A 112649-nucleotide genomic window follows, 5' to 3' on the forward strand; every position below is an offset into this window, starting at 1 on the left:
GAGCAGCCGAGCCTGACCGACCTGGACGACGGCGATCTCAAGGCGACGGTGGACTTTCGGGATGTGTTCGGCGCCGTGCTGGCCTCGGTGCTGCACGCCGACCCCGACCGATACCTCGGCGCGGGGTACCGGTCGACGCCCCTGCCGTTGTTCCGTACGGACTGACCGCCCGGTTTCAGCGCCCGCCGCCGCGGAAGACTTCCGCGACGGTGCGCAGCATCACCTTGATGTCCAACCAGAGCGACCAGTTCTCGATGTAGTAGTTGTCGAAACGGGCCCGGTCGGAGATCGGGGTGTCCCCACGTAAGCCACTGACCTGCGCAAGGCCCGTCAGACCCACGGGCACCCGGTGCCGCATGGCGTAGTTCGGGTACGTGGCCGAGAACTGCTCGACGAAGTGCGGGCGTTCCGGGCGCGGGCCGACCACGCTCATGTCACCCCGCAGGATGTTCCACAGCTGGGGTAGTTCGTCCAGTGAGGTGCGACGCATGAACCGGCCGATCGGACCGACGCGGCGGTCGTGCGCGATGGACCAGTTCGTCTGGGACTCCTGCTCGCTGTCCGGGCGCATCGATCGGAACTTGATGACCTTGAACGGTTTGCCGTAGCGGCCGATCCGCTCCTGGTGGAAGAAGATGCCCCAGCCGCCCTCGACGAAGGTGGCGAGGGCGCAGAGCAGCAGGATCGGACTCAGCAGGATCAGCGCGGCGGCGGCGAACAGGATGTCCGAGGCGCGTTTGATGATCCACCGGGGACCCGAAAAGGTGAGGTCGTCGATCTTGGCAATCGGGATGGCGCCGATGTGGTCCGGATATCCGCCGTGCGAGCGGTAGCCCCACGGTCGCGGCACCGCCCAGAGGTCGCACCGGGAGCTGCGCGGTCGCAGCAGCGCCTCGGTGAGTGGGATCTCGGCACAGGCCGGGTCTGCGATGATCAGAACCTCGCAGTCCAGCAACCGCACGAGATGTTCGAGATCGTCCAGGCTGCCGCTGAGCGGCAGCGCGGCCGTTTCCTGGCGGGACGGTACGTCCACACAACCGACGAAACGCAGGCCGTACTGCGGGTAGCGGCGCAGCAGTCGGGCCAGTTCGAGCCCGAGCGGACCGCTGCCGATGATGATCGCGTTGTGCTCCACCCACCGCCACCGGCGCACCTGGATGGTCAACGCGCGACTGAACGCGCGACCGAGGATGACCAGCCCGGCCGAGAGTGCGACGCCACGCATGAAACCGCCGACGTACGACACCGAGGCATGCCGTTCGGCCGCGATGATGGCCACCACCGCAGCCGAGGCGAGCAGCCGTCCACAGAGGGCCGGCAACTCGTCGAGGATGCTCACGTGTCGGCGCGGCTGGTAGAGCCCACCGGCCGCGAAGACGAGCACCGTGAGTGCGGCATTGGCCAGCGTCCCGCGCCAATAGGTCTGGCTCAGCGCCAGCGGGGTGAGCAGCGCAAGGATGTCGACGGGCAGCGTCAGCATCCACGAGCGCAACCATCCCGTGCGAGAAGACGCCTGCGACCTCGGATAGGGCAGCACCGCCGTGGTGTCCAGGCCGGACGAAGGGTGCGAAGCGGGCGCCGTGGCGCTGGCCTCGCTCGCCGGGTCGTCCCGCTCCGGCGGCTCCGGTCGGGCCACCGGCACCCGCGGCGTCAGTTGACTGAGAGCTGGTACGGGTGCACTGTGACCTGTTGTCGCTTGGCTTGACATGACCCGCTCTCCCCCCGTATCCCGCAAGCCGGTCGGTTCCTACTTGGCGGCGGCGAGAATCTCCGGAACCGCATCGCGGCGCACCGCTTCGAAGAGTTGCTTGGCCTTCTCCTTGTCAGCAAGCACCACGCTCTCGGTGCCGATGGTGCCGGTGCCCTTGGTGGGGCAGGTGAGGAAGGTCAGGTTGCCGCCGCGCAGGTGGCGCAGCTCCATCCCGAGGTCCAACAGGGACATCGACTCGTCGACCGCCACCGCGTCGGCGGTGGCCCGGACGAACGAGTTCAGCTTGGTGGGGCTGGCCAGGGTGCCGCCGGAGGCGGCAGTGTCCAGAATGGACTTGATGACCTGTTGCTGGTGCTTGATGCGGGTGAAGTCGCCGTCGGCGAAGGCGTACCGCTCGCGGGCGTAGTCCAGGGCTGCGGCACCGTCCATGGTCTGCTTGCCGGCGGCGAAGTCCCGCCGCCCGTCCGGGTTGAGCGAATGCCGCGAGGTGAACGCCTTCTCGACGGTGATCTCGATGCCGCCGAGCGCGTCTACAATTTCCTTGAAGCCGGCGAAATCGACAATCGACACGTGGTCGATCCGGACGCCTGTGAACTTCTCGACCGTCTGCACCATGAGCGGTACGCCGCCCCAGGCGTACGCGGCATTGATCTTCGCGTCCCGACCGCCCCGCCCCTGCGGCGACCTGGGCACGCTCACCCAGGTGTCGCGGGGGATCGAGATGAGTTGGGCGCTCGACCGGTCCTTCGGCAGGTGGGCCAGGATGATCGTGTCGGTGCGCGAGCCGGAGGTGTTGTCCGGGTCCCGGGTGTCGCTGCCCAGGATCATGATGTTCATGGCGCCTGTCGCCACGGTCTGCGGGCGGGACTCCTCCGGGACACCCTCGAAGGCGTCGACCCGTTCGATGCTGGACTCGACGGAGCGGTAGTAGAGGCCGCCGGCCACCATGCCGGCACCACCCAGCAGCATCAGCACCAGGAAACTGACGAGCGCGATCCGCTTCCACCGGCGTCGCCGCCGCGGGCTTGCGGTGGCCGGTGCCGCAGCCGGCGGATTGTCACGACCCGCCTGCTCTGCCGGCGGCCTGTCGAAGAGCAAGGTGTCGGGCTCGCCGTCCCCGTGGTGTTGGCGCATGCGAGGGATGCTACTGATTCCGACCTGCTGATCGCATTCCCCCTTGGGTTCCATTCACGTTTCGGGGCATAGGTCGGAGTGCGCGGGGTTGCGGCGGAAATTGGATTCCGCGTGCACCGATCAACTCGCGGTTGTTACCCGTATGTTTCCTCAAGTCTGGTAAAACCTCGCCGTGGACGCCGTCAAGTTGCGTCGGGCGTTGGCCCGTACGCGCCTCGCCCCTGTAGCCGCCTTTCCGAAACGCCTGGCCGCGGTAGCCCGTTACGACGCCAAGGTGTTGCGGGTCTCCGCCCGCTGGTTGGTCGCCTCCCGGGAACATCACAACTACACCTACGAGCTGACCCGACTCAGCCGCAGCCACCTCGCCTGGTTCGTCAGCGTCGTGTGTGACCTGCCGGTCGGGCAGGTCCGGGACTATCTGACCGAGATCGAGTCGGATGACGAGCTGCGTCGGCACGTCGCCTCGGCCACCGCGGCCGCCGCGCGTCGCGGCCTTGCCGACAAGCAGGTCCGGTACGCCCGCCGCATCGGCTGGTACGCGATCGTGCGGGCCCGCCGGCCGAAGCACATCGTGGAGACCGGTGTGGACAAGGGGCTGGGCAGCTGCGTACTGGCCGCCGCCCTGCTGCGCAACGCGGCCGAGGGCCATCCGGGCCGGGTCAGCTCCATCGACATCAACCCCGAGGCCGGTTACCTGGCCCGCACGGCACCCTGGTCGGACGTGATCGACCTGGTCATCGGCGACTCGGTCGAGTCGATCGGCGCGCTGGAGCAGCCGGTCGACCTGTTCCTGCACGACAGCGACCACAGTCGAGGGTACGAGCGGCGCGAGTTCGAGGCGGTCGAGGCGAAGCTGGCCCCGGGAGCGATGCTGCTCACCGACAACGTCACCCACACCAACGTGCTTGCCAAGCACGCCGAGGCCACCGGCCGTCGGTTCCTCGCGTACCGGGAGACGCCAGCCAACCACTGGTACCCGGGCGACGGCATCGGCGTGGCCTGGTAGCCGGGTGCGGGTCGGTGCCAGGCGAAGTTGACCTAGTCTTAGCTTTCGCTTAGCTGGCTTGTCCGGCACCGACGTGGTCCGGCAGCATCAGTGCACGTGACCGACGGTACGGACGGCCCCGCCGCGCGGACAGCAGCCAAGCGCTCCCACCGGAGCCGCTGGCTGGCCGGCGGGGCCGTGGCCGCGCTCGCCACAGTCCTGGGGCTCACCCTCGCGCTGCGCTCGGGCGCCGCGCCCGCATGTGCTGCCCCGCCGCGCCTCGGCAGTGCGCTGCCGGTCGCCGCCGGTGCGTTGCTCGCCCCGCCCGCCGCCGGCAAGACGCAGCAGGGCAAGGCCACCTTCTACGACTCGAAGGGTGCGGGCGGGAACTGCTCCTATCCCGCGGCCCCCGCCGACCGGCACTACGTCGCGCTCGGCCCGAGCGAGTACGCCGACGGTGCCGCCTGCGGCGGATACCTCGACGTGACCGGGCCGAAGGGCACGATCCGCGTGCTGGTCATGGACCAGTGCCCGGAGTGCGCCCCCGGCCACGTCGACCTGTCCCGGGAGGCGTTCGCCCGGATCGCCGACCCGGTGCAGGGCATCGTCAAGGTCAGCTACCGCCTGGTGGCCGACCCGCCGCTGACCGGCCCGCTCACCTTCCGGATCAAGGAGGGCGCGTCGCAGTACTGGTTCGCCGTCCTGGTCGCCGGGCACGGCAACCCGCTGCGCTCGGTCGAGGTGCGCCAGGGCAGCTCGGGCGGGTGGCGGGCGGCCAGCCGGGAGAGCTACAACTACTGGCTGATCGACTCGGGCGCCGGTCCCGGGCCGTACCAGATCCGGGTCACCGACACCCAGGGGCACCGGGCCACCGCCACCGGCATCCGGATGTCCCCCGGCAAGGTCCAGCGCAGCACGGTCCGGATGTACGGCGGCGCCCCGGCGGCGTCGGCGGCGCCCCGGCCGTCCTCGGCCAGCCCGAAGCCGAGCCCCAGCCCGAAGCCGAGCGCCAGCGCGACGGCCGAGCCCACGCCGTCCGGCACGGTCGCGAGCGCCGATCCCACGCCCTCGGCAACGGCCCCGGTGGACGGTGCGGCGTTGGCGGCGGCCGACCCGCTGCCGGCCCCGGGCTGCGGCTGAGCGCCCTGCCGCCCCGGGCTGCGGCTGAGCGCCGGGCCGCCCCGGAGCGCCGGGCTGCCCCGGAATCAGCGACGGGCGCTGGGCCGGCCCGGAATCAGCGACGAGCGCCGGGTTCGCCGGTCAGATCGAGCCACATGAGCACCTCGTCGCGGTCATCGCCGGGGGCGACCCGCAGCGCGCCGGGCCAGCGGCCCACCTCGCGGTAGCCGAGCCGCCGGTAGAACCGGTCCAACCCCAACCCGTCCCGCACGGTCACGTGCAACGCCGCCAGCCCCAGGCCCCGGGCCACCCGCTCGGCCTCGCGCATGAGCGCCTCGCCGAAGCCGCGCCCCTGCGTGTCGGGATGGACCATCACCCGGGTCAGCACCCGCAGGTGCGGCTTCAGGTGGAACCGTGGATCGGTGAAGATCGCCATGGCCACCAGGCGGTCGCCGTCGTATCCGAGCAGCAGCCGGTCCGGACCGTCCGCGATGCCGGCCAGCGTCGGATCGGCGATCGTGCGTACCTGCTCGGCGGTGACCGGAGCCACGAAGCCGACCGCGCCGCCGGCGTTGGTGACGTCGACCCAGAGCGCGACGATCGCCGTACGCAGCTCAGGGGTCAGTTCGGCGTCGAGGACGAAGCGCAGACTCACGGGGCTGATCCTTGCCGGCCGACACCCCCGACCGCCCGTGATCGTGACCAGGGTGACAGGTCAAACGGTGCGGGAGAGGGGATTCGAACCCCCACGTCCTCTCGGACACAGGTTCCTAAGACCTGCGCGGCTGCCTGTTACGCCACTCCCGCTGGCTTCAGAGAGTCTATGCCGCCCGGCGACGGTGTCGAGCCGGCGGGCTTGACCGACGCCCGCCTCGCCGGCCGACCGCTGGCTCCGCCTCGCCCACCGACCGACGCCCGCCGACCGCCGGCTCCGCCTCGCCCACCGACCGCCGGCTCAGTCCAGCCCGAGGTCGCGGCGGAGCTTGGCGACGTGCCCGGTGGCCTTCACGTTGTAGAGCGCCCGCTCGATCTTGCCGTCCTCGTCGATGACGAACGTCGAGCGGATCACGCCGGTGACGGTACGCCCGTAGGACTGCTTCTCGCCGTACGCCCCGTAGGCGGTGAGCACCGCCTTGTCGGTGTCGGCCACGAGCGGGAAGGTGATCGCGTCGCGCTCGCGGAACTTCGCCAGCTTCTCCGGCTTGTCCGGCGAGATGCCCACCACCTCGTAGCCCGCGGCCTGGAGCGAGGCGAGCGAGTCGCGGAAGTCGCAGGCCTGCTTGGTGCAGCCGGGGGTCATCGCCGCCGGGTACGCGTACAGGATCACCCGGCGACCGCGCAGGTCGGCCAGGGTGACCTGCCCGCCGGCGTCGGTGGGCAGGGTGAACTCGGGGGCCGGGTCACCGGGGGAGAGGCGAACGGGTGCGGTCATGGCACCACCCTACTGCCGCCGCCGGCCGGCAACCGGTGGGGACAAGTCAGCTGTTGCCAGGTATTGGCAACAGCCTATGAAGGGAAATACGCTCATCCTCGCCGGCGCACGCGGGTCCGCCGTCACGTGGGAGGTCACGTGGAAATCCTGGCCATGCACATCTCCAACGGAATAATCAACGGTCCGGTCGCCGCGGCCTTCGCGGTGATCGCGCTGGCGGCGATGGCGCTCTGCGTCCGGCGCGGTCGCCACGACCTGGACGACCGGTTGGCGCCGATGGCCGGCCTGGTCGCGGCGTTCATCTTCGCCGTGCAGATGCTCAACTTCCCGATCTTCACCGCCGGCGTCAGCGGCCACCTGCTCGGCGGGGCGATCGCCGCCATGCTGGTCGGCCCCTGGGTCGGCGCGCTCTGCATCGCGGTGGTGCTTGTCGTGCAGGCACTCGTCTTCGGCGACGGCGGCGTGGCCATGCTCGGGCTCAGCATCACCAACATGGCCGTGATCGGCGTCGCGGTGGCGTACCTGCTGATCGCGCTGCTGCTGCGGGTGCTGCCGCGCAGCAACGCCGGGCTGGCCGTCACCGCCTTCGTCGCCGCACTGGTAAGCGTGGTCGTCGCGGCGATGGGTTTCGTGTTGCAGTACTGGCTCGGCGGCACCACCGACCTCGGCGGCAACCTGACCGGGCTGGCCGGGACGATGGCCGTTTCCCACCTGTTCATCGGCATCGGCGAGGGCCTGATCACCGCCACCACGGTGGTCACCGTGGCGAAGGTACGACCCGACCTGGTGTACGCGCTGCGCGCCCTGAAGCCGGCCCCGGCGGCGACCGTTCCGACCGTCGGAGGTGTCCGGTGAGAAAGTGGAGCTTCATCGTCGGAGGCCTGCTCGTCGCCCTGCTGCTGGCCGGCGTGGTGAGCAACTTCGCCTCAGCGCACCCCGACGGGCTGGACTCGTCGCTGCGGGAGGGCTGCACCTTCGATGCCGACGGCGAGATCACCGGCGGCAGTTGCCCGGCGCAGCAGGAGCGGGAGCACGAGATCGGCGGTCCGCTGGCCGACTACGGCATCGCCGGCCTGGACAACGAGTTCCTCTCCACCGGGCTCTCCGGCGTGCTTGGCGTCCTGCTCACCTTCGCCGTGGCCGGCGGCGCGTTCTGGCTGGTCCGCAGCCGCGCCACCACCGGCCGGAGATAGCCGCGCGGATGGGGGCCGGCCACCCGCACGTGCTGTACCGGGAGTCCGACTCGCCGGTGCACCGGCTACCGCCGGAGGTGAAGATCGCGGCGATGGTGGCGTTCACCGTCGCCGTGGTCGCCACCCCGCGCGAGGCGTTCTGGGCCTTCGGGGCGTACGCCCTGCTGGTCGCGGTGCTGGCGGCGCTGGCCCGGGTGTCCGCCGGTTGGCTGCTGACCCGGTCGGCGATCGAACTGCCGTTCGTGCTCTTCGCGTTCGCGCTGCCGGTTCTCGGCGCGGGCGAACGGGTGGACGTCGCCGGGATGAGCCTCTCCGTGGAGGGCCTGTACGGTGCCTTCAACATACTCGCCAAGGGCACCCTCGGCGTCTGGGCGTCGCTGCTGCTGGCCGCGACCACCACCACCCGGGACCTGATCGTCGGGCTGGACCGGCTGCGCTGCCCGCAGCCGGTCACCCAGATCGCCACCTTCATGCTGCGCTACCTGGACGTGCTGGTCGGCGAGGCCCGGCGGATGCGGGTGGCCCGACTGTCCCGGGGCGACGATCCCCGGTTCCTGTGGCAGTTGGGCGGCTTCGCCGCCGGCATCGGGGCGCTGTTCCTGCGTGCCTTCGAGCGCGGCGAGCGGGTCTACCTGGCGATGCTGTCGCGCGGCTACACCGGCCGGATGCCGGCGGTGGGGCACGGCGTCGGCGCGGCGACGGCCGGGCAGTGGTTGCTCGCGGCCACCGTGCCGATCGTGGCGGGCACCGTCGCCGCCACCGCCGCCCTGCTGACATGATTTCCGGTGTGCAGCCGACCGTTCCCAGCCTCGACGTGCGTGGCGTCCGGTACGCCTACCCGGACGGGCACGTCGCCCTGAGCGGGATCGACCTGACCGTGGCCCGGGGCGAGCGGGTGGCCCTGCTCGGCCCGAACGGTGCCGGCAAGACCACCCTCGTGCTGCACCTCAACGGCATCCTCACGGCCACCGAGGGCAGTATCGCCGTCGGTGGCCTGCCGGTTCGCCCCGACCGGGCCACCCTGACCGAGATCCGCCGGCGGGTGGGCATCGTCTTTCAGGACCCGGACGACCAGCTCTTCCTGCCCACCGTCGCGGAGGACGTGGCGTTCGGGCCGGCAAACCTCGGGCTGCGCGGGTCGGAACTGGCCGCCCGGGTGGACGAGGCGCTGGCCGCGGTGGGCATGACCGAGCACCGGGACCGGGCCCCGCACCATCTCTCCTTCGGGCAGCGCCGCCGGGTTGCGGTGGCCACCGTGCTCGCCATGCGCCCGGAGATCCTGGTGCTCGACGAGCCGTCGTCGAACCTCGATCCGGCGGCCCGCCGGGAACTCGCCACCATCCTGCGCGCCCTGCCGGTGACCCTGCTGATGGTCACCCACGACCTGCCGTACGCGTTCGAGCTCTGCGACCGCTCGGTGATCCTCGACGACGGCCGGATCGTGGCCGACGGGTCGACCGCCGAGTTGCTCGGTGACCAGGAACTGCTCGCCCGGCACCGCCTCGAACTGCCGTACCCGTTCAGTCCTTCGTTGCCGCCACGAGGCTAGCCGCCGTACGGCCGGTGGCGTGCAGGCGCAGGACGGCGGCGGCGAGCGCACCGGCCCCGGCGACCAGGACCAGCACGACCAGCACCCGGGTCGCCGTCGCCGGCCACGGCACCGGCGGCACGGATCGGGCGAACGCGGCGGCGTTGGCCACCCCGGCGAAGAGCGCCACACAGGCCCCGGCCAGCGCCACCACGAAGTCCACATGGGATCGGCGCGGGGCACCGTCGGCCGTCGGCGCCGACGAGCCGGTCGACGCCCACCAGCCGGCCGCGATCGCGCCGAGCCCGGCCAGCAGCGCCCACGCCTGGCCGGTCAGCAGCCCGGCCAGCATCCCGCCGACCCCTTCGGCCCCGGCATCGCGTACCCGCCCGATGGTGACCAGCACGGCCGCCAGCCCGCCGCAGGCCAACAGCCCGCCGAGCCCGGTCAGCGCCCGTCGACCCGGCATCGAGGCGGCCGGCAGCAGCCCGACCGCACCCACCGCGAGCGCGCCGAGCGTGACCGCCACCCACCAGACGTACGCGTCCGGCGGCGGTACCCAGGTCAGGGTGCCCCGGATCTCCAGTGGCCCCGGCGCGGCGCGCAGCGGCACCGCCCAGTCGCGTACCAGGTGCTCGCGGTCGGGCGCGGCGCGGACCTGGGCGGGCGGTCCCGGCTCGCGCCACAGCGCCCGCTGGTCGTGCCAGCGCACGGTCGGCCCGTCGTCGACCCGCCGCCAGTGCGGCGCGGCGGCCGGATCGACCTCGGCCGGCAGCACGGTGTCCCCGGCGATGGTCCGGTTCAGGTAGGTCGCGGGGGAGCGGGTGTTCTCGAACACGCCGTCCGGGCCGACCCGCAGGTACGGCTCGCCCGAGTAGCCGATCACCTCGACCGGCTCGGCGCCGGTGTTGGTCAGCTCCAGCCGGGCCCCCGCCTCGACCACCCGGACCCGCAACTGCGGCCCGGCCGGCGTCACGCCGGTGACCTCGGTGCGGTAGTCGCTGCCGTTCGGTGCGTCCGCGCCGTGCGCGGCGGCGGGGGCGGCGGTGGCGAGCAGGGCGCAGACCGTGCCGGCGAGCAGCAGTGCGGCCCGGGTCAGCGGGTTCACCGGCCGGCCGCCTCCACCGCGGCGGTGATGTTCTCCGGCCGCCAGTCCTGCACCGCCTCCCCGTCGACCAGGACCGTCGGCGTGCCGGTGACGTTGGCCCGGCTCGCCTCGTCGGTGACGTGCGCGGTCCACGACTTGTACTTGCCCTCCCGGACGCAGCTGCCGAAGGCGTCCCGGTCCAGCCCGACCTCGGCGCCGATGTCGATCAGCTGGTCGTCGCTCAGCCCGGCCCCGCCCTCGGGCGGCTGCCGCTCGAACAGCGCCTTGCCGAACTCGGTGAACCGGCCACCCTCGGCGGCGCAGCCGGCCGCGGCCGACGACCGGGTCGAGTACTCGGTGCTGGAGTAGCGGTTCAGGTAGGCGACCGGGTGGTACACCACCCGTACCTTGCCCTCGCTTACCAGCTGGTTGATGGTCTCGCCGCTGGTCTGCTCGAACTGCTTGCAGGCGGGACAGAGATAGTCCTCGTAGATGTCGATGGTGACCGGCCCGGAGCCGACCACGATGCCGGTGCCGGCATCGTTGGCGCCGGGCGGCGGGGTGAACTCCCCACCGCGCTGGCCCGACCAGGCGCTCCAGCCGATCAGCCCGGCGATGACCAGCACCACCACCGCGCCGAGTGAGATCCACAGCGTTCGCTTGCGGCGTTGTTCCCGGGCCAGTTGTTCCCGGACCACGCGGGCGGCGTCCTTGCGTCCCTTGCGACTACTCATCGTCGTCCTCCACCGGTTCGCCCGTCAGCGCGCCGTCCACCGAGACGGCCGTGCGGGGCCAGATCAGCAGGAACCCGGCCAGCGCCAGGAAGCCCAGGTCCCGGAGGATCTCCGGGAGGTAACTGGGGCGCTGCCCGGCCGGCAGTTCGCCGCCGGTACCGAAGCAGCCGCAGTCGATCGCCAACCCGCGGGACCAGGCCGAGGCGATGCCCGCGATGAAGACAAGCAGCAGCGCCGCGGAGACCCCGGCGGTCAGTCGGGTGGCCAGCCCGAGCAGCAGGAGTACGCCCAACGCCAGCTCGACGAAGGGCAGCGCCGCGCCGACCACCATCGCCACGTCGTACGGCATGACCTGGTACGCGTGCACGGACCGGCCGGAGGCGGCCAGGTCGCCTACCTTCGTGGCACCCGCGTAGAGCCAGACGGCCGCCAACCCGAGTCGAACGGCGAGCCCGAGCCAGGGGCGCCACCGCGCCCACCTCGACGTCGCGCGCCGCGAGGCCCCGTTCACCCCGCCAGCGCCTCACCGATCGAGTCGACCAGATCGGCGCGGGCCCGAGCCACCCGGGAGCGGATCGTGCCCACCGGCACCTTCTCCACGGCGGCGGCCTCCGCGTACGACAGGCCGAGCAACTGGGTCAGCACGAACGCCCCGCGCCGCTCGGCGGGCAGCCGACGCACCAGGTCGGCCGCGCCGAGGTGCCCGGCCGGGTCGGGGTGCGGCACGTCGGTGTGCGCGTGGGCGGTGAGCCGCTGGTCGAGGCGCCGCCGCCGGACCACCGTACGCAGGTGGTCGGCGCAGGTCCGCCGGGCGATGCCGAGCAGCCAGGTACGCGCGCTGGAGCGTCCCTCGAAGGCGGGCAGCGCGCGGAACGCCCGCAGGTACGTCTCCTGGGTGAGATCGTCGGCGCTGTCCGGATCGACCAGGGCCGCCGCGAACCGCCACACCTCGACCTGGGTGGCCCGGACGAACGCCGCCTGGGCGGCCCGGTCGCCGTCGCGGGCGGCCAACGCCCACCGGGTGGCCTCGGCGCCGGCCGGCTCGCTGGGCTCCGGTGCGCCTTCGCCGGCCGGCACGGAGTCGATGGCGGCGGTGTCGCGCGGGGCGGGGATCACGACAACCCAGGTTACGCGGCACCGTGCGGAGCAGCAGGGTCCTTCGGCCCTTCCATGGGCTGGGACACGTTGGGAACTTTTCCGGCCCGCCAGCCGACTATCCGCTCATGACCCCCGGCCCGGTGCGCGCACCCGCTTCGGCGTGCGATGGTGGCGATCTTAGCCATTCGCGATCACCGATGGCTCGCGTTGCGGGGGTGTTTTCGGCGAGCATGGCGGGCATGACTGCCGCACCTCGCCGCCGTTTCGCCCGGCTGACCGCCGCCGCCGGCCTGCTGGTCACCGTCCTTGCCCTGCTGCTCCTCCCGGCCAGTCCGGCCAGCGCCCACGCCGTGCTCTCCAGCAGCAGTCCCGCCGCCTCCTCCGTGGTGCCCACCGCCCCCGCCGAGGTGGTGCTCACCTTCAGCGAGCCGGTCCGCAAGGTGCCGGACCGGATCCGGGTCATCGCGCCGGACGGCTCCCGCGCCGACCGGGGCGAGCCCGCCTTCAAGAACAGTGTGGTCAGCATCCCCGTCGACCCGTCCGGCGCGAACGGCACGTACCTGGTCACCTACCGGGTGATCTCCGCCGACAGCCACCCGGTCTCGGGGGCCTTCACCTACTCCGTCGGCGCGCCCTCCGAGCCGCCGGTGGACAGCGGTGACGACGGCCGGGCCAACCCGGTGGTCAGCAACGCGGTAAAGGTCGCCAAGTTCGTCGGCTACGCCGGGCTGCTGCTGCTGGTCGGCCCGGCGTTGGTGCTCGCGTTCCTCTGGCCGCGCCGGCTGTCCCGGCGTGGCCCGGCCCGACTGGCCTGGACCGGTCTCGGGCTGGTGGCGTTCGCCACGGTCGCGGTGACGCTGTTGCAGGTGCCGTACACAAACGGTGGTGGCCTCTTCGACATCACCGGCGAGGGCCTGCGGCTGGTCCTCGGCAGCGTCTTCGGCGCCGCGCACCTGGTCCGGCTCGGCATCCTGGCCGCGGCGGCGTTCCTGCTCCGGCCCCTGCTGGCCGGCCCGGTGGGCCGTGCCGACCTGGTGGTGCTCGGCGTGCTCGGCGCGGGCGCGCTGCTCACCTGGCCGCTGGCCGGGCACCCGGCGGCCTCGCCCGCCCCGGCCGTGTCGGTGCTCGTGGACGCGGTGCACCTGGGCAGCATGGCGGTCTGGCTGGGTGGCCTGGTGATGCTCGCCGTCTTCCTGCTGCCCCGGGCGGACGAACGGGAGTTGGGCGCGATCCTGCCGATCTGGTCGCGCTGGGCCGCCCTGGCGGTCTCCGCACTGCTGCTGGCCGGCATCGTCCAGGCGCTGATCGAGGTGGCCACCCCGGCAGCCCTGGTGAACAGCACGTACGGGCAACTGGTGCTCGCCAAGATCGGGCTGTTCGGGCTGGTGATCGGGGTGGCCGCGTACTCTCGTCACCTGGTCCGCAAGCGGATCGCGGCCAGCCGCCCCGCGCCGGTACGCCGGGCGATCTGGGCGGAGCTGGCGATCACCGCGATCGTGCTCGGGGTGTCGGCGACCCTGGTGCAGACCACCCCGGCCCGCACCGCCTCCGCCGACGTGTCCGCCACCGAGAGCGGCTACTTCACCACCACGGTCACCAGCACCCTGTTCAGCCTCCAGGTCGAGATGGCGCCGGCCGAGCGCGGCAACAACTCGGTGCACTTCTACGCGTACACCTCCGACAACCGGCCGCAGCCGATCAAGGAGTGGAAGGCCACCGTGGCGCTGCCGTCGGCCGGGATCGAAGCGATCGACGTACCGTTGCTGCCGCTCACCGACAACCACGCCACCGGGGAGATCAACCTGCCCGCGGCGGGGGAGTGGGAGCTGCGGATCACTGCCCGTACCACCGAGATCGACCAGGCCACGGTGACCGCCACCGTGCCGATCGGATAGAGAGGTCCCCCCATGATCCGTCACCGGCGTACCGCAGGCGCCGCTGCCGCCCTGACGCTCGGCGCCATGGCCATTGCCGTGTTCGGCTTCGTGGCCCCGGCGTCGGCCCACGTGTCGGTCAACCCGAAGGAGGCGACCCAGGGCGGCTACGGCCGGTTCGCGTTCCGGGTGCCGAACGAGAGCGACGAGGCCTCGACCACCAAGCTGGAGATCTTCCTGCCCGAGAACGCCCCGGTCGGCTCGGTGTCGACAATGCCGGTGCCGGGCTGGACGGTGGCGGTGGAGAAGCGCACGGTGAACCCGCCGGTGCAGGTGCACGGCGCCGAGATCTCCGAGGTGGTGTCCAAGATCACGTGGACGGCCGGCGCTGACGCGGCCATCGCCCCGGGCACCTTCCAGGAGTTCCCGGTCTCCATGGGCCCGCTGCCCGAGGTGGACCAGATGGTCTTCAAGTCGCTACAGACCTACTCCGACGGCGCCGTGGTGCGCTGGATCGACGAACCGCCGGCACCGGGCGGGGAGGAACCGGCCACCCCGGCACCGGTGCTCACTCTCGCCGCCGCCGCGTCGGAGGAGTCACCCGCCGAATCGCCCGCCGCCGCACCGGGCGACGGCACGGCCGGCGACGGCGACGGCGACGGCAACGGGCTGGCCGTCGGGCTCGGCGTGGCCGGCCTGGTCGCCGGGCTCGGCGGGCTGGCGCTTGGCGGACTGGCATTCGCCCGGACCCGCCGGCCGGGCGACGTCGCGGTCCAGGGCACCGACACCACCCCGCCGACCTCCTGAGAAGCACCGCCTCGCGGGCCCGCCGGGACTTCCCGGCGGGCCCGTCCGCTTTTCGCCCTTCTCACCGTTCCAGCCGTGGATATCCGCTGTTCAGCGCCGGGTCGTGGGTATGGTCGGCCGGGTATCTGGCTACGGAGGGAGACAGGGCAGATGCGTTTCGTGTGGGCGCTTGTCGGAATGCTGCTGCTGGCCGTCGGCACGACCGCGCTGGTCGGCGCGGCCACGCTCGGCCTGTTGACCGGCCGGGCCGCTCCCGACGGGGTGTTCACCGCGCAGGTCGAGACGGTGCGGACGCCCGGCCACGCGGTGGTGGTGACCGATCTGGACGCGCTGGTACGCCGCGAGGTGCCGTTCGCCCGGGGCGGATCGGCCCGGTTCCGGCTGGACGCCCGTACGCCCGACGGGCCGGCCTTCGTCGGGCTGGCCCCCGCCGCCGAGGCGCAGCGCTGGCTCGCGGCGGCACCGCACGCCGTGGTCGAGCGGATCACGCTGACCCGGGGTTCGCTGCCGGTCCGGCTGGCGCAGGTCCGCCCGGCGCAGGGCACCCCGCAGACCGTCCCGGCCGCCCCCGCCGCACAGACCTTCTGGGTACGCGCCGGCACCGGCGCACTTGAGTGGAGCCCCGCCGACCTGGCCGGCCGCGAGTTGAGCCTGGTGCTGATGCGTCCCGACGGCGGGGCCGACCTGGGCCTGGACCTGCGCGCCGAACTGCGCGCCGGTTGGGTGGCCCCGGCCACCTGGGGCTCACTGGCCGGCGGCGTCCTGCTGGTCATCCTCGCCGCACTGGTCCTGCTGCGGCCGATCCGTCCGCGCGAAGTGATCTTCGTGGTCGAGCCCGATCAGGTGCCGGTGCTCGCCGGCCGGCTCGGGGTGAGTTCGCTCAGCGGCCTGGGCACTGCGCCGTCACCGGGACCGCGCCGCCCGGCCGAGCGGCAACTGGTCTCCGTGGCCACCGCCGCCGCCCACCCCACCCCGTCCATCGGCACCACCCCGTCCCCCAACCCCGCCCCACCCCTAGCCCCCGCCCCGGCCCCGCACCTCTCCCCGGCCCCGCACCTCGCCCCGGCCTCGCACCTGGGCCCGGCCTCGCACTTGGGCCCGGCCCCGCACTTGAGCCCGGCCCCGCACCTGGGCCCGGCCCCGCACCTGGGCCCGGCCCCGCACCTGGGCCCGGCCCCGCAAACGCCCACGGCGATCGCCCCGATCCCCCGCCCGGAAACCCTCGCCGACCTCCCCGCCCCCGAGCACCCCTCCGCCCACCCACCCCACCCCACTGACCTCCCGCCACCACCTGCCTCGCCGATCTTGCACTTCTTGTCTCGACAAAAGCACTATAAGGGGCAAACCGGCGACCGAAAGTGCAAGATCGGCGAGGCGAGGCGAGGCGAGGGGAGGGAGGCGAGGCGCGGGGGCGAGGGAGGGCGAGGGAGGGCGGGCTCAGTGGGGAGGGGGTTTTGGGGAGGGGGTTGGTTGGGGGGACTGGGTGGTCGGGGCGGTGCTCTCGGTACGCACCGGCAGGGTGACCAGTAGCAGCAGGCAGAGCAGCACGTAGGTGTTGCGGAGCAGGAACTCCCAGGGCGTGCTGGTCGGCACCGGGGCGACACCGAAGTCGTAGAAGGAGACCACGCCGTACACGATGATCGCCGAGGTGCCGACGGCGAGCGTGCCCAGCCGGCGGCGCTGGCGGGCGCCGGTTTCGGTGCGCGGGTCGGTGCGCAGCGTCGCGTCGACCAGGATCACCACCGCGGGGATGAACCAGTAGATGTGGTGGGTCCAGGTGATCGGGCTGACCAGGGCCGCCACCAGGCCGGTCAGGGTCAGGCCGGTGAGGGCGTCCCCGGCGCGGGCGGCCCGTACCGCCCGCCACAGGCCGTATCCGGCGATGGCCGCGACCAGCGGCAGCCAGATCAGCCGGTTCGGCTCCTCCGGCGCGGTGAGCCGGCTCAGCAGCCCGAACAGTGACTGGTTGCCGGTGTAGTCGGTCCGGCCGACCCGGTCGGTGGCCCACAGCTCGTGCGTCCAGAACCGCCACGAGTCGCCGGGCGCGACCGCCGCGGCGAGCAGGGTCGCGGCGGCGGCGGTCGCGGCAGCCACCACCGCCGCCCGCCACCGCCGGGTCGCCAGCAGGTAGACCACGAAAATGCCGGGGAAGAGCTTGAGCGCCGTGGCCAGGCCGATGCCCACCCCGGCCCACCTGCTGTTCTTGGGTACGGCGAAGAGCAGGTCGGCCAGGATCAGGACCACCAGCAGCATGTTGATCTGCCCGAAGGTGATGGTCTCCCTCGTGCTCTCCACCGCCAGCACGAGCAGTACCCCCACCACGAGGGTGAACAGGTGTGGCAGGCGGTGCCGGCGGATCACCGGGTCGAGTAGCCACTTCGTGCTGATCACCACGCCCAGCAGGGTCAACCCGGTGAAGATCACCACCGTCGCGCCGAGCTTCGGCAGGGCGAACGGCAGCAGCAGCAACGCGGCGAACGGGGGATAGGTGAAATACAGCTCACCCTGCACCCGGTCCGGCTGGACGTAGTCGTAGAGCGGGTTGCCGGCGAGCCACCAGTCCATCGCCGCCATGTAGATCTTCAGGTCGAAGAAGTTGTGCACCGTGCCCGGCAGGTACAGCGCCGGTAGCACCGCGGCCATCGCGAGCGCGCCCACCACTCGGCGTGCCGTACGGCTACCGGGGTCCTCGACGTCGACGGCGGAGGGTGTGGCGGGATCGGCGGGCACGGGAAAGACCCTAGCGGTCGGTGGCCCCGGCGGCGCGCAGCCACGAGGCTTGCGCTGCGCGTAGGCTGTCCCGGTGGCTGATCTTCTCGTCTGGATCGACTGTGAGATGACCGGGCTCGACCTGCGTGGCGACAAGCTGATCGAGGTCGCCGCCCTGGTCACGGACCCCGACCTCAACGTGCTCGGGGACGGGGTGGACGTGGTGATCCACGCCGACGACGCGGCGCTTGACGCCATGCCCGAGATCGTCCGGACGATGCACGCCAAGTCCGGGCTGACCGACGAGGTCCGGCGCTCCACGGTCACCCTGGCCGAGGCCGAGGACCTGGTGCTCGACTACGTCACCCGGCACGTCAAGGACCCGCGTACCGCTCCGCTCTGCGGCAACTCGATCGCCACCGACCGCGGGTTCATCGCCCGGGACATGCCCCGCCTCGACGCCCATCTGCACTACCGCATGATCGATGTCTCCTCCATCAAGGAGTTGTGTCGCCGCTGGTACCCGAGGGTGTACTTCGGGCAGCCGCAGAAGGGCCTGGCGCACCGCGCCCTGGCGGACATCCGGGAGAGCATCCGGGAGTTGGCGTACTACCGGCGCACCATCTTCGTACCGCTGCCCGGCCCCGACGTGGAGAGCGCCAAGGCCATCGCGGCCGAGCTCTGAGCCGCTGCCGGGCCGGCTACCTGGTGCCGGCTGGGGCACCGGGCCGGTGCCGCGCTGGTGAGGGGCGGCCCGAGCGATATCGGCAGGCGCACTGCGCTCAGGCCGGTGTCCGGAGGTCTCCGCGGGCAACCCGGTGGACGCGGTCGGCGGTGGTGGGGGTATGATTTCTCCGCACCCGCACCGGGCAATCGACCGGCGCGGTGGGCATGGTGGCTGTAGCTCAGTTGGCAGAGCACCGGGTTGTGGTCCCGGTTGTCGTGGGTTCAATTCCCATCAGTCACCCCATCCGGCAGGCCCCCTCGTTGAGGGGGCCTGCGGCGTTTGTGGCGGACCCGTAGCCGGCCGGGTAGGGGCGTTGGCCGGCCGGGTAGGGGCGTTGGCCGGCCGGGTAGGGAAATCGGCCGTGGCGGCCTCCCTGCGTCGAGGAGAGGCCGCCACGGGGCGGTGCTCAGGCGGTGGCGGTCTCGCTCGCCGACACGTCGGGATCGGTCTCGTCGTCCGGTGCCGGTGCGTCCTCGGTCGGCTCGTACGGCAGGGCGCTGCCCTTGACGTACTCGTCCCAGCTGACGTTCCAGTCGGTCCAACCGTTGCCGTTCGCCAGCTTGCGCTCGGTGCCCTTCACCACGATCGGGTCGCCGACCGTGGTGTTCTTGAACAGCCAGGCGCCGTTGGCCATCGAGACGTTCACGCAGCCGTGCGACACGTTCGTGCTGCCCTGCTGCCCCTCGGACCAGGGCGCGGCGTGGATGAACTCGCCACCCCAGGTCAACCGCTGGGCGTAGTCGATCTTCGTCCGGTAGCCGTCCTCGGGGCCCAACTCGTCGTACGTGTCGAAGACCGTCTTGCGCAGCTTCTCCATCACGACCATGGTGCCGCTGGAGGAGGGGGTGCTCTTCTTGCCCAGGCTGACCGGGATCGTCTTGATCGTCTTCCCGTCCCGAGTGACCACCATCCGCTTGGTCTTGTTGTCCACGGTCATCACGAGCTTGGGGCCGATCTTGATGTCGACGGTCAGGTCGGCCCGGCCGTACCAGCCGTCCCCCAACGGCAGGCCGCCGGCCTGCACCCGGTACGACACCTTGCTGCCGGCCTGCCAGAACTCCTTCGGCCGGTAGCGGACCTCGGTGGGGCTGACCCAGTGCCAGATGCCCTCCTGCGCCGGGGTCGAGGTCACCGTCATCCGCCGCTGAAGGTCGGCCCGGTACTTCTCGGGGATCTCCCGGCCGAACTTCACGATCAGTGGCATGGCCACCCCGACGGTCTGGTCGTCGCCGAGGAAGCTGCTGATCCGTACTTGCTTCTCCGGCTGCTTCATCACCGTGAACGCGCTGGTCGCGGTGGCCGGGCGGCCGTCGTCGCCGGTCGCGGTGACGGTGGCGGTGTACGACTTGCCGTACTCCAGCGCCTTTGTCGGCAGCCAGCTCCTGCCGTCTGCGGCGAGGGTGCCCTCGACTGCCGTACCGTCCGCGCCGGTCAGCTCGACCGTGGTCTCCTGGGCCTGCTCGGCGGCGAAGGTGATCGCCGTGGCAGCGGGGACGTCCTTCGCGTCGGCGGCCGGCTCGCTGATGCTCACCGACGCCTTCGGTGCCGGCTCCTCGGCCCCGCCCTGCCAGCCCGGCCCCTGGTCGCCGCTCTTGCTGCCGCCGGTGCAGGCGGAGGTCAGCGCCAACGCCGCGGCGAGCACTGCCGCGGCGAGTGCCCCCCGCCGCCGGTTGCGCTGGTCCCGAACTCGCATGGTGTCCTCACAGTCGTGGTCCGCTGCCCGTTCATGTCACAGACGCACCGGAAGTCCTACCCGTTGCGGAAGGTGAACTGAAACACGTGGGCGCGGATTGTCCGGATGGTGACAGGTCGGGCCGGTCCCAGCGAACCGGTCACCGGCCCGGACCGGCGGGCCTGCCCGGCGGGAACCGATCGGCGGGGGCCGACCGGGCGGGACCTGCCCCGGCTGGACCTGCCCGGTAGGGGCCGGTCACAGGGCCGGACCGGCACCACCGTCCGGAACCGGCAGCGCGCTGCCCTTGACGAATTCCGCCCAACTCAGGTCCCACGCCGTCCAGCCGTTGCCCTGCGCCAGCTTACGCTCAGTGCCCTTGATGGTGATCGGGTCACCGATCTTCGTCCGCTGGAAGAGCCAGCGGGCGTTCGCCATCGACACGTTCACGCAGCCGTGCGAGACGTTCTCCTGCCCCTGCACGTGCTCCGACCAGGGCGCGGCGTGGATGTACTCGCCACCCCAGGTGAGCCGCTGGGCAAACTGGATGTCGGTGACGTAGCGGTTCTCCGGGTCCGGATCGTCCATCGTGTCGAAGACGGTGGCCTCCTTCTTCTCCATCACCACCAGGGTGCCGCTGGAGGAAGGGGTCTTCTTCTTGCCCAGGCTCACCGGCAGCGTCTTGATCAGGTTCCCGTTCTCGTACACCCGCATCTGCTTGTCGGAGTTGGTCACCTTCATCTCGAAGGCGGAGCCGATCTTGGCAGTGGCCTTGCGGTCGACGTTGCCGAAGCGACCGTTGCTCAGCGGGATACCGGCCAACGCGATGCGTACGGTGAGCGTGGTGCCCGGCTTCCAGTACTCCGGCGCCCGGTAGTACGCCTGGGTGCCGTTGCTCACCCAGTGCCAGGCACCCGGCTGCGGCGGGTCGGTCTGCACGAACATCCGCTTCTGCACCTTGGCCCGGTCCTTCTTCGGGATGCCCGGGTGGAACTCCGCCACCACCGGCATCGCCACCCCGTACGTCTTGTCGTCGAAGAGGTAGAGCCCGGAGGTGATCATCGAGTTGGGCTTGGCCATCGTGGTGAACGTGCTGGTGCCCTCGCTGACCGCGCCGTCCGGCCCGGTTGCGGTGACCTTGGCGACGTAGGTGGTGGCCCACTTCAGCGGCGCCGCCGGAACCCAGGAGGAGCCGTCCGTACGCAGCTTCCCCTTGACCTCCTTGCCGTTCTCCGTGGTCAGCGTGACCTGCGACACCGTCGCCCCGTCCGGCAGCTTCGCGTTGATCTCCACGCTCACCGGCCGGTCCTTCGCGCCGTCGGCCGGGCTCACCTCCAGCGGCGGCCCACTCGACGACACCGGCTCGGCCGGCGTCCCCGGTGCCGCCGCCTCTCCGGTCGCACCAGGAGTGGCCCCGTCGACGAACTGGGCTCCGCCACCCTTCCCACCACAACCCGTCAGCGCCAGCGACGCCACCAGAGTCAGGGTCCCCACCACTGCCCCAGCCCGCGCGAACCTGCCCATCCCCACCCCTGTCTCACGCACCTGGCGGACATCGTGCCCTATCGCTACCTACCGGCATCAGCCAGTCCCAAACCTTATGCGGCGATTGCTCACGTATGTTCCGAAAAGCTCGTCCGAAGGGAGGAGCCCGGCATCGGATTGGAACCCGGTTCACCGGCCGTGCTAGTGTTCTCCCCGTTGTCAGCGAGCGCCGCTAGCTCAACTGGCAGAGCAGCGGACTCTTAATCCGCGGGTTCGGGGTTCGAGTCCCTGGCGGCGCACCAGCGAGCAAGGCCCTGACCTGGTACCTCTGTGCCGGTCGGGGCCTTCTTCGCGTACGCCGGTGGCGGGTGGTCGCTCTGTGGGTGCTCGGGAGCCGTTGGACCGACCTGGACTGGTGGGGCAGGGGGCTGATGGCGGCAATTGCATCTTGGAGAAGCGCAGCTTCTTGACTGTCGGCTCGTCAGTGGGGTAAAGTGACCGCCATCTCGGCAAAGGTCGAGATGGGCAATTGTAAGCATTGCTTGCGCTCCTCCGTATTGAAGGGGCGGTCCCGTCTTCGGGTGGCAGTTGTCGACGTAGGGGAGACCACGGGTAGGCACTCGTGCGACTCTCATCGGGATTCGGTTCGTCCGCCCCGATGCGTTGACGATGTCGGTGCCTGCAGCAGTGTGAGAAGCGTGCCTAACAGGAAGCCGATCTTTCGGCTTTCTGTTAAAGCACGTCACACTGAAAGGCATGACGTGACCAATCTATCCCTACCTTCTGGCCTGTCGGCAGACCAGCGGCTGAGCCGCGAGAAGGCTTTCGGTCGGCTCATCGAGGTCGTCACCGAGATGCAACGCAGCGGCCGCTCCACGAAGTCGGCCGGCGTAAAACCACGACTGACGCAGTCGCTTGATGGCCGTTTCAATGAAGCCGACTACGGGTTCTCCACCTTCCGCGAGTTTCTGACCGCTGCGCAGCAGGCGGGCCTTATCGAACTGCGTACAGTCGGGCCGGGTCCGGACGTCGATGTGATCGTGCCTGACGAGTCGACGACGAGTACGGCAGTGCCCGCAGGGCGAATCCGCCCCGATCTGTGGTCTACGTTCATGGACTGGTCGCCCGGTATCGAACGACTCTACGACCGTCGGGAGCAGCGAGCGCGGCGCCTGGTGCCAGCCTCCGATGCGGAGGATACTGACTCGGAAATGCGGGCGCTGCGCGAGGCGCGGACCAATGACCCCGATCGCTTTCTCAGGATCGATCCGGTTGTCCTGGCTACCCAGCTTTCCTGGGCTCGGACCTTTGTCGCCAGTCTTGAGTCGACGATGGACCGGAAGCGGCTCACCGAAGACCTCAACACGGAGCGCCCGATGCAGGAATTTACCCGCCGGATCCGCACGATGTCGATCGCCGGGGAGTGGGCGTCCTTCCGCAATCGACAAGTAGCCGACGTCATCCGAGCCTGGGCCGACAAGAATGAGATCAATCTCGATCCCTTCGCGCCTCCATCCACGCCGCCGGTCGCCATCGCTACACCCCGTACCTCCGCGACCCACGTGTCGCCAGTTGATGCGTACGGTCCGGCAGAGATCAATGTCAAGGCACTGCGGGCTCAAGTGAAGGATTTGGTCGACCGGATGACGGTGGAGGAGCTGCTCGCTCTGCCGTTCACACTTGGTCAGCTGTATCGGCGGTGACCCATGTCGTCGTCGGGAAGAGCCGGCCGGGACCGGCGATCGGATCCTGCCTCCCGTGGGAACCTCATACTCCGCAGACTGCTCAACGAGACTCCGCGAGCTGCTAGTCCAGCTCTTCAGGACGAAGTTGAGATTGGGCGGCGTATCAACCGCGCTCGTCGGGACAGGGGCCAAATGCCTGAGCCGGTTCGCCGGTTGCTTGGCCGCAGCAGCGAGGGCATCGCAGAGGTGCGCAAGCAGGTCGCAGCAGCAGCGCGGCCAGATCGACTGTTGACTCTGCTCACTGAACCTCACCGAGCCGTGGACTTGGGCGACGGTTCGTGGTTCCTGGCAGCGCTGATCGAGGACGTCGTCGAAAACGTCGTTGAGAACGTCGTCGTGTGGACCCACTGGCGGCCGTCCCAGGCGGGTGTAGTCGGGGAATGCCGGTTGCCCGAGGAAGAGGAACTGCTCCGGACCGAACTTGTGCTGGTGGCAATGGCTACCGGATGGGTTCCGGTCGCTGGCGGCGACGACGACGTGCTTGTGTTGGTCGGTCCGGTTGCGGCCGGGGCTCTGGCCGTCAATCGAGCGGAACTGCTGGCGACCGCAGCCGTGGACGGCGTGCAGCTCCAGCTGCTCGATGTACCGTCGGATCCTTCTACCCAAGGCTGGCAGGCCGTCCGACATCAGGTGCTGGAGACCTATCGGCCAATAGTGGTGGTTGCTGGTGGCGGCGAGACGGGTGTGTGGCGGCTGCGCGAGGTGGCCCTCGCGCGGGGGAGCCGACGGTTGGTCGATGTCGCTGCGGATGACTCTGCGGTTACGCTCGCGGATGCTGTCCTGGCAGCGGTATCCAAGCTGCGGCAGCCGCCTGTTCTGCCGCTTCAGACGAAAGCGCGAACCATCGGTCCTGCCGTTCGGGAAGCGGTCCTGATCAAAACCGGCGACGGCTCTAACTTTGATGTCCTTAGCGAGACCGGCCGTCGGTGTCCACACAAGAAGCGGTTCAAGGTGTCTGGTGGTGCGCCGAAAAAGCATGCGGGCGTGCTGAGGTATCTAGAGAAGCACCACCCGGGGGCGGTCTTGATTACTGCGTCTGCCTGCAAGACTGCCGGCTGCCACCTCGTCTGGGTCGAGTTCCGGTTTGACGTCGGAACCGCTAACGACGTGTCTGCGGCTGTTAATGTCCCACGCGCCCCGCCAGGAGGGCACTCCGTCGAGGAATAAGCGGATTGGGTGAAATGTCGCGTAATCTCTCTCACTCGCCCGAGGTCGTGTGCCGGAAGCGGCGACAGTTCACGATGCCCAGGTCGCTCAGGTGCCGACGTCATCATGGCTACCGAAGGGCGGTGGAGAGCAGAAAACGGCTGGCTCATCGTGACGGATGCCGTCTGTCTCGGCTCAGGGCATCTAGGTAGGAGGCGTGTTCCAGCACCTCTTGGTCGATTTTGCTGAGCTGGCCGTACTCAGCGAGGAAGCTGTCTCGCAGGTCGGGCCGGAGGGGCCAGATGCGGGTGGCGAGGCGTACGAGGTCGCGGGCGGGCAGGTCGTAGCGGCTGTGTTCGAAGTCGATCAGGCGCACGATGCCGTCGTCGCCGTAGATCATGTTGCGGGGCATGAAGTCGAGGTGGCACGGCACGGTCGGTAGCGGTGCGAGGTCTCGGAGGGCTCGCATGTGGGCGCGTACCTCGGCGCGGAAGCTGGGTGTGATGCGGTCTCCGGCTTGGTGGATCCAGTACTCGGCGCGTTGGGCAAGCCAGGCCGTCCAGTCCGGCTCCAGCCTCGGAGACCCGGCAGCGTGGAGCGTCTTGAGGATCAGCCCTGCCTGGCGGTAGGCGTCCTGCTCGGCCTCAGGGTCGAGTCTTCGCTGGTTGAGTGGGACACCTGGCACGGCGGTGACGACGATCGCGGGCGGATCGTCGGCGGCTGCGAGTAGGTGGGGTGCCCGGTTGCCGAGGGCCGGAGCCCAGCTCCGGTAAGCATGTACCTCCTGCATGTGCCGCTCCTGGCTGCGGTGCGGCTTGACGATTACTTCGTCGTGCTCGTCGGTGATGACGCGTAGTACGTGGGTGCCGGCGTGGCCTGGGTGCCAGGTGACGGGTACTGCGTCGGTGTTGAGGAGGCGTCGGCAGAGTTGGAGGAGGTCGTCGCTGCTCATTGCCCGGATTCGAGGTGGCGGGTGTCGTTGTGGGCGACGAGTTGCCAGATGGTGCGGCCGAACCGGTTGGTTGGTCGCTGCCATCGAGTGACCGAGGCGTGATCGGTGACGAAGCCGAGCCGCAGGCAGGCGTCCCGGGGGAGTGTGAGGAGTAGGTTGTTGGCGGCCTCGATGGTCTCGCCGTGGGCGGCGATGAGGATCCGCTGACCCTCGTGCCGGGCGAGGATCCGCTGTAGCGCTTTGGTTGCCCGGTCGAGGTATCGGTTCCAAGTTTCGGATCCGTTGGCGTACGGGATGTCCGGGGTGTGTTGGGGCGGGCCTTGAAAGGCGGTCTTGATGTCCGCCCAAGGGCGGCCATCGGCGTCGCCGTGGTCAGGCCCGCGAAGTTCCGGCTCGACGGTGGACGGTAGGCGAAGGGTCTGGGTGATGACCTCAGCGGTCTGGACTACCCGAAGTCGAGGCGTGGAGTAGAAGGTCGCGTACGGTCGGGCTGCGTGCTCGGCGGCCAGCCGGGCAGCGAGTCGGGTGACCTGGTGGCGTCCCCGGTCGGTCAGGCCGGTGCAGCCGTGTTCGCCGCCTACGATCCCGGCGACGTTGCAGGCGGCCTCGCCGTGGCGGGCGATGACGAGTTCGGTGGTTGGGGCCATCGGCAGGGCTCCTTCGGAGTGGTCAGTCTGGAGCGAACGGGTCGGGCCAGGGCCGGACAGTGGGCCAAGGGTGTCGGTAGCCGTTGGTGCCGAGGTACCGGAGCGTCAAGAGATGGTGCAGTTCGGCGTACTTTTGCAGCTCGTCAAGGTCGCACCGACTCGGAGCGATGGCGGTCCGGTAGGCGTCGACGCAGCTGGTCAGGGTGGATTGGTCGAGGCGTCCGTACGTCATGGAGGCGGTGACGAGTAGTCCGGCCAGGTCGTAGCCGAAGGGGGCGAGAGTGAGGTCGTCGAAGTCGACGACGGCGACGTCTTCGCCCTCAACGAGGTAGTTGCGGATGTTTGGGTCCTTGTAGAAGGCCACCGCTTGGTCAACCCGATCGAGGACGGCGTCGATCGCGGCCAGGCTGACGCCCGTGATGTGGGCAGCACGGTGCAGCGCCTGCCGACGGGGTCCGGCGAAGTGGGGGAGCACCAGCCCTGCCGTCGTGGTGTGCGCTTGGTCGAGGCGCGCGGTATGGAGTTCTCTCCGGTAGGCGGTGTGGTGCAGCCGGCCGAGTGTGGCCGCCACGCGGGGCAGGTCCGCCACCTCGGGTGTCCGGCCCGGTAGCCGTTCGAAGACCAGGTGGCGACTGGTCCGCGTGACCAGGCGCGGGAGGCGCACGCCGGAATCCAGCCCGATGAGCCAGCCATGGTGGGCCGCCGCTGCTGAGCAGCGCTGTGGGTCGTCGTACTGCTTGATGAAGAGGTTGCTGGTCACGGTCGTGCTGCCAGGGCGTAGCTGACGGTGGATCGGGTCAGGTATGGCGGTGCCGGTAGTCGTTCCCGGAGGATCGCGGCGAGGCCGGCCGGACCACCGGCGGCGCGGATCCGGTACTTCGGGGTCGTGGCGAGGTATCGGGCGAGGTGCGCGACGTTGGCGAATTCGAAGACGTGTTCCTCATGCAGGACGTCGAGCACTGTGAGGTGGGTGGCGGCGATGTCGACGAGGTTGCGGCTGTGGAAGCACTCGTAGAGGCTCGGCCGGCAGACGGCATCGGGGTCGAGGTCGGCGGTTTGTGCGAGTTGGTCGAGTTCGGTGTAGCTGTCCAGCGATTTGGTCGCCAGGACGGCGGTACCTCCGGGGCGGAGGCAGCGGGCGATCTCCGCGACTGCGGCGGCCGGTGTGGGCGAGTGGTAGAGGCAGAACGCGGCTACCGCCGCGTCGGCCATCGCATCGGGCAGCGGCAGGTGATGAAAGTCGGCGCAGATCGTCGAGCCGGTTCCGCTGGCCTCGGCCAGCCGGGTACGGACGGTGGCCAGCAGCGCGGACGAGGCGTCGACAGCGATGAGGCGTCGGGGGCGGAGGCGGTCGGAGATGCGGAGGGTGGTGGTGCCGCGTCCGCAGCCGATGTCGAGCACGATCGCGCCGGGCGGGGTGCGTTGAGCGAGCAGGTCGACGATGACGTCGGCGGCGTCCCGTCCGGCGATCTTGGCTTTGTGTAGTGCGCGGGTGCGGTCTGCGAGCCGGCCGCTGGAACGGTAGAGGTCACCGTGAACCAGCTTCGGATCAAGGAACGGGTTAGCCGACATGGGTGGTCTCCCATGCCGGGTCGGTCAGGTCATCGGCTGGGCTTGTTGTCGTATCCGTTCGATCAGTTGGTTGGCTTGGCGGCGGCTGGTGAGCGAGATCAGTCGGAGGTGCGGCCCGTGTTCTTGGATGAGGTTCTGAACGCGGGGTCGCATGGTGCGTCGGTAGCCGAGGATGTATCGGACGAAGTTCCAGGTGATCCGGTCGTAGACGCCGTCGGCCTGGTGCTGGCCACCCCGGTAGCGTCGGCGTCGCTGGGCGATGCCCCAGAGGCAGCTGGCGGCGGGAAGGTCGAGGAAGATCACGGTGTCGGCGGCGGCCAGCCGGATCGGCAGGGTGCCGGCGTAGTTGCCTTCGATGATCCAGCGCTCGCCGGTGACGAGTTTCTCCTGCTTGGCGGCGAACTCCTCCTGGGGCAGCGGGTTCCACTGCTCGTCGTAGAAGATCGCGTCGAGGTGGGTCAGCGGCACGTCGAGGATCTGGGCGAGCTGCCGGGCAACGGTCGACTTGCCGCTGCCGCCGCAGCCGATGATGGCGATCCTGTCCATGGCCCTCCAGAGTAGGGGCACTGCGGGGTGAGGTCGGGCGGACACGGCGAGTCATGACGGCACCGGTTCCGGATGGCGTAGGAGACGATCGAGCACGCCGAGCTGGGTGGAGAGCCGGAACGGGTCAAGACGGCGCAGGCAGTCGTCGATCAGGTCGGCGTGGTCGTTTGTCCTGGCGATGTCGGCGAGCCAGCCGACCCGCTGCCGTACGTCGATGGCGTGCCTGACGTGCAGGCTCGCCGGTACGAGTTCGGCGGCACCGCGGACACCGGTGGGCAGCAGAGGTACGCAGCCGGCGAGGACCGCTTCGAAGATTCGTTGGGTGATCTGGCCGGCTTCGGCGTAACGGTCGGGGAGCAGCAGCACTGTGGCGAGGGCGTCGGCGTGGATCTCGGCGACCTCTGGGAACGGGACCCGGCCGATGAAGTTGAGGCCGGGCCAACGGTGAGTGTTGGTCCACTTGCCGGCGATCAGGTGCGGCAGGTGCGCGGCGGCGGGAGCGAAGAAGGTGTCGAAGGCCTCGTCACGGTCGTACTGGTTGCCGACGTAGACCAGCGGCGTCGAGCGATTCTGGGCAGCGAGCATGGTGGGATCGGCGCTGTCGAGGATCACGTCGGGGACGGGAAAGAGCAGCGAAGACGCTCCTGGGCTTGGGTGCATGGCCGCTTCGCAGACGGTGACGTTGGCGGTCCGGCGAAGCGGATCGGCCGGGTCGAGCTGCCTGTCTTTGTCCCAGAGGATTGTCGGAGTGCCGAGCCGGTGGGTGTAGTGGGCGACGAGTTCGGCCTGCCGGTGCAGGTCGCAGGTGTGTCCGGGCCGACCGCACGGGGTGGTGTTGCGGCCGGCGATGGGCCAGCGCCATTCGAGGAACAACGCGTCGAGCTCGGGTAGGCCGACATCCCACCGGTAGCTGCTGGTGAGGTCGAGGCCGGCGTCGCAGAGGTCACGGTTGAGCTGGAGGAACACGATGTCGTGGCCGGCCTGGCGAAGCCCGTCGACCAAGGGCCGGCGGTGGCTGCGTCCGCCGTCGGGGGTGTCGACGACACCGGGCCCGAGGAATCCCCAGAAGCTGTACCCGATCAGCACTTCGTCACCCACCAGCCCTCGATGAGCAGGGCGTCCAGGCCGGTTCCGGCGAGGCAGTCCAGGGCCATGTCCGGGGTGCCGCAGATCGGTTTGCCCTTGATGTTCAAGGAGGTGTTGATCAGCACCGGGTGTCCGGTGATCTCGCCGAAGGCGGCCATCACGTTCGCGAGGAACGGGTGCTGCGTGCGGGTCACGGTCTGGACCCGGGCGGTGCCGTTGCCGTGCACGATCGCAGGTAGGTCGGTCCGGGTCAGTTCGGTGACCGGTGCGGCGATGGACATGAATGGCGAGGGCTGGCGGAGCCGTACATAGTCGGCGGCCTTGTCGGCGAGGACCATCGGAGCGAAAGGGCGGAACGGCTCGCGGAACTTCACCGTGCCGTTCAACCGGTCCACGACCTCGGGGGCGAAAGGCGACGCGAGGATGGACCGGTTACCCAGCGCGCGTGGCCCGGCCTCCAGTGGGCCGGTGAAGAGGCCGACGATCGCCCCGTTGGCGAGTTGCCGGGCGAGGTGCTGGACCGGGTCGGCCGGACGTGCGGCGGCCAGGCCGGGCCGTGGTTCGGCGGGTAGGGCCAGGTCGGGGTAGGCCGGGCCGAGGTAGCAGCGGCCGCCGATGCCGGTGGGTGGGCGGCTGGTGGCGTCGAGCCAGGCGGCTGCGGCAGCGCCGATCGCGGTGCCCGAATCTCCCGGCGCGGGCGGGATGTGGACCTCGTCGACAATGCCGGCCTGGGCGATCTGCCCTGCGGCGACGCAGTTCATCGCGACGCCACCGCCGAGACAGAGCAGACCGGAGCCGGTCAGCCGGGCTGCTCGCCTGGCCAGGTGCAGCATCACCTGCTCGGTGCGTTCCTGTAGGGCGGCAGCGAGGTCAGCGTGCACCGGTTCGACCGGAGCGTCCGGTGGTCGGGGCGGGCATGCGGCGGCGGTGAACGTTGGGCTTGTCCGGCGGTACCGGCCGGACAGCACCCGGAGCGGAAACAGGCTCGGATCGAGGGTGAACCCGTCCGTGGTCAGCCGGATCGCGCGGGACATCAGATCACGGAAGCGTGCCGGGTCGCCGAGGGCGGCCAACGCCATGACCGTGCCTTCCTCGTCACCGCGCCGCCACCCGAGGTGCTCGGTCACAGCGCCGTACGCGTAGCCGAGCGACGCCGGATCCTTGACGGAGTCGACCAGACGGAGGCGGAAGGGCTGCTCATCGTGGTGTCTGGCGTGCCAGATCGTGGTGGTCTGCAGCTCGCCGAGACTGTCAACGATCAGGACAGCCGCATCGTCCACCTCGGCGGCGAGGAAGGCATAGAGGGCGTGTGCACGATGGTGCAGCACGGGGACGAGCCGAGCGAGCGGAAACCGCCGCGACAGATCCCGCATGCGCGCCCGGTATCGGCGCTGCACGGTGCGGAAGCTGCGTGCGCGTGGAATCGCCCGGCTGCGGGTCGAGGCCCTCGTCAGGTGGGCGGGGAGTTGACCGAGCGCCGACAGGTAGCGGCCACCGTCGAAGTTGTACGCCACCGTCGTCACGTCGTTCGCGGTGAGACCGGCCTGGTCGAGGTGCCAGGCCACGGCTTCGGCCGGGTACGCCTTGCTGTGCTTGAACCCGTCGAGGCGTTCCTCTTCGGCGAAGCCGACCAGGTGGCCGTTGACCAGGAGCGCTGCGGCCGAGTCGTGGGTGAAGGCGCAGAGCCCCAGCACCACCTCGGCATTTCGTGCGGACCGTTGCGCGATCATCACCGGCCGCCGGGCGTGCGCGAGGTGAGGTGGTCGTACCAGGTCGCCAGGGCGTGGCCGAGCGGATCGGGAGTGTCGGCGGCGATCTTGCGTGCCTGGTCGCGCTCACCGGACTTCCAGGCCCGGTAGCTGGCGAGAGTCCGGCCGAAGGCGTCCCAGACCGAACTGTCCGCAGGGCCGGCGTTTCCGGAGATCACACGCTGGAGCAGAGCATCGAGGTCGGGCCAGGGCACGGCGACCGGATCCAGTTCCGCAGTGCCCTCGGCGCCCTGTAGGGAAGCGGCGGCTGCCTCTGCGTTGTCGGCGTACAGGTGCAGGGAATCGACATGGTGGTGGTATTCGCCCAGCTCGACGCCGAGCCAGCCCGCCATCAACTCGTGGATCAGCGTGGTGGTGAAGATGTCGTACGGGAAGCCGAGCCACAGGTCTTGGCTGCGCATGCTGGTGTGCATGATCAGCCGTCCGTCTCGGATGAAGAACCGGTACCCGAGGGTGCAGGGCACGTCGCGGTAACCCCGGTGGTCGCGGGAGGGGTCGTACAGTTGGATCACTCCTCGCCGTGAGTCCCGGTCCTCGATCAGTTGCTGCCGTACCGCGTCGAGCTGGTCGATCTGGCCGTCCCATCGGCGCAGCCGGGGCCCGTAGGCGCCGCGCAGTACACCGTCGTCGGCGTATATGCGCAGCCGGTCGTTGTAGTCGAAGATCCAGGGGGCGTCGGAACCGGACAAGATCCAGAGCGCCTCCGCGACCGCGAAGGCGGGATTGATCACCCTCACAGGTGGTATGTCGACGAGTCGCCGCCGGGGATTCGTGAGGCACAGGTGCGCTCCGATCACCTCGGTCGTGGTGAGGTCACGCGGACAGACGACGCGACCATTGAGCAGTACGGCCTGGCAGGCGGCGGTGAACAGCTCACTCGCCGAGCCAGCGGTCAGCACTATCATGTAGGACTCCCTTAATGGAGGTCAGGAGGCAAAGGCGGCGAGACGATCGCCGGGAAGGTTGACCAGCCAGGTGGCCTGGCGGGTGAGACCCTCGCGGAGCCCGACGGTGGGCCAGTAGCCGAGTAGTCGGCCGGCGCGGGTGAGGTCGGCTGCGGTCGCGGCCACGTCGCCGGGTTGAGCGCCCACGACCTTCACCGGCACCTCGCGGCCGGTGACCTTGGCCGCCTCGTCGATCAGCGCCAGCATCGAGACGCTGGCACCGCCGCCGATGTTGACGACCTCGGCTCGGCCATCGAGGTGGCCGGCGGCGAGGGTCGCGGCGATGACATCGCTGACGTAGGTGAATTCGCGTCGCTGGCTACCGTCGCCGAAGAGCGTGACCGGAAAGCCGGTATAGGCGGCGAACAGGACCCGGCCGATCGCCATATCCGGACGCTGCCGGGGCCCGTACACGGTGAAGTAGCGCAGCGCCACGACACTCAGCGCGCTGTCGGCTCGCCGGGCGTAGGCGAGACAGAGCTGCTCGGCGGCGAGCTTGCTCACCCCGTACGGGGAGACCGGGCAGGTCGGATCGTCTTCGCGGCTGGGCCGATCGGCCGGCCCGTAGACGCTCGACGACGAGGCGACGACCAACCGACGTACACCCTGACGGGCGCAGGTATCGAGCAACCGGTGCGTACCGAGGACGTTGGCCTGGGTGTAGTCGAGGAACTCACGGCCCCACGAGGGCCGAACGCCGGGTCGCGCGGCCAGGTGGAAGACGGTGTCGCAGCCGGCCACGGCCTCGTCCAGCGGATCGACGGCCAGATCCAAGCAGCACGAGGAGAAGAGCGGACTGGCGGCGGCGCCCGTCAGATTCTCATCTGCCAATGGATGCTCGCCGAGTCGACGACGGTCTAGGCCAACGACCGTGACGCCTCTGGCCAGCAACGCGTCAACCAGGTGCGAGCCGATGAAACCAGCGGCACCGGTAACCAGGACACGAGAAATCATCGATGCTCTTTCTTTCGCAGGGTCTGCTGGAAAAGCCGCTGCCAGACGTGGTTGAACAGGGGCGGGTCGACGCACGGGACATCAACTCGCTCGGCCACAAGCAGGGGTTCAGCGGGAACCGGTCTGGTGGAGTTGTTGGCAGTCGCCGCGGTGGCATGTCGGGAGATGTAGAGAGTCATCGCCGCTGCCCCCTCAGTTCCGCTCTTTGCTGCGCAACCTCCGGATGGCTGTCGGGCGCGCGGCATCGACGACCGGTGTGGCGGGCCCGCCGGGAGCCTGGCGGGCCCGCAACCGGGAGGCGGCGAGTGGGGCATTCTCGCCGGTCACTCGCCCGCGCAGCCTCGTTGGCGGTACGCGGGCGCGGAGTCAACCTCACGGCACCGAAGCCGACCGCCGTCGCGGCAATCGAATCCGGCCGGGGCGACGCAATCTCGGGTCTGTGCGACGTGTCCACCACGAACCTCATGCCGTTGACGGGACTGGTCGGCGACCACCGAGGCCAGCCCAGAGCAGGCGGCTTCGATGCTCGGCAATAGCGAACCGTCCACGGCAACGGACCGGTACCGTCCACTACCCGTCCAATCGCAACCAGATGGTGACGACGCGTAGCCGGACTGGCTAGCGTGATCGATGTCGACAGGCGATGCCCGGAGGTGCGCGATGGCGGGACGGCGCTACCCCTCGAACCGGCGGCTAGCGTGGGAGAGACTCCAACGCGGTTGGTCCTACGAGGAGGTCACCGAACGCATTCGCACCGAAATGAGCCGCGCCGGAGAGACCGACACCGGGCTCAACGCCAACACCGTCCGGCGGTGGGAGATCGGCGAGCGGTGGCCGGACCCGCGGTACCGCAAACACCTGGTCGCGATCTTCGGGAAGCCGGCCAGCGACCTCGGCCTACTCACCCCCGACGAACTGGCCGTACGCCCAGACGCGGAAACACTGCACGAGTTCAGGAGGTTGTGGGACATGCTCACTGGAGAGGACAACGGCAACGGTTGGGACCGCGCAGCCGTGCTACGCGCGCTGGTCGGTGCCAGCATGCTGCCACTGGTCGCGCCCTTGCTGTCCCTCGACCCGGAAGCCGCACACGCCGACGGCAAAACCATCGACCCCGACTCGTACCGGCAGATCGTGCGCTGCCAACGCGAGCTGTACTGGACCAGCCCGCCCCGGCCGCTCTACGAGGCTGCCTACGCCCACACGCAGCTCGGCGTCGGGCTCCTGCGCGCTGCCACCGGCAGCAGCCGGACCAGTCTCGCTTCCGCTCTCGCCGAGTCCGCGCTGCTCACCGCCCGACTCGCCTTCTTCGACCTCAGCCAACCCGCCATCGCCGAACGCTGCTACGACGTCGCTCTCGCCGCCACCCGCGAAGCCGGCGACCACGCCCTGGCCGCCGCTGTCCTCGGCCACATGGCGTTCGTTCCAGCCTTCGGCCACCAGCCGGCCAACGCACGGCCGCTGATCGATGCGGCTCTCCAGCACACCTGGCACGGCGTCAGCCCCTTGGTCCGGTCATGGCTGCACTGCGTCGCCTCCGAAGTCGAGGCGCGTGCCGGAGCCGCAGCCGCCAGCCGCCGTCACATCGACCTTGCCGCAGGCGCGGTCGCCGGTGACGGCACCCCGCCAGAGTGGCTCGACTTCTACGACAACGGCCGCCTGCACTCGTTCGCTGGTTACGCGGCCCTCGCCGGCGGCGACCACAGCGAAGCCGCCAGCCAGCTCAACCAGGCACTCGCCGCGCTCACCGCCACCGGCGCCAAGCAGCGCAGCGTCGTACTCGCCGACCTCGCCACCGCTAACGGCCAAGACGGCGACAAGGCCGCCGACTATCTCAACCAGGCCGTCGACGCCCTGCAGAACGACTGGTACGGCGTCGGCCTCGACCGGGTCCGAGCCGTCCGTCCCATGCTCGGCGACAGCCGACACGGCACCCTGCTGGACGAACGCGTTGCCGCCCTCACCGCCGGCCGCGCCGCGCTGCCGGGTAGTTAGCGCGCCGACTCGTTGTGCTTGCGGACGAGGTCAGGCAGCTCGGCCAGTGAGTCGAGCTGGAACAGGCACCGGTCGCTGACCGCTTTGTCGCCGAGGATGTAACCCCACGGGCCGCGACGGACCAGGGCGGTCGCGAGACCCGCCTCCTGTGCCGGCCGGATGTCGTTGTCTAACCGGTCCCCGACGTAGAGCACCTGGTCAGCCGGGCATCCCGCCTCGGCGATCACGCGGTCGAAGAACGCGGCGGAGGGCTTCTCCACACCCCAGCCGTCCGAGGTGCCGATCACGTCGACCGGTAGGTCCAGGGCACGCAGGATGGTCTCCGCCCGTGCGGTCTGGTTGCCGGCGAGGCCGACCTGTAGCCCTGATTCGCGTAGCGCCGCCAGGCAGGGTCGAGCATCCGGGTAGAGATCTTCCTCGGTGAAGGACTCCGGCTGTCCCGCCGCCGTCCGGCGCTCCCGCTCCTCAGCCAGATCGAAGCCCGGCCGGAAGACCTGGAACGTCTCCCGGTAGTCCAGTCCGCGAGCAATGATCGCCCCGAAGACAGCCGAGAAGGTGTGGCGCGGCACGCCCAGCCAGTCTGCCCAGGTCCCGTACTCCCGGGACTCGTCGACGATGGTCTCGCCCACATCGAAAAACACGCTCGCGATCACCCGGCGATTGTGCCCGGTGCCCCCATCAGGATCAACGTGCACCGCGAACCGGGCCAGTGCGACGGACTACCTGCTTGAGGTCGCGACTCCATCCTCCAGGTAGACGCCGCCGCGCCCGATGGCGGCGACTGCTGCGGCTACCCGCCGAGCCAACCGAGAATTCAGCACTTCGTGGAGGCGTTCCGGCTCGATGAACTCGTACCGGTCCAGCTCGTCGGGGCACAGGCGGATCGTCGCGATCTGGTCCGGCGTGAGGACCCCGCCGTCGAATACGAACATGAGTCCGCCGTCCCACGGTGGGCTGGCCGGCACCCAGTCGACGCACAGCAGCGCTCCTGCGGACACCGACAGGCCCAGTTCCTCCCTGACCTCGCGGACACATGCGTCCGCCGGGGACTCGTCCGGTTCCACCGTCCCGCCGGGAATCTCCCACACGTCCTTGTACGTCGGGTGGACCACCAACACCCGACCGGCCTCGTCACGCAGGACGATGCCGGCGGCCGCGCGAACGCGCGTCAGTTTGGCAATGTACGAAAGGTCAGATTCGGTCTGTGTCTCGGCCACGCGACCGACCCTACGGGCTCGCCTCGTGTGTTTCGCCCGGATCGAGCTGGTCCGGCGACCGTAGCGTGTGGCCCTCAGTCTCGCTCCGAGCGCAAGGGCTGGCGGGAGCTGCATCTCAAATAACGAGATAAGGGCGTCTACGCTTCAAGATTCTTTCACCTGTTATCGCGGGGAGTTCGTGCTGACGGAGACCAATGCGGGTCAGCGCGTGCTGACGGGTCCTGCTGGGTCCGGATCCGTCATGATCGACTGCGGATGTATCTGGTTGACAGGGCGCTGCTGGTGGAGGCGTACTGGGATGCACGCGACCGTTTGACGGTCTGCCTGCCGGGTTCGATCGGCCGATCTGGTGGCGCTCCTCCGGAGCGTCGCCTGTCGTTTAGGCCCTCAGGACTGGGCGGGCGGTCAAAGGGTTCTGAGTGACAGGGGGACTGCCATGAAGGATCTTTTTCCGGCTGGTTGAGCCGGTGCGCCGCCGCAGCTTCCCCGTTGGTGGCTGCCGGTTCGGTGCCGCCCCTGTCCACGCCTCGCGCGAGGCCCAGGCCCGGATCTGATCGGTCTGAACGCACCTCTCGCTGATGTACGCCTTCCGTGCGCCGCTGTCAGGGTCACTGACCGCTGGCGCGGCACCGTGGCGTACCCGTCTACGCGCCACCTGGGGGCGGGCTTCTCTTGACAACTCCACAGTGGAGGCGGCGCTTACCCACTCTGACCCCCGGGTCAGGAAGGGCTGCTGCCGGTGCCCCCTCGTCCGCTGCTGGGCGTCTGTCGGGCGATCCCGTGTTTGCACCCGATGCCGTGTTTGGCCGGCGTCGGTGACCTTCTCGACAAGGAGTTCCGTTGTTGTTCCCCATGCTTTCGACCACCGCTGTAGCCGGTGGTGGTGACAGTTCCCGACTTGGCCCCCGTTCGGGGGTCGGGCTTGCCGTCCGGGTTGGTGTCGGTCTTCGACCGGACCCCCGGACGGCCCCCTGGCCCGTTCTCACATCGCAGGTCAGCCGGTCTGTCAGTGGTGGCTGGTTGTCCTGCGACAGACCTGCCCTGGTCTCGGGTCTCTCCCCTGGAGAGACCACACACGTATCGGAGAAGGAGGTGATGGTGGATGGATGATCCGGTTCTGCGGGTCCAGTCGCAGTTGACCGCCCGTGATCGGGTGTTGCTGGGCTGGCTGTACGACCACGGGGTGCTGACCTCGTTCCAGATCGCGCATGCCTTGTTCCCGTCGCTGGATTTCTGTCAGCGCCGGTTGTTGACGTTGTACCGGTTGCGGTTGGTGGGCCGGTTCCGGCCGCAGCGCGCTGACGGCGGCTCGTACCCGTATCACTACGTCATCGACCAACTCGGCGTGGAGGTCGTGGCCGCCGGCCGCGATCAGCGGCCACCACGGCGTGATCACGCACGGGTGGAACGGCGCCGCTGGACCTCGAGCCGCACCCTGGAACACCGGCTTGGTGTCAACGGCTTCTTCACCGACCTCGCCGGCTACGCCCGCACCCACCCGGATGCCCGGCTGGGGGAGTGGTTGTCGGAGGCGGCGTGCCAACGGTCGGCGGTGTTCACGCGGCCGGAGGATCCGGCGTTGGTGCGCGCCTATCAGCCTCGGGTCCGTCCGGACGGCTACGGCCTGTGGACCGCGCGGGGTGTCAGGGTGCCGTTCTTCGTCGAGTACGACACCGGCGGCGAGCAGCTGTCGGTACTGACCGCCAAGCTCACCGGCTACCGGCAGTGGTTCGCCGCGCTGGGCAGGGTGTGGCCGGTGCTGTTCTGGCTGCACTCCACCCCCCGGGAACGCAACCTCCGCCGCGTGTTGGCCGAGACGCCGCCGCTGGTGCCGGTCGCCACCGGAGCCCGCGACCACGCCACCACGGCGGGCCTGTGCCCCGCACAGGCGGTGTGGACCGCAGCCGGCGGCGACGGCCAACGATCGACGCTCGCCGACCTGGCGGTGTGGGTCGCCGACACTCGTGACCTGGCGGGGGAGACGGCGGCATGAACCTCGACAGCCCACCGAACACCGTCACCGCACGGTCCGCGTACGACACCGCAGCGGACTGGACCTGTCACCGGTCTATCAGCGTCTCACCGGAGGCAGCCGACAGACCGGTGACAGAACCGGACCGCCCTGACAGTGCGAGGCCCGAGGTATCGTCCCGGCCCTCACCCGGCCGGTCCGCGCTCCCCGTCCGGACCAGCCCACTCACGGTCCCGGACCGGTGTGTCGGGACCTTCCGTCCACTCATCCTGCCCGGGGGACCGCGGGCGGTTGTGGTCCGGTCCGGGGAGGTGGTCCGCCACGACTCCACCAGGTGATACGGATGCCAGTTCGGGACGTAGCCGGGCCGAGGGCTTCGTCCAGGTCGTGATCATGCTCGCTATCGGCGGGGCGGCTGGCGCGGCCAGCTTCACCCACGTCCGCGACGTCGCCGCCGCGCACGGCCAGCCAGGTTGGCTGGCATGGGCGGACGCGATCGTGCTGGAACTGATGTCGGTCGCCTCCGGCCTGGAACTACGCCGCCGCAAACGAGCCGGCGTGTCAGTGGTGTTCCCGGCAACGGTGCTGGCCTGCGCGGTGACGCTGTCCCTCGCAGCGCAGGTCGTGGAAGCCGAACCGTCACCAATCGGCTGGATCGCCGCAGCCGTGCCCGCACTCGGCTTCCTCGTCATGGTCAAAATCGCCCTCGGCTACACCAACGCCACCTCCGTCCGAGCGGACGCCGAGACGTCCACCGCCGAGCCGCCGGACCAGTCCACCACCGTCACCCCGGCTGAGCCGGCCGGGGACCGTGACGGCCGTTCCACCCCACCGGACCCGGACCGACCATCCAACGCGCGGACCGTCCACGACACCGGCAACCATCAGGATCACCACGGACCGGACCGCTCCCGTATGGGTGGACCGGTCCACCGGCATCGGTCGTCACGACGTGGACCGTCCACCCACCCCGCCGGCACCGAAGAACTGCTCGCCGCCGCCAGGGGCGTCCGAGAGCGGCGTGCCGCCGAAGGCAAGCCGCTGACCCGCGCCGTACTCGCTGCGGCGCTGCGCTCCAGCGGACACACCGTGTCAAACACCAGAGCATCGCACCTGCTGAAGATCCTCAAAGCCGACCAGCCTGCGGCGTCTCCGTCTCATGACCAGGAAGCCGGTGACAGCGCCCCACCGATGACCCCGGTACCCGGCGCTCCTACGCCCACCACCGCACTCGACTCGCATCAGCGTCAACCGCAGTCAGGAGAACCGACACCATGAACACCAACACCCCAACCAGCGACACCCAAACGACCAGCCCACACCCGCCTGCCGGTACGTCGTGGACTGCCGAGCGGATCCGCGCGCTCGGCGCCGCCACCACCCTGCCCACCGCCGCAGCCGTCCTCGGCATCAGCCGATCCCAGGCATACCGCCTCGCCGCCACCGACACCTTCCCCACACCGCTGATCCGCGCCGGCACCCGCATCATCGTCCCCGTCGCCGGACTCCTCCGACTCCTCCTCCTCGACAACATCACCCCGACCCCCGACGACGGCCGGCGACTTGATTCCGCCCCCGCGGCGAGCGTGGATGCAACGACCCCGCCACCAGCGGACTACCACCGCCACCGCTGGCGGCACCACGCCGAGCACCCAGGAGACAACCCGTGAAGGGATCCACCTTCAAACGCTGCGGCTGCCGCGACACCACCACCGGCCGGCGACTCGGACGCTCCTGCCCCCAACTGCGCCGGCCCGGCGGCGGCTGGTCCCGCACCCACGGCCACTGGCACTGGCAAATCGAGATCCCCGCCCGAGCCGACGGCACCCGCCGCCCACTGCGCCACGGCCCCTACCCGACTCAGGCCGACGCCGACGCGATCCTGGACCGCATCCGCGCCGCCCTGGCCGTCCCCGACCCCACCGACCCGCACACCACCGTCAAGACCGGCGACCTGATCGAAACCGCCGTCAAGACCGGCGCACCCATCCCCGCCCCGGATCAGGTCCGGCGGGCGCTGCACCTGGACATCACTCCGATCGAGCTGCCCACGATGGAGGCGTACCTGACCGACTGGCTCGCCGGGCGCAAGAACATCAAGAAAGGCACGCTGCGCTCCTACGAAGGCCACATCCGGCTGTACCTGATCCCGCACCTCGGCCACCTGCGCATCGACCGACTCCGCCCCGGCCACATCGACGCCATGTACGACGCCATCGACGAACGCAACACCACCATCACCACCCTGCGCACCAGCCGCGACCCCGCCAAACGCGACCAGGTCAAGAACCAGCGAATCGTCGGCCCCAGAACGATGCACGTCATCCACGCCACCCTGCGCAAGGCCCTCAACGACGCGATGCGCCGCCACCGCTACATCGACAGCAACCCTGCCCTCATGGTCGAACTACCGACAGCCCGACCACCCAAGCCCACCATCTGGACCGACCAACGCATCAAGACGTGGCGCGACACCGGCAGAACCCCCAGCCCCGTCATGATCTGGACCCCCGAACACACCGGCAGATTCCTCGACCACACCCACGACGCCAACGACCGCCTCTACGCCCTCTACCACCTCATCACCTTCACCGGCCTACGCCGAGGCGAAGCCTGCGGCCTGCACTGGGACGACATCGACCTCGACAACCGGACCCTCACCGTCCGTTGGCAACTCGTCCAACACGGCTGGGCCACCGCCATCGACACCCCCAAAACCACCGACAGCGAAGCCGCAGTCGCTCTCGACACCGAGACCGTCGCGGTGCTGCGCGCCCACCGCACGCGGCAACACCGCGAACGCCTCGCCGCCGGTGTCGCCTGGGCCAAGAGTGGGCTGGCGTTCACCACCCCGACCGGCAGCAGGCTTCACCCTGCTGACGTCACCGACCATTTCCACCACCTGGCCGCCCAGGCCGGTCTCCCGCCTATCAGGCTTCACGACCTCCGGCATGGTGCCGCCACCATGGGCCTCGCTGCCGGTGTCCAGATGAAGATCATCTCCAACCGGCTCCGCCACTCCAGTCCACACTTCACCGCCAAGTTCTACGGCGATGTCCTTCCCGAGCTATCCCACGCCGCCGCCGAAGCAACCGCCGCCGTCGTCCCACGTCGCGGTGGCACCGCAAGGTCGGCATAGTTCCAGGTGCACGGCATATTGGCGGCGTAGGCCCAGCCGACAACATTGTCAGCTGGCCCTACGCCGTATCAGTAATCTGAATGAGTTGGGCGTGAAAGAGATCCATTCGTTCTACAGATCCTCAGGACTCGCACGACGCAGCCAACACCCAATTCACGCGACGTGACCCGCGCGACCGCCATCCACGCCGCCGCGACAAACAAGGCCGCCGAGCCTCCAGCCTAGCTCAGCGAGACCTCTGTTGGTGTGACGCCGGCAGCGGCTCGAGCCCTGGCTGCTGCGGGAGTAGATTGATGCGAAGGGGAAGGAAGGTTTGCCTGTACCTTTGCCACCATCACGGTCTCCGGCTTACCGTCTGGCTCTACTGCAGGTACTGTCACGACACGTGTGGCTTCGCCGAGCTGCACCCTACGCGTCTGCGTCGTGAGGTCTAGCACGACAAGGAATGCCACGCCAGAGTCTGCCCAGTTGTATTCTGCAGGTTGAAAGGCGTATAGCGTCGCCAGGTGTTGCATGGAGGCGTCGTTGAGCTCGCGTTTGCACTCGATGACGAGCGATATCTCCCCGAAATGACAGATCAAATCGACACGGCCGTTGGCGATGTGTGATACCTCTTTGAGGGGCAGCACAGGTAGGTTCATCGCCAAGTGGCGGTGGAGGTCATCGGCGAACTCGGTCTCCTTTGGAGCGTCGCTCTCGTTCGAGAATCGACGTTGGAAAGTCGCCGCTAGGGCGCTGCCGGCTGTCACCGAGCCGCGCCATCGCATGTACAGCAATATGGCTCGGGTGACCTGCTCCACGCGCATAGCGCGTATGCCTGTGAGGCCGCTCGCGCTGTGAATCTCTTGGCAAATACGAGCGAACTCCTCCTGGAAGTAGATGTTCGTGTCGACTGCGCTTGCGCTGACCTTGGCAGCGGCGGACCTGTCGAGAATGCGCGCGACGTGAGGATGGGGCGCGAGGGCGGCGGCAAGAGCTGCGGCGTCGCTGGCGGCAAGTCCAAGTAACTCGGTCAGCGTCGATACATCGACGCTAGAGTCTTTTGGGCGATCTGGGGCACCTCCTGCTCTGACGCGCTCACGGATCTCGCTGATTGCCGCGACATCGTCCGGGTCCGCTGTGGTACGCCCGACAGTGACAAGCCAGCGATCCAGCAGTTCGGGTCCGTCCCCGCGTTGCCTCACGGCTTCGATTAGGCGTGGTTGTAGCAGCGCTGACAATGCGTTGCTCTCTATAGACACGTCGGAGCCGTGGCTACGGAGGATAACATCGGGCGGCAGGACCAGCGTCAAGGTGCGGTGAGCTCTGTAGGCTGCCGCCACGCTAGCGATGATGTCGGCAGGGGCAAACCAGCTGTGATCAAGATCCTCGAGGTGGGCAAGGGTGTCAACGAGCCCAAGCCACTGTACTGCCGTGTCTGCCCGCGGCTGTCGCCAGTGCCGATATTCGGATAGAGACTGCAGGTGGAAAATGGCGACGAGGTCTTTCAGGCGATCAACATCCTGCCGAACGGGCACAGTGCCGCCAACAAACGCGATCAGCGCATCGATCGCCGTGCCAAAAATTTCAGCGTCAATTCGGTCCTCGTATTGAGCGGTGAGCGTCAGATGGTCTCGTGCCTCTCTGAGTGCAACGAGTGATTCCTCGGGGGTGGGGCTCTCCAGGCCTGTGCGTAGCTCGAGCATCGCGAGTTCGAATGCGACGTTGTCATCTACGTTCGTGTGGTGGAGCAGCCCTCGCAGCAGCGCGGCCATGTCGGCGGAGTGATCCTGCCACTGTTCGCCTGCTGCACCGAGGCAGCGAATTAAGCGGTGTAGGAAGGTCGGATCGATGTCATCGGCTGCCGTGTCAGCTGCGGCGGTGGCGTGTGCGTCGAGTCGGCCTAGGAGTGGGAGCGATCGGGTCCATTGTCCGAGGCTGAGTCGTAGCCATGCCTCCAGAGCGATGCCGGCGGCGGCGTCTTGGCCAGCTGCGCGTCTCCTGAGTGGATCTTCGAGATGTGCGGCTACCTCGGGCACGACGGCTTCATCGTTGAGGACGAGGTCGAGTAGGTCGTCGAGTTCGACGGGACGCGCCACGTTGACAGAGGCGACGAACATGTCGACCAGGGCGGTTCGTTCTGAGATGTGCTCCCACTCAGCCAGCAGCAAGGAGGCGACGAACGGTAGCTCTGGTGCTGACGGGAGTTCCTCAGCAGCTGCTACGACGGCGGCAAGGCCACCAATGGTGGTGAGGCTAGGTTCTTCGTGGCTGGCGAGGGCTTGACGCAGTTGCTCGATGGCATGTCCCACGTCGCCTCCCTCCGCCCGCTTCGTCCCTGATCGGGCTGCGCTCGATTCTGCGTGATGACGGTCGTTCTCACCAGAGTGGCTGCCCTGCTTCCGCCAGGATGACTCGTTCCTTGCCAAGTCCTTCAACGAGCCGGTCACCGTATGCGCTCGTCAAGACCACTTGCAGGTATGGCACCTCATGACTGAGTTTTACCAGTTCTGCGAGCATGCCGATCATGTCCTTGGGGTTGAGCTCTTCACGTCCAAGAGAGTCGATCACAATGAGACCAGGGTGACGCGCCACCCCGGCTTCCTCGCCGACCCGCATCAGGGCGACGATCAGCGATATCTTCAAGCGGAGCTTTTCGCCCGGCTCCAGGTCGCCGAAGTTCGTCCGTTCGCCGCCTTTGATCACCGGCATTTGACCGTTGCCACTGAGCATGACGGCCTCAAGGTTGCGGACGCCGAGACTCCGGCCGAGCGTGGCAACCTGTTGACTAACAAGCCTGAGTAGTTCGTCCTGATCTGACTTCAGTCGTGCCTTGGCCTCGATCTCAGCGGCGAGAACAATTTTCTGCTGGCGTTCGATCGCCTCGATCTGCTGCTCCAGGTGGACGGTGGGTCGGACGTTCTCGCGTTCCTCAATTCGCGCCTGGGTTACTGCCCGCTCGGTGACGAGTTTCTGCCACTGCGTCCACGATAGGCGCCCGCCGTCCTCGGCTACGTGTGCGTGGGCTGCCTGCCAGTTCTGCTGAGCCTCGTCGCGGCGTAGCCGGGCAGCGTCCCGTTCGGCGTCAACCACGGCTAGGTGTCGTTCGAGCTGGCGGACCTGCAGCGTCGCAGCTGTGAGGTCGTCTAGCGAATCGATGTCGGCTTGCTCGTCGCCGGCCAAGTACGCCTCGAGGGTGGAAGCATCCGTCTCCTGCCCTGATTCGGTCGTAGGTGGTGGTTCGCTGATGTCGAGAGGGCTTGCGCACAACGAGCATTGACCTTGCCGTTCGCGCGCCCATTGCTTTTCCCCCACACTGGTGTCGCAGCGCGGGCAGCAGCTGGGCTTTAGCGCATGCCAGAACCGACGCGTCAGCTTGGCTTCCTTCAGCGCCGCCACATCGGACTCCGCCTCATCAAGTAGGCGGCTGATTTCGCCGTATCGGAGCGACACGTTCCGAAAGTTGGATTCAGCGGCCTCAGCAGCATGGCCGGCATCGGCGGCAGCTCGCATCCGTCGATCGAGATCGGAAAGATCGTCTGGCGCCGGCGCGGCCGCCAAAGCAGCGTCGATCTCGTTCAGACGACGACGCAATTCCGTCAGGTCACCTCTATGAGCTGTTTGCTGGTCCTGGTGGCGACGCTGCAACGTTCCGAGGCGGCTGCTCAACTGGCCCTTGCGAGCGGCGATTGCTGCGACCGTAACTGCCCAAGGACTGCCAAGGTACATCTGAAGCAGCCGAACGACAGCGTGGCGTTCCTCCCCTAGGACCACGGGAACGCTTGGCTCGGTGATGCTCAGTGCCGAACTCCAGGTCGGCCAGCCTAGCATCCCGAGCGTTCCGTCTCCTTGATGTGCCTGTTGCTCCCTGGGGCGGCTTTGCCAGGTTGCGACGTGCGGGAACCCAAGGCGGTCGAGCATCACATCGTCCATGACGCGCTCGAAGTCCTCCGTGCAGCTGAACTCGGCAACTGTCACGGCGTTACTGTCCCTCAGGTAGGCGTTGAGGGCGGCGAAAACATTGTTGGACTGGCCGTCGACCTGCGTCCCGGGTGGATCGCGTAGCGCATCGGTCGGCTCGCTCAGGCAGCGACGTAACTTGACGAAGTCGATCGGCTGACGCAGCCGCATGACCGCGCCGAAGGGCTCCCCGCTATTGACTCCGAACGCCACCGCGAGGTCTTCTTCCTCCACGCGAAGCTCGAGCACGACCGCTCGCATCCACTTGCGGACATCCTGCTGAAGCTGGCAGCGACCCCGCAAGGCCCAGCGCAAAGTCTTGATTACCGAGGACTTGCCGGCGTCGTTCTCGTTGTGGGTCCCGAACGCCGTGATGCTGTCTCTGAACGCGACATCGAAAATGTAGGGGGTCCGCGGCCCATTGGTGGGAGTTTTCACGCCTGCAAACAAAAGTGCGTTGAGATGAAGATGCCGCTGAGGGCCCCACCCGGCGGGAGGGCGGATCTGCTGTCGCGCCAGCTCGGCACGCGTTTGCTCGGGAGTACATCGAGCACGGCCAGCCACGGCAGCGACCCACTCGTCAGCTCCCTCGAACGGTTCAATATCCGGCAGGAACGCATCAAGTCGATCGGTCATAACGGATTCCCTGCAGCGACGGCTCTAGGCTCAATTTCGATGGGGTAATCAAACCTCCCGGCGATCCGCAGTGCACGATCCCGAACACGATCTGTGATCTCCGGGATGATCGCGCCCCATGGTGTCTGGTCGTACTCAGGTTGTTCGTACTGCCGTCTGCGTGTGAGGCTGCCCATCTTGGTCTCCGGGATTAGACCGACGGCGTCGGCCTGATCGTCGTACCAGGCCAAAACGGGCACCTCGGCACGCATGGTCTGTGCGGCGTCGCGGCCCTTCTGCAGCAGGTAGTAGTCACGACGAGCCCTGGCCGCTTCACTCGTTCGAACATGGCGGATTAGCTTCAGAGAGGCCAGCAGCGCGAGCGCGTTGTCGGGCCGTTCGTAGGCGCCGTAGAGATACTTCGCCATCGGGTAGCGATGCAACGCTGGCACCTTGCCGCCAATCATGGTCGCGACTCGTGACAGAAGCTCGGGTGGCTGGCGCTGTTGCTCAATCTCCGTGAGGAGTTCGTCGGCAAGGTAGTCGGGATTCCTGATCCAGAAGTCAATCTTTATCAACAGGCTTAACGACTGCACGACGACCACAGCGTCTGGGATCGAGCAGCCGGGAGGGACGCGCTCGCCGAGCTTGTCCATCGCCAGCAGTAGACGTGAAGCGGTCTGCGAGGTCGCACCGCCACTCACTCGGCTCCGACCCCTCGAGATCCCGCGACCTCCTACCATTGGCCGGCGCACAAGGTAGCTGTTCGCAAGCACATGGTGACGATTATGGTGGAGCGGCCAGCACTTGGCTAGATCGCCCGGAGCGTTGATCTCCGCCAACCGCGCTAGACAGTGCGTCTAACCGCCTGTTGATGTAGGCCGACACCTGCCTCGGGTCAGGCGACCGACCTTCGGTATGGCCAGTCCCTTATGAGGGTGGCAAGGTGGGCTCCGGATGAGGTGAGGTCGATTGGCGTGCCCGCGAGCCGGTTGGCCAGCTCGTCGATGCGGTATCGCAGCAGCCGTTGGTATCGAGCGGCGTAGACGGCGACGTGGGTGACGCGGTGGCCGTCGTGATGGGCGAGCAGCGAGTACGTCATGATCTGACCGATCAGCTCATCGAGGTAGCGATCGTCGTCGAGCCGGCCGCTCTTCAGTTCGAGCACGGTGGTGCCGAGGAGGAAGTCGGCGTGCCGGTGTCCGTCGAGCAGGGACAACTGTGCGGTCGCCGGCCCGAATGAGCGGAGAGCGCTGTGGAAACCGCTGGAGTAGCTGGACCAGACGGTACGGAATCCGCGCCTCGTGCGATACGTCTCGTGAGGATGGCTGTTAAGGAGGCGCGGGTGCTGTTTCAGGACGAGACGTGCGACATCCCCGGCGTCGGAGCGATGGCGGCCGAGGTCGTTGAGCAGACTATGAACGTGGGCGAGTCGGCTGGCGGCGGTGAAGATGTGCGCCGGGTGCAGCGCTGAGTCGGTGCGGCGCCAGGCGTCGTAGGGAGCGGCGAGGTCGACGGTGGGTCGGTAGCCGGCGATGGTGAGCAGCCGGTTCGCGAGGTCGTGGTCGAGGCAGTGAAGCAGGCCAAGGTACGGGCTCTGATCACACAAGGACAGGCCGATGGCGAGTTCCACGACATGGCCGAAGAGCGACTTGTTCGGCGGGTCGACCTGCAGGAATGGACAGCGGCGAAGGTCCGCAGCAATTTCGGCGCGCAGGACATGCTGGTGCGGGAATGTCTTGGCCAGCCAAGCGCCGACGGGATCTTTCGGTGCGGCATGGGATCCGGCATTCATGGTGGTACTCCTCTGGCGACGGGCGCGACGCTGACCGCAGGTGCGGCAGCGTGGGGCCCGACAGGTATGGGAACGCGCGAGACAAGAGGTCCGTCCGGAGAGGCGAAACCTCTTCAGCAATCGGATTGGGTGATGCCGCAAGCGGGGTCTTCAGCCCTAGGCATTTACGCCGCGATGTGGGCTCCGCGAGAGGAAGCGGCAAGCAAGGGAAGGCGGACGGACCGACGTCCCGACTCGTGCACCGTACGACGGACGCGAACGAGGCACAAGGACCTCTTCGCCAACCGCATTGAGTAGCGTGTCCGGCCGAACACCGGTCCGCTTAGCTGGCGTACGGTCTCTGGGGCGCGGAATGCGGGTGCTCGCTGGGTGCTCGCGCGCCGTGGACAGACGGGCATCCGGTGGTACACGGCGGCCCACAGGCAATGGACTGGTAGGGGATGTGGGACTACCAGCGCCGTGCGGGACCGATGAGCACGGTATCGACGGGGCTCTTAATCCGCGGGTTCGGGGTTCGAGTCCCTGGCGGCGCACCAACGAGCAAGGCCCTGACCTGGTACCTCTGTGCCGGTCGGGGCCTTCTTCGCGTACGCCGGTGGCGGCTGGTCGCTCGCCGGGCGCTCGGAAGCCGTTGGACCGACCCGGCGTCGATGGGACGCGGTGCGATGCCCAGGCCGCCGTCGATCTTGGAGTTTCGGTCGTCGCAAAACGCCTCTTGACGGACATAAGGGTGACCATAACTCCATGATCGACGCGGATTGGGGTGCGCGGTAGGGGAGCGTGGGATGGGGTGGCCGTCCGGCTCCTGGCTTGGCTGCGATTAGCCGTGGTCAGACGTGGCCGTCCGATCGGCATGGGCAAGTCGGGTTGCTGTCTCGAAGGCGGTCGTCCAGGGGAAGGTGCGCCGGCGGTCTTTCCCGCTGCCAGGCGAGTGTGGCTCCCAGCGGTCCTCGGGGCCGAGCAGGATGCGTACTCCTTCGTCACGGAGGCTGGCCACGGCGCGGCGGAAGGGTAGGCGGTCGGCGAGGGCGGCGTTGACGAATGGGACGATGACGGTCGGCACCCGCCGTCCGATCAGTTCGGCGACCGAGGTCATGGCGTAGTTGTCGGCGAGGCCGAGGGCGATCTTGTTGATCGAGTTGTACGTCGCGGGTGCGATGATCAGGGCGTCGGCGGTGGGTAGCAAGCGGCGGACGCCGGAGGACGCCTGGTAGCTGGATCGCACCGCAGCGCCGGTCAGCTCCTCGATTGCAGGTGCGTCGACGAAGTCGATGCCGTTGGGTGTGGCGGTGACGGCGGTCGTCCAGGAATGCATCTGCGCGACGCTGATCAGTTGGGTCACGTCGGCGGCGGGCCCGGCGGCGCAGACGACGATCTGCAGGTGGCCGCCGGTCATAGCCGGATCCCGGCCTCTCGTGTGAAGTCGACGACGGCGGTGCGGGCGGAACCCTTGGCCAGGAGCGCGAGTTCGGTGGCGATGCGTTGGACGGCGGGGCGGCAGCGGACCTCCTCGGGTGCTACCTCGTACGCGGTGCGCAACGCGGTCAGGCCGTGTTCGTAGCGCCCCCACTGGGTGTAGGCGCGGGCGACATCGACGTAAAGCGAAACCTTGCGCTCAGCAAGCGTCACCTTCTTAAGCGGTACCGTGCGTGCGATGCCGATGGCCGTGCCGGCATCGCCAAGGGTCAGGGCGACGTTGACCCGGTGCAGCAGGACGTTGGTGGCACCGAACCCGGTCCAGCGGTCGTTGCCGTCGTAGCCGAGTCGGGCGGCGGCGCGGCTCGCTTCATCGAGCATTGCTTGCGCGGTATCACGGTCGTCGCTGCGGGCGGCGGCGACGGCACCTCGGAGGACGAGGGCGCCGTACACGGCTACCGCGTCAGTCGACGCGAGGCGCGTGTTCCGGTCGAGCACGCCTGCTGCGTTGCCGGCGAGGGTCACTGCCTGTTTGTCGTGGCCGTTGCTCATCAGGGCGTGGGTCATGATCCGAGCACTCGTGGCGGCGGCTACCGGCTCCTCACTGGCCGCAGCTGCTCGGGTGCTGCGTTCGGCTGCGACAAGGGCCATGCCTCGATCGCCGACCTTGAGCAGGACGCTGCGCGGGAGACCGCCTACTGCCGCAACACTCGGCAAGCCTTGATCCGTGCTGCTGCGGATCACCTCACCCCTCAAGGAGGATCGTCATGACCCACGCCCTCACCGCGCTTCTCGACGCCCCGCCGGAGAGCCTCGCCCTGCTCGGCGTCGAACCATCCCGCGCGGTAGCGTCGATCGACGCGGCGAAGTTCGACAACCGTCCCACCTGGGACAACAAGGGGAAGTTCGACAGCCGTCCCGCGTGGGACAACTGGAACAAGAAGTAGCCCGCCGGCCGACGCTTCATTCGACGCGGGGTGGCGTTCCCACCCCGCGCCCGAACAGGTTGAGGAGACATGCGTACGACGACCGTGGGCGACGTGACTATTCTCCTGCCGGACCTCGACCCGGAGGACCTCGACCAGGTCACTGATCTGTCCGGCGATGATGTCCGTGACGGCCTTGTCGATGGGGTCTCCTGGCGTGGTGAGCAGCTTGCGGACCAGAGCATCCGAGGTTGCCGGATCACCGGCGCGGACCTAGGTGAGGTCAGCTGGGAAGTGGGGGCTCTCTACGGATGTGAGATTGTCGGGACGGACCTGTCCGGCGCGACCCTCACCGGCATCAGCATCGAACGGTGCTCGTTCACGGGATCCCGGTTCACCGGCAGCCGGCTCATCGATGTCCGCCTCAAAGACGTCCTGTTCGACAATTGCCGGTTCGACTACGCCACCCTGAATCGCGTCAGCGCCGCCGGTTCGGTGGCCTTCACCAACTGCACCCTCGGCCACGGCAGTTGGTCGTCCTGCCGCCTGTCCGGCGTTGCCCTGCGCTCCTGCGATTTTAGCGACCTGGAGCTGGAATCCAGCCGCCTCGACGGCGCCGATCTGCGGGGCAGCCGGTTGCACCACTTCAGAACACCGCTGGACAACCTGCGCGGCGTCGCTCTCGGTGAAGATCAATTGTCCGACCTCACCCGACTGACCGTCGAGGCCCTGAACATCGTCGTCAGTGCCGCGGATTGACCGAAGCCGAGACCGCGGACTACCTGATTGAGGTCGTGAGTCCGTCCTCAGGGTAGACGCCGCCACGCCCGATCGCGGCGACCGCGGCGGCAACCCGCCGAGCCAATCGAGGAATCAGCACCTCGTCGAGGCGTTCCGGCTCGACGAACTCAACCCGATCCAACTCGTCGGGGCACAGGCGGATCGTCGCGATCTGGTCCGTCGTCAGCACTCCGCCGTCGAGGACGAACACGAGCCCACCGTCCCACGGCGGGCTCGCCGGCACCCAGTCAACGCACAGGAGCGCTCCTGCGGGCACGGACAGGCCCAGTTCCTCCCGGACCTCGCGGGTACACGCGTGCGCCGGGGACTCGTCCGGTTCCACCATCCCGCCGGGGATCTCCCACACATCCTTGTATGTCGGGTGAACCACCATAACCCGATTCGCCTTGTGACGAAGGATGATGCCGGCGGCTGCGCGCCGGGGTTGCCCGGCCAGAAAGCACATTCTGAGCTGGCGTGATTTCACCCTGAAATATTGATTTCAGCGTGCAATCAGCGTCCCGACGACCATCGCTCCCGCAGGCCAGTCAGGCATCGAGCCGCTCCAGCCCGGTCGGGCGGACAGCCTCGGCGAGATCGTCGGATTACCCGATCAACGTTCCCAAGTAGAGGCACTAGCGGCTGCATGGAAGATCCAGCGTGGCCTGTCGGATTCTTGCGTCCGTCGACAATGCTAGCTTCGGACACTCGGTGGTCATCGGAGGGATCTGATCAAGTGGCGTTCTATGTTGAAGTGCCCCTGTCCGACGGTTCGGTAGTGCTCGCTGAGGTTACCGAGCAGGTGGAAGGAGTTGTTTCAGCAGGTCGAGTAGGCGACGTCGTGGGTCGCGTGACCGAGTCGTTTGAAGAGTCCTTTGCCCGATTCCGCATGATGGCCACCGGGGTTGCTCGGCAGGCGTGGGACCAGGTGGACCCGCCCGAGCGGGTGGCCATCGAGTTGGGTGTCAAGGTGACCGCAAATGGCAAGCTGGTGTTGGCGGAGACCGGCGTTGAGGGCCAGCTGAAGGTTCTCTTCGAGTGGCGACGTAGTGGGGTCACGCCGGGAGAATCGGCCGACGACGAGTGAGTCGGTCCTCATCCGGGCAAGATCGCGTGTCCATGTTCGATGGTGTTTCCGCGTACCCGCTGCGTGCGTCGATCGTCCGGATTCTCGACGCGGAGCGGAACGGCGTAGGACTCGGTCTATTGGTCGGTCCGCGCGAGGTGGTGACGTGCGCCCATGTCGTAGCTCGAGCGCTGGGGTTGCCGGAACGGTTTCCCGAGGCGTCGGCGGCGGTGCCTGACGCCCCGGTTCTCCTGGAGTTCCCGCTCCTTGTCGAGGACCGTATTCTCACCGCTCGGGTCGAAATCTGGCAGCCGATCGCCGAAGACGAATCAGGCGACGTAGCGGGACTGCGCCTGTACGGCACCCTGCCCGAGGGCGCCCATCCCACCCCGTTGGCTCGCTCGGCCGGGGTGAATGGGCACGGATTCGTGGCCTACGGCAGCTCCGCGCGGGACACGGTAGGCATCGGCACCTGGGTCGTCGGTGAGATTCGGGGTGTCGTCCGGCACGGCTGGCTGCAACTGGCACCCGACGCCACCGCAGACGCGCCGCGGGTGGAGCCCGGATTCAGCGGTACGCCGCTGTGGGACCGCCACCGTGGCCAGGTGGTGGGTCTGGTGCGTGCGGTACGACGACATCGGGGGGTAGCGGTCGAAGGATTCGCGCTGCCCGCCGACACGGTGCTCACCGCGTGGCCACTGCTGGCCGACCGGGTCCGCGCCGCCTGTCCGTTCCGGATGCTGGCACCGTTCGAAGAGTCCGACGCCGGCAACTTTCATGGCCGCGAACGCTTGATCGAGCGGACCGTGGCGGCAATCGTGGCCGGTCGCGTCTGCCTGGTGCGGGGGGCGTCCGGAGCCGGTAAGACGTCGCTGCTGCACGCGGGCATCCTGCCTGCGCTACGCAGGCGGGACGGCTACCTTCCGGTCGTGGTTCGCCCGGCGGCCCGCAGCGATCCGTGGCTGGCGCTCGCGTCGGCCACGGAGCGGCTGGTCGCCCCCGAGCGGGAGCCGGCGGAAGCGCTGGAAGCGGAGACACGAGTCGCCGCACTGCTCAGGGACGCGCCGCCCGAGGATTACGTCCAGGGGGTGCTCGACCGCCTGCGGTCCAGCTGCCTGGTGTTCATCATCGACCAGTTCGAGGAGGTGTCGGCGGCGGACCCGGCCACCGCCCGGCGCTTCCTCGCCATGCTGGTACGCCTGGCCGAGGTCGGTGCGTCCCAGCGACCGCCGGACGTCCGGCTGGTCATCGCCTCCCGCACCGATGTGCTGGCCGAGCTGACCGGCGCCGCCCCGGATGGCGACAACTCCGTGGCTGGGCTCGCCCGGGTGACGACCACTGTCATCGACGTGACCCCGATGGACACCGAGGAACTGCATCGGGTGGTGACCGAGCCGGTCCGCGCCGCCGGGACGGTGCGGTACGAGCCGGCACTGGCCGAGCGGATCATCGCCGATCTGCGCGACCAGCCGTACTGCCTTCCGGTACTCCAGGCCACCCTGACGTACCTGTGGGAACGGCAGACCGTCGACGGACTGCTCACCCATGAGGCGTACCAGCAGAGTCGGCAGGGCGCTGGCCCGATCGCCCAGCACCTGGACGAGGTGTGGCGCCGTGACCTGGGTCCGCAGGAGCGCGAGCAGGCGCGGCGGCTCGCGCTGCACCTGGCCCTGCCGCTTGAGGACGGTGGGCACGCCCGCCGCATCGCGCACCGTGACGAACTCGACGCGACCCAGTGGGAGCTGGCCCAGGTGCTGGCCACCACCCGGATGCTTGTGCTGCGCGTCGCGGTGGACGGCAACGAGACGGTGGAATTCACCCACGACGCCCTGATGGCCCAGTGGCCGCGTCTGGCCGGGTGGCTTGCCGAGTCGCACGAGTTGCTCCGGTGGCGCAGCGAGGTGCGCCACCGGGTCCTCGCCTGGGCTGGTGACGCCGACGACCGATCCGCATTGCTGGAAGGCACCGAGCTGCGCCGGGCCGAGGCGCTGATGAACGGCAGTCACGGCGAGCTGAGCGGGCCGGAGCGGGAGTTCGTGACCGCGAGCGTCCGCCAACGGCGTGCCGCCCGGATGGTGCTGGCCGCCGCTCTCACGGTCGTCTTGGTGTTGCTGTCCGGCGTCGTCACCTCCACCGGTTTGTGGTGGCTGCGGGACCGGACGAGTAAGCAGCAGGCTGCGGCCGGGGCAGCCCATGGGCTGCTGGACATGTCGTTCGCCCAGGGCGGGCGGACCGGTGCGCTGGTGGCGGCTGCTGCGTTCACCTCGGCAGATACCCCCAGGACCCGGGCAGCTCTGGCCGGCGCCTACCGCAGCTATCGGCACGTACGGTCGGTGTCACCGCCGGCCCGAAGCTGGCGGTCCGGGCACGAGATGATCACCACCAGCGCCAACCAGGAGGCTCAGCTGGTGTATGACGGTGGCCGGGGCGGAGTCGAGGTGTGGCGGCTGGACACCCTGACCGCCGGCCACCCACCGCAGGCGGTCGTGCTGCCCACGGCGGCCAAGGCCGCGGCCATCAGCGGCGACGGACGCACCGTCGCGACGCTCACCGACAGCGTCCTGACCCTGTGGGACGCGACCGACGCAAGACCGGTGGCCCGGCGTACGCTGGCCCGCCCGGTGGCGGACCTCTTCACCGACCGACCGGTTCGGCTCGCACTCGACCACACCGGCACCAGCCTGGGTTACATCGTGGGCGACCTGGCCGGAGTGATCGACACTGCCACCGGTGCCGACCGGGGCGAGCGGTCCCGCCTGCCGGTGCAGCCACAGTCGCGGCACGGTGCGTCGCTGCGTCTCGGTCCGGACGGCCGCCTCGGCGTCGTCACGTACGACGACAAGGACAGCGTCCGCTACGGGCTGTTCCGACCGTCCCAAGGGCCGGTGACCCCGATGGCGGCTGACACCCAGGTCGTCGGCTCCCTTCCGAACGGCGCTGAGCTCGTGCTGTGTCGTCCGCGCAAGGCGCTCGGTGACGCGGTCCAGCGGGTGGACTATCTGCTGCTGAACCTGGAGACCGGCCGCGAGCGGCCACTGCTCGCCGACGTGCCGAGATCGGCGGATCCGAGTTACTGCGCCTACGCCGCGGTGGACCTGGCCCAGGGCTTCACCGCCCTGCTCGAGAACGGACGGTTCGAAGCGGGCGGGACGCGCCTGCACCTGCTGGACGAGGCGGTCGAGCTGTGGGATCACCGCGACCGTCGGCACATCGCCTCGTTCCCGGCACCCACCAGCTTCTCTGGCGGCACCGATCCGCTACTACGGCTGCTGGCCGCCCCGGACGGCAGTGGCGTGTTGACCGTGGACAGTGACGGAGGGATCGCGGTGCTGGAGTTTCCCGCGGCCGACTCTGTCGACTTCGCGCTGGCCTCCGCCGAGGCTGCGGCGTACGACCCAACGGACACCTTCATGGTGGTGCAGGGGCGCAACGGGGTCCTGAGTTCCTGGGACCGAGGTACCGGTAAGCGACGGGCAGTGAGCACCGAGCGGGTTACGCCGGGCTGGACCAGCACGTGGCAGCTGCACAACTCGATCGCCTTCAACGGTGACGGCTCCCTGGTGGCCACCCCGGGGACGGCACCTGGCTCGCTCGCGCTGTGGGAGACCCGAACGTTGCGGCGGTTGGCGACGATCGCCTCGCCGCACTGCACCGCCAGCACTGCTCTGCGCGGTCACCAACCCTTGCTGAGCTGGGGCTATTCGGCGGCGACGCTTGTGGTCACCTGCAATGGAACGACCTCGGTGTGGGACGCCCGCACCGGCGCGCAACGGGGCGCACCGTTGCGAGTTGCCGACAGCTACGTACACGCGGTGCCCCACCCGACGCGGCCGGTGTTGTTCGCCCTGACCGGACCAGACAACTCCATCGAGACGTGGGACCTGGTCACCGGTCACCGCACGGGGGGATGGCAGCCACTGGCGGATGATCGGGGGCGGTCGGTGTACGGCCTGGCCCTGCACCCGGACGGAAACCGCCTGGCGATCACCTACAGCGATGGCCCGCTGCTCCTGCAAAGCACCGACGGCGGCCGGGACACTCAGCGCTTCGAGGTGAACGGGACCCACCCGCACTGGTTGGCGGTACCGGGCCGCATCGCGCTGTCCACTGCGGCGGGCCTCGTGATACAGCGCACCGAGCCGGCCACGTGGTGGGACAAGCTACGTGGCGAGGCCACGGCACAGGTCGTCCTGCCCGTGGCGGGTACGGCCGAGCAGCTCTCCCCGAACGGGGGAGAGCTGCTCGTCTCCTACGACAACGCCGGGTGGGGGCGCGTCAGCACCGATCCCCGGAGTTGGCACGAACAGGTGTGCCGGACCCACGGCGGGGTCACCGAGGTCGATCGGGAGGTGCTCGACGCGCTCGGTGCCGGCCCGCCCTGTTGAGCAACGGGTTCAGCGGTTCGTGGTCGCGCCGCCAGCGGCCGGCTGGACCCGCTCGAACCGGACCCGGCTGAGCCAGCCGGGGAGGTCACTGAGCGCGTACAGCTCGCCGTGCACGTCGGTGTCGATAGCGGTCGGCTGGATGGGGAAGTTGCCGATCGTGGCGGTTTCGTAGCCGCCCGTGGGTTTGGGGCGTACGGCGAATGCGAGGGTCGAGCAGTAGTCGCTCGCGACGTAGGTTCCCCAGGCCTCCGGGGTTTCGCGCCCTCGGTACACCACGCCGCCGGTCACCGAGCAGCTTTCCGTCATGTAGTGCTCGTACTCGAAGACCGGGTCGGTGTACTTGACGCCCGGTCGGCACTGGTCCGGGTCGAACACCGGGGTGCCCTCCCGGCAGGACCAGCCGAGGTTCGCCCCACCCTGCCACGGGCGGATGTGGTTGATCTCCTCGACCAGACCCTGACCGACGTCGCCGATCCAGAGCGAGCCGTCGACCGGGTCGACGGAGAACCGCCACGGGTTGCGCAGCCCGTAGAGCCAGATCTCCGGCCGCGCGCCGGGCTTGCGGACGAACGGGTTGTCGGCGGGTACGCAGTAGGGCTTCGCGCCGCAGCTGCGGTTGACGTCGATCCGCACGATCTTGCCGAGCAGAGTGCCGAGGTCCTGACCGGCCTTGTACGGGTCGTTCGCGTGGCCGCCGTCGCCGAGGGACCAGTAGAGGTAGCCGTCGCGGCCGAACGCCACCTGTCCGCCGTTGTGGTTGTTGTACTCGGCGTGCTCCTGGGTGAGCAGCACCTGTAGCCGGTCAGGGGCGCCGAGGGGCACTCGCGCCAGGGTCAGCGCGCCGGCCGGCAGGCTGGTGTAGGCCACGTAGAGGATTTTGGTCCGGGCGAAGTTCGGCGCGGGCGTGATGCCGAGCAGCCCACGCTCGTTGCCCGACGTGTCGACCCGGGCGGTCAGGTCGAGCACCGGCTGGGCCGCCAGGCCGGTGGCGGGGTGGTAGGCGCGGACGGTGCCGTTCTTCTCGGCGATCAGCATCCGGCCGTCCGGTAGCCCGGTGAGCGCGATCGGGCGCTGGAGACCGAAGGCCACCTGTTCGGAGACCACGGTCAGTTCGGTGAGTGGCACCGCCCTGGTGCGGGGGGTGCCGGCCGCGGCGGAGTCGGCCACCGACACCGGTGGCAGCAGCAGCGCAGCCAGGACCAGAGCGAGCAGCCCGGCCAGCACGGAGGCCGGGCGATGAAGCCGTGACATGTTTTCAGCTCCTCGAGCAGGTGGAGTGGGGACGCAATCCGGGAGCCTCCTCACCGTACATCGATGTCCGTATATATCCAACCAGGACTGAAGCCCGGGAGGCCCGAGTTCAGACCTTGATGAGTGTAGATATCTTTACGTCGCTGGGCAGGACTTCTTGAGTCTCCCGTAACAATGTGGCAATCTCGGATTCATTGACGTGTAGCGTTCTCTCTCCCTGTATCGCCTGCTCGATGAGCGGTTGGCCGGCCGGGGATGTTAGCGCTCACAGGTGGCACGAGGCTCGACTCCGGGAGGTGCTGACGCACATGAAAGATCTCGTACCTGCGCATGGTTCTGCGCGACGGCGGTGGCGGGCCAGGGCGACCCTGGCTGTGTTGGCGGCCGGGCTGCTGGCGACCGGCATGGTGCTGGTGCCCGCCGGTGCCGCCAGTGCCGGCACCACGTTGGGCACCTCGGCTGCCGAGAAGGGTCGCTACTTCGGCGCCGCGGTCGGGACGTACAAGTTCAACGACAACACCTACATGACGGTGCTCAACCGCGAGTTCAACAGCCTGGTCGCCGAGAACGAGATGAAATGGGACGCGACCGAGCCGCAGCGGGGCGTGTTCAACTACAGCGCCGGTGACCGCATCGTCAACCACGCCCGGTCCCGGGGCATGAAGGTGCGGGGGCACACCCTGTTGTGGCACGCCCAGCAGCCCGGCTGGGCGCAGGGCCTGTCCGGCGGTGACCTGCGCAACGCCGCGATCAACCACGTCACCCAGGTGGCCAGCCATTTCCGGGGGCAGATCTACTCCTGGGACGTGGTCAACGAGGCGTTCGCCGACGGCGGCAGCGGCGGCCGGCGTGACTCGAACCTGCAACGCACCGGCAACGACTGGATCGAAGCCGCCTTCCGGGCCGCCCGCGCGGCCGACCCCGGCGCGAAGCTCTGCTACAACGACTACAACACCGACGGGATCAACGCGAAGTCGACGGGCGTCTACAACATGGTCCGGGACTTCAAGTCCCGGGGCGTGCCGATCGACTGCGTCGGCTTCCAGTCCCACCTGGGCACCACGCTCCCCGGTGACTACCAGGCCAACCTCCAGCGCTTCGCCGACCTGGGCGTGGACGTGGAGATCACCGAACTGGACATCACCCAGGGCGGCAACCAGGCCAACATGTACGGCGCCGTCACCCGGGCCTGCCTGGCGATCTCGCGCTGCACCGGCATCACCGTGTGGGGCGTACGGGACTGCGACTCCTGGCGCGGCGGCGACAACGCCCTGCTGTTCGACTGCGCGGGCAACAAGAAGCCCGCGTACACGGCGGTCCTCGACGCGCTCAACGGCGGCTCGACCCCGCCCACGAACCCGACCGGCAACCGGCTGCGCAACGAGGCATCCGGTCGCTGCCTGGACGTCAACGGGGCAAACTCGGCCAACGGATCGCAAATGATCATCTGGGATTGCCACAGTAACGCCAACCAGCAGTTCACCCAGAACGGGCGGGCGTTGCAGGTGATGGGCAAGTGCCTGGACGTGCCGAGCAACGCCGCTGCCGGCACGCGGGTGCAGATCTGGGACTGCAACGGCGCGGCGAACCAGCAGTGGGTCTTCAACAGCAACGCCACGATCAGCAACGCGCAGACCGGGCTGTGCCTGGACGTCAACGGCGCCGCCACCGCCAACGGCAGCGCGGTGATCGTGTGGAGCTGCCACGGCGGCGCCAACCAACGCTGGTCACGAGCCTGAGCTGACGAACGAGCACGACAGTCGGCACTGCACCGAAGGGAAACGACAATGACCCGATCCCGATCGAGTCGCTACCTCACCCGGGCACTCACCTGCGCCCTGGCTGTTCTCGGTGCGGTGCCGGCCGCCGTGTTCTCCGGTGCCGCGCCGGCCGCTGCGGACACCACTGCGTTCCGTGGCGTCAACTGGGCCCGGCTGGGTGACAACTTCCATGCCGGCCCGCTGGTCCTGCACGGGCTGAGCAGCTCCGACAGCTATGCGACGGTCCAGGCCAAGGCCAACGCGATCTACACCGGCTTCCAGCACAACCTGGGCGCCAACACGGTCCGGCTCCCGATCAACACCTACACCGTCGGTACGAACTGGTGGAACTCGTACACCGGGGCGATCGACGCCGCCACGGCGAAGGGCCTCAAGGTCGTCCTCTCCTACTGGGACGACGGCGTGGCCGCCAGCGGTGGCCGGATCGTCAACCCGGGCGCCTTCAACACCATGTGGAACACCGTGGTCGCCCGGTACGGCAGCAACCCGCTGGTGTACTTCGAGCCGATGAACGAGCCCGGCGGGCACACCGCCGCGGACTGGGCCAACGTGGTGAGCAACTGGCTCGACAGTCGTCCGTCGATCCCACGTGACCGGGTCTTCGTCAGCGGTGCCGGGCTGAACACCGACATCAAGTCGATGTGTGCCGACCGCCGGCTCGACGGGACGATCGTGTCGCTGCACCACTACACCTTCTTCAGCGGTGCGAAGAACTACGACCAGTGGGTGGCGTTCCTGCGGGACGCGATCGGCTCCTGTGCCGGGCGTACCGTCATGGACGAGTTCGGCGCGCCGATGGACACCGGGCTCAACTACCACGACGCCAGCAGCACCGACAACTTCGTGCGCTACTTCCGTGCCACCACCGACGTGCTGCGCGAACTGCGAATCGGCTCGATCTACTGGCCGGGCCTGGGCGGCAAGGTGACCGCCGGCCAGGGCGACGACTGGTACGCCATGCAGAAACTGCACGGCACCGGCACCAACCTCACCCTGAGCACCCCCAACGCCAGCGGCCTCGATCGCCTCCGGTACGCCTGGGGTCTGACCGACGGCGGCGTTCCGGAGCGGGTGAGTCGGCTCCGCAACGTCGGCACCGGGCAGTGTCTGGACATCCCCGGCGCGACCACCGCGAACATCCAGGTCCAGGTGTACGCCTGCAACAACACCGCCGCCCAGCGGTGGACGGTGACGGCCGGTGGACAGCTCACGGCGCTGGCTGGCCAGCGGTGCCTGGACGCATACCACCGGGGGACGGCGAACGGCACCGTCGTCGGCACGTACGCGTGCAACGGCGGCGACAACCAACGGTGGACGATCGGCGGCGACGGCCTGATCCGCAGCGTCCAGTCCGGCCTCTGCCTGGACGTGCACACCGCCACCTCGAAGGTCCAGCTCTGGGCCTGTTGGGGCGGGGACAACCAGAAGTGGCAGGTGGAGTACGTCTGATCCGGCCACGCGCGGTGCGCAGGATGGCCCGGGCGACGGTCGCTCGGTCGCGGCCACATTGGTAAGACGACAGACGTCTGTTCTTTGTTGCTTTCGATCTGCTCGACGCCTACGCTACAGACAGACTTTGATCGATGTGGATGAAAGTCCGCCATGTGGCGGCGGAAGTCGATCGCCAGACATCAGAAGTTCCGCTGCTCCGGTGCTGAACGCACGCCGAGCGTGCGGGTTCTTCGCTGCCCGAGACAGCCCTGCGGAAGGGGCGGTAATGAGATCCTTCGTCCATGCCGGAAGAAGTTCGTTGCTGGCGGCGGCGGTGCTCGTCTCCGCCGTAGTGCCGGCCGTGGTGGCAGCACAGACGCCGGCTTCGGCCGCGACCCAGGCGACCTACTATGTCGCCCCGGGCGGCAGCGACACCAACCCGGGCACGATCAGCGCACCATTCAGGACCGTGCAGCGCGCGAGGGACGCGGTCCGCACGATAAACGCCAACATGACCGGCGACATCTACGTCTACCTGCGCGGCGGAAGCTACCCGGTGAACAGCACGATCGAGTTCGGGCCGAGCGACTCCGGCACCAACGGCTACCGGGTCAGCTACGCCGCGTACCCCAACGAGACGCCGGTGCTTGAGGGCGGCGTGCAGGTGACCGGCTGGACCCAGCACAGCGGCAACATCTGGAAGGCGCCGCTGGACCGGGCCACCAAGCTGCGGGCGCTCTACGTCAATGGCCAGCGCGCCTACCTGGCAGCCAAGACGATCAACTCCGGGGGCTGCCAGGGGACGTACAACATCACCGCCGGACAGGCCGACTGGGCCTGGGAGTCCGGCTCGCAGTGCGCTGGCGCGCGATACAGCCTGACCGACTTCCCGGCCATCGCCCGGAACCAGGAAGACATCGAGATCGAGACGGCGACGACCTGGACCACGGCCATCGTGGGTGTCCGCCAGGTGACCACGAGTGCGGACGGCGCGAGCCGGGTCGCGACGTTCCAGCAACCGGGTGCCGCTATCGCGCAGGGCGCGTTCAACGGCAACGCCCAGATCAACGGCAGCCACAAGGTCATGAACGCCTACGAGTTCCTGGACGCGCCGGGGGAGTTCTACTTCGACAAGTCCAGCCGGACCGTGTACTACTACAAATCCAGCGCCGAGAACATGTCGACCGCGACGGTCTTCGCGCCGAACAACGTATCCACCGTGCTGCGGGTCGCCGGCACCTCGACGAGCAGCCACGCTCGCAACATCACCTTTTCCGGCCTGACCGTGCAGCACTCGGACTGGAACCTGTTCAACGTGGCCGGCTCGGTCTACAAGCAGGCGCAACAGGGCAATCTGGGGGCACAGGCGTACGCGAAGGGTAACTTCCACGTCTACTACTACCGCAACGTCGACGTCACGCCCGGCATCATCCACCTGCAAAACGCCGACGGGATCCTGCTGCAACGCAACCGGATCCAGCACACCGGTGCCGACGGAATCAACCTGGTCAACGACGTGACGGACACCCAGTTGATCGGCAACTACACAAACGACGTCGCCGGCTCCGCCATCTCCGTGGGCCACCCGCAGCACGTCTACCTCGGGGACCACACGTCGAGCAATCGCGAGAAATATCCGCCGCAGGTCGAGGGGCTACCGAAGAACATCCAGATCAAGAACAACTACATCCACGACAGCGCGGTGTTGTTCAACGGGCACGGCGCGGTCGCGGCCTACTTCGTCGATTCCCTCACCGTGCAGCACAACCGCATCGAGAAGGCGCCGTGGGCGGGCATCACGCTCGGTTGGGGGTGGTGGAACTTCGACGGGTCCGCCGGGTCGATCGTGCCCAACCGGCCGACCACGACGGCGAAGAACAACAACATCAGCTACAACCACATCATCGACACCGTGCAGCGCCTCAGCGACACGGCCCCCATCTACACGCTGGGCAGCCAGCCGGGCACCACGGTCACCAACAACTACCTCCAGGGCGTGCCGGCCGGCCACAAGTACGGGCTGCACCCGGACGAGGGCTCGGCGTACCTGACCTTCCGCGACAACGTGCTGAGCGTGGACAAGAACATCACCTGGATGATCAATTCCGACGACTTCGGCCGCAAGCACGATCTGAACATCACGCAGACGTACGGACCGATCAACAAGGTCTCCAACAAGAATCTGCCGAACAGCACGATTCACGACATCCTTGTCTCCGCCGACTATGTCTGGCCGGCACCGGCCTATGGCATCGCCGTGAACTCCGGGCTTGAGGAGCCGTACCGGGACATCACCGGGCCGCGCAACCTGCCGCTGGCGGACTACGCCCTACCGGCCAGCACGTTCGTCGCCAGCGGGACGTCCTCGATCCCGATCCGGAGCACCGGTGACCCGACCAGGACGATCTGGTTGGCGCCGGCCGGTACCACCACCTTCACCGCCGGCCCGACGATGACCAGGGCGGCGGGCAACGCCACCTCCATAGCCGTGCCGACCTCGTCGGGGGAGTACCGGCTCTACGTCGTCGACGCCCAGGGCAATCGATCGGCCGAGTCCAGGTCGCTCGTCCGGCAGCAGGGCACCGGCGGTGGGCAGGGCGTACAACTCGTGGGCGGCCAGTCCGGCCGTTGCATCGAGGTCCCGGGCGGCACCACCGCCAACGGCACCCAGGTGCAGCTCTGGGACTGTGCCGGCAGCACGCATCAGCGGTGGACCTACACCGCCAGCAAGCAGCTGACCGGGTACGGCAACAAGTGCCTGGACGCCAACGGTGCGGGTACGACCAACGGCACCACGGTCATCATCTGGGACTGCCATGGTGGTCTCAATCAGCAGTGGAACATCAACGCTGATGGCACCATCACGAACGTTCAGTCGGGGCTGTGTGTCGATGCCAATGGTGCCGCCACCGCCAACGGCACGAAGATCATTCTTTGGTCGTGCAACGGCGGGGCGAACCAGCAGTGGAGTCGGCGCAGCTGAGAAACCGGGTCCGGGGCCAGGCGCTACCTGCCTGGCCCCGGACGGTCGTCTCGACGGAGTTGCCGAGGGGTCTCCGGCGGCGGCACAGGCCGCGCGAACCGGCCACCTCGCGGGTGCCCCGGTAGGGGCGCGGTGCTGATCGGGCTCAGGTGAAAACGTTCACAAGGGCATGGCCGCCGGTAGCTTGCCGACAGCATGTCGGTATCTTTGCCGACATGCTGTCGGTTATTTTTCGGATCTGGTAAGCCCATGTTCCTCGCCATTCGCGAACTTGCCTTCGCCCGCGGCCGATTCGCCCTCATGGGTGTCGTGGTCGCGCTCATCGCGATCCTCACCGTGCTCCTGAGCGGTCTCTCCGTCGGGCTGGTGAACGACGGTGTCTCCGGCCTGCAACGGCTCCCCGTGACCTCGCTTGCCTTCCAGCACGAGGTGGCCAAGGACTCGGCGTTCTCCCGCAGCGTGGTGCCGACCGAAGCCGTCGCCACCTGGGCCGAGCAGCCCGGTGTGGCGGAGGCGGCGCCACTCGGCAACACCCTGGCCAACGGGCGGACCGACCGGGACGTCGAGATCGACCTCGCCCTCTTCGGCGTCGAACTCGGTTCGTTCCTCGACCCGGCCGTCGCCGAGGGCAACCGCCTCGCCGGGGAGGGAGAGGTGGTGATCAGCGCCACCGCGGCCGAGGAGGGGATCGCGGTGGGCGACACCATCTTCGTCGAGCCCGCCGGCACCGGGCTCAAGGTGGTGGGCGTACTCGCCGATCAACACACCTTTGGTCACGTCGACATCGGCTACCTGTCCCTGCGTACCTGGCAGGAGGTGAAGGCCGGGGTGCGCCCGGGCGACGTGCCCGCCGAGCGCATCTACGACGAGATGACCGCGGTCGCCGTCCGCGCCGCGGACGGTGCCGATGTCGACCTGACGGCCGGCGACGAGGCGGCGGGCACGACCTCGATGACCCGCGAGGAGTCGTACGGTGCCTCGCCGGGTTACACCGCCGAGACCTCGACCCTCCAGTTGATCCAGGTCTTCCTCTACGCGATCTCCGCGCTCGTGGTGGGCGCCTTCTTCACGGTGCTCACGGTGCAACGCAAGCAGGAGATCGCCGTGCTGCGGGCGCTCGGCGCGAGCACCCGCTACCTGCTTCGGGACAGCCTGCTGCAATCGGTGGTGCTCCTCGTCCTCTCCGCCGCGACCGGTGTGGCCCTCGGTGTCGCGGCCGGCGCCGCCATCTCCTCCACCCCGATGCCGTTCGTGCTGGAGGCCGGCCCCATCCTGACCGCCACCGCCCTGCTGCTCGTCCTGGGCGTCATCGGTGCCGCGGTGGCCGTCCTACGTATCACCCGCGTCGACCCGCTCACCGCGCTCGGAGGCAACCGATGACTGCCGTGCTGTCCCTGTCCGACGTCACCCTGCTGCACGGTGACGGCGACGACACCGTCACCGCCCTCGACCAGGTCGACCTGGAGGTCGCGGCGGGCGAACTGGTCGCGATCGTCGGCCCCTCGGGTGCCGGAAAGTCCAGCCTGCTCGCCGTCTGCGGAGCCCTCATCCGGCCCACCTCGGGCGAGATCCGGCTCGACGATCTCGATCTCACCGCGCTGCCGCCGCGCCGGCTCACCGCGATCCGCCGCGAACGGATCGGATTCGTGTTCCAGAGCGGGAACCTTCTCCCCGCCCTCACCAGCCTCGACCAGATCCGGCTGCCGCTGACCTTCGGCAAGTACGCCAACCCCCGCGATCCCCGGGAACTACTGGCCGAGGTCGGCATGTCGCACAAGGCCGATCGCCGCCCGCATCAGCTCTCCGGCGGTGAACGGCAGCGGGTCGGTATCGCCCGGGCTCTCGTCACCCGCCCGCAGGTGCTGCTTGTCGACGAGCCGACCGCCGCGCTGGACCGCCAGCGCAGCCAGGACGTCGTCGCCCTGCTGGCCCGCGAGGCACATGACCACGGCGTCGCCACCGTCATGGTCACCCATGATCACGAGGTGCTGCACCACTGCGACCGGGTGCTTGAGATGATTGACGGACGCTTGATGATCGCCGAGCCCAGCGCCGCCTGAGCGCCGCCGATCACCGTCGATCAACGGCCCAGGAGGAGGAGCGGGTGCCGCGCATCCAGGCAGCCACCGTTGCCGAGCACCACGCTCGGCAACGGCGCGCCCTGCTGGACGCCGCCCGCGCCCTGCTGGCCGAGGAGGAGCGGGCACCGTCGATGGCAGCGGTCGGGCGTCGTGCGGGGCTCGCCCGCAGCAGCGTCTACCAGTACTTCACCTCTGCCGACGAGCTCCTCGCGGCCGTGGTCGCCGACGTGTTTCCGAAGTGGGCCAGCCAGATTCTGAACCGGGTGATGGCGGCACCGACTCCGGCCACCCGGGTGTGGGCGTACGTGGCGGCCAGCGTGGACCTGTTCGCGAGCTCCGAGCAGGCGGTGGCGCGCGTCCTCACCCAGGTGGTGGAGCCGCGCCTGCTACAGGGGCCGATGGAGCAGTTCCACGCCCAGCTCCAGGTGCCCCTGCGGCAGGCGCTCGCCGACTTCGGCGAGCCCGAGCCGGAGACGATGGCCCAACTCGTCGACTCCCTCATCGTGCAGGCGTCCCGGGAGGTCGCGGTCGCCGACCGGACGAAGGTGGCGCCGATCAGAGAGGTCACGTTGGCCCGGCTACGTCGGCTGCTCGGCCCGTACCTCGGGCTGGATCCGCAGGACTGAAACACACCCGCCGGGCGGCGCGCGGCGAGTCCTACCTGGCGAACTTCGAGCATCTCGTCGTGCTCGCCACCGAGACGCCGTGGCCGGTCGCGGTGCGCAAGCTGGGCCTGCGCCGGTTCCACCGCTACCCGGCCGAACTGGCCTGCTTGCCGGCGTCTGGTGATGGTGTCGGCAGGTGCGGGTTGTTCAGGCGCGCGACCACTGCATGCTGGTCGCGGAGCTGCACGTGCGTTGCTCCAGCGCGGCACCGGCGGTGGTCGAGCCGCCGACCACGTTCAGGCACTTGTTGCTGTTGACATTGACCAGCTGGAAGTAGCTGTCGCCGGTCGACCGCCAGGTGAACACCTGGTTCAGGCCGTCGTGGCAGGTGTACTGGATGACCTGCGCCCCGTCAGCGGTGGAGACGTTCGAGATGTCGATGCACTTGCCGCTGTTGACGCTCTGGAGCCGGACGTTGCCGTTGCCCGCGTCGAGGAAGCGCCACTGCTGCCAGGGGTTGCCGTTGCTGGTCCACTGGCCGATCACGGCCAGGTCGTTCATGTTGGGTGACTGGACGTCGATCACCTGACCGCTGTTGCGGTTGATGATCCGGTACGACGCCGGCGTCGACGTGCCGCCGCTGCTGAACTGCCACCAGTCGACGTTGAACAGGCTGCCCGAGCCGCCGGTGAAGCGCAGGTACAGGTCACGGGTGCCGGTCGCTCCGCTGACCGGGCAGGAGGTGTCGACCCAGTTCTGCCAGCCGCCGGTACCGGAGACCCGGCAGGTGCCGACCAGTGGACCGGTGGCGCTGTCGAGGCGTACCTCGATGGTGCCGCCGGACGCGGCCGAGGCCACCCGCGCGGTGAAGGAGGCCGCGCCGGTGCCGAACGCGACGCCCTTGACCTTGATCCAGTCGCCGTTCTCGATCCAACCGACGTTCATGCTGCCGCTGCTGGCGCGTTCGGTCTCGATGCCGGAACCCCAGGCGATCGTCTCGGCCTCCTGCCGGACGTACGGGTTGAGGGTGCCGATCTGCGGGGCACCGGCGGTGGTCATGTTCATCGTCGGGATCGTGCCGTCGGCCCGGTAGGTGAACTTCTCCACCGCCACCGAGCGGGTGAAGCCGCCGCCGCCGGGCAGGGCGCCGTTGTGATAGAAGAAGTACGATCCGCCGTTGAAGTCGATGATGCCGGGATGGTTCGTGAAGCTGGCACCCTGCCGGGGCATGACCGTGCCGCGGTAGGTCCACGGTCCGGTGGGGCCGGGGGCGGTGGAGTAGGCGATGAACTCGCTACAGCACTCGGCGGCCCAGATCATGTAGTAGGTGCCGTTGCGCTTGTATACCCAGGGCCCCTCCTCGTAGAGGGTGGGTCGGCTGGCGTTGCCGGTGCGGGTGCCGAAGCCGGCGGTGGTCAGCGGGATCTGGGTCAGGCCGCCGCTGAACGAAATCATGTCGGGGTTCAGCCGCACGTACCACAGGTTGGGGTTGCCCCAGTAGAGGTACGCCTGGCCGTTGTCGTCGATGAACGCGTGCGGGTCGATCTCACCGTTCTCCAGCAGGGGGCGGCCCAGGGCGTCCCGGAACGGCCCGGTGGGGCTGCTGGACACACCGACTCCGATGGCCATCCGCCCGGTGGCCCGGTTCTTCACCGGCACGTACCAGTAGAACTGGCCGTTGCGTTCGATGACGTGCCCGGCCCAGGCGTCGGCGCTGGCCCAGCTGAACGTGGCCAGGTTCATCGGTACGCCGTGGTCGGTCCAGTTCACCATGTCGGCCGACGAGAAGACCCGCCACTCGCGCATGGTGAAGTACGTCGAACCGTCCTCGTCGCGCCCGGTGTAGAGGTACACCCGGCCGTTGTGCACAAGCGGGGCCGGGTCGGCGGTGTAGATGTGCTGCACGATCGGGTTGTCGGCCTTGGCGGTCGTGGCCGGCAGCACTGCCACGACGGCACAGACGCTCATCAGCAGGGCGAGTAGCCCGCTGGCTGTGCGGCGACCCGCGAGGGACCTTCCCATGATTGTTGTCCTCAGGGTGAACTGTCGTCGGGTTAACGGCATGGTGGTGACCTTTCTGGCTGCGGTCGTGCGCGTGACCAGAGGTGCGACAGCGGTGTGATCTCTCCATGCGGAGGCCATCGAAGCCATTTGAATAGCTCGATGTGAGCGTTAACATACTCCGCTGTTAACAGGCTCGCAAGACAGCCGTAGATGGTTTGACATACGCTGAACTCCATGCGTACGAAGTGGTGGGTTCTAGTCGCGGCCGGCGTCCTGGCCGCGACCGCCGGGTGTGCCGGATTGCCGGCGGACCGGGCGTCGACCCAGTCCCGGAAGCTCGTGACCGGGCCGTCGACGACAATCGTTGAGCCACCACGAGAACTGCTGATCCGCGACGCCGAGGGCAGCTATCCCACCGACTCGTACGCCGGGCTGACCGTGGCGGTGGCGGGGTTCGTGGTGCACCGCGTGCCGGTGGCAGGTGTGGAGGAGTTCGACGCTGGCCTACGCGATCGGTACCCGCAGTTCCGGCTCACCTTCGCCGACGCCCGACACCCTCGCCTGCTCCTGCACGAGGTGGCGAAGCGCATCGGGACGGACATCGCGTACTGGCGTGCTGAAGGGGTTGTGGTCGCGGCGGTGACGCCGCGTGCCGACGGGTCCGGGGTCGAGGTCATGGTCGACCGGGCCAGCGCCAAGCTGGCCGACACCATGCGGGCGCGGTACGGGTTTGCGGACCTCGCGTTCACTGCGGGTGAGATAACTCCCGCCTGACGGTCGCGCCCAGCCCTCGGCGAGAAGGTGTCGACCGGACGAGGGGGCCGGCGGACGGTGGCGTCCGGCCGGCCCCGACGAACGACAGCGGAATCAGTGCACGATGACCGGGGTTCTCGGCTGCTCGCCGGGGCTGCCCCCGGGCTGGTCGTCCAGCAGGTGCGAGCGTTCCCGTCGGCGGGGCAGGAACGCGGCCGGGATGAGCGTGAGCAGGACCAGCGCGAACGCCACCCAGAACGTGGTGGCGAAGGAGCTGGCGGCGAAGTCGAGCCCACGTTCGACAAGCGACTGCGGCAGCTGCTGGGCGAGGTCGGGTTGCTGCTGCGCGGCGATGGCCAGCCCCGCCTCGCTGATCGGCTCGCCGTTCGGACCGGGGACCTTCGGCGCGGAGTTCAGCTCGTTTGTCAGGATCACCGACATCACCGCGGCACCGACCGAGCCGCCGATCTGCTGGAGGATGTTCAGCAGGGTGGTGCCGCGAGCCACCTCGTGACCGGTGAGGGTCTTCAGCGCCGAGGTCATGATCGGCATCATGGTGCCGCCCATGCCCAGGCCCATCACGAACAGCGAGCCGCAGAGCAGCAGGTACGAGGTGTCCGCGTCGAGTTGGGTGAAGGTGAACATCCCGGCGACGATGAGCAGCAGCGCGAACGGCACCGTGCGGCCCACCGGCACCTTGTCGGCAAGCACGCCCGCGATCGGCATGGTGAGCATCGCGCCGATCCCCTGCGGCGCGATCAGCAGGCCGGCGTGCAGCGTCGACTCGGCGCGTACCTGGAGGAAGTAGCTCGGGAAGAGCAGCCCGGCACCCATGAACGCGATGATGAAGACGAACATGGTCACCGCCGCGACGGTCAGCCGGCGGTTGCGGAACAACCGCAGGTCGAGCAGCGGGTGCTGGGGCTTGAACGAGTAGCGGACAAAGGCCACCACCAGCGCCGCGCCGACAAGCATCGGGCCCCAGACCTCCGGGTCGGCGAAGGTGCCGGTTTCGGGCAGCGTGGAGACGCCGTAGAGGAACAGGGCGAGGCCGGGGGAGAGCATCAGCATGCCGACGAAGTCGAACGACTCGGACGGCTCGGGGTTGTCCCTCGGCAGGGCCAACTGCGCGTAGACAAGCGCGACGATGCCGATCGGCAGGTTGATCAGGAAGATCCAGTGCCAGCTCGCCACGTCGATCAGCCAGCCACCGAGGATCGGGCCGCTGATCGGCCCGAGCAGCATCGGAATGCCGAGCACTGCCATCAGTCGGCCGATCCGGTGCGGGCCGGCCGCCCTGGTCATGATCGTCATGCCGATCGGCATCAGCATGCCGCCACCGAGACCCTGCAACACCCGGTACGCGATCAGTTGCCCGATCGTGTCGGCCGTGGCGCAGAGGCCGGACCCGATGACGAACAGTGCCAGCGCGATCATGTAGAGGCGTTTCGTGCCGAACCGGTCGGCGGCCCACCCACTGATCGGGATCACCGTGGCCAGTGCCAGCGTGTAGCCGGTCATCGTCCAGGCGACGCGGGCGTACGAGGCGTCGAATTCGCTCTGGAACGTCGGCAGGGCGACGCTAACCACAGTCACGTCGAGGATCGACATGATCGCGCCGAGCACCACGACACCGGCCACCTTGAGCACGGCAGCGTCGAGTTTGTTCGATGTCGCGACTGGCGGCGGTGCCGCGACAGGTTGCTGTGTCACGAGGTCTCCTGAAGTCGGATGTGACCGGGATCGGTGCCGGTGGTGGCGTGGCGCGCCCAGGAAGATTAATCACCGCCACCGACAGCGCGCCGCCGGTTTATCTACCTACCGTCGGGTTCGACAGGTGTTCCTCGTCACGCGGTGGGAGCGTCCGGTGACCGCTGCCACCGCACGGTCACCTCGAACTGACCCTGGACCCCGGTACGCGCGATCACCGCGTTCGCGTCCGCGGTCAACTGCACCCCGAACTTGATCTCGATCTCGTCTGGCCGGTGGGCCATCGACTGGAACTGGGCGAGCGCGACGGAGGCGGCGTCGCGTACCTCCGCCAGGGCCCGGTCGAACGTCACCCGCGCGTCCTGGACGACCTTGCCCGCGTTGCCGGCCTGGGTCACACCCGGCTTGCCGTCGACCTCCACCACCACCGAGCCACCGGACTCAAGCTGGAATCGTCGCAACTGGCTCATCTCTCAGGCCCCTTGTTCGTCGGTCGGTGGTGTTGCCGGATCGCAGCCCAGGTCCATCCACTCGGCGCGCGGAACCGCACCGGCCACCGCGTCGAGTTCGGTGAGCAACGCGTCGAGACGGTCGGGCTGATGAAGATAGACCAGCACCGCCCGCTCGAAGGCGGTGGCCACCGCGGTCGGCAGCAGGTCCGAGCCGTCGCGGCAGAGCGTCCCGGTGCCGAGTCGGGCCGCGATCCTGCCGATCACCGGATCGGCATCGCCGGCCGGCTGGCCCCGGCGGCTGAAGAACAGCCCCTCGCTGGACTGCCGCCAGATCTGCTGGGCCCGCTCCGAGGCCAGGTAGGCCATCAGCTTCCGGGCCGGCTCGGTGTCCTGGAACATCGCGGCCACATCGTCGGAGACCTCCTGAAGCGACGAAGTGGCCGCCGACCCGATCGGTGGCATCGGGAAGAAGTCGAAGCGGCCCGGCTCGACGTCCGGCAGGGAGCGGTAGTTGCGGACCACGAACGAGCCCTGATGGTCCAGGTGGCAACCGGGCGGCGAGGTGAACAGGCCGGCCCCCGCCTCCAGCCAGGTGGCGAAGAGCGCGGCCCGCGCCGCGTCCCGGGACGATGCGGTCTGCAACAGCTCACCCCAGGCGCGCCAGGCGTTCCGGACCGGCTCGGCGCGCCAGGACAGCTCGCCCCGGGTCCACTGCTCGTACGCCTGCTGCCCGGACTGGTGCAGCAGGATGTCCTCGATCCAGTCCGTGCCGGGCCAGCCGGTGACCGGCGGCGAACTCATCCCCAGGCACCAGGAGACCCGCGCGTCGGACCCGATGGCCACCAACTCGTCCCAGCTGGTCGGCGGCCGGGGGTGGCCGACCTCGGCCAGCCGGGCCGGGTCGTACCAGAACACGCTCTTGAGATGGGTGGCGACGGCGACCGCGTAGACGCGTTTCGGGCCGACCGGCTGGCCGTCCGGTTCGGCCCGGCCGGCGATGCGGATCAACTGCGGCCCCGCGCCCGGGTCGTCGGTCAGCCCGGCGATCCCGTCCAGCGGGCGCAGCGCGTCCTCGTTGACGTAGCGTTGCAGGTCGTTGAGGCGGGGCACGATCGCGACATCGGGCGGGCGCTGCCGCTCGATGCCCGCCTGGAGCACCTGACTGACGTCCCGGTGGCCCTGGTAGTCGGCGCGGATGCCGGTCTCGGCCTCGAACCCGTCGAGCACCGCGCGGAAGACGTCCTGCTCCTCGCCCGTCCAGGAGCCGAGCACGGTCACCCGCCCGGCCGGCTCGGCAGCGGAGCAGCCGACCAGCCCGGTGCCGGCCAGCAGCGTGGTGACCAGGGCCAGCGCCGTTGCTGAGGTACCTCTGCGGTTGGTCATGTCGACAGGTGTCCGTATTCCGCCAGGCGGGGCTGGAATCCCGCGAGCACCAGCACCGCGATGCCGAGGGCCAGCACCGGCAGGACGAACTCCACCGAGCGGCTGTCGGCCGCCCGGTCGGCGCGGGCCATCGTCTCGGCCTCCAGCGCGGCGGCACCGCCCGGCGTCCCCGCCGGGTCGGCCTGGGCGTCGGCGTCGAGCGCCGCGAGGACGGACTCGCACGCCTGCGGGCACTCCTTGCGCACTTCGGCGGCGAGCCGCTCGGCAGCCATGGCACCCACCTGCTGGACCTGCTGTTGCCGGCTGTCGTGGACGGACTGGATGTCCTGCCCGACCTGATCCAGCTGGGTCGCCGAACCCAGGCTCAGCGAGGTCAGCCAGACCATCACCACCGTCGCCGCCGTCGCCAGCAGGAGGGGGACGTTCACCGTCCGCCGGAACCGGCGGGACAGGTAGCCCTGTGCCACCACCAGCAGTACGCCGAGGACGACCAGCGGCAACAGCCAGGCGAGCGGGGTGAAGCGCTGCGTCCAGCCGGCGGCCACCTGCTCGTCAAGCACGGCCAACTGCTTTTCCCGCAACGTGTCGAGCAGCGCCAGGATGTCGTTCAGCAGGCTTGTCGCGTCGCGCAGCGCGGCGGCGCCGAGCGCCCGCAGGCCCGCGTCCCGGTACCGCGCGTCGGCCTGCCCGATCAGCCCGGTGTACGTGACCAGCAGTGCCTCGATGGTCTGGATGTCCCGGGTGCCGGCGTCGCCTGCCGCATTGTTCTCGGCGATCAGGGTGAGGTACTGGCCGGCCCCGGCGATCTGGCGCTGGTATTCCACCCCCGGCCCGCCCAGCACCGTCCCACCGTCGGCGAGGTTGCCCACCGCCGCGGCGTGTGCGCTGCGCAGCGCGTGTTGCGCGTCGTGCACGGCGAGAATCGCCGGCACCGACCGGGTGGCCGCCGCGTCGGCAGTGCGGGCGACACCGAGGAAGACCGTCAGGCAGCCGATCAGGGCGATCGCCGTGCTGGCGAGCAGAGCCGTCCGCAGGCGCAACAGCGTACGCCGGGTGGTGCTGACGCGCCGGCCCGGCGGCCGGGGAGTGGCTACCGTCGTCACGTCCCCGCCCGCCCGGCCGGATCGGCGGTGCCCAACTCGGCGTTGCAACGCTCGCAGTACTCCGCGTCGGACGGCGACGGCCAGCCACAGTCACCGCAGAGGCGGTGTGCCTCCGGCGGCCCGTGCTGGGCCGGTGGGCGTGGCTGGTCGGGGTACCGCGTCTGGCTCGACATCACGGAGCTGACGTGTACGTCCATCCGGCTGAGCTGCGGTTTCAACCGGACCAGGCCGGTGGGCTCGATGTCGACCAGGTACCGCAACTGCTCCAGCGCCGGCTCGTCCCGGGTCTGGGTGGCCAGCCTCACCGCTCGGCTCCACTGGGCATGGGCCTCGATCAGGTCGCCCCGGTCGTACGCGTCGCAGCCGGCGTTTATCGCCTGGCGCACGTCCTCCTGCCCGGTCACCTGGGAGACGTCGGAGTCGAGCCTTGCCGACTTCACCAGATCGTCGGTCCAGTTCACCAGCACGGTGGCGGTGCCGGGCCGCACCTTTCCACCGACCACCAGGTCGACCCGGGCGGCCAGGCGGTCCTCGTCCAGGATGCCGTCGGGCGCTGTGACGTCCAGGCGCAGGTGGAAATCGCGGCGCTCCGCGCCCCATGATCCGGTGGCGAACTCCACGGTCCGCTCGTCGACCTCGTTCGCCTGCTCGCTGAGATCCATCAGGGCGGGCCTGGCCTGCTTGAAGAAGCCGACCCGGGAGTACGGCAGGGTCTGCACCCGGATCCGTACATCGGGTTGCAGCTTGGCCAGGGCGGCACGGATCGTCTCCCGGAAACCCGCCTCCAACTCGGCCGGCCGGCGCACCGCCTCGGCGGTGCCGTTGAGCACGGTGGCGATGCGGATCAGGTCCCGGGGACGCCAGCCGTCGCCGATGCCCCGGGTGTCGCAGACGAACCTGCCGACGCAGGTGTGCAGCACCCGCTCCAACTCCTCCTGGGTCTCGTGCTGGTTGATGCCGTCGGTGAGCAGCAGCACGTGACAGATCGCCGATGCCTCGGTGGGCAGCAGATCTCGGGCTGCGGCCAGCCAACTGCCCATTGCCGTCCCGCCGCTGGCGCTGAGCCGGGCAACGACCGCCTTGGCCCGCTTCCGGCTGGCCGCCGACGCGACCGCCAGCCCGGGTTCGGGCGGGTAGACCAGCCGGGCCCGCTCGGTCCCCTCGATCACGGCGAACCGGACCCCGTCGGGCAGTACGTCGATGGCGGCGGCGGTGGCCTGGCGCGCCGCCCCGATCTTCGTCGGTGGATCCGTCATCGATCCGGAGCAGTCGATCACCAGCACCTCGACCAGTTGCGCCGGATCCGGTCCGGGCGCCCGATCATCCCCGTCGGTCGCCCGGCGCCCGGTGACCGAGAGGATCGCGTGCATCGTCGTGCCGCCCACCGGCAGATACTTGTTCTGGTTGACCTCCAGGCTGAACTCCACGGCGGCGTTCACTGATCACGCTCCCCTCCAGGTTGGTCCTCACCATCGGGTCCGGGGCCGTACCGCGTTCGCCCGGTCGATGAGCACGTTGTGCTCCTCGGGCTGGTGCGCCTGTTGGGCGAGCGCCCGGTACGACCGGTCCAGCAGTTCGCGGACGCCACGCTCGGTCGGCGGCGTGCCGAGCACCGGGCCCGGTACCAGGCCGGCATCGCTCCCGGAGCGGATCAGGTCGAGCGCCACCTCCCGGATCGCCGCCGTCAGCCGGTCGCGGGACTCGCCGTGCCGCTCGCCGCCGTCGAGGTGCAGGGTGGCCAGCCGACGTACGGCCGCGCTCAGGTCGCTGGCGGTGGGCAACTCGGGGGCGGCGGACGACTCGCCGGCCAGCCGGGACGAGAGCACCCGCACGGCGGCGATCCGCGCCGCGTCGTGGTGTCGGGACAGCGCCGGGACCTCGTCGAGGATGGCGACGGCGCCGGCCCGGTCGAGCGCCGCCAACCGGAGCCGGGCCAGCCCGAACGCGGCGCTTGCCTGGAACGGGTCCCGCCGCCAGACCGCGGCGTAGTAGCGGGCCGCTCGTGGGCCGTCGCGGCGCCGCTCGGCGCAGTAGCCCAGGGCGAGCTTGGGCGCGATCTCGCCGGGAATGTCGGCGTAGACCGCGTCGAACTCGCCGACGGCATCGCCGACCCGGTCCTCGGTCAGGGCGATCAGCGCCCGGTGCCAGGCGAGTCGCCAGTCCGCCGCCGCCCGCGCCCCGAGCAGCGCCTCGGCGGCGGTCAGGGCGACCACGGCCGAGCGGGCATCGCCCAGTTCGAGGTGGGCCCGGGCCCGGCTCAGTGCCACCTCGACCGACTCCTGCGGCACGGTGGCCAGCTTGTTGAGCAGGCTCTGCGCGTCCGGCGCGTCGATCGTGCCCAGTGCTCCGGCGGCCGGGTCGTCCGGGTCGGGGCGTGGCACCGGCAGGCCGAGCGCCACCACCCGGGCGGCGGGACAGCCGTGGTCCAGCACGGCGGCGTCCTGCTCACCGATCCAGGTGTGCAGCGGCAGGACCAGCCCGAGGCCCGCGTCGAGCAGCCGGGCGGCGGGCTGGAAGAGCGAGATCGGCTCGGCCTGGCGCTGGTCCGGTGCGCCGGCCAGGATCTCCCGTAACACTCCCAGCAACTGCTCGGACATCTCCCGGGCGGTGGCGAACCGCCGGTTCCAGTCGGGGTGCGTGGCGCGATCGACGAGCCGGCGGAACGACTCGACGCCCAGCGCGTCGTCAGCCGCGCCGGGAGTGTCCGGCCCCGGCGTCCGGTGGGCGAAGAGTTCGGTGAGCGTGCGGCCGAGTGCGAACAGGTCGGAGCGCGGGCTGGCCCCCCGGGTCTGGAGTTCCTCCCTGCCGACCATGAAGCCGGCAGACCCGACGAGCCCGGTGTGGCCGCCGTCGTCGCGGCGGACCCCGCCCAGGTCGATCACCTTGATCCGGTCGGCGGTACGCATCACGTTGTCCGGCTTCATGTCCGTGTAGAGCAGGCCGCGCCGGTGCAGGTAGTCCAGGGCGGCCAGGATCTCGTGCCCGTACGCGAGGATGTGGTCCAGCGGCAGCGAGACGTCCGGCTGCCGTGGGTCCTTGGCCGCCCTGAGCAGGCTGCGCAGCGACATGCCGTCGAGGTAGTCCATCACGATGTAGCCGGTCGGACCGGCGACCGGGTCGTCGTGGATGGCGAAGTCGATGCTCCGGACGATGTTGGGATGGTCAAGTGAGTTGAGAAATTGTCGCTCCTGGACCGCAGCGGCGAGTGCCTTCTCGTCGTTTGCGTGCAGCACGCCCTTCAGCGCGACCTCGATGTGATCCTGATGGGCGTCCCGGGCCAGGTAGATCCAGCCCTGACCGCCCCGGGCCAGGCAGCGCACCACCTCGTAACGGTCGGCGACGACCGCCCCGGGCCCGAGGCCGGGCAGGAAGCGGAAGGGGGTGCGGCAGCGGGGGCAGTACCCCTCGTCCAGGCCGGGGCGGCCGGCCCGGCTCCGACCGACCGGATGACCCTTGGCGCAGAACCGGTCCTGCTCCGGCACCCGCAGTGGCTGCGTCGCCGCCTGCCCGGGGGAGAAGGTCAGCACCGGCAGCGAGACGAGGCTGGCCACCAGCCAGCTGTCCCGTTGGGACGACCGGGACGCCGCCGGTTGCTCCGGCCGATCGACCGGCACGAACTGGGCAGCCGGGGGAGTGGGAGGAACGGGGGAAAGCCCGCAGCGGTCGCAGTAGCCGGTCTCGTTGACCGTGCCGGTGCAGCCGGCCGTCCGGGTGCAGCCGCTCAACGCGCACCCCGCTGCGACCCGTCCGCGATCCGGTCCACAAGCGCCTCGCTGTATCGCCGCACCGCCGCGTCGGCGGCCACCAGGTCGCAATCGCCGCCGACGAGCAACTCGTGCGCCCGACGGTAGATCGGGCTCAGCACCGGGTCCTCCGCGAGGCCGTGGCGGATCGCCTGGGCGAGGAACCCGTCGAGTCGACCGGACAACTCCGACCAGCTCTCCGCCAACCCGACGAGCTGCTGCCGCACCGCCTCGGCCTTGCGCAACGCCCGGTCGGTCACCCGCTCGGCGGCGGCCAGGTCGGCGGCGAGCGAGTCGGGTCCGCCGGCTGCGACCGCGGCCCGCAGCGTGGTGAGCAGCACCCGCAGCTCGGTCGCCCGGGACGGGGTGGGCGGCGCGTCGGCCACCAGCGTGGCGACCTTGCGGTACGCGCGGCGGGCGGCCTCCTCGGTGGCCCGCAGACTGGCGACGCGGCTGGCCAGCAGGGTGATGCGCAACGGTACCGACTCGTTGCGGAAGGTCAGCAGCAGTCGCAGCCCTCGCGCGGGCGCCTGGTCCACCATGGGCAGCACCACAGTGGAGAGCAGCTTGTCCGGATCGTCGGCCTCGTCGATGTTGTTGATGATCAGGGCTTGCGGTGCCGTGTCGAAGGTCTGGACATCGGTGCCGCCGTCGGTTTCGCCGGCCCAGTCGGCGATCCGCTGGGACACCTCCCGGGTGCTCTTGCCCGCCACGTCCACCGCCAGGTCGATGCTGCCCACCGGCAGCAGGGCGGCCCGATCGTCCGGATCGCCAGTCGGGCCGGCGGGCGGGCGGAACTCCCGGCTGGAGGAGACGGCGGCCTGCCGCACCGCTGCGGCGGTGCCGGAACCCGGATGGCCGAGCACCAGGATCAGCACGTTCGCGAACCGCCGTTGTTCGAAGAAGTCGGCCAGCTGACTGGCGATCGTCGGGTCGGCCGAAGCGTGATCGAGCCGCAGGAAATCGCGATCGACCGAGGGCTCGCCGGACACCCAGGCACGGGCCGGCGGAAGGTAGCGCAGGATCGTCTCGACCGGGATCATCCAGGACAGCCCGCTGGCCGGCGCGCGGCCGGCGACGGGAAGCTGCTCGCCGTCGCTGTTGTCGTACGCGCTCACCACCATTCCCACGACGTGCCCGGTGGCCGAGTCGACCACCGCCGCGCCGCTGAAGCCCTGGATGATCTGAGGGCCGGTGGTGTCCGAATCCATCTGGACCCACTCGCGTCCGGCACCGGCCGGCCCGGCGAGCCGGGCCCGGACGTGCAGGCCGTGCTCCACTGTCTCCGGAAAGCCGCACACCACCACCCGGCGGCCCCACGGCCGCACCCGGCGCAGCGGTGCGAACGGGCCGCGCGACAACGGCACCGCCAACTCCAGCAACGCGACGTCACCGCGCCCGTCGTCGCCGGGTGGGGCCCAGCAGCCGGGCACGACCCGGGCCGAAACCGTCGGGGTGCCCGGTTGACCGATGAGGTCGACGTCGACCGGAGCGTCGGGTGCGGTGCCGGTGGGAGTGGTTGCGCCCGCATCGCGAACGACGTGTGCGCAGGTAAGCACATGGCGTTCGTGCACCGCCATGCCGGCGCCGACGACTCCGTGCGGGCCGCGGATGCGGACCGGCCACGGCTCAGCGCCAACGTCGAACACCTTGCTCAGGGTAATCGAGGGCTACCGAAACCGTTGTCCCGTGCTCGGGTCGGAAACCAGTCTGTCCCAGGCGGCCATGGCCCAGTCGACGATGCCGTCGAGCTCCTCCGTGGTGGCCCCGTCCCGGGCCTGTATCGCCATGCCCTGCGCGACCGCCCCGACGAATCGGGCGAGCGATTCGGGCACCACCGTGCCCGGCAGGTCGCCCTCGTCCAGGCCCCGGACGATCCTGCGCCGCACCTCGGCGATGTCGCGTTCCCGGCACTCGGCGAGGAAGCGCCCCACCGCGTCCGACTCGGGCACGTTGCCGGCCCCGGCGAGGACCACCAGGCAGCCGGTCGGGTTCGCCGGGTCGGCGTAGCTGCGCGCATGGTGGCGCAGCATTGCCTCGATCGAGTCCCGGGCGGTGCCGTCGCCGTTCAGCGCCGCCTGCGGCCCGCGCCCCTCGGTGGTGTTGTAGAGGTCGACGGCCTCTCGGAACAACGCCTCCTTGCTGCCGAAGGCGGCGTAGAGGCTCGGCGAGTTGATGCCCATGGCCGCGGTCAACCCGGCCATCGAGGCGCCCTGGTAGCCGTGGCGCCAGAAGACCTCCATCGCCCGCCGCAACGCGACGGCCCGGTCGAAGGTGCGGGGCCGACCTCGCTTCGCCATCTGGGTGTCTCATCTCCTCTCCACCCCCGGGGTGGATCAGTCTTCCACCAGCCGCAGCCCGATGATCCCCGCGACGATCAGCCCGAGGAAGAACAGCCGGGCGGCGCCGAGGCCCTCCTGCATGGTGACGACCCCGGCGATGATGACGCCGACCGCGCCGATGCCGACCCAGACGGCGTACGAGGTGCCGACCGGGAGACGTTTCATCGCCCAGGCCAGCAGGAAGAAGCTCATCGCCGCGGTGGTGACCGCCAGCACCGAGGGCCAGAGCCGGGTGAACCCGTCGGTGTGCTTCAACGCGCTGGCCCAGACGACCTCCAGCAGTCCGGCCAGGACCAGGACGAGCCAGGCCATGGATGCTCTCCTCAGACTCGATGCGGGTGCTCAGGCGGCGAAGCCGCCGTCGACGGCGATGGCGGTGCCGGTGATGTAGCGACCGCCCGCACCAGCGAGATGGCTCACCGTCGCCGCGATCTCCGCCGTCGCCGCGTACCGTCCGAGGGCGATGAAGCTGCGCTCGTGTGCCGCGCCCGCGCCGTCGGCCGGGTTCATGTCGGTGTCGGTGGAGCCGGGATGGACGACGGTCGCGGTGATTCCGCGGGGTCCCAGGTCGCGCGCCAGACCCCGGGTCAGGCCGAGCAGGGCGCTCTTGGTCATCGCGTAGAGGCTGACCCCGGCGTACGGCACCCGTTCGGCGAAACAACTACCGATGCTGATGACCCGCCCACCCGCTCCCATGTGCCGTACCGCCGCCTGGGTGGCCAGGAACACTCCGCGTACGTGCACGGCGAGGGTGTGGTCCAGTTCGGCGAGGCTGACCTGTTCGACCGGCCCGTACGGAAAGATCCCGGCGTTGTTGACCAGGATGTCCAGCCGCCCCAACCCGGTGACCGTACGCGCCACCGCTGCGGTGACCGACGCGGCGTCCGCGCTGTCCGCCGCGATGGCCAGCCCACGCCGCCCGACCGACTCCACCTCCGCGACCACCCGCTTCGCCTGGTCCGCCGCAGCGCGGTAGGTGATCGCCACGTCGGCACCGTCCGCGGCGAGTCGGGCGGCGATCGCCGCACCGATGCCGCGGCTGCCGCCGGTCACCAACGCGACCTTGCCGTCGAGTCCCGTCATGCCCGACTCCTTTTTGTATCGACCACTACAATATTCGAGACTGTAACCGAGGCCGGCCCACCGAGTCCACCTCGATCGGCGCACTCGTCACTGGATGCAGCAGGCCGTAGGGTGGGGCTTCCTGCTCGGCGGGGCCCATTCCTAGGCGGTGCGAGATGACGGTGACGGCGAACCACGCGCACCTCGTCGTCGCGGCGCAGGCCGGGGACCGGTCGGCCCGGGAGGCGCTGATCGCCGCGCACCTGCCGCTGCTGTACAACGTGGTCGGTCGGGCGCTCGACGGGCATTCCGATGTCGACGACGTGGTGCAGGAGACCCTGCTGCGGGTGCTCCGCGACCTGCCCGCCCTGCGCAGCCCGGAGAGCTTCCGGTCGTGGCTGGTGGCGATCGCGCTGCGCCAGATCGCCAGCCACCGGCAGCGGGTACGCAGCGCCGCCCATCGGGGCAGCGCGGTCCACCCGGCCGAACAGCTTCCGCACGTCGGCAACGTCGAGAACGAGGCGATCCTCCGACTGCACGTGTCGGACCAGCGCCGGCAGGTGGTCGAGGCGAGCCACTGGCTCGACCCGGCGTACCGGCCGTTGCTGTCGTTGTGGTGGCAGGAGTGCGCCGGCCGGTTGAGCCGCAGCGAGGTGGCGGCGGCAACCGGCCTGACCGTCGCCCACGTCGGCGTACGCCTGCAACGGATGCGCGAGCAGTTGGAAACGGGCCGCAGCATCGTCGCCGCGCTGACCGCCGACCCGCGCTGCCCGCAACTGGCCGCGACCGTGCACGGCTGGGACGGCAGCCGTACGCCGGTCTGGCGTAAGCGGATCACCCGGCACCTCCGCAGCTGTCCGACCTGCACGGCACCGGCCGAGGGTCGGGTCGCCGCCGAGCGGCTGCTGCTGGGCATCGCACCGCTGGCGGTGCCGGCCGGGCTGACCGCCGCGCTCGCCGCCAAGGGCATCCTGGGCGGCACGGCGACCGGCACGACCGTGCTGGCTGCCGCCTATCCCGGCGCAGTGGTGCCGGCGTCCCTGCTCGGCAAGCTCGGTCAGGCGGTGGCAGCTCACCCGCTGGCGAGCGCCGCCGCCGGTGCGGTGCTCGTCACCGGTACCGCGGTCACCGTCGCCGTCCAGCCCGGCCCGCCGCCCGCCCCGCCGCCGGCCGCCGTCGCGGCACCCACCCCACCCACCCCACCCACCGAACGGCCCGTCCCGCCGAGTCCGGCCGCCGCCCCAACCAGCTCCGCACCGACCTCGGCGGCCAGGTCGTCGCCGCGCGCGACGCGGCCGTCCGTGCCGGCGGGCACCATACCGGTGGGCACCTGGTCGCTGGAGTCGGTCCAGCCCCAGGGGCGGTACCTGACCGTCGACGGCGACTTCGCCGCCGCTGGCGTGGTCCGCGCGGCCAGCCGGGCGGACGTCAGGCAGCGGGCCACCTTCACCGTCAGCCGAGGTCTCGCCAACGCCGACTGCGTCACGCTGCGGGCCGCCGACGGTCGCTACCTGCGGCACTCGAATCTCCGGCTCAGGCTGAGCCCGAACGAGGGCACCCCGCTCTTCCGCGAGGACGCCACCTTCTGTCCCCGTCGAGGGGCGGTCGACGGCTCGGTGACCTTGCAGTCGCACAACTACCCGGCTCTTGTCGTGCGCCATCGCGACGACGGGTACTGGATCGACGTCCCCGACGGCACGAGTACGTTCGGCGCCGAGAGTTCCTTCGTCGTGCGTACGCCCTGGGCCTGATCGCGGCCGGGCGTTCGTCCGGTTGGGGGATTTTCGTTATCCGAGCGGTGGCCGGAACGCCTCCTATTGCGTGAGGCACCAACTGTCCGACGACCGATGAGCGGCAAACCTCCGCCGCCCGTCCACCTGTCCGCGTCCGGCCTGGGCGACCATCTGCCAGTACGGCCCCGGTGGCTGTGCCGCCGGTGTCGACACCCGTGGCCCTGTACCCAGGCGAAGATCGCGATGCTGGCCGAGTACGGCGACAACCCGATCGATCTCTCCCTCTACCTGGCCGGCTGGCTTCAGGAGGCCCTCGACGAACTGCATCAGCTCGATCCCAGCGTGACCGGCAGTGCGGCGGACATGTTCGAGCGCTTCCTCGGCTGGCCCACTCGGCTGAGCCGCTGCTACCGGGTGACCCGAGGTGCGGCCGGAGGTTACTGAACCGCCGCTCAGAACAGGGTGGTGGGCTCGACCGGGATCGGCTCGGGCAGCGGCGCCAGATCGGGCACGCGGGCGCGTACCTCGGCGTGGAACCGGCGGGCCAGCGTGGGCGCGTCGGCGTTGTCCGGGGTGTGGATGAAGACGGTCGGTGAGCGGCCCTCGCGCAGCCAGCCGGCGGTGACGTCGAGCCAGCGCTGCCAACCCGCGACGGTCCGGTCCGGGTCGTCGCGGCCGAGGTACCGGACGATCGGACGGTCGGTCAGCGCGACCGTACGCAGCGGCAGCCGAGGTTTCTTGGTCCAGGCGTCCCGCTCGGCGTCGCTTGTCGGCGGCTCGGCGAAGAACGCGGTGGTGTCGAAGGGAACCCATTCGGCGTGCACTGCGCTCAGCGCCGCCGTTAACTCCCGCGCAGCGTGTGGGTCGGCGAAGAACGCGGGGTGGCGGACCTCCACGGCCCGCCGGTGGGTGCCGGGCAGCCGGCGCAGGAAGCGCAGCAGCGACGGTACGTCGGTCGGGCCGAACGATCCGGGCAACTGGACCCAGAGGGCGTGGGCCCGGGAACCGAGCGGCTCGATCGCGTCCAGGAAGACCCGCATCGGTTCGGTGACCTCGGTGAGCCGGCGCTCGTGCGTCACCACCTTCGGCAGCTTGACCACGAACCGGAAGTCCGGCCCGGTCTGCCGGGCCCAGGCGGCGACCGTGTCGCGGGCCGGGGTCGCGTAGAAGGTGGTGTTGCCCTCGACCGCGTCACACCAGCCGGCGTAGTGCCGCAGCCGCTCCTGCGGCGGGAGCGGGTGCGCGAGCAGCCGCCCCTGCCACGCCTTGTGCGTCCACATCGCGCAACCGACGTGCAGACGCTTCACCGGCGCTCCTTCCCCACCTGGCCGGTTCGACGCCACTGTCGTCGCCCGGCTCGCACCCGACGTACCGTATCCGCCTGCCCGGGGCCGGCGGACGCGGCGGGTGGTCAGCGGTCGGCGTCGCCGCGATCGACGGTGAGGGTGGCGACCCCCGCGCTCGCGTCGATGTCGTAGCGGTCCGAGGTCGTCGGCCAATCGGGCGGGGTGAAGGTGGTGCCGCCGGCCACGCCGGAGTGGGTGGTGCCGTCGACGGTGACGGTGCCGGCCCCGGCGCCCGTGCGCACCTGCACCGGCCCGGCGCCGGCCAGTCGCACCACGACCTGGCTCGCCCCGCCGCTGAGCAGGGTGCGCAGGGTGCCCTCGGCCGGCGGGAGGTCAAGTTCGATCCGGTGTGCGCCAGCGGTCAGTTCGACCCCGTCGAGCCGGGCGGTACGCAGGTCGAGGTGCTGTTCCTTGGCGCCGCCGTCGAGCCGGACGTGCCAGCGCACCGCTTCGTGCAGCACCACCTCGACAAGCGCCGGACCGTCCCGGCCGGTGTCCCGGAGGCTGGTCAGCAGGCTGCCGTCGGAGACCGAAACCGTGGGACGGAGGCTTGCGTCGCGCGGCGTGGACACCCGGTAGGTCTCCTCGCCCAGGTCGGCGGTGCGCAGCCGGATCACGTCGGCACCGTCGAGCAGCACGAAGGTGGCCTCGCGCAGGTCGGTGGCGCCGGTGACGACGTGGCTGCCGCCCCGGGACTCGCCCCGGACGGTCACCCAGGTCCAGCTGGCCACCAGCACCACCACGACGAGCACCAGCGCGCCGCCGAGCCACCACCACAACCGGCGCCCACCCACCCGGTGTGCGGAGTTCGGGTCGTATGCCGGTTGCGCGTTGTCCACAGTCGCCTCCCGTACCTCGTGACCGCACGGGCTACTACCCATCGGGTCCGTCACCGACTCATACGGACCAGCGACCGCCGGGGCTCACCGCTGCCACGGTGCGCCCCGGCGGATGGGTGCCGAGGGCGGTCAGACGTGCGTCCACTTCTGGTTCGGGGTGCCGGCGCAGTCCCACAGTTGCAGCCGGCCGCCGTTGTTCGGGTTGTTGTCCCGTACGTCGACACAGCGGTTCGCGCTCAGGTTGACCAGGTCACCGGCGGCGTTGAGGGTGAAGCGTTGCGCCGGGTTGCCGTTGCAGGTGACCAGGTTGACCTCGGTGCCGTTGGCGGTGCCGGCCCAGGCCGGGTCCATGCACTTGCCCATGGCGCGAATGGTGCCGTCGGCGGCGAAGGTCCACGCCTGGGCGGCGGTGGTGTTGCAGTCCCAGATCTGCAACGGCGCTCCGTCGACCGGGTTCGCACTGGGGATGTCGATGCACCGGCCGCTCTGCTGACCCCGGATCCGGGTGGTGCCGGTGTTGCCGTCCGGCACGTAGCCGTAGACCCGGACGTAGTCGACAAGCATCTGCTGCGGGAACTGGGTCGAGCCGTCGGGGTAGCCGGGCCAGTTACCGCCGACCGCGACGTTGAGGATCATGAAGAAGGGATGGTCGAAGACCCAGCGGTTGCCGCCGAGCCGGCCCGGGTCGACCCGGAAGAACTCCTGACCGTCGAGGTACCAGCGGATGACGTTCGGCTCCCAGTCCACCCGGTAGGTGTGGAAGGCGTCGGCGAGCGGCTGCCCGATGGTGCGGCTGCCGGTGATCCCGCCGCCACCGGAGTAACCCGGCCCATGGATGGTGCCGTGCACGGTGTTCGGTTCCCGGCCGACGTTCTCCATGATGTCGATCTCGCCGGAGGCCGGCCAGCCGACGTTGCCGAAGTCGTTGCCGAGCATCCAGAACGCCGGCCAGATGCCCTGACCCCGGGGGATCTTGATGCGCGCCTCGAACCGGCCGTACGCCTGGCTGAAGGTGGCGGCGGTGAGTAGCCGGGCCGAGGTGTACTCGCACCGGCCGTAGTGGCACTGGTAGTTGGCCGGGTTCTCGCGGCGGGCGGTGATGACCAGGTTGCCCTGCCCGTCGTGCATCGCGTTGCTTGTGCTGTTTGTGTAGTACTGCCGTTCGTTGTTGCCCCAGCCGTGGCCGCCGATGTCGAAGCGCCACTTGGCCTGGTCGACAGGCGTGCCGGCGGGGGCGTTGAACTCGTCCTGCCAGGTCAGCCCGCCGATGGCGGCGGCGGCCGGGGTGGACTGCACGGGTAGCACGAGCGCGCTGGTGACGAGGGCCGCGGCGATGGCGGCGGCGGCCCGTCGCAGGCTGCGGGAGATGGCGTACACGATGGATCTCCTCGGGGGCGGAGGGACGGATGCGCTGGCGAGGGGAAATGACGGGTGGATAGAGAGCGCTCTCCAGATCTGAGTCTGTCGATTTCACGTCATTTAGTCAAGGTTGTTAACAGCGATCATCGGGCGCGGTTGCCGCCCGTGATCGTCAACCAGTGGTTGACGATGGGGTTCCGTCAACCTAAGGTTGACGCATGACCGATCCCGTGGAGATGAGCAGCCCGGTCCGGCTCGACGATCTGATCCGGACCATCAAACAGGCCCACACCGATGCCCTCGACCAACTGACCGACGCCGTGCTGGTCGCCGACCACATCGGCGAGGTCGCCGACCATCTGATCGGCCACTTCGTGGACCAGGCCCGGCGCTCCGGGGCCTCCTGGACCGAGATCGGCCGCAGCATGGGGGTGAGCAAGCAGGCCGCACAGAAGCGCTTCGTCAGCTCGGCACTGGACCCGCAGCAGGGCTTCCAGCGGTTCACCCCGCGGGCCCGCAACGTGGTGATGGCCTCGCAGAACGAGGCGAAGGCCGCCGGCAACGCCCAGATCACCCCGGCCCACCTGGTGCTCGGCCTGCTCGCCGAGCCGGAGGCGCTGGCCGCGAGGGCGCTTACCGCCGCCGGGGTGTCGGCCGAGGCGGTACGCGAGGCGGCCACCGCCACGCTACCGCCGTCGGTCGACGAGGTGCCCGACCTGATCCCGTACGACAGCGCCGGCAAGAAGGCGCTGGAGTTGACCTTCCGCGAGGCGTTGCGGCTCGGGCACAACTACATCGGCACCGAGCACATCCTGCTGGCCCTGCTGGAGCAGGAGAACGGCGAGGGCGTGCTCAGTGGCCTCGGCGTGGACAAGGCCGCCACCGAGGCGAACATCGCGGCGGCCCTGGCCAAGCTGCGGACGTTCGAGTAGTCGATCAGGAGGCGGTGGGAAAGCCGTACCGGGCGGCGTGCTCCGGGTCGGCCGGGTCGATCTGGCGCAGCCCGACGTCGGCGAGGCGCTTGTTCACCTCGTCGAGCCGCTCGCGCACCAGCCGGGCCTCCTCCTCGGTGACCCGTCCCCGGTGCGGCTTACCGGCATGCTCGATCGTGCCGTAGTCGACCTTCTCCGCGCTGCGGCGCGCCTTGGGTGGGCGTACCCGCTCGGCGGTCTTCAACAGTTGGGCCATCGGCGTGTCGGTGGCCATGGCGTCGAACTCGCTGGCGGTCAGCACCACCCGGCGAGGCTCGCCGCCGCCGTGCTGGTCGTAGATCTCGACCACCGCCACGTCCAACGCGGCGTCGTCGATGGTTTCGATTTCGGTCGGGATGGCGTCCAGCTGCACGGGCCCGGCCACCAGGTCAGGGTGCTCCAGGACGACGACGCGGACCGCCTCGTCGTCGGGGCGCAGCACCGTGCCGCTGAAGTCGGAGACGCGGATGGTCTTCTTGCCCATGGGTGCGGTAGCTCCTGTCGTAACCCGGTCGAGGGACCAACAGACGTTACCCGACAGGTGTGCGAAAGCCGCCGCTGGCTCGCCGTCAGCGGGTGTTCAACCGGTGCTGGGTGGCGGCGGCCGGCAGCTCGTTCAGCTCGTGCCAGGAGAGCCCGCCGATGCGGTGGTCGCGGTGCGGCGGCTGGGCCGGGAAGCGGCCGGCGCGCGTACGACCCCGCCAGATCCGCTCGGTGTCCTGCTGGCAGCGGTCGTTCGGCTGAATTGGCATGCCCCCACCGTTTCAGAGAAAGTTGTCCATGTATGGAAATGGATATGACGCTCGGTCGATGGATCGGGTTCCCGGGGCGGCAAGGATGATCGCGAACTGGCACCGGTTCGGCGTCGTGGTCCACCTCTACCCGCCGGTCCCGCGCCTCAACCGGCCTGCTTAGGGCGGGCCGGCGCGCGGCGCGACCGGGTTGGCCCGTCGATCATCGGTCCGCGCCGTCGTGCTCGGCCGTCGTACGGTGAGTGACGTTGGGCTGGCAGCGGCGGCGCGGGAGGTGACGGATGCTCGACCGGCGACTCCACCTGCACCTGGCGACCTGGCTGGGGCAGTGGCCGGCCGGTCCGGGGCTGCACGTGGTGGGATCGTGGCGGCGGGCCCGTCCGGCCTGGGACGGGCGACTGCGGCCGGCCGTCGCGGTCCGCGCCGGGGCGAGCGGGGTGCTGTCCGTGCCGCCGGACCGGGTTGCGGCGGTGCGCGAGCTGACCCGACGGCCGGACCGGTTGCTGCGCGCCCTACCGGGCGCGGTCGGCCACACCGGGTGGGCGACTCATGACGACGTGTTCCGGTGGAGTGTCGCACCCGCGCCGCTGCCGGACGTGGGCGAGTGGATTTCGCCCGGCACCGCCGGGCTGCCCTCCTGGCTGCGGCTGTTCGACCGGGCCGTGCTTGTGGTCCGCGACGACGAGGGTCGGTACCTGGCCGGGGTCGGGATCAAACGTCATGACCGGTACGGGCACGAACTGGCGGTGGGCACGGTGCCGGCAGCCCGCGGACGCGGACTGGCCCGGCGGCTGGTTGCCCAGGCCGCTCGCCGGGTGCTCGACGAGGGTGCGGTGCCGACCTATCTGCACGACCGGCGCAACGCCGCCTCCGCAAGGGTGGCGCAGGCGGCCGGCTTTTCGGACCGGGGCTGGCGCTCGTACGGGGTCTATCCCAGTTGACCGGGCGGCAGGGCGCGGACCGTGGATCCCGGGCCGGATCCACGGTCCGCAGCCTCCCTCCCCAGGTTTGTCCTAGCGGCTCCGACCTCGATCACGCTACGTATCTGGTTGTTCTTCGGCAAGGTGTCAACGCCGCTTGAAGGCTGTCCAATAGTGGACTTGAACTGGGGAGATGTGCTGGGCGTCGGTCGGGGAGGTCAGTGACGGAGGGTGCGGATGAGGTCGACCACCTGCCGGGTGACCGGCCGCAGCACCCGCAGCCGGGAGAGCCCCACCAGCCGGTCGATAAGCGGTACGGCACCGTCGATCAGCTTCCGGGTGCGGACCTGCCCCGGCGAGCGGTCGTAGACCCAGTAGAGCACCGTGCCCATGTAGGCCAGCCAGAGCAGCTCGGGCAGTTGGGGCCGCAGTTCCGCGTCGACCTTGGCGGTGGATCCCTCCAGCACCTCGGCGAAGATGGCGATTGCGGTCGCGCGTGGCGCCGCCGTCTCGGCCGAGAAGGGGCTCAGCGGCGAGGTGGGCTCCGCGGCGACCTTGAAGAAGCTGCCCGCGAACTCGTGCGAGGGGGTAAGCACGTCGATGGCCGCGTGCAGCACCCCGGAGAGCCGGGCGGCGAAGTCGGACTCGCGGTCCAGCACCGGCCGGACCGCCGCCCAGTGCTCCTGCTGGGTGCGGTTGTAGAACTCCAGGATCAGGTGTTCCTTGGAGCCGAAGTAGTAGTAGGCGTTGCCGACCGCGACGCCAGCCTCCTGGGCGATGGCGCGCATGGTGGTGCGGGCGTAGCCGCGTTCGCGGAACATCCGCATCGCGGTTTCCAGGATCAGCTGCCGGGTCTGCTCGCCCCGGGGGGTGGTTGGCTCACCACCCGCAGCGGTCGTCGGCGCACTCTGGTCGGTCATCCGGGCCACCGTATCCCGCCGCGTCGTCGACCGGCTCCGACCTCGGGTCGCGGACCCGTTCGCGGATCGCCGAGGCGGTGGCCACCATCCGCCGAGCCAGCGGCAGCAGGTGCGGGCGGGCCAGCCGGTCGGCCGTCGCCCGATGGTCGGCCAGGGCCCACAGGCAGGCGAACCAGGCGCCGTCGCCCGCGTAGACGGCTCCGGTGTCGGCGATCACCGTGAGATCACGCAGCGTCGCGGCGTGGTCCAGGCCGGGGAAGCGCCGCCGGGCCTCGGCCGACCCCGCCGGCACGAACTCCAGCGGTACGAGCTGAGCCCGCGACGTCAGCCACTCGCGGGCCGCCCGGCACAGCGGGCAGTGCGCGTCATAGAGGACGGTGAAGCTGCGGATGCCACCACCCCCGTGTGTGGTGGCATCCGGCAGCCTCGTCGTGCCGCCCTGATCGTTTGTGGTCATCGGGCCGGCGGGGTGGGGCCCGCTGACCCCTGCGGCGGCTGTTGCTGGGGTTGCTGTTGGGGGTGCGGCTGCTGCGGCCGCTGGGATGGCAGGTATCCGGTGGCCGGCTGCGGCATCGCCAGGTGGCCGATCGGGGCCAGCGGTGGATGGGTGGCGAGTTGGCGTAGCCGGCTGCGCCGGTACCGGCCGAGGGCGTAGACGTTGAAGAAGTGCAGTGCGCCGAGCACCAGCAGCACCAGACCGATCTTCCAGGACAGTTCCTCCATCGCCCGGCTGGTCGAGCCGACCGAGCCGGAGTGGCGCATGGCGACCGTCACGTAGCCGAGGTTGAGCAGGTAGAACCCGACCACCAGGAGGTTGTTCACGGCGCGGGCCAGGCGCTCGTCGGCGAACACATCCTCAAGGAAGATCAGCCCGTTGCGCGCCAGCGCCCGCGCCACCCAGATGGTCAGTCCGATGCTGACCAACAGGTAGACCAGGTACATCCAGACCTTGATGTCCACGCCAGATCTCCTTCTTGAACGTGTTCAAGGATCGACGCGGTAAGCGTACGACAGGACTTGAACACGTTCAAGTTGCGGGTCGACGCATTGGTCGGGTGTGGAGCGGTGAACTCAGGACGGCCGGCGAGTCAGCGGGTCAAACCGAGCGCCTCGGCAGCGGCCCGGCCGTTGGCGTGACTCGCGCCGTACGTGGTCACGAACGCCCGGACACCGGCCGGTCGCCAGCTGGCCGGCCAGCCCATCTCGACAACCGTCACCGGGTGCCCGGCGGCCAGCGCGGCGACCAGTTCCGGCCCGCCGGGCAACCGGTGCAGATGCCGGCCGACCAGCACGATCGGCCGACTGCCCGCGCGTTGACGCAGGTTCTCCGGGTCGGCTTCGGCAGCCACCACGCGGACCTGCTCAATGCCGTTCAGGTGCGGGCCGAGGCCCCACGGCACCCGCCCCTCGGCGATGGTGGCAGCGGCGTGCAGTTGCACCACCAGCGGCGGCTGCGCCAGCCCGGTCAGTGCGCCCTCCACGCGTACCGCGCGGCGGGCCGCCGCGTACCCCAGGTCGGTCGCAACGGTGGGGGAGGCGTCGGCGGTCCGGGTCCAGGCGGCGAGTTCCGCGGCCCGGCCGGCCGCCTGCTCGACCCGGCTCAGCGTCAGCCGGCCGTCGCCCAGCGCGGCCACGATCTCGGCCGCCACCTGCTCGACCAGCCCGGCGTCGACCTTGGCACCGATGCAGAGCAGGTCCGCACCGGCGGCCAGCGCCAGCACCGCGCCGGGGGCGATCCCGCCGGCCGCGAGGGCGGCACCCTTCATCTCCAGCGCGTCGGTGACCACGGCGCCGGTGAAGCCGTACTCGTCGCGCAGCAGGTCCACCAGCACCGCCCGGCTGAACGTGGCCGGCCGGTCACCGGTCAGCGCGGGCACCCGGATGTGCGCGGTCATCACCGCCCGGGACCCGGCGGCCACCACCGCGGCGAACGGCAGCAGGTCGCGCTGGCGCAGCAGCTCCGGCGGCACGTCCACGGTGGGCAGCTCGTAGTGGGAGTCGGCAACCGTGGCACCGTGCCCGGGAAAATGCTTGGCGCAGGCCGCGACCCCGGCGGACTGGAGGCCGGCGGTCGCGGCGGCCGAGTGCGCGGCCACCCGCACCGGGTCGGCGCCGAACGACCGGGTGCCGATCACCGGGTTGTCGTCGGCGCTGTTCACGTCGACGGTGGGCGCCAGGTTGACGGTGATGCCGAGGCCGGCCAGTTCCGCGCCGATGGCCTGGTAGATCCGGCGGGTGAGGGAGACGTCGCCGACCGCGCCGAGTGCCGCGTTGCCCGGGTACGGGCTGCCGGTGGCGTGTGCCAGCCGGGTGACGTCGCCACCCTCCTCGTCGATGGCGATCAGTACGTCGGGTCGGCCGGCCCGCAGCGCGGCGGTGCTCGCCGCCACCTGGGCCGGCTGGTGGATGTTGGTGCCGAACAGGGTGTGCCCGGCCAGCCCGTCGGCGACCAGGTCGACGGCCCAGTCGGGCGGGACCGGTCCGGGGTACGCGGCCAGCAGGGTGCCCAGCGCGAGGCGGCGAAGTCCGGGATCCAGTCCCACGTGATCTCTCCTCTCCGCACGACCGTCGCGGATGTCGTACCTGCCGGGCCGTCCCCGGATGTCGTACCTGCCGGGCCGTCCCCGGATGTCGTACCTGCCGGGCCGTCCCCGGATGTCGTACCTGCCGGGCCGTCGTGGATCTCGTACCGGGTCGGCGGAGAGCTTCCCGGCTACGTGGCCGATACGCTACGGCTACCCTTGCGCAGGGCAGTTTACAGTTAGCAAAGTTTACTGAACTTGAGGACACGGCATGAGTGCGACCCGGCTGCCCGGCACCCCACGTCTGTTGCGAGCCCTCAACGATCGCGCGGCGCTGGAACTACTGCTGGAACAGGGGCCACTGACCCGGGCCCGGCTCGGCGAGCTGACCGGCCTGTCCAAGGTCACCGCCTCGCAACTGGTGGAGCGGCTGGAAGAACGCGGGCTGGTCACCCGGGTCGGTGAGCAGGCCGGCGGGCGTGGGCCGAACGCCCAGCTCTACGCGGTGGCGCCGGGCAGCGCCCACGTGGTCGGCGTGGACGTCGGCCCGGATCGGGTGGTGGCCGCCTGCGCCGACATCACCGGCGCGGTGATCGGCCGGGTCGAACAGTCCACCCGGGACACCGACGACCCGGTGGGCGTGGTGCACAACGCCGTGGTCCAGGCCGCCAGCAGCGCCGGAGCGCAGCTGTCGAGCGTACGCCGCATCGTGCTCGGCACCCCCGGCCTGGTCGACCCGGGCACCGGCGACATCACCTTCGCGTTCAACCTGCCGCGCTGGCACCGCGGTCTGCTCGCCGCGCTCCGCGACGACCTGGACACCCCGGTCGTGTTCGAGAACGACGTCAACCTCGCCGCGGTGGCCGAGGCGCAGTCCGGCGCGGCCCGGGGCGTGGCGGACTTCGTCCTGGTCTGGGTCGGTGCCGGGGTCGGCTTGGCGATCATGCTGGGTGGGCGGCTGCACCACGGCAGCAGCGGCGCGGCCGGCGAGATCGGCTACCTGCCGGTGCCCGGCGCGCCCATCCCGCGCGACGTCTCCCGCCGTGCCAAGCCGGCATTCCAGCAGGTGGCCGGTGCGGACGCGATCCGGGCGCTGGCCCGCGAACACGGCTATCCGGACGCGGTCGCCGCCGACGCGGTGCGCGCCGCGATCGCCGACGGCACCACCGGCGGCCCGATGCTCGACGAGGTGGCCCGCCGACTCGCCCTCGGCGTGGCGAGCACCTGCGTGGTGCTGGACCCGCCGCTGGTGGTCCTCGCCGGGGAGGTCGGCCAGGCCGGCGGGGCCGCGCTGGCCGAGCGGGTCCAGCACGAGGTCGCCGCGATCACCCTGGTCCGCCCCCGGGTCGTACCCACCGGACTCACCGAGGAGCCGATCCTGCACGGGGCGCTCCGCACCGCCCTGAACGCGGTCCGGGACGAGGTGTTCGGCTCCACGGTCGGCTGATCCGGCGCGGACGGAGCAGCCTCAGCCGGCGCGGCCCAGCTCCGCCGGGTCGCCGGCTCAGACCAGGTCGCGGCGCCGGAACACGGCGAAGGCCACGGCGATCAGGCCGGCGGTGAACAGCAGCAGCACGGCCAGCGCCGGCCGCCAGGTCACCAGGTAGCTGCCGTCGCAGTATCCGTAGGTCACCTCCGAGCAGGCGCTGTTGTCCCAGCTCGTCACCTGACCATTCAGCCACGCGCTGAGATAGGTGGAGAGCATCAGCTGGTCCGGCCGCGCCGCGTTCAGGATTTCCAGCACGATCCGGGCACCCAGCTCCCACACCACCAGGTACGCGGCTATCGCACCGAGCGCCGCCGAGGTGTGCCGCCCCAGCGTGGCGATGGCGAAACCGGCCGCCGTGGCGAACAGCACCAGCACCAGGCCACGTCCCCAGATCGCGCCCAGCGCGCTCCAGAAGGACGCGTTTGTTGGGCCCGGATAGCCGGCGATCTGCGCGATGATCCAGAAGGTGACGAGGTAGGCCAGCGAGGCGAGCACCGACAACACCAGGGTCAGCCCGAGCAGCGTGCCCAGCTTGGCGCCGAGCACCGTCAGCCGGCGTGGTCGCCACAACAGCAGGTTGACCACGCCACCGGAGTTCAGGTCGGCACCGATGTAGGAGGCGCCGACCAGGAAACCGAACAGCACCAGGAACGCCACCAGGAAGTACAGCAGTGGCTCCGCCTGCCGGGTGAAGGTGAACACCCCGGTCAGGAAGTCGGCGGTCACCGGCAGCCGGTCCTGCAACGCGGGATCCAGCTCGCTACAGTCGGCCGGTACGTAGCCGAAGTCCTCGACCGGCGGCGGCGCGCCCTGCTCCCGGGCCAGGCAGTGGGCGTGCTGCACCTCCATCTCCCGCCGCTCGGCCACGGCCCGCTGCTGCGCCTCGGCCAGCTCGACAGCGCTCGGCTGGTGCGAGCCGGCCAGCGTGGTCGCCGCCGTCACGCCGAAGGCAAAGACCAGCAGGACGACCATCAGCTGCACGAAGCGTCGTGCGGCCAGCCGCTCCACCTCGGCCCGGATCAGGTTCACGCGTCAGCTCCCCGCACGTCGAGGTCGATCAAGGCCCGATCCTGGTACGGCCCCGGACCGTCCGGCTGCCGAGGGATACCCGGATCCGGCATGGTGCCGGTCAGCTCCAGGAAGACACTCTCCAGATCCGGCCGCAGCGGCGTCAGCTCGCGTACCCAGATGCCCTGCTCGCCGAGCGTCTGGCTGACCGTTACCGGATCCGGCACGCCGCCGACCACCAGGTGATCGGGGTGGCCGGTGACCGTAAGCCCGGCGGCCCGCAGCAACTCCTCGGCCCGGCCCAGGTCGTCCGCCCGGACCAGGCACTCGTTGCGGTCGAAACCGGCAAGCACCTGCTCCACCGGACCGGCCGCCACCCGCCGGCCGTGCGAGATGATCGTGACGTGGTCGCAGATCAACTGGATCTCGGCCAGGATGTGGCTGGACAGCAGCACGGTCACCCCGTTCGCCGCCAACCCGCGCATCAGGTCGCGCATCTCCCGGATGCCCGCCGGGTCCAACCCGTTGGCCGGTTCGTCCAGGATCAGCAGCTCGGGACGCTTGAGCAGGGCGGAAGCCACGGCCAGGCGCTGCTTCATGCCGAGCGAGTAGCCCTTGACCCGCTCGTGGCTCCGGTCGCCCAGCCCCACCTCCTCCAGCACCTCGTCCACCCGGGCCAGCGGCACGCCACCGGCCAGGGCGAGCAGCCGCAGCGTGCGGTAGCCGGTGAAGTTGCCGAAGAACTGCGGACTCTCCACGATCGCGCCGACCCGGCCAGCGACCCGGGGCAGCTGGCCCGGCGCGTCCGCACCGAGCACGCTCATCCGCCCCGCGTCGGCGCGTACCAGCCCGAGCAGCGACCGTAGCGTGGTCGTCTTGCCCGACCCGTTGGGGCCGAGGAATCCGTGCACCTGACCGGCCCCGACGTGCAGGTCGAAACCGTCGACGGCGACCCGACGGCCGCGGCGCACACTGTGGAAGGTCTTACGGAGACCCTCGATCTCGATGACCCCGCTCGGCATGGTCCCTCCGGATGGGGTGAGCAACGACACGGCGCCTCACCATACGGCCACCTCGTACGCCGGTGGGGACCGCCCGGCCGTGCGTGATTGGATGGGCAGGTGACTGGTGACCTGATCCCCGGCGCCGCCGGTGCCGCACCCGCCCCCTCGCCCGTGGACGCGGATCTGGTGGTCAGCCTCGACGGCGTCGGCGTACGCCGGTCCGGCACCGCCCTGCTGCACGACGTCGACTGGCGGGTGGAACTGGACGAACGCTGGGTGGTGCTGGGACCCAACGGGGCCGGCAAGACGACCCTGCTCAACCTCGCCGCCGGGCGGCTGCACCCCACCACCGGCACCGCGCACGTGCTTGGCGAGCGGATCGGCCGGACCGACGTCAACGAACTGCGTACCCGCATCGGGCTGTCCACCGCCGCGCTCGCCGAGCGGCTGCCCGCCGACGAGCGGGTCCGTGACGTGGTGATGACCGCGGCCTGGTCGGTGGTCGGCCGCTGGCGGGAGAGCTACGACCCGGCCGACGAGGCCCGCGCCCGCCTGCTGCTCGACCAGCTCGGCGTCGGCTCCCTGGCCGACCGGGCGTACGGCACCCTGTCCGAGGGCGAGCGCAAGCGGGTGCAGATCGCCCGCGCGCTGATGACCGACCCGGAGCTGCTGCTGCTCGACGAGCCAGCGGCCGGGCTGGACCTGGGTGGCCGGGAGGAGCTGGTGGCCCGCCTCGCCGAGCTGGCGCAGGACCCGGATGCCCCGGCGCTTGTGGTGGTCACCCACCACGTGGAGGAGATCCCGCCCGGCTTCACCCACGCGCTGCTGCTGCGCGAGGGCACCGTGATGGCCCAGGGACTGCTGGCGGACGTCCTCACCCCCGACAACCTGACCAAGACCTTCGGCCTGCCGCTGCTCGTCGAACGGGCCGGCGCCCGCTACACCGCCCGCGCAGATGTGTAAGGAAGGGCCCCTTATTAACGCCTGGTGTAGAGGAAGGGCCCCCTTTTAACAAACCGGCCGCCGCGCCGGCAAATCGCCGTACACCCCGGGAGGCCATCGTGCGACAGCCCCGCGTCGTCGTGGTGGGCAGCGCCAACATGGACCTGGTCGCCACCGCCCCGGCCCTGCCCCGGCCGGGCGAGACCATGCTCGGCACCGACTTCGTCATGGTGCCCGGTGGCAAGGGAGCCAACCAGGCCATCGCCGCGACCCGCTCGGGTGCCGAATGCGTGTTTCTCGGTGCGATCGGCTCGGATTCGTTCGGCGTCACGCTGCGCGGCCGGATCACCGCCGCCGGTGTCGACACCAGTCACCTGCGCGTCACCTACGGTGGCTCGGGGGTGGCCCTGGTGATGGTAAATGCCGAGGGCGAGAACGCGATCCTGGTGACGCCGGGTGCGAACGCCTCGATGACTGCGCTCACCGAGCCCGAACTCGCCGTGATACGCGACGCCGACGTCCTGGTCGCGCAGTTGGAGATCCCGATCGAGACGGTGACCGAGGCCGCAGTGGCCGCCCAGGCCGCAGGCACCCGGGTGGTGCTCAACGCGGCACCCGCCGTCCCGCTCCCGCCGCAACTGTGGGCCGCTGTGGATCTGCTGGTGGTCAACGAGAACGAGGCGCAGGCGTACACCGGGCGCGGCCGGGAGGACCCGCAGGCGCTGCTCGAATTGGTGCCCCGGGCGGTACTCACCCTGGGTGGGCAGGGTGCCTGGTACGGCGACCGGGACGGTACCGCCGTGCACGTGCCCGCCGTACCGGTGGACACGGTCGACTCGACCGCCGCCGGGGACGCGTTCACCGGCGCGCTCGCCGTGGCCTGGGGTGAGGGTCGCGACCTGGTCGACGCGGTGCGCTGGGCCGCGGCGGCCGGCGCGGCCTGCGTCCGCCGGCTCGGCGCGAGCGTGTCACTGCCCGGCCGCCCCGAGATCGACGAACTGTACGTACCAGCGCCCTGACCGCCCCGCCGCCCCGGCCGAGCCGAACGCTGGCGGCCAGCGGCGTGAGCTGCCCAGCCGGCGGGGTCACCCCGGTCGCCGAGAGGCCCGGCGGCAGCCGGCGGCATGAGCTGCTCAGTCGCCGCGCGTAGGCAGGTCACGCTGGTCGCTCCGAAGGCCCGGCAGCCGGCGGCATGCGCTGCTCAGTCGCCGCGCGTAGGCGGGCCACCCCGGTCGGCCCGAAAGGCCCGGCGGTACGCCGAGGGCGAGGTCCGCATCGCCCGGGCGAAGTGGTGCCGGTACGTGACCGGGGTGTCGAAGCCGACCGCCGACGCGATCTGCCCGATCGGTGCGTCGGTGGTCTCCAGCAGCGCCAGGCTGGCCCGGATCCGCTGCTCGACCAGCCACCGGATCGGGCTGGTGCCGGTGGCCCGCGCGAAGTGCCGCAGGTAGGTACGGGTCGACATGTGCGCCTGCCGGGCCAGCCGTGCCACGGTGACCGGTTCCGCGAGGTGCGCCAGCGCCCAGGCGAGGCTGCCGGCGATCCGGTCGTCGTCCGGCCCCACGGTCACCGGCGCCTCGATGAACTGCGCCTGGCCACCGTCGCGGTGCGGCGGGATCACCAGCCGGCGGGCCACCGCGTTGGCGACCGCCACGCCGTGGTCGCGTCGGACCACGTGCACGCAGAGGTCCAGACCGGCCGCGCTGCCGGCGCTGGTGAGGATGTCGCCGTCGTCCAGGTACAGCACGTCGGCGTCGACCGTCACCGCCGGGTAGCGGCGGGCCAGCAGGTCCGCGTACCGCCAGTGGGTGGTGGCCCGTCGGCCGTCGAGCAGGCCGGCACCGGCCAGGGCGAACGCGCCCGAGCAGATGGAGAGGATCCGGGCGCCGTCGCGGTGCGCTCGGCGCAGCGCGGCGACCAGCTCCGGCGACGGCACACCGGCCACGTCGGGCACCCCGGGCACGATCACCGTCGCGGCGGCGGCCAGCACGTCCAGGCCGTACGGGCTGTGCAGGCTGGCGCCGCCGAGCACCGGGACCGGGCCTGGTCGCTCGGCGCAGAGCCGCAGGTCGTACCAGGGCACGCCGAGTTCGGGGCGGGGCAGCCCGAAGACCTCGGTGACGATCCCGGTCTCGAAGACCGACATCCCGGGGTACGCGAGCACGGCGACGCTGCGCTCGACCGGAGCCATGGCGGGATGTTAGCGGAGTACGTCGTTCCCGCCACTGGCCCGCCCACCGCCTGCCGAACCATGATCACGGGCATGACCAGAGCTTTCGCCGTGCCGGCCGCCGAACCGGCCGCCGCCGTTCGCCACTTCCTCGCCCGGCTGCGTTTCGAGACCGACGTGGCCGATGTGCACGCCGACCTCACCGCTGCGGCGCCCGACCTGGTGGTGGTCGACTCGCGAAGTGCGGTCGCCTGGGAGCAGGGCCACCTGCCGGGTGCCGTACACCTGCCCACCGCCCGGATCGTCGCGGCGGCTGCCGGTACGGTGCCGGCCGGGGCGCGGGTGGTCACCTACTGCTGGGGTCCCGGCTGCGACGGCGCCACCCGGGCCGCGCTGGAGTTCGCCCGGCTCGGCTATCCCGTCAAGGAGATGCGGGGCGGGTACGAGTACTGGGTCCGGGAAGGGCTGCCCGTGGTCACCCCCGCTGGGCGGATCCACCGCCCGGTGGACGACCTCACCGCGCCGCGTCCCGCCGGTGCCGCCTGCACCGCCGCTGGCTGCGACTGCTGAACCGGCACCGACCGCGACCCAGGGTGCTGGCTGCGACCGATCGACCCAGGGTGCTGGTCGCGACCGATCGACCCAGGGTGTTGGCCGCGACCGATCGACCCAGGGTGTTGGTCGCGACCGATCGACCCAGGGTGTTGGTCGCGACCGCCGGAAGGTCCACGTCAGCCGGTCTCGTCGCTCATCTTCTCGCCCCGCCGCCGGAGCATGCCCAGGCCGGGGATGCCGGCCACGGCCAGCTTGAGATCCCGGGTGACGTCGAGCAGATCGTGCAGGTCCGGGCCGACCCGGTCCAGGGTGGCCAGGATCGGCAGGACGTCCGAGGTCAGGTGCTGCCGCAGCTTGGGCAACTCGTCGACCAGCCGAACGGCCGCGGTCACCTCCTCGTGACTGAGCTGCTCGATGAAGTGTTTCGCCATCGGTGCGGCCCGCCGCAACGCCGGCTCGTACGCGGCAAGCAGTTCGGCGGCGGTGCTCGCCGCCTCGGCCGCGACCCCCACCGTCTCGGCGGCCCGGCCGGCCACCGACTGGGCAGTGTCGATCACACCGGCCGCCGCCCGGGCCACCCGGTCGGCGGTGGCGACCACCACCCCGGCGGCGCTCGACACCTGCTCGGCCTCGCCGATCACGGCGGTCGCGGCGGCGGTGACCTCGGCCGCGTTCTCCACCGCGGCGGTGGCGGCGGCACTGATCACGGCGACCTCGCGGACCGCCACGTCGGCGTCGGCGAGCAGCTGATCGGTCCGGTCGAGGGTCTGCTCGACCCGGTCCACCACGCCGTTGATCCGGGTCAGCAGCGCCTCCACCCCGTCGAGCACCGCGAAGGCGCGGCCCGGGATCGCAGCGAAGGACGCGGCCGAGTCGAAGGCCGAACGGGTGAGACCGACGACCGCGGTCGGCCGGGGAAGGGGGATCGCCATGGGTCAAGTGTGCGCCGAGCGGCCCTGGTACGCCGGACGACCCCGGCACCAGCGCGTCGGGCGGCCCCGGTAAGCCGGACAACCCCGGCACCAGCGCGCCGCGCTGCCGGGCCGGGTGCCGCGCTGCCGGGCCGGGTGCCGCGCTGCCGGGCCGGGTGCCGCGCTGCCGGGCCGGGTGCCGCGCTGCCGGGCCGGGTGCCGCGCTGCCGGGCCGGGTGCCGCGCTGCCGGGCCGGGTGCCGCGCCGCCGTCGGCTCGCGGTGTCCACCACCCGGCGTGCGGCTCGGCCGCGAACGTCAGACCCCGCCTCGACCGGCGGGCGCGGAGCCAGAATCAAATGTTGCTCAATTCCATGGATGTCGTAAGCCCTGCTGGCGGTGGGCCGCCTAGCTTCAGGTCACTGTGGATCACGAACATCATCGATGAGCACCTGGAGGAGCACCATGGCGCCTACTCCGCCAACCGATGCTGAGTTGAACACCCTGATCCGGGCCCGGCTCGCCGCGCTCGGCATCGACCTCGACCAACTTCCGCCAGGCACCGCCGCCGACCCGGAAACCGGCTCGCCGGGCCGCGACTCGGTGCTCGCCTCACTGCGCTCCTTCCTGCGCGGCACCGTGGTGGCGCTGGCCGCGTACCAGTTGCCAACACCCGATGCGGCCGACCCGGACACCGCGAAGGCGCTGTCCCAGCAGCGGGTGCCGATCCTGTACCCGGCGAACAGCACCGAATGGCGGAAGGCATGAGCGCTCAACCACTCGACCGCTCGATCGATCGGCGGGCGTTCCTGGCCCGCGCCGCCGCGCTTGCCACGGCCTCCGCGGTGGGCACCACGGTCGCGCTTCCCGCAGTGGCCGCAGCGAGCCCGTCGGCGGCGAACGCCCGGGCCGCGAAGAAGGCGCTGGATCGCCCCAGCGCCTACGTCAAGCCACGTCCAGAGGCTGTCGCCGACCCGACCGAACTCACCATCGCCGAGGCGGCCTGGCTCATCCGGGCCAACAAGCTCACCCCGGAGGAGTTGGTCGAGGCGTACCTGGCGCGTGTCACCGCGTACGACGGCGTTTATCAGGCTTTCAACCTGGTGCTCGCCGACGCGGCGCTGGCGGCGGCGCGGGACGCCCGCCGCCGGCCCCGACGCGGCGCGTTGCACGGCATCCCGCTGGCCATCAAGGACAATTTCTACACCGAAGGGGTGCCCACCACCGCCAACTCCTTCCTGTTCCAGGACTTCCGGCCGCCGTACGACGCGACGGCGGTGGCCCGGCTGACCGCGGCCGGCGGGATCGTGCTCGGCAAGACCCAGATGGGGCCGTTGGCGACCACCCGGGCCACCACCCCGGCCGGTGTCGTCACCACGGTCAACGCCTGGACGCCGACCAACCGCAACACCGACCCGGGTGGGTCGTCCACCGGCACCGCGACGGCGGTGGCCGGCCGGATGGCCACCTCGGGTATCGGCACCCAGACCGGCGGCTCGATCACCGCCCCCGCCAACGCGCAGAACCTGACCGGGCTCAAGCCGACCATGGGCCGGGTCTCGGCGGCCGGCATCATCCCGCTCAGCTACACCCGCGACCATCCGGGTCCGGTGGCCCGCGACGCCAAGGACGCCGCCATCATGCTGACCGCGATGGCCGGCGAGGATCCCGCCGACCCGCGCAGCCAGGGGCTGCCCGAGGTGCCCGACCTGATCGACGCGGCGACCCCGGTGTACCAGGGACACCGGGTCAAGCTGCGCTGGAAGAGCCGGATCGGGGTGCTGCCCGGCTTCGCCAACGGCACCTCGGCGACCGCGCTGGCTCGCCAGGCGTACCTGGCTCAGCTTGCCGCGATTCCCGGCGTCACGCTTGTCGACGTCGCCCTGCCCGAGGGCTGGAACGAGTTGACCGGCACCACGTTCAACAACATCCGCCTGCCGGAGCGCAGCGAGCCGTTCATGCCGTACCTGCGTACGGACCTGCGCGGTTTCGGGGTCTCCGTGACCAGTTGGTTGCAGGGGGCGTTGCTGGGGAGCAACGAGTTCATCACCGGCCAGCGGGCCAAGCTGGTGCTGCTGGAACGGGTGCTCGACGAGCTTTTCGACAAGTGCGACGTGGTGGTGCAGACCGGACCGGTGCCGTTCGACATCCTCGGCCTGCCGGAGATCGCCTTCCCGATCGGCGCCACCGCCGCCGGGGTGCCGATCGGCACCATTCTCGGTGGCCTCCCGTACGCCGAGGCCCGGCTGCTGTCGGTGGTCGCCGCGTACCAGGCGGTGACGGACTGGCACCTGCGGCGGCCGGCCGATCCGCCGACCGCCGCCGCGACGCAGCGCGCCGCGGCGGACGTGCCGCGGTTGACCGCTGAGCAGGTCGCCGAGCTCACCCAGTGAGCGACCGCCGGTGCTGTTGCCGGTGTCGCCGAGGGTACTGATGGTGGCCGGGCCCGTCCGCGGGTCCGGCCACCCTTGCGGCCGGGGGCGTCATCCGCCCGGCGTGTCGTGCTCCACGGCCCGCTGCACCGCTCGGTAGATCTGCCCGAAGCGCAGCGCGTCCGGGGTGTCTAGCAACATCACCTGCTGCCCCCGGTACTGCACCCACAACTCGTGCACCCGGCTGCCGCGCTCGTACGAGCGATCCAGCCAGCCGAGCGGGATCTCCAGGAAGGGCGTCAGCGCCAGCGCGATGACCACGCAGGCCACCAGCACGACCAGGGCCGGCAGCCACTCGCCCCGGTCCTGGGCCGACCAGGCCAGCGAGAGTACGCAGACCAGCGCGACTAGCGGTGGCAGCGAGAGCAGCAGCACCAGTACGCCCCGACCGAGCACCCGACCCCGTACGGCCAGTGTGGTGCGTCCCTTCTGATGCCAGACGTAGGTGACTTCGTCGATCGGAATGACCTGCCCACCGGCCCGGATCGCGTCCGAGGTGACCTGCACCGCGTCGTCCCGGTAATAGAGGACCATCACTAAGCCTAACCATCTCCGGGCAACCTGTGCCGGTCGGATGACCGCTGGACTCGGAGGGGGTGGCTTTGTCAATCGGAGGGGGTGCTTTGTTAATAAGGGGCCCGTGCTATACCGCAGGCGTTAATAGGGGGCCCTTCCTTGCATCTGGGTGGCTTCGAGGGCGCGTTGCAGGGCGCGGTAGATCTGGCCGAAGCGTAGGGCGTCGGGGGTGCGCAGGAGCCGGACGGGGTGGCCCCGCCAGCGGATCCAGACCTCCCGGGGGCGGCTGCCCCGGGCGTACGAGCGGTCGAAGTACTCGAAGAGTTGGTCGGCGATCGGGCCGGCGGCCAGCCCGATCAGGATCGACACGCCGATGATGGCGACGGTGACGGTCGCCGACCCGTCGAGCCAGACGGCGAGCGCGATGCCTGCGACGGCGGCCACCACGGGTCCGATCATCGCCCCGGCGAGCGCGCCGCGACCGGCCAGGACCCGCCAGGAGAGGCGGCCCCGGTGATGCCAGAGATCGGTGATCTCGGCCAGCGGGTAGGAGTCGCCGTCGACGGTGACGGCGACGGAGGTGACCTGCACGGACCTGTCGTCGTAGTACGTGACCATCACGGGAGCTCCGGGTCGTGGGACTGGCAGCCAGACTACGTGTCGCTGCCGGCTGGCCGTAAGGTTGGCAGACGACTTCGACGAGGAAGTGAGGGTCAGCGTGGGCGAGTTCGTGCGGCTGGAGACCAGGGACGGCATCGGCACCATCCGGTTGGCGCGGCCACCGATGAACGCCCTCAACACCCAGGTGCAGGAGGAGTTGCGCGCCGCCGCGACGGCGGCCACCGCCGACCCGGAGGTCCACGCCGTGATCGTGTACGGCGGGGAGAAGGTCTTCGCCGCCGGTGCGGACATCAAGGAGATGGCCGACATGTCCTACGTGGACATGGCCGACCGGGCGGCCGACCTGTCCAGCGCGCTCGGCGCGATCACCCGGATCCCCAAGCCGGTGGTCGCCGCGATCACCGGCTACGCCCTCGGCGGCGGCTGCGAGCTGGCGCTGGCCTGTGACTGGCGGGTGGTGGCCGAGGACGCCAAGCTCGGTCAGCCCGAGATCAAGCTCGGCATCATCCCCGGTGCCGGTGGCACTCAGCGGCTGGCCCGGCTGGTCGGTCCGGCCCGCGCCAAGGATCTGATCATGTCGGGTCGGATGGTGGACGCGCAGGAGGCGCTGCGGATCGGCCTGGCTGACCGGGTGGCCCCGGCCGGTGAGGTCTACGACGCTGCGGTGGCGCTGGTGCAGCCGTACGTCAACGGCCCGGTGCAGGCGCTGCGCGCGGCGAAGCTGGCTGTCGACGGCGGCCTGGAGATGGACCTGAACTCGGGTCTGGCCTGGGAGAGCCAGCTCTTCGCGGCGCTGTTCGCCACCGACGACCGGCGGGAGGGAATGGCGGCGTTCGTGGCGAAGCGCAAGCCGGACTTCACCGGCCGGTGAGGAAGGTTCACATTCCCCTTACCGGCCAGTAGCGTGTGACTCCGGTCGAGCGACGAGGGCGACGAGGGCGACGAGAGGGAGCGGGCATGACGGAGCGGATCGAAGGCCACGGTGGAGAACTCGCCCTCGCGGCGCTGCGCGCGTACGGGGTGCGGGAGATGTTCACCCTCTCCGGCGGGCACGTCTTTCCGCTCTACGACGCCGCGCACAAGACCGGGTTCCCGATCTACGACGTCCGGCACGAGCAGTCCGCCGTCTTCGCCGCCGAGGCGGTGGCCAAGCTCCAGCGCCGCCCCGGTCTCGCCGTGCTCACCGCCGGCCCCGGCGTCACCAACGGCATCTCCGGGTTGACCAGCGCGTACTTCAACGCCTCACCGGTGCTGGTGCTCGGCGGGCGGGCCCCGCAGTTCCGTTGGGGTTCGGGCAGCCTCCAGGAGATGGACCACCTGCCACTTGTCGCTCCGGTCACCAAGCACGCCGAGACGGTGTTCGGCGCCGACGACATCCCCCGGGCCGTCGCCGCCGCGCTGGACGCCGCGCTCACCCCGCACCGTGGCCCGGTCTTCCTCGACTTCCCGCTCGAAGCGATCTTCTCCACCGGCGACGCCGAGGCACCCGCCGGCCCGGCCATCGCTGCGATCGAGGCCGATCCCGACGAGGTGGCCGGTGCCGCCGCGCTGATCGCCGGCGCGGCGCGTCCGGTCATCGTCGCCGGCTCCGACGTCTACGCCGGTGCCGCCGTGGACGCCCTGCGTGCCGCCGCCGAGGCCCTCGACGTGCCGGTCTTCACCAACGGCATGGGCCGGGGCGCACTGCCGCCCGAGCACCCGCTGGCCTTCGCCAAGGCCCGCCGGGTGGCCCTCTCCGGCGCCGACGTGGTCGTGGTGGTGGGCACCCCGCTGGACTTCCGGCTGTCCTTCGGCGACTTCGGCGACGCCAAGGTGGTGCACATCGTCGACGCGCCCAGCCAGCGCGCCTCGCACGTGCAGCCGGCCGTGGCACCCGCTGGTGACCTGCGCGGCATCCTCACCGCGCTGGCCGAGTACCCCGGCGACCGGACCGACCACGGTGACTGGGTCGCGCAGCTGCGTACCGCCGAGGATGCCGCGAAGGCGCGCGACGCCGAGGAGATGGCCGCCGAGACGGACCCTATCCGGCCGGCCCGGGTCTACGGCGAGCTGCGCAAGGTGCTCGCCCGTGACGCGATCACCATCGGCGACGGCGGCGACTTCGTCTCGTACGCCGGCCGTTACCTGGAGCCGGCCCAGCCCGGCACCTGGCTCGACCCCGGCCCGTACGGCTGCCTCGGCACCGGCATGGGCTACGCGATGGGTGCCCGGGTCACCCACCCGGACCGGCAGATCTGCGTGCTGATGGGCGACGGTGCCGCCGGCTTCTCGCTGATGGACGTGGAGTCCCTGGTCCGGCAGCAGTTGCCGGTGGTCATCGTGGTCGGCAACAACGGCATCTGGGGTCTGGAGAAGCACCCGATGCATGCCATGTACGGCTACGACGTCGCCGCCGACCTTCAACCCGAGCTGCGCTACGACCAGGTGGTCAGCGCGCTCGGTGGTGCGGGTGAGACGGTCGCCAAGGCCGCCGACCTCGGCCCGGCCCTGCACCGCGCCTTCGAGGCCGGCGTTCCCTACCTGGTCAACGTCCTGACCGACCCCACCGACGCCTACCCCCGCTCCTCAAACCTCGCCTAACCCCACCCCACCCCACCCACCCCACCCCGGCCCCCACCCACCCTCACCCGCCGCGTTGATCATGAGGTTAGCGGCAGTTTGAAGATCGACTACTGCCGCTAACCTCATGATCAACGCGAGAGGGCGGGGGCGGGGGCCGGGGGTGGGGTGGGGGTGGGTTAGGGCGGGGTTCTTCGCGGGGTGGGTCGCCCTCGCGCTTGCGTAGATCGTCCTCGCGGCGGCGGAGATCCTCCTCCCAGCGCCGGAAGAGCTCCTGGTCCTCCTGGCGGGAACGTTCCTCGATCGAGCGCAGGAACTCGGGGTCGTCGTCGGGTGCGACCGGCCGGGCCGGCCGGTGCGGGGCGGGACGGCTGCCCGCCCACGGGCCACCGGCGACCGCCTTGCGTTCGCGTCCGGCGAGGAACCAGGCGATCGAGCCGACCAGCGGGAAGAACAGGATGATCAGCACCCAGGCGATCCGGGGCAGATGACGGATGTCGTCTTCCTCGGCCGAGAGGCAGCTGATCAGGGCGCAGACGGCGAGGACTACCTGCACCACGAAGAGGAGGATGTAGAGCCGGGCCATGTACCCATCATGGCCTACCCGGGACAGTGGTCACAGTCCGCGCAGCACCAGCACCACGCCGATCAGGGCGAATCCGGCGGCGGCGAGACCTGCCGTGGCCAGGGTGCGACCGCCCGTGCGGGGCCGGCCGGTGCCGGTGGCCCGTCGCCAGCAGAGCGCGACGACGCCGCCCCAACCGAGGATGGCCAGCGCGGCCGGTAGCGCGCCGGCAGGGCCGCCGGTGAAGGCCAGCCGGACGGTCAGCAGGGTCACGACCGTCATGGCCAGGGCGGTCCGCCGCCAGGCCAGCCGGGTCCGCTCGGGCTGGAGCCCGGGGTCGCGGGTACCGGTCATCCGTTGATCGCGCCGGCCAGCACCGCCACCACCAGCAGCAGTGCACCGAGACCGACGACGAGGGCGAGCACCGCCGGGAAGCGGGACGCGGGCAGCTCCCGGCCGAGCCGGATGGCCCGTTCGGTACGCGCCCAGTGGTCGACCGCCCGGATCGCGACCGTGCCGCCGAGCAGCAGCAGGCTCACCGCGATCGCCTCGCGCAGGTGCACCATCGGCAGCTTCGGTAGGAACTGCGCGGCGGCCAGCCCGCCGGCGACCAGTGCCAGTCCGGTACGCAGCCAGGCCAGGAAGGTGCGCTCGTTGGCCAGTGAGAAGCGGTAGTCGGGGGTGGTGCCCACCGACCGCAGCTCCTCGGGGTCGAACCAGTTCTTGATCCCTTGCCACACGGTGGTGATTATCCGGTGCACAGCGGGAATAGCCTGGAGACATGACGGATCTTGACGAGTTGACGCTGCGATCGGCGTACGACACCCAGTTGCGGCCGGGCCTGCCCGACCCGGTGCCGGACGGCGTCGAGGTGGAGTCGGACGGTCCGCTGTTCCGGGTGCTGGGCCGCCACGACCGGGGCCTGGTGACCTACCGCGACCTCGGCGGCCTGGGCGGCGCCGAACTCGACGACCTGATCGGCCGCCAGGTGGCGGTGTTCCGGGAGCGGGGTGAGCCGGTGGAGTGGAAGCTGCACGGCCACGACGAGCCGGCCGACCTGCCGCAGCGGCTGCGCGCCGCGGGTTTCGTGCCCGAGGACGAGGAGAGCGTGCTTGTCGGTCCGGTCGCGCCGTTGGCCTCCGCGTTGCCGGTGGTGCCCGATGGCGTACGCCTGCGGGAGGTGACCACCCGGGCGGACCTGGACCGGATCGCGGAGCTGGAGACCGAGCTGTGGGGTCACGACCTCGCCGGCCTGGCCGAGGGGCTGGAGCGGGAGATGACCGCCGATCCGCAGGCGATCACGGTCGTGGTGGCCGAAGCGGACGAGACGGTGGTCAGCGCGGGCTGGGTGCGGTATCCGGCCGGCACCACGTTCGCCACCCTCTGGGGTGGTTCGACCCGGCCGCAGTGGCGGCGGCAGGGCATCTACCGGGCGCTCGTCACCTATCGGGCCCGGCTCGCCGGGCAGCGTGGCCGGACCATGTTGCAGGTCGACGCCGGTGCCGAGAGCCGTCCGCTGCTGGGACGACTCGGGCTCGTCCCGGTCACCACCACGACGCCCTACGTCTACACTCCGTGATCATGGCGCACCGGCTGACGGACGAGGAGAAACTGACCCTCAAGACCGGCGCCTTCGGCGCGGTGTTCCTGGTCGTGAACGCCGACCCGGGGATACTCGCCCTGTTCCGGGAGAGCTTCGCTGCCGCCGGGGTGATGACCGACGCCAGTGGCGTGGTGAAGGAGGCGTTGACAAGTGGGCCGTTGCCGAGGTTGCCGCGCGACTCGGCGGCGGACATCGAGTCGGTGACGCTGCCGGCGTTGCGCCGGGCGGTGGAGATCCTGACCGAGAAGGCACCGGAGGAGGTGCCGGTGTACCGCTCGGTGGTGCTGGCTGCCGCCGATCGCACGGCGCGGGCTCACGACGGCGTCAGTCCCGCCGAGGCCGAGGCCATCGACCGGGTCAGGGGTGCGCTGGGCGCGGATGCTACTGGCAGGTAACATTGCGCCGTGGGCAACCGCACAGCGGCTCGTGGTTGACCTAACGGTGGCTCAGGAGCGAGGCTGCGGCCCACAGACCGGGTGAATGATCACACCACCACAGCAGGAGGGTCGTCGAAGCGCGATGAATATCGTCGTACTCGTCAAGCAGGTGCCCGATTCGGGCGCGGACCGCAACCTGCGTCCTGACGACAACACTGTCGACCGCGGTTCGGCGAACAACGTCATCAACGAGATGGACGAGTACGCCATCGAAGAGGCGTTGAAGATCAAGGAAGCGCACGGCGGCGAGGTGACCATCCTGACCATGGGTCCGGATCGGGCGACCGAGTCGATCCGTAAGGCGCTGTCGATGGGCCCGGACAAGGCGGTGCACGTGGTGGACGACGCGCTGCACGGTTCGTGTGCGGTGGCCACCTCCAAGGTGCTCGCCGCGGCGCTGGGTCAGCTCAACGCGGACCTGGTGCTGTGCGGGTCGGAGTCGACCGACGGCCGGGTGCAGGTGCTGCCGCACATGCTGGCCGAGCGGCTCGGAATCGCGGCGCTTACCGGCGCCCGCAAGCTCACCGTCGACGGCGGCACGCTTACGGTGGAACGGCAGACCGAGGAGGGCTACGAGGTGGTGACCGCCTCGACGCCGGCGATCGTGTCGGTGTGGGACACCATCAACGAGCCGCGCTACCCGTCGTTCAAGGGCATCATGGCCGCCAAGAAGAAGCCGGTGCAGACCCTGGCCCTGGCCGACCTGGCCGTGGCCGCCGACGAGGTGGGCGCCGCCGGGGCGACGAGCGTCGTGGTGGAGCACAGCAAGCGTCCGCCGCGCTCGGCCGGCGTGAAGGTGACCGACGAGGGTTCCGGCGGCGTACAGCTGGTCGAGTTCCTCGCCACCGAGAAGTTCGTGTGAGAGGTGGGGGATATGTCTGAGGTTCTCGTCGTCGTCGAAGCCACCCGGGAGTTCGGCGTCAAGAAGGTCACCCTGGAGATGCTGACCCTGGCCCGGCAGCTGGGCAGCCCGTCCGCGGTGGTGCTCGGCGGTGCCGGCGCCGCCGACGCGCTCGCCGGCAAGCTGGGCGAGTACGGGGCCGAGAAGATCTACGCCGCCGAGGGTGACCAGATCGACGACTACCTGGTGGCGCCGAAGGCCACCGTGGTCGCTGACCTGGTCAAGCGGGTGCAGCCGGTCGCCGTGCTGCTCGCGTCCTCCCAGGAGGGCAAGGAGATCGCCGCCCGACTGGCCGTCAAGCTGGACAACGGCATCCTGACCGACGTGGTCGACCTGGCCGCCGACGGCACCGCCACCCAGGTGGTCTTCGCCGGCTCGACGATCGTGAAGTCCAAGGTCACCCGGGGCCTGCCGCTGGTCACCGTCCGACCGAACTCGGTGACCCCGACGCCGGCCGCGGCCAGCGCCGCGGTCGAGCAGCTCACCGTCACCGTCACCGACACCGACAAGCTGGCCCGGGTGGTCGAGCGGGTGGCCGAGCAGAAGGGCTCCCGCCCGGAACTCACCGAGGCCGGGGTGGTCGTCTCCGGCGGCCGTGGGGTCGGTAACGCGGACAACTTCAAGCTGGTCGAGGAGCTGGCCGACCTGCTCGGCGGGGCGGTCGGCGCGTCCCGGGCCGCGGTCGACTCCGGCTACTACCCGCACCAGTTCCAGGTCGGGCAGACCGGCAAGACCGTCTCCCCACAGCTGTACATCGCGTTGGGCATCTCCGGCGCGATCCAGCACCGGGCCGGCATGCAGACCTCGAAGACCATCGTCGCGGTGAACAAGGACGGCGAAGCGCCCATCTTCGAACTGGCCGACTACGGCGTGGTCGGTGACCTGTTCAAGATCGTGCCGCAGGCCGCCGAGGAGATCCGCAAGCGCAAGTGACGTACGCGTCGAGGCCGCCGCCCGGATGTCGGGCGGCGGCCTCGTCGTCTCGTGCCGAAGGGAGCTGATCGGCGGGCCGGGGAGCTGATCCGGCCCGCCGATCAGCCCGTCAAGGAGCCCCGCACCAGGCTGTCCCCGGAGTGGGCGGTGTTGTTGTCGTACTGCTCGGCCGAGATGTCGACAACAGAGTACTGCCCGAGGTCGACGTTGGGCGGCAGCGGGAGCAACACGTCGGAGCCGGTGCCGAGCACGCCGATCGAGAACATCTCCATGTTCTGCGGGTTGATGAGCCAGACCTCGTAGTACCCCGGCACCGCCGGGAGATTCGCCACATGCAGGTGAAGCTCGCCGCTGTCAAGCACCCGGGCGTCTCCCCGGGCCTGCGGCGGGGTGCTGCCGTAGGCGACCAACGCAGCGCTGGCCAGCACCGTCTGCTGCTCCGGCGGGCCGGGCTCGGCCGAGCGCCCAGCCAGCACGGCGGCGGTGCCGACCACCCCGAGGACGGCGGCGGCCACCGCCGTGACCACGGTCGTCGCCCAGCGCGGCACCCGTCGTGGCCGGACCTGTGCGGCCGGGCCGGCGGTGGTCGGGGCGCCACCGTCGCGGGGAGCGGGCGGTCGCTGCCGCCGGTCGGCAGTAAGCGCGGGCAGTTCCTGGGCGGCCCGGATCTCGGCGGTGATGCCCTGCCAGACGTGCTCCGGCGGGTCGGGCAGGTGGCGCAGCCCCTGGGTGGCGGCGCCGAGACCGGCGACGTGCCGCAGCTTCTCGAACTCCCCCCGGCAGTGCGAACAGACGTCGAGGTGGCTGCGGTCGACCTCGTCCGCCTCGCTCTCACCGAGTGCCAGAAAGACCAGTCGATCGTGCTCCAGGTGCGGCACCGTCCACCTCCCATCTGCGCTTCAGGCTCGCCATGCCGCGGCGGATGTGACTCTTGACGGTACCGAGCGGCACTCCGGTCACCGCCGCGATCTGCTGGTGGGTCAGGTCGTCGAAGAACGCCAACTCCAGCATGCGTCGCTGGTCGGCGGGGAGCCGCGCGAGTTCGTCGGCGACCACCAGCCGGTCCACCACGACATCCGGGTCGGTCGCGGTGGCCGCCGGCTCGGGCAGCTGGCGTACCGCCTCGGTCACCCGGTTCTCCCGGGTCGCCGACCGCAGCCGGTCCACGACCTTGCGCCGGCCGATCCCGAGCAACCAACCGACCAGGGAGCCCTTGGTCGGATCGAAGGTGTCCCGGCCGAGCCAGGCGGCGACGAAGGTGGCCTGGGTGACGTCCTCCGCGTCGCTGCGATTGACCAGGGTGCTGGTGGCCAGATGGAGAACGGCGCGGCCGTAGCGGTCGTACGCCTCGCGTAACGCCAGTTCGTCGCCGTGGCGGAACCGGTCGGCGAGGTCGTCCTCGGGTGTTCCCGGCTCCGGCCGGGTCCCGGTCACGGGACAGTTCGCCTGGTTGGGGGCATGCCCGACTGTAGCTCGCACCGGTGCCGTCCCCTCTGTCAGCCCAGTAGCTCCTCGACCTCACTTCGTCGGCAACCCGTCCGCCGGATGCAGTCGGAACGAAGAAAAGAAAGTCCCATCCAGTCGCATCCAGGCGGCGACCTGCCGGCGTAACTCGGGGTGCCAGCAACACCAACGAACCAGTACGAACCATCAGGAGGCAGACATGCGGTTCGGGTACCTTCGCCGGATTGCCGCCGGTGGCGCGGTCGCCGCGCTGACCCTGGTCGGCACCGGCATCGCGACGGCGACTCCCGCGTACGCCGCCAGCTCGAAGGTCTCCGTCGTGCACGGCATCCCGGACACTCCGGTCGACGTGTACGTGAACGGTGAGAAGACGCTTGAGAACTTCGCGCCCGGCGACGTGGCCGGCCCGCTGGACCTGGCGGAGGGCGCGTACGACATCGCCCTGACCAAGCCCGGCGAGCCGCTCGATGCGGCCATCCTCACCGTGGACGACGCCGAGGTGCCGGGCGGGGCGAACATCAGCCTCGCCGCCCACCTCGACGCCGAGGGCCAGCCCAAGATCACTCCGTTCGTCAACGACACCGCGAAGCTCGA

Annotated in this window: 104 protein-coding genes, 3 tRNA genes and 3 pseudogenes (2 of these 110 running past the window's edge); 48 read left to right on the top strand and 62 right to left on the bottom strand. The window is 70.0% G+C overall.

All coding sequences use genetic code 11. From position 1 onward, the window contains the following. Window positions 1-165: the end of a DUF1501 domain-containing protein gene (locus tag QQG74_RS06190; RefSeq protein WP_341719335.1), read on the top strand. 1098 nt of this gene lie to the left of the window's left edge; only the last 165 of its 1263 coding nucleotides appear in the window; its start codon lies beyond the left edge, outside the window; it ends in the stop codon at window positions 163-165. A 10-nt stretch (window positions 166-175) separates the two neighbouring features. Here the strand turns inward: QQG74_RS06190 and QQG74_RS06195 are convergent, their stop codons facing one another. Together QQG74_RS06195 and QQG74_RS06200 are read right to left on the bottom strand one after the other, a co-directional pair. Then, window positions 176-1480, bottom strand: a complete 1305-nt coding sequence (locus QQG74_RS06195; protein WP_341719336.1) for a sugar transferase — start codon at window positions 1478-1480, stop codon at window positions 176-178. 267 nt (window positions 1481-1747) lie between these two features. Beyond that, a complete protein-coding gene (locus QQG74_RS06200) occupies window positions 1748-2680 on the bottom strand; it encodes an LCP family protein (protein WP_341721147.1) in 933 nt (310 codons plus the stop codon). Window positions 2681-3017: 337 nt separating this feature from the next. On the opposite strand from QQG74_RS06200, the gene QQG74_RS06205 reads away from it, so the two are divergent. Together QQG74_RS06205 and QQG74_RS06210 are read left to right on the top strand one after the other, a co-directional pair. Next, on the top strand, window positions 3018-3851 hold the full coding sequence (locus QQG74_RS06205) for a class I SAM-dependent methyltransferase (RefSeq protein WP_341719337.1): 834 nt from the start codon (window positions 3018-3020) through the stop codon (window positions 3849-3851). 96 nt (window positions 3852-3947) lie between these two features. Next, window positions 3948-4970, top strand: coding sequence for an expansin EXLX1 family cellulose-binding protein (locus QQG74_RS06210; protein WP_341719338.1), 1023 nt, complete (start codon window positions 3948-3950; stop codon window positions 4968-4970). Between the two features lie 94 nt (window positions 4971-5064). Here the strand turns inward: QQG74_RS06210 and QQG74_RS06215 are convergent, their stop codons facing one another. The 3 genes from QQG74_RS06215 to bcp form a co-directional block, all read right to left on the bottom strand. Further along, window positions 5065-5604: a GNAT family N-acetyltransferase gene (locus QQG74_RS06215; RefSeq protein ID WP_341719339.1), complete on the bottom strand. Its 540-nt coding sequence runs from the start codon at window positions 5602-5604 to the stop codon at window positions 5065-5067. A 68-nt stretch (window positions 5605-5672) separates the two neighbouring features. After that, a tRNA-Leu gene (locus QQG74_RS06220) sits at window positions 5673-5756 on the bottom strand. A gap of 148 nt (window positions 5757-5904) precedes the next feature. Next, the gene (gene bcp, locus QQG74_RS06225) at window positions 5905-6381 is read right to left on the bottom strand and encodes a thioredoxin-dependent thiol peroxidase (protein ID WP_341719340.1); all 477 of its coding nucleotides are present in this window, start codon (window positions 6379-6381) and stop codon (window positions 5905-5907) included. 138 nt (window positions 6382-6519) lie between these two features. Here bcp and QQG74_RS06230 point away from each other — a divergent pair, with 138 nt between their 5' ends. Genes QQG74_RS06230 through QQG74_RS06245 form a run of 4 tightly spaced genes read left to right on the top strand, consistent with a single transcriptional unit; the run spans window position 6520 to window position 9123 of the window. Continuing rightward, window positions 6520-7236 carry an energy-coupling factor ABC transporter permease gene (locus tag QQG74_RS06230; RefSeq protein WP_341719341.1) on the top strand — a complete coding sequence of 239 codons (717 nt, stop codon included), beginning with the start codon at window positions 6520-6522 and terminating at the stop codon, window positions 7234-7236. Continuing rightward, window positions 7233-7574, top strand: a complete 342-nt coding sequence (locus tag QQG74_RS06235) for a PDGLE domain-containing protein (protein WP_341719342.1) — start codon at window positions 7233-7235, stop codon at window positions 7572-7574. The genes QQG74_RS06230 and QQG74_RS06235 overlap by 4 nt, the downstream gene beginning before the upstream one ends. 8 nt (window positions 7575-7582) lie before the next feature. Then, entirely contained in the window at window positions 7583-8353 is a 771-nt protein-coding gene (gene cbiQ / locus QQG74_RS06240) for a cobalt ECF transporter T component CbiQ (RefSeq protein WP_341719343.1), read from the top strand. Further along, on the top strand, window positions 8350-9123 hold the full coding sequence (locus tag QQG74_RS06245; RefSeq protein WP_341719344.1) for an ATP-binding cassette domain-containing protein: 774 nt from the start codon (window positions 8350-8352) through the stop codon (window positions 9121-9123). Before cbiQ ends, QQG74_RS06245 begins: the two co-directional genes overlap by 4 nt. On the opposite strand, the gene QQG74_RS06250 is transcribed toward QQG74_RS06245, so the two are convergent. Genes QQG74_RS06250 through QQG74_RS06265 form a run of 4 tightly spaced genes read right to left on the bottom strand, consistent with a single transcriptional unit; the run spans window position 9095 to window position 12039 of the window. Further along, on the bottom strand, window positions 9095-10210 hold the full coding sequence (locus QQG74_RS06250; RefSeq protein WP_341719345.1) for a hypothetical protein: 1116 nt from the start codon (window positions 10208-10210) through the stop codon (window positions 9095-9097). The two genes, QQG74_RS06245 and QQG74_RS06250, sit on opposite strands and share 29 nt — an antisense overlap. Further along, window positions 10207-10923: a thioredoxin domain-containing protein gene (locus QQG74_RS06255; protein ID WP_341719346.1), complete on the bottom strand. Its 717-nt coding sequence runs from the start codon at window positions 10921-10923 to the stop codon at window positions 10207-10209. Before QQG74_RS06255 ends, QQG74_RS06250 begins: the two co-directional genes overlap by 4 nt. Beyond that, on the bottom strand, window positions 10916-11434 hold the full coding sequence (locus QQG74_RS06260; RefSeq protein WP_341719347.1) for a MauE/DoxX family redox-associated membrane protein: 519 nt from the start codon (window positions 11432-11434) through the stop codon (window positions 10916-10918). Before QQG74_RS06260 ends, QQG74_RS06255 begins: the two co-directional genes overlap by 8 nt. After that, window positions 11431-12039, bottom strand: coding sequence for a sigma-70 family RNA polymerase sigma factor (locus QQG74_RS06265; RefSeq protein ID WP_341719348.1), 609 nt, complete (start codon window positions 12037-12039; stop codon window positions 11431-11433). The genes QQG74_RS06260 and QQG74_RS06265 overlap by 4 nt, the downstream gene beginning before the upstream one ends. A gap of 212 nt (window positions 12040-12251) precedes the next feature. Between QQG74_RS06265 and QQG74_RS06270 the strand changes: the two genes are divergently transcribed. The 3 genes and pseudogenes from QQG74_RS06270 to QQG74_RS06280 form a co-directional block, all read left to right on the top strand. Beyond that, window positions 12252-13916, top strand: coding sequence for a copper resistance protein CopC (locus QQG74_RS06270; RefSeq protein WP_341719349.1), 1665 nt, complete (start codon window positions 12252-12254; stop codon window positions 13914-13916). A gap of 12 nt (window positions 13917-13928) precedes the next feature. Continuing rightward, entirely contained in the window at window positions 13929-14702 is a 774-nt protein-coding gene (locus QQG74_RS06275) for a YcnI family protein (RefSeq protein ID WP_341719350.1), read from the top strand. A gap of 675 nt (window positions 14703-15377) precedes the next feature. After that, window positions 15378-15734, top strand: a pseudogene (locus QQG74_RS06280) (hypothetical protein); the annotation flags it as partial. Between the two features lie 405 nt (window positions 15735-16139). Here the strand turns inward: QQG74_RS06280 and QQG74_RS06285 are convergent. Next, window positions 16140-17432, bottom strand: a complete 1293-nt coding sequence (locus tag QQG74_RS06285; protein WP_341719351.1) for a glycosyltransferase family 87 protein — start codon at window positions 17430-17432, stop codon at window positions 16140-16142. Between the two features lie 73 nt (window positions 17433-17505). Between QQG74_RS06285 and orn the strand changes: the two genes are divergently transcribed. Together orn and QQG74_RS06295 are read left to right on the top strand one after the other, a co-directional pair. Further along, window positions 17506-18096 carry an oligoribonuclease gene (gene orn / locus QQG74_RS06290; protein ID WP_341719352.1) on the top strand — a complete coding sequence of 197 codons (591 nt, stop codon included), beginning with the start codon at window positions 17506-17508 and terminating at the stop codon, window positions 18094-18096. Window positions 18097-18305: 209 nt separating this feature from the next. After that, window positions 18306-18381, top strand: a tRNA-His gene (locus tag QQG74_RS06295). 163 nt (window positions 18382-18544) lie between these two features. On the opposite strand, the gene QQG74_RS06300 is transcribed toward QQG74_RS06295, so the two are convergent. Both QQG74_RS06300 and QQG74_RS06305 read right to left on the bottom strand, forming a co-directional pair. Further along, on the bottom strand, window positions 18545-19831 hold the full coding sequence (locus tag QQG74_RS06300) for an Ig-like domain-containing protein (protein WP_341719353.1): 1287 nt from the start codon (window positions 19829-19831) through the stop codon (window positions 18545-18547). Window positions 19832-20068: 237 nt separating this feature from the next. Continuing rightward, on the bottom strand, window positions 20069-21334 hold the full coding sequence (locus tag QQG74_RS06305) for an Ig-like domain-containing protein (protein ID WP_341719354.1): 1266 nt from the start codon (window positions 21332-21334) through the stop codon (window positions 20069-20071). Window positions 21335-21521: 187 nt separating this feature from the next. On the opposite strand from QQG74_RS06305, the gene QQG74_RS06310 reads away from it, so the two are divergent. The 3 genes from QQG74_RS06310 to QQG74_RS06320 all read left to right on the top strand — a co-directional run bounded on the left by QQG74_RS06310 (window position 21522) and on the right by QQG74_RS06320 (window position 24207). Beyond that, window positions 21522-21597, top strand: a tRNA-Lys gene (locus QQG74_RS06310). Window positions 21598-22056: 459 nt separating this feature from the next. Next, window positions 22057-22998, top strand: a complete 942-nt coding sequence (locus QQG74_RS06315; protein ID WP_341719355.1) for a UPF0158 family protein — start codon at window positions 22057-22059, stop codon at window positions 22996-22998. Between the two features lie 300 nt (window positions 22999-23298). Continuing rightward, a complete protein-coding gene (locus tag QQG74_RS06320) occupies window positions 23299-24207 on the top strand; it encodes a hypothetical protein (RefSeq protein ID WP_341719356.1) in 909 nt (302 codons plus the stop codon). 145 nt (window positions 24208-24352) lie between these two features. Here QQG74_RS06320 and QQG74_RS06325 read toward each other — a convergent pair whose 3' ends face one another. Genes QQG74_RS06325 through QQG74_RS06365 form a run of 9 tightly spaced genes read right to left on the bottom strand, consistent with a single transcriptional unit; the run spans window position 24353 to window position 32656 of the window. After that, window positions 24353-25138 carry an aminoglycoside phosphotransferase family protein gene (locus QQG74_RS06325; protein WP_341719357.1) on the bottom strand — a complete coding sequence of 262 codons (786 nt, stop codon included), beginning with the start codon at window positions 25136-25138 and terminating at the stop codon, window positions 24353-24355. Continuing rightward, window positions 25135-25785, bottom strand: coding sequence for a histidine phosphatase family protein (locus QQG74_RS06330; protein WP_341719358.1), 651 nt, complete (start codon window positions 25783-25785; stop codon window positions 25135-25137). The genes QQG74_RS06325 and QQG74_RS06330 overlap by 4 nt, the downstream gene beginning before the upstream one ends. Before the next feature lie 22 nt (window positions 25786-25807). Beyond that, complete coding sequence (locus tag QQG74_RS06335) at window positions 25808-26545, bottom strand: phosphotransferase (RefSeq protein ID WP_341719359.1); 738 nt, start codon at window positions 26543-26545, stop codon at window positions 25808-25810. After that, on the bottom strand, window positions 26542-27357 hold the full coding sequence (locus QQG74_RS06340) for a class I SAM-dependent methyltransferase (RefSeq protein ID WP_341719360.1): 816 nt from the start codon (window positions 27355-27357) through the stop codon (window positions 26542-26544). Before QQG74_RS06340 ends, QQG74_RS06335 begins: the two co-directional genes overlap by 4 nt. Window positions 27358-27381: 24 nt before the next feature. Further along, window positions 27382-27903, bottom strand: a complete 522-nt coding sequence (locus QQG74_RS06345) for a topology modulation protein (RefSeq protein WP_341719361.1) — start codon at window positions 27901-27903, stop codon at window positions 27382-27384. 51 nt (window positions 27904-27954) lie between these two features. Next, complete coding sequence (locus tag QQG74_RS06350; RefSeq protein WP_341719362.1) at window positions 27955-29001, bottom strand: hypothetical protein; 1047 nt, start codon at window positions 28999-29001, stop codon at window positions 27955-27957. Next, complete coding sequence (locus QQG74_RS06355; RefSeq protein WP_341719363.1) at window positions 28983-30719, bottom strand: carbamoyltransferase C-terminal domain-containing protein; 1737 nt, start codon at window positions 30717-30719, stop codon at window positions 28983-28985. Before QQG74_RS06355 ends, QQG74_RS06350 begins: the two co-directional genes overlap by 19 nt. Then, window positions 30719-31663, bottom strand: coding sequence for a thymidylate synthase (locus QQG74_RS06360; RefSeq protein ID WP_341719364.1), 945 nt, complete (start codon window positions 31661-31663; stop codon window positions 30719-30721). The genes QQG74_RS06355 and QQG74_RS06360 overlap by 1 nt, the downstream gene beginning before the upstream one ends. A 21-nt stretch (window positions 31664-31684) precedes the next feature. Further along, window positions 31685-32656, bottom strand: a complete 972-nt coding sequence (locus QQG74_RS06365) for an NAD-dependent epimerase/dehydratase family protein (RefSeq protein WP_341719365.1) — start codon at window positions 32654-32656, stop codon at window positions 31685-31687. A 759-nt stretch (window positions 32657-33415) separates the two neighbouring features. On the opposite strand from QQG74_RS06365, the gene QQG74_RS06370 reads away from it, so the two are divergent. After that, window positions 33416-34651, top strand: coding sequence for an XRE family transcriptional regulator (locus QQG74_RS06370; RefSeq protein WP_341719366.1), 1236 nt, complete (start codon window positions 33416-33418; stop codon window positions 34649-34651). Here QQG74_RS06370 and QQG74_RS06375 read toward each other — a convergent pair. Then, window positions 34648-35304, bottom strand: a complete 657-nt coding sequence (locus tag QQG74_RS06375; RefSeq protein WP_341719367.1) for an HAD family hydrolase — start codon at window positions 35302-35304, stop codon at window positions 34648-34650. The two genes, QQG74_RS06370 and QQG74_RS06375, sit on opposite strands and share 4 nt — an antisense overlap. 66 nt (window positions 35305-35370) lie before the next feature. Then, the gene (locus tag QQG74_RS06380; protein WP_341719368.1) at window positions 35371-35868 is read right to left on the bottom strand and encodes an NUDIX hydrolase; all 498 of its coding nucleotides are present in this window, start codon (window positions 35866-35868) and stop codon (window positions 35371-35373) included. Window positions 35869-36970: 1102 nt separating this feature from the next. Between QQG74_RS06380 and QQG74_RS06385 the strand changes: the two genes are divergently transcribed. From QQG74_RS06385 to QQG74_RS06400, 4 genes are all read left to right on the top strand, one after another. Then, window positions 36971-37861 carry a replication-relaxation family protein gene (locus QQG74_RS06385; RefSeq protein WP_341719369.1) on the top strand — a complete coding sequence of 297 codons (891 nt, stop codon included), beginning with the start codon at window positions 36971-36973 and terminating at the stop codon, window positions 37859-37861. Between the two features lie 372 nt (window positions 37862-38233). Next, window positions 38234-39118 carry a DUF2637 domain-containing protein gene (locus QQG74_RS06390; protein ID WP_341719370.1) on the top strand — a complete coding sequence of 295 codons (885 nt, stop codon included), beginning with the start codon at window positions 38234-38236 and terminating at the stop codon, window positions 39116-39118. Beyond that, on the top strand, window positions 39115-39510 hold the full coding sequence (locus QQG74_RS06395) for a hypothetical protein (RefSeq protein WP_341719371.1): 396 nt from the start codon (window positions 39115-39117) through the stop codon (window positions 39508-39510). Before QQG74_RS06390 ends, QQG74_RS06395 begins: the two co-directional genes overlap by 4 nt. Next, window positions 39507-40979: a tyrosine-type recombinase/integrase gene (locus tag QQG74_RS06400; RefSeq protein WP_341719372.1), complete on the top strand. Its 1473-nt coding sequence runs from the start codon at window positions 39507-39509 to the stop codon at window positions 40977-40979. Before QQG74_RS06395 ends, QQG74_RS06400 begins: the two co-directional genes overlap by 4 nt. 221 nt (window positions 40980-41200) lie before the next feature. Here QQG74_RS06400 and QQG74_RS06405 read toward each other — a convergent pair whose 3' ends face one another. The 6 genes and pseudogenes from QQG74_RS06405 to QQG74_RS06430 form a co-directional block, all read right to left on the bottom strand. Then, complete coding sequence (locus tag QQG74_RS06405) at window positions 41201-43270, bottom strand: hypothetical protein (protein WP_341719373.1); 2070 nt, start codon at window positions 43268-43270, stop codon at window positions 41201-41203. Between the two features lie 67 nt (window positions 43271-43337). Next, window positions 43338-45554 (bottom strand): hypothetical protein, encoded by a 2217-nt coding sequence (locus QQG74_RS06410; protein ID WP_341719374.1) that lies wholly within the window; start codon window positions 45552-45554, stop codon window positions 43338-43340. After that, window positions 45551-46189 carry a hypothetical protein gene (locus tag QQG74_RS06415; RefSeq protein ID WP_341719375.1) on the bottom strand — a complete coding sequence of 213 codons (639 nt, stop codon included), beginning with the start codon at window positions 46187-46189 and terminating at the stop codon, window positions 45551-45553. Before QQG74_RS06415 ends, QQG74_RS06410 begins: the two co-directional genes overlap by 4 nt. A gap of 242 nt (window positions 46190-46431) precedes the next feature. After that, a complete protein-coding gene (locus QQG74_RS06420; RefSeq protein WP_341719376.1) occupies window positions 46432-47328 on the bottom strand; it encodes a hypothetical protein in 897 nt (298 codons plus the stop codon). Between the two features lie 820 nt (window positions 47329-48148). Continuing rightward, entirely contained in the window at window positions 48149-48724 is a 576-nt protein-coding gene (locus QQG74_RS06425; protein ID WP_341719377.1) for a flavoprotein, read from the bottom strand. Beyond that, window positions 48721-49425: pseudogene (locus tag QQG74_RS06430) on the bottom strand (hypothetical protein); the annotation flags it as partial. The gene QQG74_RS06425 and the pseudogene QQG74_RS06430, both read right to left, overlap by 4 nt. A gap of 86 nt (window positions 49426-49511) precedes the next feature. Here QQG74_RS06430 and amcA point away from each other — a divergent pair. Together amcA and QQG74_RS06440 are read left to right on the top strand one after the other, a co-directional pair. Beyond that, window positions 49512-49691: a multiple cyclophane-containing RiPP AmcA gene (amcA, locus tag QQG74_RS06435; RefSeq protein WP_341719378.1), complete on the top strand. Its 180-nt coding sequence runs from the start codon at window positions 49512-49514 to the stop codon at window positions 49689-49691. Window positions 49692-49760: 69 nt separating this feature from the next. After that, on the top strand, window positions 49761-50429 hold the full coding sequence (locus QQG74_RS06440; RefSeq protein WP_341719379.1) for a pentapeptide repeat-containing protein: 669 nt from the start codon (window positions 49761-49763) through the stop codon (window positions 50427-50429). Between the two features lie 19 nt (window positions 50430-50448). On the opposite strand, the gene QQG74_RS06445 is transcribed toward QQG74_RS06440, so the two are convergent. Further along, window positions 50449-50937, bottom strand: coding sequence for an NUDIX hydrolase (locus tag QQG74_RS06445; protein ID WP_341719380.1), 489 nt, complete (start codon window positions 50935-50937; stop codon window positions 50449-50451). Window positions 50938-51186: 249 nt separating this feature from the next. On the opposite strand from QQG74_RS06445, the gene QQG74_RS06450 reads away from it, so the two are divergent. Continuing rightward, the gene (locus QQG74_RS06450) at window positions 51187-51537 is read left to right on the top strand and encodes a CU044_2847 family protein (RefSeq protein ID WP_341719381.1); all 351 of its coding nucleotides are present in this window, start codon (window positions 51187-51189) and stop codon (window positions 51535-51537) included. Window positions 51538-51569: 32 nt separating this feature from the next. Then, complete coding sequence (locus tag QQG74_RS06455) at window positions 51570-55901, top strand: trypsin-like peptidase domain-containing protein (protein ID WP_341719382.1); 4332 nt, start codon at window positions 51570-51572, stop codon at window positions 55899-55901. Window positions 55902-55910: 9 nt separating this feature from the next. Here QQG74_RS06455 and QQG74_RS06460 read toward each other — a convergent pair whose 3' ends face one another. Next, window positions 55911-57152 carry a PQQ-dependent sugar dehydrogenase gene (locus tag QQG74_RS06460; protein ID WP_341719383.1) on the bottom strand — a complete coding sequence of 414 codons (1242 nt, stop codon included), beginning with the start codon at window positions 57150-57152 and terminating at the stop codon, window positions 55911-55913. A gap of 308 nt (window positions 57153-57460) precedes the next feature. Between QQG74_RS06460 and QQG74_RS06465 the strand changes: the two genes are divergently transcribed. The 6 genes from QQG74_RS06465 (at window position 57461) to QQG74_RS06490 (ending at window position 66054) form a co-directional block, all read left to right on the top strand. Then, window positions 57461-58891: an endo-1,4-beta-xylanase gene (locus QQG74_RS06465; RefSeq protein WP_341719384.1), complete on the top strand. Its 1431-nt coding sequence runs from the start codon at window positions 57461-57463 to the stop codon at window positions 58889-58891. 48 nt (window positions 58892-58939) lie between these two features. Next, window positions 58940-60382, top strand: a complete 1443-nt coding sequence (locus QQG74_RS06470; RefSeq protein ID WP_341719385.1) for an RICIN domain-containing protein — start codon at window positions 58940-58942, stop codon at window positions 60380-60382. A 268-nt stretch (window positions 60383-60650) separates the two neighbouring features. Beyond that, the gene (locus QQG74_RS06475) at window positions 60651-63347 is read left to right on the top strand and encodes an RICIN domain-containing protein (protein WP_341719386.1); all 2697 of its coding nucleotides are present in this window, start codon (window positions 60651-60653) and stop codon (window positions 63345-63347) included. Window positions 63348-63596: 249 nt separating this feature from the next. After that, on the top strand, window positions 63597-64727 hold the full coding sequence (locus QQG74_RS06480; RefSeq protein ID WP_341719387.1) for an ABC transporter permease: 1131 nt from the start codon (window positions 63597-63599) through the stop codon (window positions 64725-64727). Continuing rightward, window positions 64724-65407: an ABC transporter ATP-binding protein gene (locus QQG74_RS06485; protein WP_341719388.1), complete on the top strand. Its 684-nt coding sequence runs from the start codon at window positions 64724-64726 to the stop codon at window positions 65405-65407. Before QQG74_RS06480 ends, QQG74_RS06485 begins: the two co-directional genes overlap by 4 nt. Before the next feature lie 44 nt (window positions 65408-65451). Next, entirely contained in the window at window positions 65452-66054 is a 603-nt protein-coding gene (locus QQG74_RS06490) for a helix-turn-helix domain-containing protein (protein ID WP_341719389.1), read from the top strand. 186 nt (window positions 66055-66240) lie between these two features. Here the strand turns inward: QQG74_RS06490 and QQG74_RS06495 are convergent, their stop codons facing one another. After that, the gene (locus QQG74_RS06495) at window positions 66241-68001 is read right to left on the bottom strand and encodes a family 43 glycosylhydrolase (protein ID WP_341721148.1); all 1761 of its coding nucleotides are present in this window, start codon (window positions 67999-68001) and stop codon (window positions 66241-66243) included. Window positions 68002-68271: 270 nt separating this feature from the next. Between QQG74_RS06495 and QQG74_RS06500 the strand changes: the two genes are divergently transcribed. Continuing rightward, window positions 68272-68811 (top strand): hypothetical protein, encoded by a 540-nt coding sequence (locus QQG74_RS06500; protein ID WP_341719390.1) that lies wholly within the window; start codon window positions 68272-68274, stop codon window positions 68809-68811. 93 nt (window positions 68812-68904) lie between these two features. Here QQG74_RS06500 and QQG74_RS06505 read toward each other — a convergent pair whose 3' ends face one another. The 10 genes from QQG74_RS06505 to QQG74_RS06550 all read right to left on the bottom strand — a co-directional run bounded on the left by QQG74_RS06505 (window position 68905) and on the right by QQG74_RS06550 (window position 80606). After that, a complete protein-coding gene (locus tag QQG74_RS06505) occupies window positions 68905-70503 on the bottom strand; it encodes a DHA2 family efflux MFS transporter permease subunit (RefSeq protein ID WP_341719391.1) in 1599 nt (532 codons plus the stop codon). Window positions 70504-70637: 134 nt separating this feature from the next. Then, window positions 70638-70970, bottom strand: a complete 333-nt coding sequence (locus tag QQG74_RS06510) for a CU044_2847 family protein (RefSeq protein WP_341719392.1) — start codon at window positions 70968-70970, stop codon at window positions 70638-70640. 3 nt (window positions 70971-70973) lie between these two features. Further along, window positions 70974-72335, bottom strand: coding sequence for an ABC transporter substrate-binding protein (locus QQG74_RS06515; RefSeq protein WP_341719393.1), 1362 nt, complete (start codon window positions 72333-72335; stop codon window positions 70974-70976). After that, window positions 72332-73438, bottom strand: coding sequence for a hypothetical protein (locus QQG74_RS06520; protein WP_341719394.1), 1107 nt, complete (start codon window positions 73436-73438; stop codon window positions 72332-72334). Before QQG74_RS06520 ends, QQG74_RS06515 begins: the two co-directional genes overlap by 4 nt. Further along, window positions 73435-74877: a VWA domain-containing protein gene (locus tag QQG74_RS06525; protein WP_341719395.1), complete on the bottom strand. Its 1443-nt coding sequence runs from the start codon at window positions 74875-74877 to the stop codon at window positions 73435-73437. The genes QQG74_RS06520 and QQG74_RS06525 overlap by 4 nt, the downstream gene beginning before the upstream one ends. Before the next feature lie 27 nt (window positions 74878-74904). Then, a complete protein-coding gene (locus tag QQG74_RS06530; protein ID WP_341719396.1) occupies window positions 74905-77163 on the bottom strand; it encodes a tetratricopeptide repeat protein in 2259 nt (752 codons plus the stop codon). After that, window positions 77160-78830 carry a serine protease gene (locus QQG74_RS06535; protein ID WP_341719397.1) on the bottom strand — a complete coding sequence of 557 codons (1671 nt, stop codon included), beginning with the start codon at window positions 78828-78830 and terminating at the stop codon, window positions 77160-77162. Before QQG74_RS06535 ends, QQG74_RS06530 begins: the two co-directional genes overlap by 4 nt. A 21-nt stretch (window positions 78831-78851) precedes the next feature. Next, on the bottom strand, window positions 78852-79481 hold the full coding sequence (locus QQG74_RS06540) for a TetR/AcrR family transcriptional regulator (protein WP_341719398.1): 630 nt from the start codon (window positions 79479-79481) through the stop codon (window positions 78852-78854). 36 nt (window positions 79482-79517) lie between these two features. Next, window positions 79518-79835 (bottom strand): quaternary ammonium compound efflux SMR transporter SugE, encoded by a 318-nt coding sequence (sugE, locus tag QQG74_RS06545; RefSeq protein WP_341719399.1) that lies wholly within the window; start codon window positions 79833-79835, stop codon window positions 79518-79520. A gap of 30 nt (window positions 79836-79865) precedes the next feature. Further along, window positions 79866-80606: an SDR family oxidoreductase gene (locus tag QQG74_RS06550; RefSeq protein ID WP_341719400.1), complete on the bottom strand. Its 741-nt coding sequence runs from the start codon at window positions 80604-80606 to the stop codon at window positions 79866-79868. 155 nt (window positions 80607-80761) lie between these two features. Between QQG74_RS06550 and QQG74_RS06555 the strand changes: the two genes are divergently transcribed. Together QQG74_RS06555 and QQG74_RS06560 are read left to right on the top strand one after the other, a co-directional pair. Next, complete coding sequence (locus QQG74_RS06555; protein WP_341719401.1) at window positions 80762-82336, top strand: sigma-70 family RNA polymerase sigma factor; 1575 nt, start codon at window positions 80762-80764, stop codon at window positions 82334-82336. A 96-nt stretch (window positions 82337-82432) separates the two neighbouring features. Then, window positions 82433-82762 (top strand): hypothetical protein, encoded by a 330-nt coding sequence (locus tag QQG74_RS06560; protein ID WP_341719402.1) that lies wholly within the window; start codon window positions 82433-82435, stop codon window positions 82760-82762. An 8-nt stretch (window positions 82763-82770) separates the two neighbouring features. Here the strand turns inward: QQG74_RS06560 and QQG74_RS06565 are convergent, their stop codons facing one another. The 3 genes from QQG74_RS06565 to QQG74_RS06575 form a co-directional block, all read right to left on the bottom strand. Then, window positions 82771-83598, bottom strand: a complete 828-nt coding sequence (locus QQG74_RS06565; RefSeq protein ID WP_341721149.1) for a DUF72 domain-containing protein — start codon at window positions 83596-83598, stop codon at window positions 82771-82773. 131 nt (window positions 83599-83729) lie between these two features. Continuing rightward, the gene (locus QQG74_RS06570; RefSeq protein WP_341719403.1) at window positions 83730-84557 is read right to left on the bottom strand and encodes a hypothetical protein; all 828 of its coding nucleotides are present in this window, start codon (window positions 84555-84557) and stop codon (window positions 83730-83732) included. A gap of 75 nt (window positions 84558-84632) precedes the next feature. Beyond that, window positions 84633-85880 (bottom strand): family 16 glycosylhydrolase, encoded by a 1248-nt coding sequence (locus QQG74_RS06575; protein ID WP_341719404.1) that lies wholly within the window; start codon window positions 85878-85880, stop codon window positions 84633-84635. A 200-nt stretch (window positions 85881-86080) separates the two neighbouring features. On the opposite strand from QQG74_RS06575, the gene QQG74_RS06580 reads away from it, so the two are divergent. After that, the gene (locus tag QQG74_RS06580) at window positions 86081-86794 is read left to right on the top strand and encodes a Clp protease N-terminal domain-containing protein (protein ID WP_341719405.1); all 714 of its coding nucleotides are present in this window, start codon (window positions 86081-86083) and stop codon (window positions 86792-86794) included. A gap of 4 nt (window positions 86795-86798) precedes the next feature. Here the strand turns inward: QQG74_RS06580 and QQG74_RS06585 are convergent, their stop codons facing one another. Both QQG74_RS06585 and QQG74_RS06590 read right to left on the bottom strand, forming a co-directional pair. Continuing rightward, window positions 86799-87317: a hypothetical protein gene (locus tag QQG74_RS06585; protein ID WP_341719406.1), complete on the bottom strand. Its 519-nt coding sequence runs from the start codon at window positions 87315-87317 to the stop codon at window positions 86799-86801. Window positions 87318-87402: 85 nt separating this feature from the next. Then, window positions 87403-87585, bottom strand: coding sequence for a DNA repair protein (locus QQG74_RS06590; RefSeq protein WP_341719407.1), 183 nt, complete (start codon window positions 87583-87585; stop codon window positions 87403-87405). 281 nt (window positions 87586-87866) lie between these two features. Here QQG74_RS06590 and QQG74_RS06595 point away from each other — a divergent pair, with 281 nt between their 5' ends. Then, window positions 87867-88526 carry a GNAT family N-acetyltransferase gene (locus QQG74_RS06595; RefSeq protein WP_341719408.1) on the top strand — a complete coding sequence of 220 codons (660 nt, stop codon included), beginning with the start codon at window positions 87867-87869 and terminating at the stop codon, window positions 88524-88526. 197 nt (window positions 88527-88723) lie between these two features. Here the strand turns inward: QQG74_RS06595 and QQG74_RS06600 are convergent, their stop codons facing one another. The 4 genes from QQG74_RS06600 to QQG74_RS06615 form a co-directional block, all read right to left on the bottom strand. Beyond that, window positions 88724-89425, bottom strand: coding sequence for a TetR family transcriptional regulator (locus QQG74_RS06600; RefSeq protein WP_341719409.1), 702 nt, complete (start codon window positions 89423-89425; stop codon window positions 88724-88726). Next, window positions 89385-89882, bottom strand: coding sequence for a DCC1-like thiol-disulfide oxidoreductase family protein (locus QQG74_RS06605; RefSeq protein WP_341719410.1), 498 nt, complete (start codon window positions 89880-89882; stop codon window positions 89385-89387). The genes QQG74_RS06600 and QQG74_RS06605 overlap by 41 nt, the downstream gene beginning before the upstream one ends. Beyond that, window positions 89879-90385 (bottom strand): hypothetical protein, encoded by a 507-nt coding sequence (locus tag QQG74_RS06610; RefSeq protein WP_341719411.1) that lies wholly within the window; start codon window positions 90383-90385, stop codon window positions 89879-89881. Before QQG74_RS06610 ends, QQG74_RS06605 begins: the two co-directional genes overlap by 4 nt. A gap of 128 nt (window positions 90386-90513) precedes the next feature. Beyond that, window positions 90514-91968: a glycoside hydrolase family 3 N-terminal domain-containing protein gene (locus QQG74_RS06615; RefSeq protein WP_341719412.1), complete on the bottom strand. Its 1455-nt coding sequence runs from the start codon at window positions 91966-91968 to the stop codon at window positions 90514-90516. Between the two features lie 250 nt (window positions 91969-92218). On the opposite strand from QQG74_RS06615, the gene QQG74_RS06620 reads away from it, so the two are divergent. Continuing rightward, on the top strand, window positions 92219-93394 hold the full coding sequence (locus QQG74_RS06620; RefSeq protein WP_341719413.1) for an ROK family transcriptional regulator: 1176 nt from the start codon (window positions 92219-92221) through the stop codon (window positions 93392-93394). A 57-nt stretch (window positions 93395-93451) separates the two neighbouring features. Here the strand turns inward: QQG74_RS06620 and QQG74_RS06625 are convergent, their stop codons facing one another. Next, window positions 93452-94465 carry an ABC transporter permease subunit gene (locus tag QQG74_RS06625; protein WP_341719414.1) on the bottom strand — a complete coding sequence of 338 codons (1014 nt, stop codon included), beginning with the start codon at window positions 94463-94465 and terminating at the stop codon, window positions 93452-93454. Further along, a complete protein-coding gene (locus QQG74_RS06630; RefSeq protein ID WP_341719415.1) occupies window positions 94462-95466 on the bottom strand; it encodes an ABC transporter ATP-binding protein in 1005 nt (334 codons plus the stop codon). The genes QQG74_RS06625 and QQG74_RS06630 overlap by 4 nt, the downstream gene beginning before the upstream one ends. Window positions 95467-95553: 87 nt before the next feature. Here QQG74_RS06630 and QQG74_RS06635 point away from each other — a divergent pair, with 87 nt between their 5' ends. Beyond that, on the top strand, window positions 95554-96411 hold the full coding sequence (locus tag QQG74_RS06635) for an ABC transporter ATP-binding protein (protein WP_341719416.1): 858 nt from the start codon (window positions 95554-95556) through the stop codon (window positions 96409-96411). 98 nt (window positions 96412-96509) lie between these two features. Then, a complete protein-coding gene (locus QQG74_RS06640) occupies window positions 96510-97409 on the top strand; it encodes a ribokinase (protein ID WP_341719417.1) in 900 nt (299 codons plus the stop codon). A 182-nt stretch (window positions 97410-97591) separates the two neighbouring features. On the opposite strand, the gene QQG74_RS06645 is transcribed toward QQG74_RS06640, so the two are convergent. Beyond that, entirely contained in the window at window positions 97592-98581 is a 990-nt protein-coding gene (locus QQG74_RS06645; RefSeq protein WP_341719418.1) for a helix-turn-helix domain-containing protein, read from the bottom strand. A gap of 72 nt (window positions 98582-98653) precedes the next feature. On the opposite strand from QQG74_RS06645, the gene QQG74_RS06650 reads away from it, so the two are divergent. Next, on the top strand, window positions 98654-99130 hold the full coding sequence (locus tag QQG74_RS06650; RefSeq protein WP_341719419.1) for a rhodanese-like domain-containing protein: 477 nt from the start codon (window positions 98654-98656) through the stop codon (window positions 99128-99130). A 161-nt stretch (window positions 99131-99291) separates the two neighbouring features. On the opposite strand, the gene QQG74_RS06655 is transcribed toward QQG74_RS06650, so the two are convergent. After that, window positions 99292-100047, bottom strand: a complete 756-nt coding sequence (locus tag QQG74_RS06655; protein ID WP_341719420.1) for a hypothetical protein — start codon at window positions 100045-100047, stop codon at window positions 99292-99294. 442 nt (window positions 100048-100489) lie between these two features. Between QQG74_RS06655 and QQG74_RS06660 the strand changes: the two genes are divergently transcribed. Beyond that, window positions 100490-100792, top strand: a complete 303-nt coding sequence (locus QQG74_RS06660) for a hypothetical protein (protein WP_341719421.1) — start codon at window positions 100490-100492, stop codon at window positions 100790-100792. Next, complete coding sequence (locus tag QQG74_RS06665) at window positions 100789-102417, top strand: amidase (RefSeq protein ID WP_341719422.1); 1629 nt, start codon at window positions 100789-100791, stop codon at window positions 102415-102417. Before QQG74_RS06660 ends, QQG74_RS06665 begins: the two co-directional genes overlap by 4 nt. 90 nt (window positions 102418-102507) lie before the next feature. Here QQG74_RS06665 and QQG74_RS06670 read toward each other — a convergent pair whose 3' ends face one another. Then, window positions 102508-102990, bottom strand: a complete 483-nt coding sequence (locus QQG74_RS06670) for a DUF6232 family protein (protein WP_341719423.1) — start codon at window positions 102988-102990, stop codon at window positions 102508-102510. 123 nt (window positions 102991-103113) lie between these two features. Beyond that, on the bottom strand, window positions 103114-103590 hold the full coding sequence (locus tag QQG74_RS06675) for a DUF6232 family protein (RefSeq protein ID WP_341721150.1): 477 nt from the start codon (window positions 103588-103590) through the stop codon (window positions 103114-103116). A gap of 100 nt (window positions 103591-103690) precedes the next feature. Between QQG74_RS06675 and QQG74_RS06680 the strand changes: the two genes are divergently transcribed. Beyond that, the gene (locus tag QQG74_RS06680) at window positions 103691-104464 is read left to right on the top strand and encodes an enoyl-CoA hydratase-related protein (RefSeq protein WP_341719424.1); all 774 of its coding nucleotides are present in this window, start codon (window positions 103691-103693) and stop codon (window positions 104462-104464) included. Window positions 104465-104550: 86 nt separating this feature from the next. Continuing rightward, on the top strand, window positions 104551-106173 hold the full coding sequence (locus QQG74_RS06685) for an acetolactate synthase (protein WP_341719425.1): 1623 nt from the start codon (window positions 104551-104553) through the stop codon (window positions 106171-106173). 184 nt (window positions 106174-106357) lie between these two features. Here QQG74_RS06685 and QQG74_RS06690 read toward each other — a convergent pair. The 3 genes and pseudogenes from QQG74_RS06690 to QQG74_RS06700 form a co-directional block, all read right to left on the bottom strand. Continuing rightward, a pseudogene (locus QQG74_RS06690) lies at window positions 106358-106738 on the bottom strand (PLD nuclease N-terminal domain-containing protein); the annotation flags it as partial. A gap of 30 nt (window positions 106739-106768) precedes the next feature. Beyond that, the gene (locus QQG74_RS06695; RefSeq protein WP_341719426.1) at window positions 106769-107071 is read right to left on the bottom strand and encodes a DUF202 domain-containing protein; all 303 of its coding nucleotides are present in this window, start codon (window positions 107069-107071) and stop codon (window positions 106769-106771) included. Next, the gene (locus tag QQG74_RS06700) at window positions 107068-107457 is read right to left on the bottom strand and encodes a DUF202 domain-containing protein (protein ID WP_341719427.1); all 390 of its coding nucleotides are present in this window, start codon (window positions 107455-107457) and stop codon (window positions 107068-107070) included. The genes QQG74_RS06695 and QQG74_RS06700 overlap by 4 nt, the downstream gene beginning before the upstream one ends. A gap of 41 nt (window positions 107458-107498) precedes the next feature. Here QQG74_RS06700 and QQG74_RS06705 point away from each other — a divergent pair, with 41 nt between their 5' ends. From QQG74_RS06705 to QQG74_RS06720, 4 genes are all read left to right on the top strand, one after another. Beyond that, the gene (locus QQG74_RS06705; RefSeq protein WP_341719428.1) at window positions 107499-108296 is read left to right on the top strand and encodes a GNAT family N-acetyltransferase; all 798 of its coding nucleotides are present in this window, start codon (window positions 107499-107501) and stop codon (window positions 108294-108296) included. Window positions 108297-108298: 2 nt separating this feature from the next. Further along, entirely contained in the window at window positions 108299-108715 is a 417-nt protein-coding gene (locus QQG74_RS06710) for a hypothetical protein (protein ID WP_341719429.1), read from the top strand. A gap of 124 nt (window positions 108716-108839) precedes the next feature. Further along, the gene (locus QQG74_RS06715) at window positions 108840-109619 is read left to right on the top strand and encodes an electron transfer flavoprotein subunit beta/FixA family protein (RefSeq protein WP_341719430.1); all 780 of its coding nucleotides are present in this window, start codon (window positions 108840-108842) and stop codon (window positions 109617-109619) included. Window positions 109620-109631: 12 nt separating this feature from the next. Further along, the gene (locus QQG74_RS06720; protein WP_341719431.1) at window positions 109632-110591 is read left to right on the top strand and encodes an electron transfer flavoprotein subunit alpha/FixB family protein; all 960 of its coding nucleotides are present in this window, start codon (window positions 109632-109634) and stop codon (window positions 110589-110591) included. A gap of 101 nt (window positions 110592-110692) precedes the next feature. On the opposite strand, the gene QQG74_RS06725 is transcribed toward QQG74_RS06720, so the two are convergent. Beyond that, window positions 110693-111469: an anti-sigma factor gene (locus tag QQG74_RS06725; RefSeq protein WP_341719432.1), complete on the bottom strand. Its 777-nt coding sequence runs from the start codon at window positions 111467-111469 to the stop codon at window positions 110693-110695. Then, entirely contained in the window at window positions 111423-112025 is a 603-nt protein-coding gene (locus tag QQG74_RS06730; RefSeq protein ID WP_341721151.1) for an RNA polymerase sigma factor, read from the bottom strand. The genes QQG74_RS06725 and QQG74_RS06730 overlap by 47 nt, the downstream gene beginning before the upstream one ends. A gap of 229 nt (window positions 112026-112254) precedes the next feature. On the opposite strand from QQG74_RS06730, the gene QQG74_RS06735 reads away from it, so the two are divergent. Further along, window positions 112255-112649: the beginning of a DUF4397 domain-containing protein gene (locus QQG74_RS06735; protein WP_341719433.1), read on the top strand. Its footprint extends 436 nt past the window's final position; 395 of the gene's 831 nt are visible here — the first part of the coding sequence; it begins with the start codon at window positions 112255-112257; its stop codon lies off the right edge, out of view.

Origin of the sequence: Micromonospora sp. FIMYZ51 (assembly GCF_038246755.1) — a bacterium.
Lineage (GTDB): Bacteria > Actinomycetota > Actinomycetes > Mycobacteriales > Micromonosporaceae > Micromonospora.

What these genes read in the sequence shown, in the direction of transcription:
- QQG74_RS06195 (WP_341719336.1), bottom strand. Translation starts at nt 1,480, where the DNA reads ATGCTGACGCTGCCCGTCGACATCCTTGCGCTGCTCACCCCGCTGGCG.
- QQG74_RS06200 (WP_341721147.1), bottom strand. Translation starts at nt 2,680, where the DNA reads ATGCTGCTGGGTGGTGCCGGCATGGTGGCCGGCGGCCTCTACTACCGC.
- bcp (WP_341719340.1), bottom strand. Translation starts at nt 6,381, where the DNA reads ATGACCGCACCCGTTCGCCTCTCCCCCGGTGACCCGGCCCCCGAGTTC.
- cbiQ (WP_341719343.1), top strand. Translation starts at nt 7,583, where the DNA reads ATGGGGGCCGGCCACCCGCACGTGCTGTACCGGGAGTCCGACTCGCCG.
- QQG74_RS06245 (WP_341719344.1), top strand. Translation starts at nt 8,350, where the DNA reads ATGATTTCCGGTGTGCAGCCGACCGTTCCCAGCCTCGACGTGCGTGGC.
- QQG74_RS06255 (WP_341719346.1), bottom strand. Translation starts at nt 10,923, where the DNA reads ATGAGTAGTCGCAAGGGACGCAAGGACGCCGCCCGCGTGGTCCGGGAA.
- QQG74_RS06270 (WP_341719349.1), top strand. Translation starts at nt 12,252, where the DNA reads ATGGCGGGCATGACTGCCGCACCTCGCCGCCGTTTCGCCCGGCTGACC.
- QQG74_RS06275 (WP_341719350.1), top strand. Translation starts at nt 13,929, where the DNA reads ATGATCCGTCACCGGCGTACCGCAGGCGCCGCTGCCGCCCTGACGCTC.
- QQG74_RS06300 (WP_341719353.1), bottom strand. Translation starts at nt 19,831, where the DNA reads ATGCGAGTTCGGGACCAGCGCAACCGGCGGCGGGGGGCACTCGCCGCG.
- QQG74_RS06305 (WP_341719354.1), bottom strand. Translation starts at nt 21,334, where the DNA reads ATGGGCAGGTTCGCGCGGGCTGGGGCAGTGGTGGGGACCCTGACTCTG.
- QQG74_RS06325 (WP_341719357.1), bottom strand. Translation starts at nt 25,138, where the DNA reads ATGAGCAGCGACGACCTCCTCCAACTCTGCCGACGCCTCCTCAACACC.
- QQG74_RS06330 (WP_341719358.1), bottom strand. Translation starts at nt 25,785, where the DNA reads ATGGCCCCAACCACCGAACTCGTCATCGCCCGCCACGGCGAGGCCGCC.
- QQG74_RS06340 (WP_341719360.1), bottom strand. Translation starts at nt 27,357, where the DNA reads ATGTCGGCTAACCCGTTCCTTGATCCGAAGCTGGTTCACGGTGACCTC.
- QQG74_RS06345 (WP_341719361.1), bottom strand. Translation starts at nt 27,903, where the DNA reads ATGGACAGGATCGCCATCATCGGCTGCGGCGGCAGCGGCAAGTCGACC.
- QQG74_RS06355 (WP_341719363.1), bottom strand. Translation starts at nt 30,719, where the DNA reads ATGATCGCGCAACGGTCCGCACGAAATGCCGAGGTGGTGCTGGGGCTC.
- QQG74_RS06360 (WP_341719364.1), bottom strand. Translation starts at nt 31,663, where the DNA reads ATGATAGTGCTGACCGCTGGCTCGGCGAGTGAGCTGTTCACCGCCGCC.
- QQG74_RS06365 (WP_341719365.1), bottom strand. Translation starts at nt 32,656, where the DNA reads ATGATTTCTCGTGTCCTGGTTACCGGTGCCGCTGGTTTCATCGGCTCG.
- QQG74_RS06370 (WP_341719366.1), top strand. Translation starts at nt 33,416, where the DNA reads ATGAGCCGCGCCGGAGAGACCGACACCGGGCTCAACGCCAACACCGTC.
- QQG74_RS06385 (WP_341719369.1), top strand. Translation starts at nt 36,971, where the DNA reads ATGGATGATCCGGTTCTGCGGGTCCAGTCGCAGTTGACCGCCCGTGAT.
- QQG74_RS06390 (WP_341719370.1), top strand. Translation starts at nt 38,234, where the DNA reads ATGCTCGCTATCGGCGGGGCGGCTGGCGCGGCCAGCTTCACCCACGTC.
- QQG74_RS06395 (WP_341719371.1), top strand. Translation starts at nt 39,115, where the DNA reads ATGAACACCAACACCCCAACCAGCGACACCCAAACGACCAGCCCACAC.
- QQG74_RS06410 (WP_341719374.1), bottom strand. Translation starts at nt 45,554, where the DNA reads ATGACCGATCGACTTGATGCGTTCCTGCCGGATATTGAACCGTTCGAG.
- QQG74_RS06415 (WP_341719375.1), bottom strand. Translation starts at nt 46,189, where the DNA reads ATGGACAAGCTCGGCGAGCGCGTCCCTCCCGGCTGCTCGATCCCAGAC.
- QQG74_RS06420 (WP_341719376.1), bottom strand. Translation starts at nt 47,328, where the DNA reads ATGAATGCCGGATCCCATGCCGCACCGAAAGATCCCGTCGGCGCTTGG.
- QQG74_RS06425 (WP_341719377.1), bottom strand. Translation starts at nt 48,724, where the DNA reads ATGACCGGCGGCCACCTGCAGATCGTCGTCTGCGCCGCCGGGCCCGCC.
- amcA (WP_341719378.1), top strand. Translation starts at nt 49,512, where the DNA reads ATGACCCACGCCCTCACCGCGCTTCTCGACGCCCCGCCGGAGAGCCTC.
- QQG74_RS06440 (WP_341719379.1), top strand. Translation starts at nt 49,761, where the DNA reads ATGCGTACGACGACCGTGGGCGACGTGACTATTCTCCTGCCGGACCTC.
- QQG74_RS06455 (WP_341719382.1), top strand. Translation starts at nt 51,570, where the DNA reads ATGTTCGATGGTGTTTCCGCGTACCCGCTGCGTGCGTCGATCGTCCGG.
- QQG74_RS06460 (WP_341719383.1), bottom strand. Translation starts at nt 57,152, where the DNA reads ATGTCACGGCTTCATCGCCCGGCCTCCGTGCTGGCCGGGCTGCTCGCT.
- QQG74_RS06465 (WP_341719384.1), top strand. Translation starts at nt 57,461, where the DNA reads ATGAAAGATCTCGTACCTGCGCATGGTTCTGCGCGACGGCGGTGGCGG.
- QQG74_RS06470 (WP_341719385.1), top strand. Translation starts at nt 58,940, where the DNA reads ATGACCCGATCCCGATCGAGTCGCTACCTCACCCGGGCACTCACCTGC.
- QQG74_RS06475 (WP_341719386.1), top strand. Translation starts at nt 60,651, where the DNA reads ATGAGATCCTTCGTCCATGCCGGAAGAAGTTCGTTGCTGGCGGCGGCG.
- QQG74_RS06480 (WP_341719387.1), top strand. Translation starts at nt 63,597, where the DNA reads ATGTTCCTCGCCATTCGCGAACTTGCCTTCGCCCGCGGCCGATTCGCC.
- QQG74_RS06485 (WP_341719388.1), top strand. Translation starts at nt 64,724, where the DNA reads ATGACTGCCGTGCTGTCCCTGTCCGACGTCACCCTGCTGCACGGTGAC.
- QQG74_RS06495 (WP_341721148.1), bottom strand. Translation starts at nt 68,001, where the DNA reads ATGAGCGTCTGTGCCGTCGTGGCAGTGCTGCCGGCCACGACCGCCAAG.
- QQG74_RS06500 (WP_341719390.1), top strand. Translation starts at nt 68,272, where the DNA reads ATGCGTACGAAGTGGTGGGTTCTAGTCGCGGCCGGCGTCCTGGCCGCG.
- QQG74_RS06510 (WP_341719392.1), bottom strand. Translation starts at nt 70,970, where the DNA reads ATGAGCCAGTTGCGACGATTCCAGCTTGAGTCCGGTGGCTCGGTGGTG.
- QQG74_RS06515 (WP_341719393.1), bottom strand. Translation starts at nt 72,335, where the DNA reads ATGACCAACCGCAGAGGTACCTCAGCAACGGCGCTGGCCCTGGTCACC.
- QQG74_RS06540 (WP_341719398.1), bottom strand. Translation starts at nt 79,481, where the DNA reads ATGGCGAAGCGAGGTCGGCCCCGCACCTTCGACCGGGCCGTCGCGTTG.
- sugE (WP_341719399.1), bottom strand. Translation starts at nt 79,835, where the DNA reads ATGGCCTGGCTCGTCCTGGTCCTGGCCGGACTGCTGGAGGTCGTCTGG.
- QQG74_RS06550 (WP_341719400.1), bottom strand. Translation starts at nt 80,606, where the DNA reads ATGACGGGACTCGACGGCAAGGTCGCGTTGGTGACCGGCGGCAGCCGC.
- QQG74_RS06555 (WP_341719401.1), top strand. Translation starts at nt 80,762, where the DNA reads ATGACGGTGACGGCGAACCACGCGCACCTCGTCGTCGCGGCGCAGGCC.
- QQG74_RS06560 (WP_341719402.1), top strand. Translation starts at nt 82,433, where the DNA reads ATGAGCGGCAAACCTCCGCCGCCCGTCCACCTGTCCGCGTCCGGCCTG.
- QQG74_RS06565 (WP_341721149.1), bottom strand. Translation starts at nt 83,598, where the DNA reads ATGTGGACGCACAAGGCGTGGCAGGGGCGGCTGCTCGCGCACCCGCTC.
- QQG74_RS06580 (WP_341719405.1), top strand. Translation starts at nt 86,081, where the DNA reads ATGACCGATCCCGTGGAGATGAGCAGCCCGGTCCGGCTCGACGATCTG.
- QQG74_RS06585 (WP_341719406.1), bottom strand. Translation starts at nt 87,317, where the DNA reads ATGGGCAAGAAGACCATCCGCGTCTCCGACTTCAGCGGCACGGTGCTG.
- QQG74_RS06590 (WP_341719407.1), bottom strand. Translation starts at nt 87,585, where the DNA reads ATGCCAATTCAGCCGAACGACCGCTGCCAGCAGGACACCGAGCGGATC.
- QQG74_RS06595 (WP_341719408.1), top strand. Translation starts at nt 87,867, where the DNA reads ATGCTCGACCGGCGACTCCACCTGCACCTGGCGACCTGGCTGGGGCAG.
- QQG74_RS06600 (WP_341719409.1), bottom strand. Translation starts at nt 89,425, where the DNA reads ATGACCGACCAGAGTGCGCCGACGACCGCTGCGGGTGGTGAGCCAACC.
- QQG74_RS06605 (WP_341719410.1), bottom strand. Translation starts at nt 89,882, where the DNA reads ATGACCACAAACGATCAGGGCGGCACGACGAGGCTGCCGGATGCCACC.
- QQG74_RS06620 (WP_341719413.1), top strand. Translation starts at nt 92,219, where the DNA reads ATGAGTGCGACCCGGCTGCCCGGCACCCCACGTCTGTTGCGAGCCCTC.
- QQG74_RS06630 (WP_341719415.1), bottom strand. Translation starts at nt 95,466, where the DNA reads ATGCCGAGCGGGGTCATCGAGATCGAGGGTCTCCGTAAGACCTTCCAC.
- QQG74_RS06645 (WP_341719418.1), bottom strand. Translation starts at nt 98,581, where the DNA reads ATGGCTCCGGTCGAGCGCAGCGTCGCCGTGCTCGCGTACCCCGGGATG.
- QQG74_RS06650 (WP_341719419.1), top strand. Translation starts at nt 98,654, where the DNA reads ATGACCAGAGCTTTCGCCGTGCCGGCCGCCGAACCGGCCGCCGCCGTT.
- QQG74_RS06655 (WP_341719420.1), bottom strand. Translation starts at nt 100,047, where the DNA reads ATGGCGATCCCCCTTCCCCGGCCGACCGCGGTCGTCGGTCTCACCCGT.
- QQG74_RS06660 (WP_341719421.1), top strand. Translation starts at nt 100,490, where the DNA reads ATGGCGCCTACTCCGCCAACCGATGCTGAGTTGAACACCCTGATCCGG.
- QQG74_RS06665 (WP_341719422.1), top strand. Translation starts at nt 100,789, where the DNA reads ATGAGCGCTCAACCACTCGACCGCTCGATCGATCGGCGGGCGTTCCTG.
- QQG74_RS06670 (WP_341719423.1), bottom strand. Translation starts at nt 102,990, where the DNA reads ATGGTCCTCTATTACCGGGACGACGCGGTGCAGGTCACCTCGGACGCG.
- QQG74_RS06675 (WP_341721150.1), bottom strand. Translation starts at nt 103,590, where the DNA reads ATGGTCACGTACTACGACGACAGGTCCGTGCAGGTCACCTCCGTCGCC.
- QQG74_RS06685 (WP_341719425.1), top strand. Translation starts at nt 104,551, where the DNA reads ATGACGGAGCGGATCGAAGGCCACGGTGGAGAACTCGCCCTCGCGGCG.
- QQG74_RS06695 (WP_341719426.1), bottom strand. Translation starts at nt 107,071, where the DNA reads ATGACCGGTACCCGCGACCCCGGGCTCCAGCCCGAGCGGACCCGGCTG.
- QQG74_RS06705 (WP_341719428.1), top strand. Translation starts at nt 107,499, where the DNA reads ATGACGGATCTTGACGAGTTGACGCTGCGATCGGCGTACGACACCCAG.
- QQG74_RS06710 (WP_341719429.1), top strand. Translation starts at nt 108,299, where the DNA reads ATGGCGCACCGGCTGACGGACGAGGAGAAACTGACCCTCAAGACCGGC.
- QQG74_RS06715 (WP_341719430.1), top strand. Translation starts at nt 108,840, where the DNA reads ATGAATATCGTCGTACTCGTCAAGCAGGTGCCCGATTCGGGCGCGGAC.
- QQG74_RS06720 (WP_341719431.1), top strand. Translation starts at nt 109,632, where the DNA reads ATGTCTGAGGTTCTCGTCGTCGTCGAAGCCACCCGGGAGTTCGGCGTC.